The 115103-nt window shown below is 63.7% G+C and carries 98 protein-coding genes and 12 pseudogenes (2 of these 110 cut by a window edge); 65 read left to right on the top strand and 45 right to left on the bottom strand.

The annotated features are described in order from the left end of the window. Window positions 1-813, bottom strand: the start of a protein-coding gene (locus IPN92_01045) for a PAS domain S-box protein (protein ID MBK8636905.1). Its footprint begins 3066 nt before the window's first position; only the first 813 of its 3879 coding nucleotides appear in the window; its start codon is at window positions 811-813; the stop codon falls past the left edge of the window. A gap of 423 nt (window positions 814-1236) precedes the next feature. Between IPN92_01045 and IPN92_01040 the strand changes: the two are divergent. Then, window positions 1237-1449 (top strand): annotated as a pseudogene (locus tag IPN92_01040) (IS5/IS1182 family transposase). A 223-nt stretch (window positions 1450-1672) separates the two neighbouring features. Here the strand turns inward: IPN92_01040 and IPN92_01035 are convergent. The 6 genes and pseudogenes from IPN92_01035 to IPN92_01010 form a co-directional block, all read right to left on the bottom strand. After that, window positions 1673-1921, bottom strand: a complete 249-nt coding sequence (locus IPN92_01035) for a DUF2442 domain-containing protein (protein ID MBK8636904.1) — start codon at window positions 1919-1921, stop codon at window positions 1673-1675. A gap of 2 nt (window positions 1922-1923) precedes the next feature. Next, window positions 1924-2171 (bottom strand): annotated as a pseudogene (locus tag IPN92_01030) (DUF4160 domain-containing protein). A gap of 722 nt (window positions 2172-2893) precedes the next feature. Beyond that, complete coding sequence (locus IPN92_01025; GenBank protein ID MBK8636903.1) at window positions 2894-3241, bottom strand: transposase; 348 nt, start codon at window positions 3239-3241, stop codon at window positions 2894-2896. After that, window positions 3217-3600, bottom strand: a complete 384-nt coding sequence (locus IPN92_01020) for a hypothetical protein (protein MBK8636902.1) — start codon at window positions 3598-3600, stop codon at window positions 3217-3219. The genes IPN92_01025 and IPN92_01020 overlap by 25 nt, the downstream gene beginning before the upstream one ends. A 144-nt stretch (window positions 3601-3744) precedes the next feature. Then, entirely contained in the window at window positions 3745-7461 is a 3717-nt protein-coding gene (locus IPN92_01015) for a hypothetical protein (protein MBK8636901.1), read from the bottom strand. A 206-nt stretch (window positions 7462-7667) separates the two neighbouring features. Further along, on the bottom strand, window positions 7668-8078 hold the full coding sequence (locus IPN92_01010) for a DDE-type integrase/transposase/recombinase (protein MBK8636900.1): 411 nt from the start codon (window positions 8076-8078) through the stop codon (window positions 7668-7670). A 41-nt stretch (window positions 8079-8119) separates the two neighbouring features. Here IPN92_01010 and IPN92_01005 point away from each other — a divergent pair. Further along, window positions 8120-8812: pseudogene (locus IPN92_01005) on the top strand (hypothetical protein). Window positions 8813-9077: 265 nt separating this feature from the next. On the opposite strand, the gene IPN92_01000 reads toward IPN92_01005, so the two are convergent. Further along, complete coding sequence (locus IPN92_01000) at window positions 9078-9281, bottom strand: hypothetical protein (GenBank protein ID MBK8636899.1); 204 nt, start codon at window positions 9279-9281, stop codon at window positions 9078-9080. 182 nt (window positions 9282-9463) lie between these two features. On the opposite strand from IPN92_01000, the gene IPN92_00995 reads away from it, so the two are divergent. The 8 genes and pseudogenes from IPN92_00995 to IPN92_00960 all read left to right on the top strand — a co-directional run bounded on the left by IPN92_00995 (window position 9464) and on the right by IPN92_00960 (window position 19438). Then, window positions 9464-9679, top strand: coding sequence for a phage integrase N-terminal SAM-like domain-containing protein (locus tag IPN92_00995; protein ID MBK8636898.1), 216 nt, complete (start codon window positions 9464-9466; stop codon window positions 9677-9679). An 85-nt stretch (window positions 9680-9764) separates the two neighbouring features. Next, a pseudogene (locus IPN92_00990) lies at window positions 9765-12160 on the top strand (SAM-dependent DNA methyltransferase). A gap of 64 nt (window positions 12161-12224) precedes the next feature. Then, complete coding sequence (locus IPN92_00985; GenBank protein MBK8636897.1) at window positions 12225-12668, top strand: DUF1016 family protein; 444 nt, start codon at window positions 12225-12227, stop codon at window positions 12666-12668. Window positions 12669-12670: 2 nt separating this feature from the next. Then, entirely contained in the window at window positions 12671-13894 is a 1224-nt protein-coding gene (locus IPN92_00980; GenBank protein ID MBK8636896.1) for a restriction endonuclease subunit S, read from the top strand. 106 nt (window positions 13895-14000) lie between these two features. Further along, window positions 14001-14618 (top strand): hypothetical protein, encoded by a 618-nt coding sequence (locus IPN92_00975; protein ID MBK8636895.1) that lies wholly within the window; start codon window positions 14001-14003, stop codon window positions 14616-14618. Further along, on the top strand, window positions 14618-15622 hold the full coding sequence (locus IPN92_00970; GenBank protein ID MBK8636894.1) for a nucleotidyl transferase AbiEii/AbiGii toxin family protein: 1005 nt from the start codon (window positions 14618-14620) through the stop codon (window positions 15620-15622). The genes IPN92_00975 and IPN92_00970 overlap by 1 nt, the downstream gene beginning before the upstream one ends. After that, window positions 15600-18722 (top strand): HsdR family type I site-specific deoxyribonuclease, encoded by a 3123-nt coding sequence (locus IPN92_00965; protein MBK8636893.1) that lies wholly within the window; start codon window positions 15600-15602, stop codon window positions 18720-18722. Before IPN92_00970 ends, IPN92_00965 begins: the two co-directional genes overlap by 23 nt. Next, entirely contained in the window at window positions 18722-19438 is a 717-nt protein-coding gene (locus IPN92_00960) for a M48 family metallopeptidase (protein MBK8636892.1), read from the top strand. The genes IPN92_00965 and IPN92_00960 overlap by 1 nt, the downstream gene beginning before the upstream one ends. A gap of 1 nt (window position 19439) precedes the next feature. Here IPN92_00960 and IPN92_00955 read toward each other — a convergent pair whose 3' ends face one another. Beyond that, on the bottom strand, window positions 19440-19676 hold the full coding sequence (locus tag IPN92_00955; protein ID MBK8636891.1) for a DUF433 domain-containing protein: 237 nt from the start codon (window positions 19674-19676) through the stop codon (window positions 19440-19442). Window positions 19677-19860: 184 nt separating this feature from the next. On the opposite strand from IPN92_00955, the gene sulP reads away from it, so the two are divergent. The 3 genes from sulP (at window position 19861) to IPN92_00940 (ending at window position 23196) form a co-directional block, all read left to right on the top strand. Next, window positions 19861-21660, top strand: coding sequence for a sulfate permease (gene sulP / locus IPN92_00950; protein ID MBK8636890.1), 1800 nt, complete (start codon window positions 19861-19863; stop codon window positions 21658-21660). Window positions 21661-21880: 220 nt separating this feature from the next. After that, complete coding sequence (locus IPN92_00945) at window positions 21881-22891, top strand: hypothetical protein (GenBank protein MBK8636889.1); 1011 nt, start codon at window positions 21881-21883, stop codon at window positions 22889-22891. Window positions 22892-22947: 56 nt separating this feature from the next. After that, window positions 22948-23196: a hypothetical protein gene (locus tag IPN92_00940; protein MBK8636888.1), complete on the top strand. Its 249-nt coding sequence runs from the start codon at window positions 22948-22950 to the stop codon at window positions 23194-23196. Window positions 23197-23251: 55 nt separating this feature from the next. Here IPN92_00940 and IPN92_00935 read toward each other — a convergent pair whose 3' ends face one another. The 4 genes and pseudogenes from IPN92_00935 to IPN92_00920 form a co-directional block, all read right to left on the bottom strand. Next, window positions 23252-23929 (bottom strand): hypothetical protein, encoded by a 678-nt coding sequence (locus tag IPN92_00935; protein ID MBK8636887.1) that lies wholly within the window; start codon window positions 23927-23929, stop codon window positions 23252-23254. A 507-nt stretch (window positions 23930-24436) separates the two neighbouring features. Then, window positions 24437-24694 (bottom strand): annotated as a pseudogene (locus tag IPN92_00930) (hypothetical protein). Between the two features lie 172 nt (window positions 24695-24866). Continuing rightward, the gene (locus IPN92_00925; protein ID MBK8636886.1) at window positions 24867-27374 is read right to left on the bottom strand and encodes a glycogen/starch/alpha-glucan phosphorylase; all 2508 of its coding nucleotides are present in this window, start codon (window positions 27372-27374) and stop codon (window positions 24867-24869) included. 142 nt (window positions 27375-27516) lie between these two features. Continuing rightward, on the bottom strand, window positions 27517-28629 hold the full coding sequence (locus IPN92_00920; protein MBK8636885.1) for a PilT/PilU family type 4a pilus ATPase: 1113 nt from the start codon (window positions 28627-28629) through the stop codon (window positions 27517-27519). A gap of 155 nt (window positions 28630-28784) precedes the next feature. On the opposite strand from IPN92_00920, the gene IPN92_00915 reads away from it, so the two are divergent. Next, a complete protein-coding gene (locus IPN92_00915; protein ID MBK8636884.1) occupies window positions 28785-29798 on the top strand; it encodes a WYL domain-containing protein in 1014 nt (337 codons plus the stop codon). 110 nt (window positions 29799-29908) lie between these two features. On the opposite strand, the gene IPN92_00910 is transcribed toward IPN92_00915, so the two are convergent. Continuing rightward, window positions 29909-30757 (bottom strand): ion transporter, encoded by an 849-nt coding sequence (locus tag IPN92_00910; GenBank protein ID MBK8636883.1) that lies wholly within the window; start codon window positions 30755-30757, stop codon window positions 29909-29911. Between the two features lie 178 nt (window positions 30758-30935). Here IPN92_00910 and IPN92_00905 point away from each other — a divergent pair, with 178 nt between their 5' ends. Then, window positions 30936-32873: a bifunctional anthranilate synthase component I family protein/class IV aminotransferase gene (locus tag IPN92_00905; GenBank protein ID MBK8636882.1), complete on the top strand. Its 1938-nt coding sequence runs from the start codon at window positions 30936-30938 to the stop codon at window positions 32871-32873. Here IPN92_00905 and IPN92_00900 read toward each other — a convergent pair. Both IPN92_00900 and IPN92_00895 read right to left on the bottom strand, forming a co-directional pair. Then, window positions 32865-33220, bottom strand: a pseudogene (locus IPN92_00900) (XRE family transcriptional regulator). The gene IPN92_00905 and the pseudogene IPN92_00900 overlap by 9 nt on opposite strands. 73 nt (window positions 33221-33293) lie before the next feature. Beyond that, window positions 33294-33737, bottom strand: a complete 444-nt coding sequence (locus tag IPN92_00895; GenBank protein ID MBK8636881.1) for a helix-turn-helix transcriptional regulator — start codon at window positions 33735-33737, stop codon at window positions 33294-33296. A 167-nt stretch (window positions 33738-33904) separates the two neighbouring features. On the opposite strand from IPN92_00895, the gene IPN92_00890 reads away from it, so the two are divergent. Continuing rightward, window positions 33905-34120: a hypothetical protein gene (locus IPN92_00890; GenBank protein ID MBK8636880.1), complete on the top strand. Its 216-nt coding sequence runs from the start codon at window positions 33905-33907 to the stop codon at window positions 34118-34120. 307 nt (window positions 34121-34427) lie between these two features. Here the strand turns inward: IPN92_00890 and IPN92_00885 are convergent, their stop codons facing one another. Next, entirely contained in the window at window positions 34428-34670 is a 243-nt protein-coding gene (locus IPN92_00885; GenBank protein MBK8636879.1) for a hypothetical protein, read from the bottom strand. On the opposite strand from IPN92_00885, the gene IPN92_00880 reads away from it, so the two are divergent. Continuing rightward, entirely contained in the window at window positions 34659-35669 is a 1011-nt protein-coding gene (locus IPN92_00880) for a radical SAM protein (GenBank protein MBK8636878.1), read from the top strand. The genes IPN92_00885 and IPN92_00880 overlap by 12 nt on opposite strands. A 278-nt stretch (window positions 35670-35947) precedes the next feature. Beyond that, window positions 35948-37694 (top strand): annotated as a pseudogene (locus IPN92_00875) (ATP-binding cassette domain-containing protein). A gap of 151 nt (window positions 37695-37845) precedes the next feature. Here IPN92_00875 and IPN92_00870 read toward each other — a convergent pair. From IPN92_00870 to IPN92_00850, 5 genes are all read right to left on the bottom strand, one after another. Continuing rightward, window positions 37846-38226 carry a type II toxin-antitoxin system PemK/MazF family toxin gene (locus IPN92_00870; protein ID MBK8636877.1) on the bottom strand — a complete coding sequence of 127 codons (381 nt, stop codon included), beginning with the start codon at window positions 38224-38226 and terminating at the stop codon, window positions 37846-37848. Then, window positions 38198-38398 carry a hypothetical protein gene (locus IPN92_00865; protein ID MBK8636876.1) on the bottom strand — a complete coding sequence of 67 codons (201 nt, stop codon included), beginning with the start codon at window positions 38396-38398 and terminating at the stop codon, window positions 38198-38200. The genes IPN92_00870 and IPN92_00865 overlap by 29 nt, the downstream gene beginning before the upstream one ends. Before the next feature lie 149 nt (window positions 38399-38547). Next, window positions 38548-40455 carry an ATP-binding cassette domain-containing protein gene (locus tag IPN92_00860; protein ID MBK8636875.1) on the bottom strand — a complete coding sequence of 636 codons (1908 nt, stop codon included), beginning with the start codon at window positions 40453-40455 and terminating at the stop codon, window positions 38548-38550. Between the two features lie 10 nt (window positions 40456-40465). Beyond that, the gene (locus tag IPN92_00855; protein ID MBK8636874.1) at window positions 40466-41983 is read right to left on the bottom strand and encodes a YifB family Mg chelatase-like AAA ATPase; all 1518 of its coding nucleotides are present in this window, start codon (window positions 41981-41983) and stop codon (window positions 40466-40468) included. A 27-nt stretch (window positions 41984-42010) separates the two neighbouring features. After that, the gene (locus IPN92_00850; protein MBK8636873.1) at window positions 42011-42274 is read right to left on the bottom strand and encodes an accessory factor UbiK family protein; all 264 of its coding nucleotides are present in this window, start codon (window positions 42272-42274) and stop codon (window positions 42011-42013) included. A gap of 301 nt (window positions 42275-42575) precedes the next feature. Here IPN92_00850 and IPN92_00845 point away from each other — a divergent pair, with 301 nt between their 5' ends. The 8 genes and pseudogenes from IPN92_00845 (at window position 42576) to IPN92_00810 (ending at window position 53953) form a co-directional block, all read left to right on the top strand. Then, on the top strand, window positions 42576-43349 hold the full coding sequence (locus IPN92_00845) for a hypothetical protein (protein ID MBK8636872.1): 774 nt from the start codon (window positions 42576-42578) through the stop codon (window positions 43347-43349). A gap of 72 nt (window positions 43350-43421) precedes the next feature. Then, window positions 43422-43760, top strand: coding sequence for a P-II family nitrogen regulator (gene glnK, locus IPN92_00840; protein MBK8636871.1), 339 nt, complete (start codon window positions 43422-43424; stop codon window positions 43758-43760). 30 nt (window positions 43761-43790) lie between these two features. Then, window positions 43791-45212: an ammonium transporter gene (amt, locus tag IPN92_00835; protein MBK8636870.1), complete on the top strand. Its 1422-nt coding sequence runs from the start codon at window positions 43791-43793 to the stop codon at window positions 45210-45212. A 900-nt stretch (window positions 45213-46112) separates the two neighbouring features. Beyond that, window positions 46113-46921, top strand: a pseudogene (locus IPN92_00830) (IS5 family transposase). A gap of 194 nt (window positions 46922-47115) precedes the next feature. Continuing rightward, a complete protein-coding gene (locus IPN92_00825; protein MBK8636869.1) occupies window positions 47116-49476 on the top strand; it encodes a glycosyltransferase in 2361 nt (786 codons plus the stop codon). Between the two features lie 323 nt (window positions 49477-49799). Further along, entirely contained in the window at window positions 49800-52196 is a 2397-nt protein-coding gene (locus IPN92_00820) for a glycosyltransferase (protein ID MBK8636868.1), read from the top strand. Beyond that, window positions 52193-53047: a glycosyltransferase family 2 protein gene (locus tag IPN92_00815; protein MBK8636867.1), complete on the top strand. Its 855-nt coding sequence runs from the start codon at window positions 52193-52195 to the stop codon at window positions 53045-53047. Before IPN92_00820 ends, IPN92_00815 begins: the two co-directional genes overlap by 4 nt. Window positions 53048-53053: 6 nt before the next feature. Beyond that, window positions 53054-53953, top strand: a complete 900-nt coding sequence (locus IPN92_00810) for a glycosyltransferase (GenBank protein ID MBK8636866.1) — start codon at window positions 53054-53056, stop codon at window positions 53951-53953. Between the two features lie 233 nt (window positions 53954-54186). On the opposite strand, the gene typA is transcribed toward IPN92_00810, so the two are convergent. Further along, window positions 54187-56001, bottom strand: a complete 1815-nt coding sequence (typA, locus tag IPN92_00805; protein ID MBK8636865.1) for a translational GTPase TypA — start codon at window positions 55999-56001, stop codon at window positions 54187-54189. A 421-nt stretch (window positions 56002-56422) separates the two neighbouring features. Between typA and IPN92_00800 the strand changes: the two genes are divergently transcribed. The 8 genes and pseudogenes from IPN92_00800 (at window position 56423) to IPN92_00765 (ending at window position 65601) form a co-directional block, all read left to right on the top strand. Beyond that, window positions 56423-57379: a MoxR family ATPase gene (locus IPN92_00800; protein MBK8636864.1), complete on the top strand. Its 957-nt coding sequence runs from the start codon at window positions 56423-56425 to the stop codon at window positions 57377-57379. A gap of 2 nt (window positions 57380-57381) precedes the next feature. Then, complete coding sequence (locus IPN92_00795; GenBank protein MBK8636863.1) at window positions 57382-58299, top strand: DUF58 domain-containing protein; 918 nt, start codon at window positions 57382-57384, stop codon at window positions 58297-58299. Between the two features lie 3 nt (window positions 58300-58302). Then, a complete protein-coding gene (locus tag IPN92_00790) occupies window positions 58303-58869 on the top strand; it encodes a DUF4381 domain-containing protein (GenBank protein ID MBK8636862.1) in 567 nt (188 codons plus the stop codon). Further along, window positions 58862-59902, top strand: a complete 1041-nt coding sequence (locus IPN92_00785; protein ID MBK8636861.1) for a VWA domain-containing protein — start codon at window positions 58862-58864, stop codon at window positions 59900-59902. Before IPN92_00790 ends, IPN92_00785 begins: the two co-directional genes overlap by 8 nt. Further along, window positions 59895-60917: a VWA domain-containing protein gene (locus IPN92_00780; GenBank protein ID MBK8636860.1), complete on the top strand. Its 1023-nt coding sequence runs from the start codon at window positions 59895-59897 to the stop codon at window positions 60915-60917. The genes IPN92_00785 and IPN92_00780 overlap by 8 nt, the downstream gene beginning before the upstream one ends. Before the next feature lie 5 nt (window positions 60918-60922). Further along, window positions 60923-62686: a tetratricopeptide repeat protein gene (locus IPN92_00775; GenBank protein MBK8636859.1), complete on the top strand. Its 1764-nt coding sequence runs from the start codon at window positions 60923-60925 to the stop codon at window positions 62684-62686. 103 nt (window positions 62687-62789) lie between these two features. Then, a complete protein-coding gene (locus tag IPN92_00770; protein MBK8636858.1) occupies window positions 62790-64802 on the top strand; it encodes a BatD family protein in 2013 nt (670 codons plus the stop codon). 90 nt (window positions 64803-64892) lie between these two features. After that, window positions 64893-65601: pseudogene (locus tag IPN92_00765) on the top strand (nucleoside recognition family protein). A 61-nt stretch (window positions 65602-65662) separates the two neighbouring features. Here the strand turns inward: IPN92_00765 and IPN92_00760 are convergent. From IPN92_00760 to IPN92_00745, 4 genes are all read right to left on the bottom strand, one after another. Then, the gene (locus tag IPN92_00760) at window positions 65663-65926 is read right to left on the bottom strand and encodes a hypothetical protein (protein ID MBK8636857.1); all 264 of its coding nucleotides are present in this window, start codon (window positions 65924-65926) and stop codon (window positions 65663-65665) included. Continuing rightward, entirely contained in the window at window positions 65923-66123 is a 201-nt protein-coding gene (locus tag IPN92_00755) for a hypothetical protein (GenBank protein ID MBK8636856.1), read from the bottom strand. Before IPN92_00755 ends, IPN92_00760 begins: the two co-directional genes overlap by 4 nt. A gap of 166 nt (window positions 66124-66289) precedes the next feature. Further along, entirely contained in the window at window positions 66290-66730 is a 441-nt protein-coding gene (locus tag IPN92_00750) for a phosphate-starvation-inducible PsiE family protein (protein MBK8636855.1), read from the bottom strand. Window positions 66731-66756: 26 nt separating this feature from the next. Beyond that, window positions 66757-67143 carry a hypothetical protein gene (locus tag IPN92_00745; protein MBK8636854.1) on the bottom strand — a complete coding sequence of 129 codons (387 nt, stop codon included), beginning with the start codon at window positions 67141-67143 and terminating at the stop codon, window positions 66757-66759. Window positions 67144-67186: 43 nt separating this feature from the next. Here IPN92_00745 and IPN92_00740 point away from each other — a divergent pair. Next, a pseudogene (locus tag IPN92_00740) lies at window positions 67187-69971 on the top strand (class I SAM-dependent DNA methyltransferase). A 143-nt stretch (window positions 69972-70114) separates the two neighbouring features. On the opposite strand, the gene lexA reads toward IPN92_00740, so the two are convergent. Next, the gene (gene lexA, locus IPN92_00735) at window positions 70115-70579 is read right to left on the bottom strand and encodes a repressor LexA (GenBank protein MBK8636853.1); all 465 of its coding nucleotides are present in this window, start codon (window positions 70577-70579) and stop codon (window positions 70115-70117) included. A 368-nt stretch (window positions 70580-70947) separates the two neighbouring features. Here lexA and IPN92_00730 point away from each other — a divergent pair, with 368 nt between their 5' ends. The 4 genes from IPN92_00730 (at window position 70948) to IPN92_00715 (ending at window position 74304) form a co-directional block, all read left to right on the top strand. After that, window positions 70948-71601, top strand: coding sequence for a CDP-alcohol phosphatidyltransferase family protein (locus IPN92_00730; GenBank protein MBK8636852.1), 654 nt, complete (start codon window positions 70948-70950; stop codon window positions 71599-71601). Then, on the top strand, window positions 71598-72260 hold the full coding sequence (locus IPN92_00725) for a 1-acyl-sn-glycerol-3-phosphate acyltransferase (GenBank protein ID MBK8636851.1): 663 nt from the start codon (window positions 71598-71600) through the stop codon (window positions 72258-72260). The genes IPN92_00730 and IPN92_00725 overlap by 4 nt, the downstream gene beginning before the upstream one ends. Further along, window positions 72257-73204, top strand: coding sequence for a phosphatidate cytidylyltransferase (locus IPN92_00720; GenBank protein ID MBK8636850.1), 948 nt, complete (start codon window positions 72257-72259; stop codon window positions 73202-73204). The genes IPN92_00725 and IPN92_00720 overlap by 4 nt, the downstream gene beginning before the upstream one ends. 278 nt (window positions 73205-73482) lie before the next feature. Next, on the top strand, window positions 73483-74304 hold the full coding sequence (locus IPN92_00715; protein MBK8636849.1) for a hypothetical protein: 822 nt from the start codon (window positions 73483-73485) through the stop codon (window positions 74302-74304). Window positions 74305-74545: 241 nt separating this feature from the next. On the opposite strand, the gene IPN92_00710 is transcribed toward IPN92_00715, so the two are convergent. The 4 genes and pseudogenes from IPN92_00710 to IPN92_00695 form a co-directional block, all read right to left on the bottom strand. Then, complete coding sequence (locus IPN92_00710; GenBank protein MBK8636848.1) at window positions 74546-74866, bottom strand: SOS response-associated peptidase family protein; 321 nt, start codon at window positions 74864-74866, stop codon at window positions 74546-74548. Next, a pseudogene (locus tag IPN92_00705) lies at window positions 74866-75788 on the bottom strand (AAA family ATPase). The gene IPN92_00710 and the pseudogene IPN92_00705 overlap by 1 nt, the downstream one beginning before the upstream one ends. 429 nt (window positions 75789-76217) lie before the next feature. After that, window positions 76218-79109, bottom strand: coding sequence for a hypothetical protein (locus IPN92_00700; GenBank protein MBK8636847.1), 2892 nt, complete (start codon window positions 79107-79109; stop codon window positions 76218-76220). Between the two features lie 506 nt (window positions 79110-79615). Further along, window positions 79616-79831: a hypothetical protein gene (locus IPN92_00695; GenBank protein ID MBK8636846.1), complete on the bottom strand. Its 216-nt coding sequence runs from the start codon at window positions 79829-79831 to the stop codon at window positions 79616-79618. Between IPN92_00695 and IPN92_00690 the strand changes: the two genes are divergently transcribed. From IPN92_00690 to IPN92_00680, 3 genes are all read left to right on the top strand, one after another. Next, the gene (locus tag IPN92_00690; GenBank protein ID MBK8636845.1) at window positions 79826-80236 is read left to right on the top strand and encodes a transposase zinc-binding domain-containing protein; all 411 of its coding nucleotides are present in this window, start codon (window positions 79826-79828) and stop codon (window positions 80234-80236) included. The genes IPN92_00695 and IPN92_00690 overlap by 6 nt on opposite strands. Window positions 80237-81009: 773 nt before the next feature. Beyond that, window positions 81010-81309 carry a hypothetical protein gene (locus tag IPN92_00685; protein MBK8636844.1) on the top strand — a complete coding sequence of 100 codons (300 nt, stop codon included), beginning with the start codon at window positions 81010-81012 and terminating at the stop codon, window positions 81307-81309. Between the two features lie 65 nt (window positions 81310-81374). Next, on the top strand, window positions 81375-83030 hold the full coding sequence (locus IPN92_00680; GenBank protein MBK8636843.1) for a hypothetical protein: 1656 nt from the start codon (window positions 81375-81377) through the stop codon (window positions 83028-83030). A gap of 745 nt (window positions 83031-83775) precedes the next feature. Here IPN92_00680 and IPN92_00675 read toward each other — a convergent pair. Beyond that, window positions 83776-86040 carry a YgiQ family radical SAM protein gene (locus tag IPN92_00675; GenBank protein MBK8636842.1) on the bottom strand — a complete coding sequence of 755 codons (2265 nt, stop codon included), beginning with the start codon at window positions 86038-86040 and terminating at the stop codon, window positions 83776-83778. Window positions 86041-86134: 94 nt separating this feature from the next. Between IPN92_00675 and IPN92_00670 the strand changes: the two genes are divergently transcribed. From IPN92_00670 to thiE, 3 genes are all read left to right on the top strand, one after another. After that, window positions 86135-86530, top strand: a complete 396-nt coding sequence (locus IPN92_00670) for a DUF2237 domain-containing protein (protein ID MBK8636841.1) — start codon at window positions 86135-86137, stop codon at window positions 86528-86530. A 284-nt stretch (window positions 86531-86814) separates the two neighbouring features. Next, a complete protein-coding gene (thiM, locus tag IPN92_00665; protein MBK8636840.1) occupies window positions 86815-87624 on the top strand; it encodes a hydroxyethylthiazole kinase in 810 nt (269 codons plus the stop codon). Between the two features lie 4 nt (window positions 87625-87628). Further along, on the top strand, window positions 87629-88333 hold the full coding sequence (thiE, locus tag IPN92_00660; GenBank protein ID MBK8636839.1) for a thiamine phosphate synthase: 705 nt from the start codon (window positions 87629-87631) through the stop codon (window positions 88331-88333). Here the strand turns inward: thiE and IPN92_00655 are convergent. The 3 genes from IPN92_00655 to IPN92_00645 all read right to left on the bottom strand — a co-directional run bounded on the left by IPN92_00655 (window position 88330) and on the right by IPN92_00645 (window position 90435). Then, complete coding sequence (locus IPN92_00655) at window positions 88330-88677, bottom strand: hypothetical protein (GenBank protein MBK8636838.1); 348 nt, start codon at window positions 88675-88677, stop codon at window positions 88330-88332. The genes thiE and IPN92_00655 overlap by 4 nt on opposite strands. 646 nt (window positions 88678-89323) lie before the next feature. After that, window positions 89324-89683, bottom strand: a complete 360-nt coding sequence (locus IPN92_00650) for a hypothetical protein (GenBank protein ID MBK8636837.1) — start codon at window positions 89681-89683, stop codon at window positions 89324-89326. Between the two features lie 377 nt (window positions 89684-90060). Next, entirely contained in the window at window positions 90061-90435 is a 375-nt protein-coding gene (locus tag IPN92_00645) for a hypothetical protein (GenBank protein ID MBK8636836.1), read from the bottom strand. Window positions 90436-90933: 498 nt separating this feature from the next. Here IPN92_00645 and hslV point away from each other — a divergent pair, with 498 nt between their 5' ends. The 3 genes from hslV to IPN92_00630 all read left to right on the top strand — a co-directional run bounded on the left by hslV (window position 90934) and on the right by IPN92_00630 (window position 93370). Then, window positions 90934-91476, top strand: coding sequence for an ATP-dependent protease subunit HslV (hslV, locus tag IPN92_00640; GenBank protein ID MBK8636835.1), 543 nt, complete (start codon window positions 90934-90936; stop codon window positions 91474-91476). A 139-nt stretch (window positions 91477-91615) separates the two neighbouring features. Beyond that, entirely contained in the window at window positions 91616-92950 is a 1335-nt protein-coding gene (gene hslU / locus IPN92_00635) for an ATP-dependent protease ATPase subunit HslU (protein ID MBK8636834.1), read from the top strand. 60 nt (window positions 92951-93010) lie between these two features. Continuing rightward, window positions 93011-93370, top strand: a complete 360-nt coding sequence (locus IPN92_00630; protein MBK8636833.1) for a DUF971 domain-containing protein — start codon at window positions 93011-93013, stop codon at window positions 93368-93370. A 97-nt stretch (window positions 93371-93467) separates the two neighbouring features. Here IPN92_00630 and IPN92_00625 read toward each other — a convergent pair whose 3' ends face one another. Continuing rightward, window positions 93468-93797 carry a hypothetical protein gene (locus tag IPN92_00625; GenBank protein ID MBK8636832.1) on the bottom strand — a complete coding sequence of 110 codons (330 nt, stop codon included), beginning with the start codon at window positions 93795-93797 and terminating at the stop codon, window positions 93468-93470. Continuing rightward, the gene (locus IPN92_00620) at window positions 93688-94110 is read right to left on the bottom strand and encodes a hypothetical protein (protein ID MBK8636831.1); all 423 of its coding nucleotides are present in this window, start codon (window positions 94108-94110) and stop codon (window positions 93688-93690) included. The genes IPN92_00625 and IPN92_00620 overlap by 110 nt, the downstream gene beginning before the upstream one ends. 479 nt (window positions 94111-94589) lie before the next feature. Between IPN92_00620 and IPN92_00615 the strand changes: the two genes are divergently transcribed. The 7 genes from IPN92_00615 to IPN92_00585 all read left to right on the top strand — a co-directional run bounded on the left by IPN92_00615 (window position 94590) and on the right by IPN92_00585 (window position 100201). Continuing rightward, window positions 94590-95153 (top strand): YqgE/AlgH family protein, encoded by a 564-nt coding sequence (locus IPN92_00615; protein MBK8636830.1) that lies wholly within the window; start codon window positions 94590-94592, stop codon window positions 95151-95153. Beyond that, the gene (gene ruvX, locus IPN92_00610; GenBank protein MBK8636829.1) at window positions 95154-95561 is read left to right on the top strand and encodes a Holliday junction resolvase RuvX; all 408 of its coding nucleotides are present in this window, start codon (window positions 95154-95156) and stop codon (window positions 95559-95561) included. Then, the gene (gene pyrR / locus IPN92_00605; protein MBK8636828.1) at window positions 95548-96096 is read left to right on the top strand and encodes a bifunctional pyr operon transcriptional regulator/uracil phosphoribosyltransferase PyrR; all 549 of its coding nucleotides are present in this window, start codon (window positions 95548-95550) and stop codon (window positions 96094-96096) included. The genes ruvX and pyrR overlap by 14 nt, the downstream gene beginning before the upstream one ends. 14 nt (window positions 96097-96110) lie before the next feature. Further along, complete coding sequence (locus tag IPN92_00600) at window positions 96111-97091, top strand: aspartate carbamoyltransferase catalytic subunit (GenBank protein ID MBK8636827.1); 981 nt, start codon at window positions 96111-96113, stop codon at window positions 97089-97091. Beyond that, a complete protein-coding gene (locus tag IPN92_00595; GenBank protein MBK8636826.1) occupies window positions 97084-98382 on the top strand; it encodes a dihydroorotase in 1299 nt (432 codons plus the stop codon). The genes IPN92_00600 and IPN92_00595 overlap by 8 nt, the downstream gene beginning before the upstream one ends. Then, a complete protein-coding gene (locus IPN92_00590; GenBank protein MBK8636825.1) occupies window positions 98379-99251 on the top strand; it encodes a dihydroorotate dehydrogenase electron transfer subunit in 873 nt (290 codons plus the stop codon). Before IPN92_00595 ends, IPN92_00590 begins: the two co-directional genes overlap by 4 nt. Before the next feature lie 77 nt (window positions 99252-99328). Further along, window positions 99329-100201 carry an ATP phosphoribosyltransferase gene (locus tag IPN92_00585; GenBank protein MBK8636824.1) on the top strand — a complete coding sequence of 291 codons (873 nt, stop codon included), beginning with the start codon at window positions 99329-99331 and terminating at the stop codon, window positions 100199-100201. A gap of 15 nt (window positions 100202-100216) precedes the next feature. On the opposite strand, the gene IPN92_00580 is transcribed toward IPN92_00585, so the two are convergent. Continuing rightward, window positions 100217-100894 (bottom strand): histidine phosphatase family protein, encoded by a 678-nt coding sequence (locus IPN92_00580; GenBank protein ID MBK8636823.1) that lies wholly within the window; start codon window positions 100892-100894, stop codon window positions 100217-100219. 35 nt (window positions 100895-100929) lie between these two features. Between IPN92_00580 and IPN92_00575 the strand changes: the two genes are divergently transcribed. Then, on the top strand, window positions 100930-102861 hold the full coding sequence (locus tag IPN92_00575; protein ID MBK8636822.1) for an acyl CoA:acetate/3-ketoacid CoA transferase: 1932 nt from the start codon (window positions 100930-100932) through the stop codon (window positions 102859-102861). A 90-nt stretch (window positions 102862-102951) separates the two neighbouring features. Here the strand turns inward: IPN92_00575 and IPN92_00570 are convergent, their stop codons facing one another. Then, window positions 102952-103236 carry an RNA-binding protein gene (locus tag IPN92_00570; GenBank protein ID MBK8636821.1) on the bottom strand — a complete coding sequence of 95 codons (285 nt, stop codon included), beginning with the start codon at window positions 103234-103236 and terminating at the stop codon, window positions 102952-102954. 290 nt (window positions 103237-103526) lie between these two features. Then, the gene (locus IPN92_00565) at window positions 103527-103838 is read right to left on the bottom strand and encodes a hypothetical protein (GenBank protein MBK8636820.1); all 312 of its coding nucleotides are present in this window, start codon (window positions 103836-103838) and stop codon (window positions 103527-103529) included. A 266-nt stretch (window positions 103839-104104) separates the two neighbouring features. Between IPN92_00565 and IPN92_00560 the strand changes: the two genes are divergently transcribed. The 5 genes and pseudogenes from IPN92_00560 to IPN92_00540 all read left to right on the top strand — a co-directional run bounded on the left by IPN92_00560 (window position 104105) and on the right by IPN92_00540 (window position 108142). Continuing rightward, window positions 104105-105331 carry a pyridoxal phosphate-dependent aminotransferase gene (locus IPN92_00560; protein ID MBK8636819.1) on the top strand — a complete coding sequence of 409 codons (1227 nt, stop codon included), beginning with the start codon at window positions 104105-104107 and terminating at the stop codon, window positions 105329-105331. A 39-nt stretch (window positions 105332-105370) separates the two neighbouring features. Further along, entirely contained in the window at window positions 105371-105949 is a 579-nt protein-coding gene (locus IPN92_00555) for a M48 family metalloprotease (GenBank protein MBK8636818.1), read from the top strand. After that, a pseudogene (locus IPN92_00550) lies at window positions 105921-106256 on the top strand (M48 family metalloprotease). Before IPN92_00555 ends, IPN92_00550 begins: the two are co-directional and overlap by 29 nt. A 62-nt stretch (window positions 106257-106318) precedes the next feature. Beyond that, window positions 106319-106699, top strand: a complete 381-nt coding sequence (locus IPN92_00545; GenBank protein MBK8636817.1) for an archease — start codon at window positions 106319-106321, stop codon at window positions 106697-106699. Window positions 106700-106714: 15 nt separating this feature from the next. After that, a complete protein-coding gene (locus IPN92_00540; GenBank protein ID MBK8636816.1) occupies window positions 106715-108142 on the top strand; it encodes an RtcB family protein in 1428 nt (475 codons plus the stop codon). 152 nt (window positions 108143-108294) lie between these two features. On the opposite strand, the gene IPN92_00535 is transcribed toward IPN92_00540, so the two are convergent. Next, window positions 108295-108885: a Uma2 family endonuclease gene (locus tag IPN92_00535; protein ID MBK8636815.1), complete on the bottom strand. Its 591-nt coding sequence runs from the start codon at window positions 108883-108885 to the stop codon at window positions 108295-108297. Between the two features lie 433 nt (window positions 108886-109318). Between IPN92_00535 and IPN92_00530 the strand changes: the two genes are divergently transcribed. From IPN92_00530 to IPN92_00515, 4 genes are all read left to right on the top strand, one after another. Next, window positions 109319-109732: a hypothetical protein gene (locus tag IPN92_00530; GenBank protein MBK8636814.1), complete on the top strand. Its 414-nt coding sequence runs from the start codon at window positions 109319-109321 to the stop codon at window positions 109730-109732. Then, on the top strand, window positions 109729-110292 hold the full coding sequence (locus IPN92_00525; GenBank protein MBK8636813.1) for a transcriptional activator TraM: 564 nt from the start codon (window positions 109729-109731) through the stop codon (window positions 110290-110292). Before IPN92_00530 ends, IPN92_00525 begins: the two co-directional genes overlap by 4 nt. A gap of 79 nt (window positions 110293-110371) precedes the next feature. Further along, entirely contained in the window at window positions 110372-110755 is a 384-nt protein-coding gene (locus tag IPN92_00520) for a DUF1778 domain-containing protein (protein ID MBK8636812.1), read from the top strand. A gap of 176 nt (window positions 110756-110931) precedes the next feature. Continuing rightward, window positions 110932-111453 (top strand): hypothetical protein, encoded by a 522-nt coding sequence (locus IPN92_00515; protein MBK8636811.1) that lies wholly within the window; start codon window positions 110932-110934, stop codon window positions 111451-111453. 504 nt (window positions 111454-111957) lie between these two features. Here IPN92_00515 and IPN92_00510 read toward each other — a convergent pair. The 3 genes from IPN92_00510 to IPN92_00500 all read right to left on the bottom strand — a co-directional run. Next, window positions 111958-112890, bottom strand: coding sequence for an HPr family phosphocarrier protein (locus tag IPN92_00510; GenBank protein ID MBK8636810.1), 933 nt, complete (start codon window positions 112888-112890; stop codon window positions 111958-111960). 197 nt (window positions 112891-113087) lie between these two features. Further along, window positions 113088-114335: a hypothetical protein gene (locus IPN92_00505; GenBank protein ID MBK8636809.1), complete on the bottom strand. Its 1248-nt coding sequence runs from the start codon at window positions 114333-114335 to the stop codon at window positions 113088-113090. Between the two features lie 68 nt (window positions 114336-114403). Next, window positions 114404-115103, bottom strand: partial view of a DUF3991 and TOPRIM domain-containing protein gene (locus IPN92_00500; GenBank protein MBK8636808.1) — the 3' portion only. Its footprint extends 290 nt past the window's final position; only the last 700 of its 990 coding nucleotides appear in the window; its start codon lies off the right edge, out of view; it ends in the stop codon at window positions 114404-114406.

The following is a 115103-nucleotide window of genomic DNA, read 5'->3' as shown; positions in this document are numbered from 1 at the left end:
GGTGACGTCCTGGGACAGGCCCAGCAGCCGCGCGGGGCGGCCCTGGTCGTCGCGCTCCACCCGGCCGCGCTCGAACAGCCAGACCACCTTGCCGTCCGGGTCTATGACCCGGAACTCGCTCTCGTAGCGCCCGTCCTCGCGCTCGATGGCCTCCTGCACATCGGCCACGAAGCGCCAGCGGTCCTGGGGGTGGACCACCTCGCACACCGCCTCGAAGGTGCTCGGGGCCTGCTCCGGCGTCGCCTCCAGGGCCGGGGTGGTGGAGACGTGGCGGCGCACCTCGTTGCGCTGGATGTCCCACTCGAAGGAAATCGCATAGGCGGCGTCCAGGGCCAGGCGCAGCCGCTGCTCGCTGTCGCGCAGCGCCTCCTCCACCCGTTTGCGCTCGGTGATGTCCAGCGCCTGGGCAAGAATGGACGACAGCCGGCCCTGGCCGTCGTAGATGGCGGAGTTGTACCACTCGCAGTGCAGGATGCTGCCGTCTTTGCGGTAGTTGCGATTGACATGCCGGTTGCGCGGGCGTTGGCCAGAAAGCATGTCCGCCATCAACTGGCGGGTGCCCTCTACGTCTTCGTCGTGGACCCAGCGCAGTTCGGCAACGGCCAGACCCAGCACCTCGGCGGCGGTCCAGCCGAACAGGCGCACGGCGGCCTCCGACCAGCGGGTGATGCGGAACTCGCGGTCGAACTCGACCACCGCCAGCGGCGAGTTGTCCAGGTGGGCCGCCAGGCGCTGGTTGGCCTCGGCCAGGGCCTGAGCGGGCCCCGGGCACTTGGGCTCGGAGATGTCCTCCGCCGCGTACCGATCATTCATGTCAACCCGCACCCCCCAAGTTCTGCCGGGCGCCCTTTGCCGCCCCGGCGGCGCCGTATGGCCATGGGTCCGGAACACCCCAAAGCACCTCGGCCCAAATTTGAAGGGGCATTATGCAACAGCCTCACAAAGCTTGCCCATCAAGAGCTTACGGGACAGGGTCGGACCCCGACCCTAGCCCCGACGGCGGCGCTTCCAGGGGCCTGCCCCGCAGAACTGCGGAGTCGGATACGAACAACTCCTGAGAGGCTGTGAAAAAACCTCTCGGCCGAGGAGGTCGGCAGTGGAGCCCAGGTATCATGGCCCCACTGAAATACGATGGTGATCCTAGCGATGGCGGACGAACCTCAAGGCACCCTGTTTGGCGACGCTCCTGACTTTGAAGGGGCGACCCTACCGGCCAAGGTCCCGGCACTCGGCGTGGCACGGGTGTTGATGCCCAATCGCACCCAAGTTGAGCTACGCCCGAGCGATCTGGAGTCGCTGTTGCCCGAAGGGCACCGGGCACGGCGGGTGTGGGACTACGTCGAGCGGGCGGACTTGAGCCGGATCTATGCCGGCATCCGCGCGGTGGCAGGGCGCAGCGGGCGCACGGCGATGGCCCCGGAGATCCTGTTTACCTTGTGGCTGTACTCCCGCCCCAGCCCAAGGTCAGGCGTTCTTGACGCAATTCCAGCCAACATTGGCCGGATGGAGCCCTGCTCCGGTTGCTCTCCCACCACCCTCTCCGGGATCGCCTCCCGGGGGATGGTCGGCAAAAAGATATCTCCTCTTACAGGCTCCGTACCAATCCGCCGGGCTTGTCCAACCACAAGGACAACGCGTGGTTCGCTTCGCTCACACGCGTTGTCCTTATGCGCTAGGGCATTTCTTCCCCGTTTTGCCACAACTCATACTCGCTAATATCAATTTCCGCGTTCCACGAGACCGCGTAACCGCCTGGCTCGACAGTTACGTTCTTGAAAAACGCTTCGATTCTTAGTGGTGCGAATGATTCCCTGGTGGTAAGCCGGTTGACATCGTATTTCTTACGCTTACCGTTCGTGAAAGTTACGATGAGAATGTGACCGTCTATTGGTGCGGCACTTTGAATTCTTGGAATGTTCATGGCTACTGGAGTGGTGGCAACTTCCTGAACTCTTGCGTCTCCCACATGCTCTTGAGTTCGAACTGGTACGCTGAGGCTCACTCAACTACGAGTTTCTTTGCCCTGACCGGAAGATCACCTTCGATCATTTCCAGCGTCTCAATGTTGAACAGGGCAATGTGTTCGCCGTAGACGGCATGAAAATGGGGCGGTGGATGATCCTAAAGAAAATCTTGATAATGATCCCGTAGAACCGAGCTATTTCGGGCATTGAAGTGATCTCATTTTGTTCCCTAGCGGCCACGTTCAGCGCCCCGCGCCACCCCACGAAACCTGAAAACACCAAGTCGCCTCGTGGCGCGGGTGCGCTGCAACAGATTGTTAGGCCTTGTACTCACTCCATTCCCCCTTGCTTTGGTTCTCCGCCCTCTCTGTCACAAGCCAACGGTCGAATTCTTCTCGTCCGCTATTGCTCCAGTGAAGACGAACGCTGCGAATATCTTTAGTGGAACGCAGAGTATTGCGGCCACACGATAGGCCTGGGTAATACTCTCTGAAGCCTCTGGCAAAGAAGACTTCTAATATCCAGTGATCTTGGTTGCTTCCTTGCCAATGCAGTATGAATCTCCGGTTAGCACTGCAAACTACTTTGGCACCGAAGATTTCGTGTGTATGTTCAGATAAACAACGATCTATATTGAGCAGCCCTTTTAAGGTGTCATTTTGAATTCGACCCGGAGGCAGCAAGCAACCTGGCGGTCGAGATGTGCGGTTTACCTTTGAACTCGGTGCGTGGTGTCGGCGGCGACTTCGGTCCCCGCGTGGTCTTTCGTAGTTTACGCAGATCCACGTGTTGCGCCAGCAGGAGTAAAATACCCGCCAACTGCTCCGTGCTGGCCTGGGCGAAGGGCGCCCACCGCTGCGGACACCGCGATCTCCAGACCGGTCATCGTGGTGGCAATTTCCTGCGCCAGATAGTAGGCCGACACCGTGTTATCGATGTCCAGCGTGGGATGAGCGGCGCGTAACGCCGCCATCACCACGGCGTAGAGATTGAACGCGACGAGTGCCAAAAACCAAACAGCGCCGCCTGCGGGCAACCCAGCGTTTCATTTCCGAGTTGAGATAGCTTTCCAGCTTTTGAAAGGCCGTTTCGATGCCCCAGCGCGTCCGATACAAGGCGGTAATCGTGATGGCGGCGGCCGCCGTTGACGGCAAATTCGGTAAAAGAGTGAGTGCGGTATCGCCGTTACGGGTCTTGGCCTTCAGCTTCACCGTCACCCGGCGCAGGGTCCACGTCTCGCCGCTGGCTGATGTCAATTGCACGGTTTGCTCATACACATCGCCGTCGCCGACGCGCCACTAAACTTGATTTTCTCCAAGGGGTTAGTCGCGAGATTGGCATGCTGGCGGATGATAAAAAACGCCGGTTGCCGGTGGATCTTGAACAGCAAGCGTGAGACGCAAAAATGGCGATCCGCCACCCACACATCGCCAGGGGTGACGGTGGGGATGACTTGGTCTAATAAGGCCCGTTCTTGGGTATGACCATCCGCACCGGGAAAGACATCAATCGCCATAGCCAGTTGTGGATCGAAGACCACCCGTGATTTGCCCGGCAAGGGGCCGGCGGCCGTCGCGCGCAACGGCTTCAGGCGATGCTCGCTGGCGGCCAGGCAGTTACCATCCAAGTATTTCATCCGATACCCAGGCAACAAGGGGGCGCGCGCGCCCTCGCGCGCCCTGCATGGTCACGATCACGGCTTGGGCCTCGCGGGTAGCGCTAAAGATCTTCTTATCTTACAATATGTTGATAGCACCTTAAAAGGGCTGAACGGAACAACCTAATCATCGTTGACGATAGTTCCTTTACCTTGGCCGTCAAAAATTGTCGCGCCGCTGGGTGATTTGAGGTTCACAAAGAAAGTCTCGTTTGCTTCCTTCGTGGCATCTCCCTTGACGTTGATGCTGACAGTATTGCTTGTTCGACCCGGAGTAAAGACTATTGATGTGGGGGTGCTAACGGCGGTGTAGTCACTGCCCGCGGTTGCCGTACCGTTGGCCGTTGCGTACTTCACCGTAACCGTGTTGGTATTGGCTGGACTCAGGGTGACGGTGAAGGTAAAGGCGACGGTGCCGCTGTTACCTTCGGCCTTGCTGACATTATTGATCTTGAGAACAGGGCCGTCATCGTTAAGGATGGTGCCTGTCCCTTGGGCGTCGGAGATGGTGACACCCATGGGACTGGTGAGGTTGACGAAGAAGGTTTCATTCGCCTCCTTGGTCGTATCACCTTTGACGGTGATATTGATCATCTTGGTGGTCTGGCCTGCCGGGATGGTGATCAGGGTGGGGGTGGGTACCGCCGTGTAGTCACTGCCTGCCGTGGCGCTACTGTTGGCGGTAGCGTATTTGACGGTGACCTTGCTGGTACTTGTCCCACTGAGGCTGACCTCAAGGGGGAACATCTTGGTGCCACTATTGCCTTCACCTAGGCTGACATCACCGATGCGTACAGTGAGGGGGACAAAGGTAACGGTTACCGTTTTAGCGGCAGTCATACTAAGAGTGCAGGTCAGGGCCTTCCCGGTGCAGGCGCCGGCCCATCCGGCTAATCCCATGCCGGTATCAGGCTTGGCCGTTAAGGTGACCTTGGTTCCTTGAGTGTAACTCTCGCTACAATCACTACCGCAATCGATACCTGCTGGGCTGCTGGTGACCGTTCCTTTGCCGGTCATTTTCACCCTTAACCTAAAGGATTGGGTGATGGATGTTTGAAAACTGAGGCTCAACGATGGGCTAGCGTCACCCTCTCGTCCTAAGGAATCTACTGCTGCAATGGCGTAAAGACGGAGGTTCTTGCCTGCATCTGGTTCCTCAACGTAGGCGGGTTCTGTCAGCAATGCGGATGGGTTTAGTAGTCGCCAACCAAGCACCTGCGTCCAACGATAGAGCCGATATCCGCTAATGTCCGGAAAGTCCAAGGGATTCCAGCGGATGACAATTTGATCTTCCTGAATGTCAAATGCAAGACCACTCGGAGGCGGCGGTGGGACATCTGCGATCGTAAAGGGACCACCAATAGCAGGATCGCAGAGTAATACGTTGTAATTCACCGGCGTGACCCGGTAATAGTATTCCGTTCCTGGTAGTGCTGTCTCATCGACAAAACGGGTTTGACCAATGACTGTTCCAGTGGGATGAAGTACCGTGAATGGGCCGCCCACGGAAATAGCCCTCTCAATCACATAGCCAACCGTGTGAGCTCCAAACTCTCTGACACCAACCAGCGCGTGACCCTGTTCACTTTCAAAAATTATTTCATCAATCTTGGCGGCTGCTGGCGGCTCGGAAGAACGCAAGGAAGCCTCGACTACATTTGAAGGGTCACTCTCCCGATTGGCCCGGTCAACGGCCGTCACCCGATAAAAGGCACTGTTCGGGGGCGTGCGATCCATCCACAGGGTTTCTGTGGTGGTACCTAAATAGCTCCATGGATCTCCCCCCGTCTCCGAACGATAGATACGGTACCCAGCCAAATCCCGCTCTCGATTGGGTTTCCAACGGATGGAAAGGGTATTAGATCCTGCTAAGGTAAGCAGACCGTAAGGCGATCTGGGTTGGTCACCAAGTGCAAGAAAGGTTGCTTGACGGCGGTAGATTCCTCCACCTCGTGTTCTTAAGAGCACCTCCACCCTGTTCTCGCCCTCGATTAACGGAGATTCGAGTGGAACCACATAACTGTGCTGATATAAATCTCCGCTCAATCTATTGCTAATATTAACGTTATTGACCCACATGGTCGCGTTCTCTGAGTCTATAAGTTCCAGCCATCCAAAAGTAGTATGCTTAGCAATAATTGTCGGCGAAAGGGTATCAATAGTGCCGCCATTTGAAGGTATCAGAGCAACTTCATCCCCCTGACTCCCACTCCTAACTGGCAGTGGCATGGAAGCCCCAGACGGGGTATTTGTGAGAACATCAATGGTGGTAGAAGCACCACCTGGCAAGAAGAGGCTGGCGCCCGTCTCGCTGCTCAACATCATGGATTCCCCAGTATTCTCGAAATTTATCGTACCGTTACTAAATACCGCTTGAGATAATGAAACCCCCGCTCTAGGAACAAAGGCAGAGGCGAGGAACAAGGACGGACCAATAAACCGTGGCTCTTGCAAAAAATTTAGCTGTTGTTCCGGGGTGTTCTTGACCTGATTCTCTGACGCGCGTTCTACGGTATATCTAGTTAATTTACCGCCTAACGTACTGACCAAAAAGCCGTAGCCTCCGGTTACCGCTTTGGTTAGCGTTCCTAACGCCCTACTTACCGCGAAGCGTGCAAGCTCTTGTGGTTGATACGCTGCATCGAATTTTAATTGTTCCAATCCAATCTCGAAGGGACTCGCATGTTTGCCAAGGGGTGTTGAGCCTTGAGGGCCTATCTCGACAGTGAGGGGTTGGTTTAGGCCGTCTAAGAGCGGTAAATCCTTTAGATCGTTCTGATTTTTGTATGAAATCGTAATCGCTGGATATACTGTGCCGTACGGGCTAATCTCTACTTCTCCGTAGAGCCGATCCCCGACAGCTAACCCGTCGTTAACTCTTGCGCGTCGCTCGGACCCGGAAAGCTTGTCTATGATATAAACATTGCCCATCACCTCGACTACCGTCGCAAAGTATTTCGGTAATGGCACCTCCTCGACAGTAGTTTCACCTAGGAAATCCAATGTTAAGGTTCCACCACTGACATCAGCCAGGAGAGCGAGTTCGCTTGCTGAGTCAGCAGAGTAGGCCTCCGGCTCGGTGATAATCAGAAACTCCGCAACACCATCGTCTCCTGTGTGGGCGAGGTCAGGCCAGACCTGGCGGTAAAGCGCTGCGAGTGACGCCCCTACTGGCTCACCGACCATGGGGAATGAATCAGTCCCGCCTTGGGCATTCATGCTATGGCCAATGAGGCGCAACCTAACCATGTCACCATCAGAGCCCTGTTCAATATGGTATGGTCGCGTGACATCTAGATAAAAATACGCCACGGATTCAAGACCCGTCGTATAACTCTGGGGCTCATCAGGAGTGCCGTCCCCATCGTTATCGATATTGATCTGGTAATTCACCCGCAATACGGTACTGAGGCGATATGTGAAAAGTTCTCCCCTTTTTGTCATGGCAATCTGCGGCACATCTAACGTCAAGGTTTCCTCCTCTCCACCTTGCCCACTACCAGTCGGCTGTTGAAAAACGTCAAAAAGAACAAACTCGTAATCTAAAATTTCCGCGTCGCTTGGTAGTTTATCCGCAATATCGGACTCTGATACATCTTTCTGGAAATTAACCTCTAAGGTCATATCACCCAAGGTCGTAATTCCTGTTAACATGGCTCCATGCTTTGAGAAGTGGGATTCAGTAGCGGAGCCGTAGTTACTCACTTCAACTTCTGCAGATGTGCCAAAATCACCGCCGAAGTCATCGGGCCCAATGGTGATATCGGCAGCCAATGACGGCCGGTACAGGACCAACAACATGAGGTAGCAAATAAAAAATATGCTGCGGGTTATTTTCATGGTTATATCCATATCGCGGAGTGACTTAATGGACAGGCAGTATTGTGGGGCACCCTCTATAAAACTAAAGTTTCTGGATTCTGACGCGGCCAAGTGGCAGTAGCACTTGCGGAGGACGAGATCTTGGCAGGGTTTGCCCGAAACTGGGCAAACCTCTTCGAAATATCCCCTACTCCTGCCGCCGCCCCTTCCAAAAGCCGGAAACTTCAGTCTATAAAATGCAGTCTAGTCGATAATTTATACTTGTCCAGCCCCGTGAGATTATATACCTTCATTTTAAACAATCCCGGGCATTTTTCCTGCCAATTTTGCCGGGCCTGAACGGGCGCCATGTGCCCTAACGCGCGCTGGGGAATCTGATGATGATACCGCCGTACAGAGCGGCATAGGGTGTCCGCCAGGCGCTGGGCCGCATCGAAGGGGGTGGTCGCCAGTACCTCGCTGATGCGGCCATTGCAGCGCTCGACCCTGCCGTTGGTCTGGGGATGGCGGGGCTGGATGCGGCGGTGGTCGATGCCGTGTTGATCGCAGGTGCGGTCGAAGCGATGACCTCCGGTCGGGTCGCGTTCGCCGGTGGCGCAGCAGCGATCGGTGAATTCCTGGCCATTATCGGTCAGGACTTTTTGGTGTGGATGGCGGGCGTGGTCCGCGCATTTTTATGCGGGTTCAGGTTTATCGTTGGCCGGTCTCCGGGTGGATCGTTGCGATGGCGTTCGTGCCACTTGACGGGCACGGCGTACCTCGGCTCGCAAGAGGCACAGCACCTCCCTGGCTAAGAATAACGGATAACTCCGTATCGGTATATAATCACACGGGTCCTAATATCTACCTGCACCACGCCTTGGACCTCTGGTTCGAGCGCGTGGTCAAGCCCCACTGTCGGGGTGAGGTGCTGCTGTGTCGCTAGGCCGACGATTTTGTCTGTGCCTTCCGCCTCAGCGTTGATGCACAGCGGTACCTCACGGTGTTGCCGAAGCGGCTGGAGAAATTCGGCCTCGAAGTCGCCCCGGAAAAAACGCAGATCTTGCGTTTTAGCCGCTTTCATCCGAGCATGAAGCGGCGTGTCACGGACTGGATCAAGAGCCACCGGCATCTGCCGATCAGGGAATTTATCAAAGGGCTGAACCGGCGGCTCTTGGGGCACTGCCATTACTATGGCCCGCGGGGCAACTCGTGCGGTCTGTGGCGCTTCTTTCAATTGGCCGTCGAGATTGCGTTCAAGTGGCTGAATCGGCGCGGCGGCAAGCGTAAGAGTTTCACGTGGCCGGCCTTCAGCCGGGCCTTGCAGAAACTCGGCATTGCCAGGCCCCGGATCACCGAGAAGCCAGCCGCACAACCGGTGTTGGCATGACTTTGCTCGCGCGAAAGCGAGCACAACCGAGGAACCGGATGTGGGAAAACTGCACGTCCGGGCCTACGCCGGGGGCGCCGGTTAACCGGCGCCCCTACGGCTGAGGATGCTTGGGTGCTAGATTGCTACGGGCCGCTAGGGTACTAGACTGAATTTAGCCGACTACCCAAGCCCCCCGCCCGTACCATGCCAACCCCACCCCTCGCCGCGAGGACGGTTCCCCCTTCAACTGGGACCGCTCCTGGAGGTCATGGCCCGGCGCGGCCTACCGGAGACGATGCGCCCCTGGTACGTCCGCCGCGGCGAAGGCTTCCCGTAGGCGTTGCGTCCGGTGTCCCTGTTGCGTGTGACGGCCGAGAAGATCGCAGGCCACCTTCAGCAGGTGTCGGCCCCGCCACAACTTGCCGACTGGCAGTGTCGGCAACTCGTCGATGCCTTGCAACTGCTGTTGTTGATATGGGTCACTCACTGTTCTGCCGGAAAAGAGATTGATTGGGATGGGTGGAAGGCAGGTGGGCGCCTGTTGGGCGCCGACCATCCGACCCTCCCCCGCTCAAGGCCCCCAGCTGCGGGGCTGCCCGTCGGCCCAGGGTTTGCCCGCCCGGCCGGGGGGTTCCCCTGCCGAAGAGCCTGGCTCGAACCATCCGGGCGATGCAGTACTCGATCCGCACCGAGCAGGCGTATGTGGATTGGTGCCGCCGGATTCTGGCCTTCCACGGCGAGGTGCCGACGGCGCGTCTGGGGGTGGAGGAGGGGCAGCGTTTCCTGAACCACCTGGCGGTGGACCGGTCGGTCCCCGCCAAGCTCATTCTTTACAAACCGGCGTCGCTTACCTACCCTCCCACCATCCTAACCCATCGACCCTAGCGTGATGGCGGGTGGCGATTTCCCCCCAAGCCGGGGGTCCCCAGGTCGACAGCATCGGCCTTGCCCTAGACACAAGAAACCCTCCATGGCCCTGAAAAAGTCCGAGCTTTACGCCTCCCTCTGGTCCAGTTGCGACGAACTGCGCGGCGGCATGGACGCCAGCCAGTACAAGGACTATGTCCTGGTCCTGCTCTTCGTCAAATACGTCAGCGACAAATACGCCGGCCACCCCTACGCCCCCATCATCATCCCCCCCGGCGCCAGCTTCCGGGACATGGTTGCCCTCAAGGGCCGGCCCGACATCGGCGATCAGATCAACAAGAAGATCCTTGCCCCCCTGGCGGAGGCCAACCGGCTGTCCGACATGCCGGACTTCAACGACCCGGCCAAGCTCGGCAGCGGCAAGGAGATGGTCGAGCGGCTCACCAATCTCATCGCCATCTTCGAGAACAAGGCGCTGGATTTCTCCCGGAACCGTTCCGAGGGCGACGACATCATCGGCGATGCCTACGAATATCTCATGCGCCACTTCGCCGTCGACAGCGGCAAGAGCAAGGGCCAGTTCCTGACCCCCGCCGAAGCCAGCCGGGTTGTCGCCAAGGTCACGGGTATCGGCCAGGCCATCACCAGCGCCGACACCACCGTCCACGACCCGACCTGCGGCTCCGCCTCCCTGTTGCTCAAGGTCGTCGACGAGGCGCGCACCCCGGTCACCCTCTACGGTCAGGAAAAAGACGCCGCCACCAGCGGCCTGGCGCGCATGAACATGATCCTGCACGACAACCCCACCGCCCTCATCGTGCAAGGCAACACCCTCACCGATCCCAAGTTCCGCGACGGCGGCGGTCTCAAGCGCTTCGACTACATCGTCGCCAATTTCCCCTTCAGCGACAAACGCTGGAGTACCGGCCTCGATCCCCTCCACGACCCTTCGAGCGCTTCCAGTCCTTCGGCGTCCCCCCGGCTAAGCAGGGCGATTACGCCTACCTGCTCCACATCGTCCGCGCCCTCAAGAGCACCGGCACCGCCGCCGTCATCCTGCCCCACGGCGTCCTCTTTCGGGGCAACGCCGAGGCCGAGATCCGCCGCAACCTGGTGCGCCGTGGCTACTTCAAGGGCATCATCGGGCTGCCGCCCAACCTCTTCTATGGCACCGGCATCCCCGCCGCCATCCTGGTTATCGACAAGCGCGAGGCCCAGGGCCGCCAGTCCATCTTCATGATCGACGCCAGCGCCGGCTTCATGAAGGACGGCCCCAAAAACCGGCTGCGCGACCGCGATATTCACCAAATCGTCGATGTCTTCACCCGCCAGCGCGATGTCCCCGGCTATGCCCGGGCGGTCAGCGTCGCGGAAATCGAGCGCAACGACTACAACCTCAACCTGCCGCGCTACATCGACAGCCAGACCGCCGAGGACCGCCAGGACATCGCCGCCCACCTCCAGGGCGGCATCCCCGCCGCCGACATCGACGCCCTGGCGCCCTACTGGGCCGTCTGCCCCCAGCTCAAGGCAACGCTCTTCACCCCCAACCGCCCCGGCTACCTGGACTTAGCCGTGACCAAGACCGCCATCAAGACGGCCATCTTCGATCATCCCGAATTCAGCGCCTTCAGCAACGGCCTCAATGCCCATTTTGCCGCCTGGCGCGCGCTTAATGTCCCCCAGCTCAAGGCCCTGGCGAGCGGTTGCCACCCCAAGGAGATCATCGTCTGGCTGTCCGAGGGCCTGCTCGCCCACTATGAGGGCCAGCCCCTCATCGATCCCTATGCCGTTTACCAGCACCTGATTGACTACTGGACCGCGACGCTGCAGGACGACGCCTACCTCATTGCCGCCGACGGCTGGCGGTCCGAGACCAGCCGTATCATCGAGACCGCCAAAACGGGCAAGCCCCGCGACAAGGGCTGGACCTGCGACCTCATCCCCAAGGCCCTCATCGTCGCCCGTTACTTCGCCCAGGAGCAGGCAACTCTGGATCAGATCGCCGCCGACCTGGAAGTCTTTAGCGCCCGCCTGACCGAACTGGAGGAGGAGCAGGTTGGCGAGGACGGCGCCTTCGCCGAACTGGACCGGGTGAACAAGGCCAGCGTCAGCGCCCGCCTCAAAGAGATCAAGGGCGATACCGAGGCCAAGGACGAGGCCGCCGTGCTGGTCGACTGGCTCAAGCTCTACGGCGAGGAGACCGCACGCAAGAGACTCCACAGGGAGGGCGAGGCCGCCCTTGATGCCCTGGCCTACGCCCACTATGCGACGCTCACCGAGGCTGAGATCAAGGCCCTGGTGGTGGACGACAAATGGCTCGCCGCCCTGGCCGCCGCCATCTACGGCGAGATGGATCGGGTGAGCCAGCAGCTCACCCGGCGGGTGAAGGAGCTGGCCGAGCGCTACGAGACCCCGATGCCGCGGATGGCCGGCCGGGTGGCTGAGTTGGAGGCCAAGGTGAATGGGCACCTGGAGCGGATGGGGTTTGCGCCGTGAGCAACGACATACGGAAATTCGCTGAGGCCTGCCCAGGCGCAGCAACCAGACCCTCCTCGACAAGATGAGGGACCCTGCCATCCGCTTTTGGTATGCCCAAAAGGCCCTGGAGTTGGGCATGGGAAAAGATATGCTTTTCATCCAGATCGAAACTCCGCTTTATGAGCGCCAGGGCAAGGTGCGTTGCTATGTGCTGATTGAGCTGAAGGCAGGCAAGTTCGAGCCGGGCCATGTCAGCAAGCTGAACATGTACCTGAATGCGGTGGACGACCTACTGCGTCATCCCGACGACAAGCCCTCCATCGGCCTCCTGTTGGTCAGGGACAAGAATCATACCGTGGTGGAATACTCGCTGGCCGGGTTCACCAAACCCATCGGTGTCGCCCAGTGGGAGAGTCGGTTGACTCAGGCTTTACCGGCAGATCTCAAGACCAGCTTGCCCAGTGTGGAGGAGATTGAGGCGGAGCTGGATGCGCATGGAGACTGGACAGGGGAGGGTGGAGAATGACCGTGGGCGCTGAGATTCCGAAGGGGTACAAGCTGACCGAGGTGGGGGTGATTCCGGAGGATTGGGAAGTGAAGTCGGCCCACGAATTGGCTGCACTAAGGACAGGCCCGTTCGGCACTCTTCTCAAAGCATCCGAATACTCAGAAACGGATGGAGTACCCGTAATCTCTGTGAGCGAGATTCGGAAAGGTTTTCTGCGGATCACTGAGAACACACCTAGGGTATCAGACGCCGTTATTAGAAGGCTACCTCAGTATCTCGTTCGAAAAGGCGACATCGTTTTTGGCCGCAAAGGTGGCGTTGATCGGTCCGCATTAATCCGAGAGCCACAGGACGGTTGGTTTCTCGGCTCTGATGCTATGAGTCTGCGCCCGTCCGCAACGAGTCATGACGCGTATCTCGCATTGCAGTTTCAGAGTGGGCGGGTTCAAGGCTGGCTGCTTCAGCACGCGATTGGAACCACGATGCCTTCCCTTAATCAGTCGGTCCTCAGAAACGTCGCGGTTCCGCTCCCACCTACCAAAGCCGAACAAGAAGCCATCGCCGAGGCGTTGAGCGATGCGGATGCCTTCATCGAATCTCTGGACCAGCTCCTCGCCAAGAAGCGCCAGCTCAAACAAGGCGCCATGCAGGAATTACTCACCGGCAAGAAGCGCCTGCCGGGCTTCAGCGGGGAGTGGGAGGTCAAGCTATTGGAAGAAGTTGCTGACTGTTTAGATAACCTTCGCGTACCGTTGAACGAATCTCAACGCGACCAAATGCGGGGGGATTATCCATATTGTGGGGCGAATGGTGTACTCGATTTCGTCAATGATTACGTGATTGATGATGACGTCATCTTGATTGCGGAGGACGGCGGGTACTTCGATGAATACTCATATCGCCCCATCGCATATCGAATGGTTGGTAAGTGTTGGGTCAACAATCACGCCCATATTTTGAAGGCTAAGCTCGGGCATGACCAAGTCTTCATTTTCTTTTCCCTAGTTCACAAGAATATCCTGGGCTTTTTAGCAAGCGGCACACGAGCAAAGCTGAACAAGTCTGAAATGTGGAAGATCGAAGTGGACATGCCGGTCGACTTCGCAGAACAAACCGCCATCGCCACCATCCTCTCCGACATGGACGCCGAGATCGCCGCGCTGGAGGCCAAGCTCGCCAAGGCTCGCAGCCTCAAACAGGGCATGATGCAGGAGCTGCTCACCGGAAGGATTCGGCTTGTATGAGCGACGTGCGGGTGCCAGGCAAGATGCGTCACAGCGTCCCAAGTCGGGCACTGCTGTTTTCAGTAAAAAGATGTATTTTTCCTGAAAATATTTGCGGGCATAAATAATGCAACCGATTGATAAAAAAATACTTTACAGGATTTATGGGCGCGGTAGGGGGTGGGCGTTCACCAAGATTGACTTTGTCGCCGAGTTTGGCGAGGTCAACATCCATCAGGCCCTTTCCGGCCTGGCCAGGGCGGGTAGGATTCGCCGGGTTTGCCTTGGGGTCTATGACTATCCCCGCTATAGCGAGTTGCTGGGGCAAGCCCTGAGTCCGGACGTCGATCAGGTGGCCCAGGCGCTGGCGCGCAAGTTTCACTGGCGCATCCAGCCTTCTGGCGACGCGGCCCTGAACCTGTTGGGGCTTTCCACCCAGGTGCCTGGTAAGTGGGTTTATCTCTCCGATGGCCCAAACCGCGAATATGCGATTGGGGAGGACGGCGCCCAGGCCCTGATCTTCAGGAAATCCGCCCTGAAGGACACGGGGTTCAAGAATCGTGAAAGCGGCCTGATGGTGCAGGCGCTGAAGGCCCTGGGCAAGGAGTCTGTCGATCAGGCCGTCATCGAAACCCTGCGGCAACGACTGGACCCGACTATCCGCGAACGCATCCTCAAGGACACCCGCGCCGTGACCGGCTGGATTTACCAGATCATCAAGCAGGTATGCCGGGAGGCTGACTGATGGACAGGGTGGCCCGGCTTGCGGCGGCGGAGCGCAGTGCGTTGTTTTCCGAGACGGCGGCCCGGATGCGCACGACACCGGCGGTGGTAGAAAAGGATTTCTGGGTGACCTGGGTGCTCGACCGACTCTTCCAACAGCCGGAGCTTGCGCGGCTGCTGATGTTCAAGGGCGGCACCAGCCTCTCGAAGGTGTATCGCTTGATCGAGCGGTTTTCGGAAGACATCGACCTGATTCTCGATTGGCGGGTACTGGGTGGCGAGGACCCGCTGACCGAACGTTCCAAGGCGCGGCAGGAGAAGCTGAATCAAGCGATCAACGCCCAGGCGTTAGCCTATATCGGCGGCGACTTGCTGGCGCGGGTAGCTACGGCCTTGGGCGCGGTTTGCCGTTGCGAGATCGAGAAGTCCGATCCCTATGTCATCAAGATTCGCTATCCGGGCGCGTTTTCCGATCGGTATCTGCGCCCCGAGGTGCGCCTGGAGATCGGCCCGCTGGCCTCCTGGCTGCCCCATGAAGAGCGGTTGATCCGTTGTTATGCCGCCGAGGCGTTCCCCCGGGTGTTCGCAAGGCGTGAATGCCCGGTCCGGGTGATCAGGGCGGAGCGGACTTTCTGGGAGAAGGCGACGATCCTGCATCATGAGGCCCACCGTCCCGAGGGCAGCCCTCAGCCGCTACACTATTCTCGCCACCACTACGATCTGGCCAAAATGGCTGAGTCGCCCGTCAAGGATGCTGCCTTGACGGACCTGGCGTTGTTGGCTGACGTGGTGGTGTTCAAACAGCGCTTTTATCCGCGTGGGTGGGCGCGCTACGACTTGGCGAAACCGGGCACCTTGCGCTTGGTGCCAGCAGGGGCGGTGTTGGCGGCGGTCGAGGCCGACTATCGGGCAATGGCGAACATGATTTTCGGTGAGGTACCCGCCCTGGATAGGATCATGGCCACCCTGCGCAGGCTTGAGAACGAGATCAACGGAAGAGGCAATGAACCCAATCGGCCAACCTGAACGCGCCACCCAAAACCGCGTCATCGCCCTGTTCCGCGAGGAACTGGGCTATCGCTATCTGGGCGACTGGACCGACCGTCCCGGCAACAGCAACATCGAGGAGGCGTTGCTGCATCCTTGGCTAACCCAGCGCGGCTACCTACCCGCCCAGATCAGCATCGCCCTTCACAAGCTGCGCGCCGAGGCCGGTAACCCTCACCGTTCTCTCTACGACAACAATCAGGCCGTTTACAACCTGCTGCGCTACGGCGTACCGGTGAAAATCGAGGCCGGCCAGGTGACCGAGACCCTTCACCTCATCGCCTGGGACGCGCCCCTGGAAAACGACTTCGTGCTCGTCGAGGAGGTGACCCTCAAGGGCCAGCACGAGCGGCGGCCCGATCTGGTGATCTACCTCAACGGCCTCGCCATCGGTGTTCTGGAGCTGAAGAACAGCCGCGTCGCCATCGGCGATGGCATCCGCCAACTGCTCTCCAATCAGCAACCGGAATTCAATGAGTGGTTCTTCACCACCGCCCAGATCCTCTTCGCCGGCAACGACACCGAGGGCCTCCGCTATGGCACCATCCGCACCCCGGCGAAGTATTACCTCCAGTGGCGAGAGGACGAGGCGGATGACTCCCGCTTCAAGCTGGACAAATACCTGCTCAAGCTCTGCGAGAAAGGGCGCCTGATCGAACTGCTTTACGACTTCGTGCTCTTCGACGGCGGCATCAAGAAGCTGCCCCGCGTGCATCAGTATTTCGGCATCAAGGCCGCCCAGGGCTTTGTGCTGCGCTACATGGGCGGCATCATCTGGCACACCCAGGGCAGCGGTAAGAGCATCGTCATGGTGCTGCTCGCCAAGTGGCTACTCGAACGGCTCCCCCAGGCCCGCGTCGCCATCATCACCGACCGCGATGAACTGGACGCCCAGATCGAAGGCGTCTTTGGCGAGGCTGGCGAGACCATCTACCGCGCCAGCAGCGGCCGCGATCTCATCGCCCAACTCGGCCAGGCCAAGCCCCGTCTGCTCTGCTCCCTGATCCACAAATTCGGGCGCCGCGATGTCGATGATTTTGATGCCTTCATCCAGGACCTGACCCGCCAGCCTAGCCCGACGGTCGGCGAGATCTTCGTCTTTGTCGACGAGTGCCATCGCACCCACAGCGGCAAACTGCACCGGGTGATGAAGGCCATGATGCCCCAGGCCGTTTTCATCGGCTTCACCGGCACCCCCTTGCTCAAGCAGGACGCCAAGACCAGCCTGGAGGTCTTCGGCCGCTACATCCACACCTACAAGTTCAGCGAGGCGGTGGTGGACGGGGTGGTGCTCGATCTCATCTACGAGGCCCGGGATATCGACCAGCGGCTCGGCGCTCCCGACAAGATCGACGCCTGGTTCGCGGCCAAGACCCAGGGCCTCAACGATTGGCAAAAGGTCGAGCTGAAGCGCCAATGGGGCACGCTGCAGAAGATCCTTAGCTCGCGCTCACGCATGGAGCGGGTGGTGGCCGACATCGTTTTCGACTTCAGCACCAAGCCCCGTCTGTCCAGCGAACGCGGCAACGCCCTCCTGGTGGCCGCCAGCATCCACGAAGCCTGCCGCTATTACACCCTCTTCCAGCAGACGCCCCTCAAGGGTAAGTGCGCCATCGTCACCTCCTACAACCCCCTGGCCAGGGACGTGACCCAGGAAGAGACCGGCGCCAATACCGAGACCGACAAGCAGTTCATCCATAACACCTACAGCGCGCTGCTCAAGGACATTGCGCCTGACGCCGGCCTGACCAAGACCGCTACCTACGAGAGCCGTGCCAAGCGGCAGTTCGTCAAGTATCCGGCCACCATGAAGTTGCTGGTGGTGGTCGATAAACTCCTCACGGGCTTCGACGCGCCGCCCTGCACCTATCTCTACATCGACAAATCCATGCAGGATCATGGCCTCTTCCAGGCCATCTGCCGCACCAACCGTCTCGACGGCGAAGACAAGGACTTCGGCTATATCGTCGACTACAAGGATCTGTTCAGGAAGCTGGAGAATGCCATCGCCGTCTATAGCTCGGAATTGGATCACAGCGCCGGCGGCGCGGACCCCGAGGTGCTGCTCCAGGACCGGCTCAAGAAGGGCCGGGAGTGCCTCGACAGCGCCCTCGAAGTCCTGGCCCTGCTCTGTGAGCCGGTGGCGCCACCCCAGGGCACGCTGGAACATATCCATTACTTTTGCGGCAACACCGAGGTGCCCACCGACCTCCATGAACGGGAGCCACGCCGCGCCGCCCTCTATCAGGGTACGGTTGCCCTGGTACGCGCCTATGCCAACCTCGCTGACGACTTGGTGGGTGCCGGCTACAGCGCCACGGCTATCAGCCGTATCAAGCAGCAAACGAACGACTACCTGGCGCTGCGCGACATCATCCGCAACGCCAGCGGCGAGACCCTCGACCTCAAGCCCTACGAGGCCGACATGCGCCACCTCATCGATACCTATATCCAGGCCGATGAGCCCAGGCCGATCTCCGCCTTTGGCAACCTGGGGCTCCTGGACCTGATCCTGAAGTCCGGCATCGCCGATGCCATCACCACGAAACTGGGCCGTCTGCAGGGCAACCGGAACGCCATCGCCGAGACGATCGAGAACAACGTCCGCAGCAAGATCATTCAGGACCACCTCACCGACCCGGCTTACTACGAGAAGCTGTCGGCCCAGTTGCAGGTGATCATTGCCCAGCGCAAGACCGAGGCGCTCAAGTACGAGGAATACCTCCAGAAAATTGCGGCGCTGATACAGCAACTACAGGCTGGGCACGCGCCGGAGACGCCAGCGGCCCTGGATACCCCCGGTAAGCGAGCCCTCTACAACAACCTGCTGCCAAGGGCGGCGCCCGAGTCGGATGACACCCCCGTCAGGGAGGACCCGGAGGCCTATATCGCCACCAGCGGCGCGGCCCTGGACCTGGCGCTGCGGCTCGATGAGGCCGTCAAACAAGTTCGCCCGGACGGCTGGCGCGGCATCCAGGCCCGCGAACAGGTCATCAAGCGGGCGCTTTATGACATCCTGCGGGACGTGGCCCTGGTCGAGCGGCTCTTCCTGGTCGTCAAGGCCCAGACCGAGTACTGATGAACGCCGAGATCACCCTGGGTGACATGCCAGTGGCCGTTGTCCTCAAGGACATCAAGCACATCCATCTCAGCGTCTATCCCCCCGACGGCCGGGTCCGGATCGCCGCCCCGGCGCATATGGACCTGGACACCCTGCGCGTCTACGCGATCGGCAAGCTGCACTGGATCAGGCAGCAACAGCAAAAACTGCGCGACCAGGCGCGCGAGACGCCCCGCGAATTACTCAACCGCGAGAGCCATTACCTCTGGGGCCAGCGGTACCTACTCAAGGTCCTCGAGGAGGAGGTCCCGCCGAGCGTCGCGGTCGAACCCGGCACCCTGATCCTGTCCATCCGCCCAGGGACGAACGAGGATAAGAAGCAAGCCTTCATCGCCGGGTGGTACCGGGTGCAAGTCAAAGAGGCCGCCACCCAACTGGTCGCCTCCTGGGAAGCCAAACTCGGGGTGCGGGTCGAGCGTGTCTTCGTCCAACGCATGAAGACCCGCTGGGGCAGTTGCAACCCCGCCACCCGGACCATCCGCCTCAACACCGAGCTGGCCAAAAAGCCGTCGCAATGCCTGGAGTATATCGTCGCCCACGAATTGACCCACCTGCTGGAGCACCGTCACAACGACCGGTTCAAGGCCCTGTTGGACGCCCATATGCCCCAGTGGTCCCGGTACCGGGAGATGCTGAATAGCCTGCCATTGGCGCATGAAGAGTGGGGATACTGAATTATTGGAAGAAGATAGGGTGAAGCCTGGCAATATGCCTTTCGCGATCCGCGGCGAACCCGAGGCAGGCGCGAATATCCTCCAGATCAAGCTCGGGAAAGTCTTCGATGATATGCTCCGCGGTCATCCCGGCAGAGAGTTGATCCAGGACGTCGTACACCGTAATCCGCAGCCCTCTGATGCAAGGCCTACCGCCCCGCTTGCCAGGCTCGACCGTGATACGCTCTCGATAATTCATTGCCATCTCCGGGGGATAGGAAATCCAACCGCACGGCATCGCCTGTCAATGTGAATCAGCCCCAATCTTTTCAGTTGGTTGGGGGGTTAACTTGGTGCCATTCGGGTCTGGCCCTTTTCCCCCACCAGCCCGCGCGCCGCCTGTTGCCTCTCGGCCGCTCTCGCTCAACACCGGAGACCCTGTCATGAGTGAATCCAAGCCTGCCAACCCTGCCACTCCGGAACCGGGTCGCCTCGCTGCGCGACGGGGATCTACTGACCCGGCCGGCTGGCTGAAGTGGTTGCCAGGCCTGCGGATTCTGCGTCACTACGAGCTTGCCTGGCTGCGCCACGACGTCGCGGCCGGGCTGGTGCTGACCACCATGCTGGTACCGGTCGGCATTGCCTATGCCGTGGCCTCGGGCGTGCCGGGCATCTATGGTCTCTACGCCACCATCATCCCGCTGCTCGCCTATGCGCTGTTCGGCCCGAGCCGCATTCTTGTGCTTGGGCCGGATTCTTCGCTCGCAGCCCTGATTCTTGCCGTCGTTCTGCCGCTGTCCGGTGGCGACCCGCTGCGCGCCATCGCTCTGGCCAGCATGATGGCGGTGGTGTCGGGCGTGTTGTGCATTCTGGCGGGCGTGGCCCGTCTGGGCTTTGTCACCGAGTTGCTCTCCAAACCGATCCGCTACGGCTACATGAACGGTATTGCGCTGACGGTCCTGATCAGCCAACTTCCCAAACTCTTCGGCTTCTCGGTCGACGCGGACGATCCGCTGCGCAAGGTCTGGGAGTTCGCGCAGGCGCTGCTTGCCGGAAAGACCAACGCGGTCGCGCTGCTGGTCGGCGGTGCTACCCTGGTGCTGATCCTGCTGCTCAAGCGCAACAAGCGTTTACCCGGGGTGCTGATCGCGGTGATTGGCGCCACGATCCTCGTCGCGACGCTCGGCCTCGACAACTACGGCCTATCGGTCCTCGGTACGCTGCCCCAAGGCTTGCCGGCCTTCGCCCTCCCCTGGATCACGCCTGACGATGTGGTGCCGGTCCTGATGGGTGGCTTTGCCGTCGCCATCGTCTCGTTCGCCGACACCAGTGTGCTCTCGCGTACCTATGCCGAGAAGACCGCAAGCCAGGTGGACGCAAACCAGGAGATGGTGGGGCTCGGGGTGGCCAACCTCGCGGCCGGCTTCTTCCAGGGCTTTCCGATCAGCAGCAGCTCGTCGCGCACCCCCGTGGCCGAGGCTGCCGGCGCCCGGACCCAGTTGACCAGCGTCGTCGGCGCCCTAGCCGTTACCCTGCTGCTATTGCTGGGGCCCAACCTGCTGCGATACCTGCCGAATACCGCGCTGGCCGCCGTGGTCATCGCCGCGGCCATCGGTTTGTTCGAGATTGCCGATCTGCGACGCATTTATCGTATTCAGCTCTGGGAGTTCTGGCTGTCCATCGGCTGCTGCATCGGAGTGGTCGTGCTGGGCGCCATTCCCGGCATTGGCCTAGCGATCCTGCTCGCGGTGATCGAGTTTCTCTGGGATGGCTGGCGCCCGGACTCGGCCGTGCTGGGTCGCGTCAAGGGTGTCAATGGCTACCACGATATCTCGCGCTACCCCGATGCGCACCTGATTCCGGGCCTGGTCCTCTTTCGCTGGGCGGCGCCATTGTTTTTCGCCAACGCCGAGTGGTTCCACGAGCGCGCCCTCGACGCCGTGGCCGCCTCGCCGACGCCGGTGCGCTGGCTGGTGGTGACGGCGGAACCGGTCACCAGCGTGGACGTCACCGCCGCGGACATCGTCGCCAAGCTCGACGAGACCCTACAGGCGGCTGGTATCGAGCTGTGCTTTGCCGAGATGAAGGATCCCGTCCAGGACAAGCTGAAGCGCTTCGGGCTCTTCACCCGACTTGGCGCGGACGTCTTCTTTCCGACCATCGGCGAGGCCGTGAACACTTATCTCAGAATCCATCCCGAGGTCGCGGTAGAGTGGCGGAAGAGTAAGGAGTCCAGTCACTGACAGGGCGGGCTCTTCGAACGCTCGCGGGACTGTCTTTGAAGGGGATGGCGGAAACGTCGTATGTTAGAAGCCTGCCGCGCCACGTGAAGGTGCCCGCCCGGCTCCAAATATCATGACGTGACACGAGAGGGGCACATTTCCGATGGCTACCCGGATCTAGGTCAACCCCAAGTGATCCGCAGGGTCGCCAAGATGTCGATACGGGAGCTGGAGACTGACCATGTTAAAGCTATTGCACTCCATTTTCAGCGGCGGCGAGGGGCGCGGGCGTTATCCCGCCTCGCTGATCGAGATGGCTATCGAGCGCGCGGTCGAGGGCACGGACCCCCGGGTGCGGGCCCTGCCGGGCTATAGCCATAAGCTGCGCGAGCCCGTCATCCATGCCATCGATCACGTGATCGAACTGGTGGACGCCATCCATGTGCAGCCCGTGACGATCGATGCGGGCAGCCATGGCACCGACCCGCGGCTCGGGGCCCTCTTCGCCTCCCCCGCGAGCATGCTGGACATCCTAGGACGGGATCAGGCGCTCCGTGATTACCTGGACACGGCAGAGGGGCGGCGTGCGTCCCGCGTCCACACCCTGCTCCTGGCGGAGCGCGTGGAACGTAATATCCTGGGCCTGGATCTGGTGGGAGACCAGGTGCGCCGGGACGTGGCCGAGGTCGCGGTCAATTTTTTCGCCCATCGCCTGCTGGAACCGAATGCCGATGCGGACGAGACCCGCCGTCATTTGAAGCGCCGCGCCTTCGACTTTCTCCTCACCCAGGCCTTGGACCGGATCAGTCAGACGAATCTGGAGCGGGTCGACCTGGCCCACCAACGCGACCTGGTAAATCGCAAACTCAGCGCCCTGGAGCGGGGGGGCTGGGGTTTCAAGCTGGCGGAGGGCGAGCAGCCGAATCTCGCCGCCCTGATGGCGGACCTGGACGAGATCACCGCGCACTTACACGCGCTGGGACCGGACCAGGCGATCCTGGAGACCCATCTGGGCATTCTCACCGAGGTGCTGGGCAACGCCGAACATCAGCTTTGGTCCGAGCCGATCACTCTCTTCCTTGATGCCATGAACATTGTCCGCGATGAGCACGACGCCTCTACACGCCGCATCGATCTCATGGAACTGTGCGGTGGCAAGGGCCAACGGCTGGTCATGTTGCCCCTGGTCATAGCCCCGGACCAACTACCCGCCCAAGTGGATTTCCTGGCTGCCGTCCAACGCTACCTGTAACGATCTGGCTGAAGGGGAAGATGCTCAAGCATCCCCTTGATGCCGGGGAGAGCGCCATGCCCCAAATCCTGATGGACCCCGAATCCCGCTCCCTGGGGGAGTGCTTTGCCCTGGTCAGGGCGCGGCGTCGGGATCGGCCGCGCTTTCCCTCGGGCTGCGTCACCCCGGTTGCCGACGCGGTAAGCGCCCTGGCCGGGGCGGACCCGGATCGCCACCTGCATCCGGCCCTCCTTTACGGCCCCTCCCGCTCCTCCGAGGGCCAGCAGGTTTGGTACCTGGTGCGCTGGCTGGAGGCCCTGGGTTAGCGGGCCGGCCGGATCATGGCCCCGGAGGCTGGCCCGCGCGGCCGAGCCTGGATCGTCACCAGAGCAAGGGAACCGCCCCGGTGGCGGGATGGTCCTGGGGGGTCGAAGACGGGGATGGGGCGGGGCGCGGGGCCGGCCGCATCAGCCTTTCCGTCATCTCCTGGGTGATGAGGAGGCTGAAGCCCAGTTCCCGCGCCGCTGCCAGCTCATCGGGCTTGATGGCGAAGATGTTGATGGCCCCGGTGCTGGCGCCGCACACGGCGATGTGCAGGAAGCCATCCGTGCCCTTGCGGCTGTCCAGGACCTGGATGTCCTTGCTGGTCAGTAGTTCCGCCTGGCGCTCCAGGGGGATCTCCTCGCCCTGGCCACATTGCAGGGTACCGTCGTACATGAAGACCTCGACCTCGCCGTCATCGAAGGCCCAGACGCCGTAACCACCCGCATCGGGATTTTTGGCCGTGAAGGCCGCCCAGTCGGTCGCGGACAGGGTCAGGACATTGGCCTCGGCGGTCGGCGCTCCACAATGCTGGCCGATGTCCAGGGGCAGATGGCGGCGTTGGGCGTCGCGCACCTTGATGCCCTGGGCGCGCAGCAGGTCCGCTGCCTTTTCCAGCGGCACGCCCTGGCCCGGGACGCATTGGCGCTGGCCTGCGAATTGGTAAATGGTCACGGTTTCATTGGCACCCAGGGGGGCTGCAACGAGTGAAACGAGGAGGACAGAAAGGGCTTTCATGGGTTCTCCCGACGGCTTGGCTGACTTTGGTCTGACTTCCCTGCTTTTGGGTCCGGGGGCCACATCCAGCGCCCCGGGTCATTTTAGCCCCCCCGAGGCGGCGAAGCCCAACTGGGGTGATGGATGCTCTAACCTCAAAAAAAACCAAACCCCGCGCGGGCGGGGCTTGGCGGTGACGCGGACAGGGATAGGGGCTAGAGGGCGTCAGAATTTATCCATGGGTCGGAAGTTGGGGGGAGAAGGAGAAGGAGAAGGGGAAGGAGCGGGGGCGTTTGGATTGGCCGATCCAGCCGCGGGACTGGGATTGGCCCCCCGGTCGGCGGCGGGCCGTGACGGGGCATAGGCGGGCGGCGCCTTTCTGGCCTCCAGTTCCTCGATGCGTCGCTTCAGGGCATCAATCTCATTCGACTTGGCGCTAGGCGCGGTGGGTGCCGCGCGCGCGGCCGGTGGTGGGGTCGTTACCTGGCTAGGCGCCGGAGCCGGATTGGCCGGTGGCGCCCAGGTGGGGGGCGCGCCGTAGGGGGCCCCATAAGCACCGCCATAAGGGGTGGCACCATAGGCGCCATAAGGCGCACCGTAGGGCGGGACGCCGTAGGCACCCGGGGGAGGGCCATAACCGTAACCGCGGTTGTCGTAATAGTCGTCATCATCGTTGTTACCACCCATCCATCTGCCGGGGCTCATCATGTCCCCGAAGTTGATGGCCAGGGCGGCGGGGGCCTGTAGCAGCAGGGTGGCGCTGGCGGCGGCCAGCAGCAGGGCAATTCTTGGCTTGGGGAATGACACGGCTTAAATTCCTCCGATGGGGTGGGTGTTCTCCTCATGGCTCGCGGTTCTAGTCGCGAATCCCGCCGGCTGTTGACGCCGGTTGGGCAATTACTTACACCCAACCGGCCCCAGGGTCAAACCCAACCCGCGCGGTGGGCTGGCGGTGGCTTCACAAGGCCAGGGGTGCCACCGTCGGTAACCTCCAGATGTCACGGTTATATTCGCCAATGGTGCGATCTGAGGAGAAGCGCCCGCTGTGGGCAGTGTTGAGTATGGCCATGCGCAGCCAGCGCTCGGGGTCGCGGTAGGCGGTGGCGGCGGCTTCTTGGGCGCGGACATAGTCCGGGAAGTCGGCGGCGGTCATCCAGGGGTCATGGGGGTTGCGGATGGCCTGGATGATCGGCTCGAAAAGGCCGGGTTCGAATTGGTTGAAGTGGCCCGACTCCAGCAGGGCCATCACCTCGCGCAGGTGGCCATGGCCCTGAATGATGGCCTGGGGATCATAGCGACCCTGCCTGGCATCGACCGCGGCGGCGGTCATGCCGAACAGGAAGAAGTTGTCCGCCCCCGCCTGGTCGCGGATCTCGATATTGGCGCCATCCAGGGTGCCGATGGTGACGGCGCCGTTCATCATGAACTTCATGTTGCCGGTCCCGGAGGCCTCCTTGCCGGCGGTGGAGATCTGTTCCGATAGGTCGGTACCGGGGGCTATGACCTCCATCACCGAGACCCGGTAGTCGGGGATGAAGGCCAGGCTCAGCAAGCCCTGGGTGTCCTTGTCGCCGTTGACTACCTGGGCCACGTTATTGATCAGCTTGATGATTAGCTTGGCCATGACGTAGCCGGGTGCGGCCTTGCCGCCGATCAGGACGCAGCGCGGGGTCCAATGGGCGGTGTCGCCGCGCTTGATGCGGTTGTAGAGGTGGATGACGTGCAGCAGGTTGAGCAGTTGACGCTTGTATTCGTGGATGCGCTTGACCTGGACATCGAAGAGGGCGGCCGGGTCGAAGTCCACATGGCAATCATGGGCCACCAGGCGGGCCAGGTTTTGCTTGTTGGCGTGCTTGATGGCGCCAAACCGCTCCCGGAAGGCCGGGTCATCCGCCAGGGGGGCGATGCGCTCCAGTTGGCTCAGGTCACGCACCCAGTCCCGGCCGATGGTCTCGTTCAGCAACTCCCGCAGGTCGGGGTTGCACATGGCGAGCCAGCGGCGCGGGGTGACCCCGTTGGTCTTGTTGTTGAACTTGTGGGGCCAGAGTTCGTAAAAGTCGTGGAACAAGCCCTCGATCAGCAGGCGTGAATGCAGCTCGGCCACGCCGTTGACGGAGAAGCTGCCGACGATGGCCAGGTAGGCCATGCGGATCTGGGGCTCGTGTCCCTCCTCGATCAGGGACATGCGACCCTGGCGGGGCATGTCGCCGGGCCAGCGCGAGGCGACCTCGGTCAGGAAGCGGGCATTGATCTCGTAAATGATCTGCAGGTGACGGGGCAGGAGGGACTGGAAGATGCGCACCGGCCAGCGTTCCAGGGCCTCGGGCAGCAGGGTGTGGTTGGTGTAGGCCATGGTGGCGGTGGTGATGGCCCAGGCCGGGTCCCACTCCAGGTGATGCTCGTCCATCAGCAGGCGCATCAGCTCCGCCACCGAGATGGCGGGGTGGGTATCATTGAGCTGGAAGCAATTCTTTGCCGCGAATTGGCTGAAGTCGTTGCCGTGCAGGCGGATCCACTCGCGCAGCACATCCTTGAGACTGGCGCAGGCCAGCAGGTATTGCTGGCGCAGGCGTAATTCCTTGCCGTTCTCGCTGGCGTCGTTGGGGTAGAGCACCATGGTGATGTGCTCGGCGGCGTTCTTGGCGGCGACGGACTCGGGATAGCTGCCGGCGTTGAATTCCCCCAGGTTGAATTCGTCGGTGGCGACGGCCTTCCAGAGGCGCAGGGTGTTGATGGTGTCATTGCGATAACCCGGTATCGGGGTGTCGTAGGGCACCGCCAGCACGTCCTGGGTATCAACCCAGTAGGCCATCAGGCGGCCCCTGTCGTCCTGATGAAAATCGACGCGGCCCCCAAACTGGATGCGCTGGGTATATTCCGGGCGCTCCAGCTCCCAGGGGTTGCCGTCCCGGAGCCAGTGATCCGGCTTCTCAATCTGAAAGCCATTGTCGAAGCTCTGGCGGAACATGCCGTATTCATAGCGCAGGCCGTAGCCCTTGACCGGCAATTGCAGGGTGGCGCAGGAATCGAGAAAGCAGGCCGCCAGTCGGCCCAGGCCGCCGTTGCCCAGGCCCGCGTCGGGCTCGGTGGCGGCGATCTCCTCCAGCAGCAGGCCGAGGTCGTAGAGACCCTGTTCCGCCGCGTCGGCCACCCCCAGGTTGAGCATGGCGTTGGAGAGGGCCCGGCCCATCAGGAATTCCAGGGACAGGTAATGGGCGCGCTTGCAGTCGGCCTCGTCCTGGGCCTGGCGAGTGCCCTTCCACCGTTCCATCAGACGGTCGCGCATGACCACCGACAGGGCGCGATAGGGGTAATAGGTGGAGCGGCAATCCTTGTCCCGACCAAAGGTGCTGGCGTAATAGCGCTTGAAGTCCAGCGCTAACCCCTCCGGACTCAGGGAGAGGGGCGGCAGGTCGAAGAGCCTGTCATTGGGCTGGCTTTGGTTCAGGTCGATAAAGGGCGACATCAAGTGGGCTCCATGAGTGGACGAAAGGATTCATTAGGGGGCGCCATTTCAAGGATAAGCGGATCAGATGACAACCTGGGCCATGCCCCGGCAATATCCACGCAAAATTCGCGCCCGGAACGGGCTGGATACCGGGAGGGCTTCAAGGGACGAGCGGCTCCCCGGCCAGCGGGGCCGCTTCCCCCTGACCCCCGGCCTCCTCGAGGCGGATGCGCAGGGCCAGGTCGTTGCGGGAATCCGCGTTGACCAGGGCCTCCTCCAGGCTGATGCGCCCGCTGCTGTAAAGCTGGTAGAGGGACATGTCGAAGGTCTGCATGCCGGGGATGTCGCTCTGGCGCATGGCCTCCTTGATGCCCTCGATCTCGCCCTTGAGGATGAGGTCGGCGATATAGCGCGTCAGGCGCATCACCTCCACCGCCGGGGCCCGCCCGCTGCCGTCCCGGGCCGGGATCAGGCGCTGGGAGACGATGGCGTGGAGGTTCAGGGCCAGGTCCATGCGCACCTGCTGGCGGTGGTTTTCGGAAAAGAAGCTCAGGATGCGGTCGATGGCCTGGTTGGCGTTGTTGGCGTGCAGGGTGGAGACGCACAGATGGCCGGTCTCGGCATAGGCCAGGGCGTGCCGCATGGTCGCGGCGTCGCGGATCTCGCCAATGAGGATGACGTCCGGGGCCTCGCGCATGGCGTTCTTGAGCGCCGCCTCGTAGGAGAGGGTGTCGATGCCCACCTCGCGCTGGTTGACGATGGACTTCTGGTGTTCGTGGGTGAATTCGATGGGGTCCTCAATGGTGAGGATGTGGCCCCGGCTGTTGCGGTTGCGGTGGTCGATCATGGCGGCCAGGGTGCTGGACTTGCCCGATCCGGTGGCCCCGACCACCAGCAGGAGTCCCCGCTTGATGCTGATGAGTTCGGCCAGCATCGGGGGCAGCGAAAGCTCCGCGAAGGTCGGAATGCGGTCCTTGATATAGCGGATCACCATCGCCGGTCCGCCGCGCTGGCGGAAGACATTGACCCGGAAGCGCCCAATCCCCTTCAGCTCCACCCCCAGGTTGCACTCCCAGGTCTGGGCCAGTTCCCGCTGCTGGCCCTCGTCCATCACGCAATGGGCCAGGGCCAGGATCTCCTCGCTGCTCAGGACCCGGTCGCCAAAGGGTAGGAGGGTCCCATCCACTTTCAAATGCGGCCGCGCGCCCTCGCTGAAAAAGAGGTCGGAACCCTGCTTGGCGGCCATGACTTTGAGAAAGGGATCGAGGTTCACGCGCTATTCCAGCCTCGGTGGGGCAATGGGGTGGGAATGTGCAGGGAAGCGGGGGGGTGCGTCAAGCCCCGTGACGGGCTAAAGGGGCGATGCCTGCCACTTCAGACCGATCGATGCGTCACACTCTGACCGATTCTCCCGGGTATACTGGCGCCATGAGCGCTACCTATCAGAGCCGTATCCAACGCCTCCGCCGTCTGGAGGCCCTGCTGCCAACCGCCACCGCCACGCCCGCCGACTGTCCGGACGGGGGTCGGCTGCTGCAAATCCTCGGCGATGATTATGGCGCCAGTGATGTCCCGGCGCGCCGCCGGGCCCTGCAACGCGACCTCATGGATCTGCTCAAGGAGGGGCGTATCGCGGCGGTGAACCCGGGTGGCAAGCCCCTGCGTTACCGGCGCCTGGGCGATGACCTGGCGGAGGACCCCCTCATCTGGGAATACACCCTGCGGCAGGTCAGGGACCTGATCGCCGAGGCGGTGCCAGAGCGGCGGCTCGACCGCCTGTGGGAGCGCCTGCTGCATGAAGTCGAGGGTCCGCTCCTCGATGCACGGCGACTGCGCTGTGTTCCCGATACCCTGAGGCTGCGCCCGGTCGAACTCTACCCCGAACTTCTTCAGGCGGTGGTCCAGGCCCTGGCGCAACGCCGGGCCCTGCTCATTCAGTACCAGGATGCCGCGGGCGAACGCGGCGAAGCGGTCATCCACCCCCAGGCCCTGGTCCAGCGGGGCCCCATCCCCTACCTGCTGGCCCTCAAGAATGATGAAGTGGGGCCGGTGCGCTTTTACGCCCTGCACCGCATGATCCGCGCCCAGGTCCAGGTCGGGACGCCGGCCAGGGCGGCGACGGGTTTCGATCTGGACCAGGCCATCGCCTCGGGCAAGATCGACTTCGGCCAGGGCCGGCTGATCGACCTGGAGCTGCGGGTGCGGGGTTATCTGGCGACCCTGCTGGAGGCCTGTCCGCTCAGCGATAACCAGCGCCTGGACGATGAGCCCGATGACTCCGGCTTCCTGCTGCGCGTCACCGCCCGCCTCCCCTCCACCGGCCAGTTGCTGCGCTGGTTGCTCGGGGCCGGCGACAACCTGGAGGTCATGGCCCCCGCCGAGTTGCGCCGGGTGGTGGCCGCACAGTCGGCCAAGACGGCGGCACTTTATGCCGAGGGCTGAAGGCTGGGTCTCGATATTTCCATGCGGCCGTCAGTTCCCCGATATGGCGTACGGATGGAATATTTGAGTGTTGCCATTGATAGTCTTTGAACGGTTGAGGGAAGGGGTATTTATCCTTCCCCCCCGTCAGGGAGGATCTGGGGAAACAGTTGACTCCCGCAACGGCTGCAAAAAGCCGCCTCGGCCTCGTGGCGCTTTTTATGACAGTGCGGGCAGTCGTGCTCGTTTTGAGCAACCTGGCGCATGGCGCGGTTCAGTTCGGCAGTGAAGATGCCCGTGGGCACCGCGATGATGGAATAGCCGGTGATCATCACCAGGGTGGCGACCATCTGTCCCAGGGGCGTCTTGGGGGTGATGTCGCCGAAGCCCACCGTGGTCAGGGTCACTACCGCCCAGTAGATGCTGGTGGGTATGCTGGTAAAGCCGTGCGCGGGACCCTCGATCACATACATCAGGGCCCCGTAGACCGTGACCAGGGAGGAGACGCCGACCAGGAAGACGATGATCTTCTGGCGGCTGCCGCGCAGGGCGATGAGCAGGTAGTTGGCCTGGCTCAGGTACTGGCGCAGCTTGAGGATCCGGAAGATGCGGATCATGCGGATGACCCGGATGATCAGTAGATACTGGGCGTCGGCGAAGGCCAGGGCCAGGATGGCCGGCAGCAGGGCCAGCAGATCGACGAGGCCGAAAAAGCTGAAGGCGTAACCCAGCGGCTTGGGCGAGCAGTAGAGGCGCAGCCCGTATTCCAGGGCAAAGAGGGCGGTGAAGGCCCATTCCAGCTGATTGAAGAGGTCGCGGTATTGGCTGTGCATGCCCTCGATGCTATCCAGCATCACCACCACCAGGCTGGCCAGGATGGTCAGCAGCAAGGCTGTGTCAAACCGCCGGCCCGCCGGGGTGTCGGACTCGAAGATGATGATGTAGAGGCGCTGTCTGTCAAAGAGGGGTCTGGAATGCATGGGGATAAAATAACCTCTGGGGCCGTGTCGCGGCCTGGTGCCCGCCGGGCCAGGCGGCGGTTGGCAGCCGGCTGCCGAACCCATCGCGGCGATCGCCGCCGGCGTGAAATTCTAGATTACCCGGGATCGCGCGCCATGCAAGCCGGGCTAACTGCTTTCCAGGTTATTTGACGTCGCGATGCAAGTTTTCGCCCTGCTGGACGACTGTGCCGCGACCGAGGCCATGCCGACGAGCCGGCTCTACACCGGTTTCGTGCGCGAGTACCGGTGCGACGACCCCCCGCGCCTGGACGAGGTCTGGCGCCAGGCGCAGGGCGAGATGCGGGCTGGGCGGCATGCGGTGGTGCTGGCGGATTTCGAGTGGGGGGTGCGTCTCCAGCGCGGGGACGATAGGGGCATGGCGCCGGGAGAGCGAGGGGCCTTGCGCCTGCTGATCTTTTCCTCCCTGCGGCGTCTGTCCCGTCAGGCGGTGGATGCCTGGCTGGCGGCCCGCGAGCGCGATGCGCTGGGCGGGGAGGGGGGCCAGGGCGCTCCCCTGGACGCCGGGATCCCCGGTCCCGCGCCCGCCGGCGTTTGCGACCTGCGGCCCAGCTTGGGCCGCGCCGCTTTTGGTGAGGCCCTGGCCCGCATTCAGGAGGCGATCGTCGCCGGCGAAACCTATCAGGTCAACTTCACCTATCGCCTCGACCTGCGCGTCCTGGGGTCGCCCCTGAGCCTTTACCGCCGGTTGCGCGCCCGCCAACCGGTGGCCTTTGGGGCCTTCCTGTCGCTCCCGCCCGGGGCCCACGCGGACGAGCCGACGCAGGTGTTGTCCTGCTCCCCCGAGCTGTTTCTGCGCAATCAAGGGGGCCGGCTTCAGGCCAGGCCGATGAAGGGCACGGCGACGCGGGCCGGGGCGGGCGAGGATGAGACGGTGATCGCGCGGGAGCTCAGCCGCAATCCTAAGACCCGGGCCGAAAACCTCATGATCGTCGATCTCTTGCGCAACGATCTCGGGCGGGTGGCGTGCACGGGCAGCGTGCGCGTGCCGGAGCTGTTCGCGGTGGAAACCCACCCGACCCTCCTGCAGATGACCTCCACCATCGAGGCCGATTTGCCGCCGACGGTGAGCTTTCCCGAGGTCCTGCGGGCGACCTTCCCCTGCGGCTCGATCACGGGGGCGCCCAAGCATCGCACCCTGCACTGGATCAGGGCCCTCGAAACCCGCCCCCGGGGCCTCTACACCGGTGCCCTGGGCTGGATCGAGCCACCGACGGGCGAGCGGGCGGGGGCCGCCTGCGGGGATTTCTGTCTGTCGGTGGCCATCCGCACCCTGACGCTGGGTGCCGCGGCGCCGGGCCAGTCGCCCCGGGCACTGCGTTTGGCAAGCCTGGGCATCGGGGCTGGCATTGTCAGCGATAGCCAGGCCGATGAGGAATACGACGAATGTCAGTTGAAGGCGCGTTTTCTGACCGAGCTCGACCCGGGCATTAGTCTCTTCGAGACCCTCTATGCCAGCCGCGAGGAGGGTATTCGTCACCTGGAGCGCCATCTGGCGCGGCTTGGGCGCAGCGCGGATTTCCTGGGATTCAGATTACCGCTGACGGAGATTCGCCAGGCCCTGGTGGCGCGGGAGGCGACCCTGACGGCGGGCATCCCTTTTCGCCTCAAACTGATACTGCACAAAAATGGCGGCTACGAGCTGGCTGCAGCCCCGCTCGACGCTTTGCCCCCCGGGCCGCTTGGCCTACTAATCGCTCCCACGCCGGTGGACGAGGCCGACCCGCTGCTGTGTCACAAGACGACCTGGCGCGCCCGCTATGACCGGGCCATCGCCGCCGCCATCAGCCAGGGCGCCTTCGACATGCTGTTCCACAACCGTGCCGGCCGGGTCACGGAGGGTGCCCGCAGCAATATTTTCCTGAAGCTTGACGGCGCCTGGGTCACGCCGCCCCTGAGCGCGGGGGTGCTGCCCGGCGTGATGCGCGGCGTCCTGCTGGATGATCCGGCCTGGGGCGCGCGCGAGGCCCCGATCACCCTGGCGGACCTCGACCGCGCCGAGGCGATCCGGGTGTGCAACGCCCTGCGCGGGGTGCGCGAGGCACGGCTGATCAGGGGGTCTTTACCCCTAACCTGATTTGCCGAGTACCATTCGGGGCGCCTCCTGGTCCGCCAGGTACGGCCGCAGTACCTCTGGGTGTTCACGCGCCAGCCGAGCCACCAGCAAGGCGCTGCCGGGCGGTGGAAAGCGCCCCTGCTCCCAATCGCGCACCGTAGCGACGGGTATACGCAACAGCCAGGCAAATGTCAGTTGCAACAGCCCAAGACGGCCCGCGCCTCCCGCAGCGCCAATTGCGCCGGTGTGTAGGTCCGTCCCCATGCGCCCATCGCCATTTCCGCCAGCGACTGCCGGATGTCCGGTACCGGCTCGACTGCGTCCGCCTCGATGGCCGCCGCTATTCGCTCCAGATCATCGCTTGTCATGTCTTGTATTCCGGAATGTCCTGGGGCTGGATTTTGGCCTGCCTCATATACCACCGGCTTGCTCGGGGGATGGTTACTGCTGCTTGCCCTTCAGCAGGGCAATGATCTCCCTTAGATTTTGGTTCTCCTCCTTCAAATAGCCGATCTCACGATCCTTCTGCGCGACAATCATTCCGGCCTTTTCAAGCTCATGGGCGCACTGCGCTTCGCTCAAGAGAATCGTATGGCCAAGGTTGCTTTGAGTGTTAGTGCAGTTCTCGGCGAAGTTGAAGACCGTCCTCTCCCCGCCGTTCAGCAAGTCCGTCGGATCGATCCCGATTGCCTCGGCGAGCTGATGGAGCTTATCCAGTTTGACGTTCGCCTCTCCCCGCTCGATCTTGGCGTAGGTGTTGACCGCCCAGCCGAGCTTTTCGGCCAACGCCTCCTGGGTCCAGCCCTTGCAGAGCCGCATCACCTTCAGTTTCTCGTTAATCTGCACCCAATCCTCCGGAAACGCGTTGTAATCGCCAATTTTCATTCTGTTATCTCTCTTTCCCGTAACGTGGAGTACCACGACATTAGTTGGATTTGCCTGCTGCCACCGCTGGTCCAGCGGATCCGCTGGCGGACCTTGAGGCTTTTCCCCCCTCTTTAGCGACCTAGAGTAGATGTCAGATTATGGAACCAGAGACTTTTGAGACATTCGTGCATGATGGTAAGACTTTCAAAGTGGGTACTTTCATCCGGGAGAATAGCCACTACGTAAAGGTGTTTCAGGACGGTATGCAAGTAAGCCCGGAATACTCGGCTACGTTCGACGTGGGTTTTGATTTTTTCCAGAAATTTCAGGACAAAATCGTTAATGAATTGAGCAGGATCGCGCAAGAAGATATTCGCAAAGGCATCTATTACAAGCCCTGACGAACGGCCGTTTCCTTCGAGGTGACGGGTTGCCCGTTAGGCAATAACGGGTTCAGGAGTACTTGCGTGCTGAACATGTCATCAAGCCGTGCCACCCTATCGCGGATGACTGTGAGTTCGGACCCCTCGCAGGCGTAAATTCAGAGATCGTGCCAATGCAACCAGCGCTTCGCTTCCCGATCAACTCCGGCGTCTTCAGCCGCGTCTACCGCTGGCCAGACAAGACTGTCGCCATCGCCTATCACACCCCCTCCCGTTCCGCGAGCACCCTGGAGGGAGATTCCGCCGAGGTCTGGTGGCGGCTCTTTCAGTCCCGTGGGCAATCGATAGCGCCCTGGAGTATATGCTCGCCCACGGCGAGTTCGGCCCAGACGCCCGGGGCGAAGCTATCTCTACACTCGCGGCGTTCGGGTAATCCCTGGAGGCCTCGAACCTGATCGAGGGACCCAGCAACCAGGGTCCAACCTGTGGCCCCACCGTCGGCGTCGCCGATCTCGCCAGCCCGCAACGCAATGTCGAGCAGGCCATCGGCCAACTGATGGGCGATCACCGCGTCTGCTATTCCCTCACCCTAGAGACCACCTACCGCTGTAACGAGCGGTGCGTCCACTGCTACCTCCCGGACGAGACCCACCTAAACGAACTGACGCTCGACCAGATCGACCGGCTCTTCGGGGAGTTCCACGCCCTGGGCGGTTTCAGCCTGGGCCTGACGGGTGGCGAAGTCGGCGTCCGCAAGGACTTCGCGGACATTCTCGACCTGGCCAGGAAATACGGGTTTCTTACCGGCACCTTGAGCAACTTGACCCGGTTCTCGGACGCCATGCTGGCGCGGATCATCGAACACCGGCCGAAGTCCGTCTCCTGCAGTATCTACTCCGCCGACCCGGCGATCCACGATGGGGTCACCCGGCTGGAGGGCTCGTTCCAACGCAGTCTGCGGGCCATCGAGACCCTGCGGGAGGGTGGGGTCACCGTCGCCATCAAGACCTTCTTGATGAAGCACACGGCCGCCGGCTGGCGGGAGGTCGAGGCCCTGGCCGAGCGGTTGGGCTGCGGCTTCCAGATGGACTTGAGTATCACCGCGAAGAATGACGGGGGCCACTCGCCCTTAGCGCAACGGGTCCTGGACCCCGCGACCCTCCAGGATGTCTTCCGCTCGCCCCTCTACCGCCTCACCATCATGGGCGAGCCCCTGGGGTCCGGTCAGGGACCTGACCAGACGGCCAGCCTCTGCGGGGCCGGGGCCGCCGGCCTGGTGGTATCACCGGACGGGACCGTCCAGCCCTGTATTGGCATGACGGAGGCCCTCGGCAAATTCCCCAGCGACGCCCTCGCCAGCATCTGGCACGGCGCCCCCTTCTTCCAACGCTGGGCGGCCCTGACCCTGGCGGATGTGCCTTGCGGTCAACGCGCCGACCTCCGGACGTGCAGCCGCTGCCCCGGGGCCTGGCATGCGGAGCACGGGAGCTATACCCAGCCCACCGAGTACAACTGCCTTCTCGCCCATGCCTGGTCCGGCGCATCCCGGCAGGGGTCTGTTCCTTAACGCGCCTTCCACTGGAGACTGCCGATGAAACTTTCAATCGAAATCCATTGCTATTCCCCATGCAATACATGCGGTTGCTCAAAAAATTTCGAAAGTAATTGTGGGATTGCTTGGCGCACCGGGGCTTAAGCCGGTAATAGCCTGGGCGGGGCCGCTTGGCCCCGCCTCTTTAGTTCAATTCATAAGTTCAAGGAAAGATCTGACGGCCTGGGGGTAATCAGGGCCCCTGGGATTCGTTGGCCATTGTTTTGACGCATTACCAACAAGTGGCCAGCGCCATGAACGTATCCGAGAGCATCTTCGGCTTTGCGCGGCCCTATCTGCGACAGATCCTGGTCGCGGTAATGGTGCTCATTGTCTCATCGGGGGCGGTTCTCTCCTTTGGCCGGTCGCTCCAGTTGGTTGTCGATTCCGGTCTAATCTCGGGCTCGGGGCCGGCCCTCGACCAGTCCCTAGTCTTCTTCCTCTTCGTCGTCATGACCATGGCGGTGGCTGGCCTGGCCCGCTCCTACCACCTCGCCTGGATTGGCGAGCGGGTGGTTGCCGACATCCGCACTGCGGTCTTCGGGCGGGTCCTCGGCCTGGACCTGGGGTTTTTCGAGACTAACCGAACGGGGGAGATCATCTCCCGCCTGACTGCGGATACGGCCCTGGTCCAGATCCTGGTGGGCACCAGCCTGGCCATGGGCTTGCAGACCGCGATCCTGGCGCTCGGCAGTCTGATGATGATGGCCCTGATCAGCCCCCGGCTAACCGGTCTGGTACTGCTTGGCATCCCACTCGCGCTACTTCATCTGTGGTTGATCGCTTACCGACTGAAGCGGGTGTCGCGCGCCAGTCAGGACCGCATCGCCGATGTCGGCGCCTATGTGGATGAAGTGCTGAACGCCATCCGGACCGTGCAATCCTTTTGTCACGAGTCCGTCGATCAGACCCGCCATGGTCAGCGGGTGGAGTCCGCCTTCGCGACAGCCATTCGGCGCGCACGGCTCGGAGCTTTTGTCGGTGCAATCCCCACCGCCTTGACCTATGGCACCATCGGCGTGGTGTTATGGATCGGCGGTCATCGGGTCCTAGCGGGCACGCTGAGCGGCGGTGAACTGACCGCCTTTCTGTTTTATGCGCTGCTGTTGGGGAGCTGCGTGGGCGGTCTGAGCGAGATCGCCGGCGAACTGATGCGTGGTCTCGGTTCCAGTGAACGGCTGATGGAATTGCTGGCGACCGAACCCCAGGTTGGCTCGCCCCAACAACCGCAGACACTCCCTGCTCCAGTCCGGGGGCGGGTCGAATTCCAGAATCTGCGCTTCGGCTATCCAGCCCATCCCGAGCGGACGGTGCTCCATGACCTCACCGTCCGAATCGAGCCCCGGAGCCCGGATCGCCTTGGTGGGTCCGTCCGGGGCCGGCAAGACGACTCTGCTCCAGCTCCTGCTGCGGTTTTACGATCCGCAACACGGCAGCATCCGGTTCGATGGGATCGACCTGCGGGACCTGGACCTCCGGGACCTGCGTGGTCACCTGGCCCTGGTCCCCCAGGACCCGGTGATCTTCAGCGGGGACGCCTGGGAGAACATCCGCTACGGACTGGACACCGCGAGCGACGACGCGGTACGCCGCGCCGCCGAGGCCGCCCATGCCACCGAATTTCTTGACCAGCTCCCGGACGGTTTCGGCACCTTCCTGGGCGTATGTGGCGTGCGCCTCTCCGGCGGCCAGCGCCAGCGGATCGCAATTGCCCGGGCCATCCTGCGCGATCCGGCCCTGCTCCTGCTTGACGAGGCCACCAGCGCCCTCGACGCCGAGAGCGAGCGGCTGGTCCAGCTCGCCATGGAGGAACTGATGAAGGGCCGCACCAGCATCGTCATCGCCCACCGGCTGGCGACCGTGCGCAAGGTGGACCGCATCCTGGTATTCGACCAGGGATGCCTGATCGCCCAGGGCACGCATGAGGAACTCATGAACCAAGGGGGGCTATATGCGCGCCTGGCGGCACTGCAATTTCGCGAGGATGGCCTCGGCAGGTAGCCTTGACCGGGCGCGCTAAATTGACCGGCGTTACCGGCGGGCACCCCATCTCGCTCCAGGTCCCCGCCGTGGCGCGCTGAACTAGGCGCCTGGATTGGTCGCCCCTGTTCGAAGTTGGCGCCCAGGGCGTCCAGGTCGGACGCCTTGATTGTCACGCTCGGTTGCGAATTTCGATCTGGGTAAAGCTTGATTTCTCGCAGCCAAGGTATTGGCAGATCCCGGCAAGGATGCGCTCGAATGCCAGTCGATTGAGTCGCCCAACCCGGCGTACAACCAGAGATTGATTGAGCGTGAAAATCTTATCCGGTCGGACGATGCTGGCCTTTGGCAATTGGCCAAGCTCAAAGTCGCTGTCGCGCAGGGGTACCCGGACCCGGTGATGGGTTTGAGATGTGACTTGGGCTGCAAGGAAATCGCCACTTACCATCACATCGGTCATGACCAAAACTGGCCGCAACTTACTTGCCGAGAGGTCCGTGAAGGGGAAGGGCAGCAGGACGATGTCACACGGTTGGGGCATGATTCCAGACATCGTCGTCCTCGTTGTCCCAATCGCCTGTGGCGCTCTGCTGGGCAAGCATCAGCTCCCGGTCCTCCCGGCAGCTCTCGCGCAGGGCCAAAAAATGGGCAAAATCGAGCACTTCCTGCGCCGCGGGTGAGGGCAGTCTCTTGACCGATTCGTAGATAAGTTCGGCAGTGTTCATGGTGGAGTACCTGGGATGTCAAGCCCCGGGAAATGATTAATCTCTGAAACGAACAGTTCCGGCTGCTTGATCTGCCACTGTTCGAGGGCCTCAAAGGGGCAGAGATGGCCGAGTGCCCGCTGGGGCATGTGGTGATTATAGACGGTGACCTAGCCCCCCAGTGCCTCCTCCAATTCCTCGCTGGTGATGAGCCAGTCGGCTTCCGCTTCCTCCTGCTCGGTGTCAAGGCGCTGCTTGTCGGCCAGCAGTGTCAGCAGGCGGGGCTTGCCCTCGGCCTCGTAGAGGCTGGGTTCGGCGAGGGCGGTCTCCAGGGCGGCGCGGCGGGCGGCGAGGTGATCGAGACGGGCCTCCAGTTTCTGAAGACGCTGGCGCAGGGGCTGGAGGCGTTTTCGCTCCTCGGCCTCCTGGCGGCGCTGATCCTTGCGAATGGCGGCGGATGTCTCCCCGGCGGGGGCGTCGTCCGGGTCCGCCAGTTCCTCGGCCCGGGGCTGGCGGCGCAGCAGCCAGGTGGGATAGTCGTCCAGGTCGCCCTCGAAGGGGGCGACCCGCCCGCCGTCCACCAGCAGGAGCTGGTCCACGGTGACCCGCAGCAGGTGGCGGTCGTGAGAGACGACCACCAGGGCGCCCTCGAAGTCTTGTAGGGCCTCGCCCAGGGCCTCGCGCATCTCCAGGTCCAGGTGGTTGGTGGGTTCGTCCAGTAGCAGGAGGTTGGGCCGGCCCCAGATGACCAGGGCCAGGGCCAGGCGCGCCTTCTCGCCGCCGGAGAAGGGGGCGACGGGCTCCAGGGCCTTGTCGCCGGCGAAGTCGAAACCGCCCAGGTAGCTACGCAGGGCCTGTTCCGTCGCCTCCGGAGCCAGGCGTTGGAGATGGCGGAGGGGGCTGTCGTCCGGACGGAGCTGGTCCATCTGGTGTTGGGCGAAGTAGCCGATGCTCAGTCCCTGGGCCTGGCCCTGGTGGCCGCTGGCGAGGGGCAGTTGGCCGGCGAGGACCTTGATGAGGGTGGATTTGCCGGCGCCGTTGGGGCCGAGGAGACCGATGCGGTCGCCCGGCTCCAGGCTCAGCCGCACCTTGTGCAGAATGATCTTGTCGCCATAACCGGCGCGGCCCTCGTCCAGGGTCAGGAGGGGGCGCGGCAGACTGGGCGGGGCGCGGAAGGCGAAATGAAAGGGGCTGTCGACATGGGCCGGGGCGATGCGCTCCATCCGCTCCAGGGCCTTGATGCGGCTTTGGGCCTGGCGGGCCTTGGTCGCCTTGGCGCGGAAGCGCTCGACGAAGCCCTGGATGCGGCTGATCTCCTGTTGCTGGCGGACAAAGGCGGCCTGGCGCTGGCTCAGGCGTTCGGCGCGCAGGGCCTCGAAGGCGCTGTAGTTGCCGGTGTAAAAATTTAGTTGGCCCTGCTCGATATGGGCGATCTGGCGGACGATGCTGTCCAAAAAGTCGCGGTCGTGGGAAATCAGCAGGAGGGTGCCGGGATAGTTGCGCAGCCAGGTCTCCAGCCAGATGACCGCGTCCAGGTCCAGGTGGTTGGTGGGTTCGTCGAGGAGCATGAGGTCGGAGCGGCACATGAGGGTGCGCGCCAGGCCCAGGCGCATGCGCCAGCCCCCGGACCAGCTAGACACCGGGCGTCGTTCCTCGCCGGGGTTGAAGCCCAGGCCGTGGAGCAGGCGGGCGGCGCGGCTCTCGGCGGTATAGCCGCCGATGGCCTCCAGGCGGGCGTGGAGTTCGCCCTGGCGCAGGCCGTCCCCCGCCGCCTCAGCTTCAACCAGGTCACGCTGTACCTGGCGCAACTCGCGATCGCCGTCCATGACCAACTCGATGGCGGGCTGGTCGCCGCTCGGGGTCTGCTGGGCGACGTGGGCGATCTCCCAGCCCGGGGGGACCAGGACCTCGCCGGCGTCCGGGTGAAGCTCGCCCTGGATGAGGGCGAAGAGGCTCGACTTGCCGCAGCCGTTGGCCCCCACCAGGCCCACCTTCTGACCGGGATAGACGCACAGGTCCGCGGCTTCGAGGAGGAGGCGGGTGCCCCGGCGCAGATCGATCCGACGGAGTTGCAGCATGGCGGGTGGTCTAGCCTTGGGGGTTGCGGTCCAGCCGCCGGTAGCCGATGGCCTCGCCCAGGTGGAGGGGGGTGATGGTCTCGCGACCGGCGAGGTCGGCGATGGTGCGCGCGACCTTGAGGACCCGGTGATAGGCGCGGGCGGACAGCCCCAGGCGACTCATGGCCTGGGCCATGAGTCGCCGGCCATCCTCGTCCAGGGGGCAATGAATATCGATCTCGCGGGGCTCCAGGCCCTGATTGGGCTTGCCGTGGCGGGCGAGCTGGCGGGTGCGGGCGATCTCGACCCGGCCACGCACCTGGGCACTGGTCTCGGCGCTGGCGTCCGGCGGGGCGTTCATCTCTTCCGGCCGCGGGCGCGGCACCTCCACGTGCAGGTCGATCCGGTCCAGCAGGGGGCCGGAGATGCGGCCCCGGTAGCGGGCGACCTGCTCCAGGGTGCAGCGGCAGCGCCCCGCCGGGTCACCGAGATAACCACAGGGGCAGGGGTTCATGGCGGCCACGAGCTGAAAGCGGGCGGGGAACTCGGCCTGGCGCGCGGCGCGGGAGATGTGGATGCGCCCAGACTCCAGGGGCTCCCGCAGCACCTCCAGCACCCGGCGGTCGAACTCCGGCAGTTCGTCGAGAAAGAGGACGCCCAGGTGGGCCAGGGAGATCTCGCCGGGGCGCGGATTGCCGCCGCCACCCACCAGGGCCACGCCCGAGGCGGTGTGGTGAGGGGTGCGAAAGGGCCGCTGGCGCCAGCGCGCCGGGTCGAAGGCCTCCAGGCCGCTGACCGAGCGAATGGCGGCGGTCTGGAGGGCCTCCTCCTCGCTCAGGGTCGGCAGCAGGCCGGGCAGGCGGCTGGCGAGCATGGACTTGCCGGTACCCGGGGGGCCCAGAAAAAGCAGGCTGTGACCGCCAGCGGCGGCGATCTCCAGGGCCCGCTTGGCCTGGGGTTGGCCGCGCACCTCGGACAGGTCCGGGTACTGGGTCGCGACCAGGGCGATCTCCTCGGAGACATAAGTCGCCAGGGGCGCCTCGCCGTTGAGATGGGCGCAGACCTCCAGCAGGTGGTCGGCGGGGAGGACGCGCAGGCCCCGGACCAGACCCGCCTCGACGGCGTTCTGGCGCGGCAGGACCAGGGCGCGGCCGGCCTCGCGGGCCGCCAGGGCCGCCGGCAGTACCCCTTGCACGGGTCTCAGGGCGCCGGAGAGGGCGAGTTCGCCGAGGAATTCCAGGTCCGCCAGCCCCTGGGTCTTGAGCTGGCCCGAGGCCCCCAGCACCCCCAGGGCGATGGGCAGGTCGAAGCGCCCGCCCTCCTTGGGCAGGTCCGCCGGCGCCAGGTTGACGGTGATGCGCCCGGCGGGAAACTGGAAGTGGCCATTGTGGAGGGCGCCGCGCACCCGGTCCTTGCTCTCCCGGACCGCCATCTCGGGCAAGCCGACGATATTCATGCAGGGCAGGCCACCGGCTAGCTGGACCTCCACGGTCACGGGCGGCGCCTCCATGCCCACGCGGGCGCGGCTGTTGAGGATGCAGAGGCTCAAGGGGGTGGCAGGGTGGGTGCCGGGCGACTAGCGCGCGGGTCCGTCGGGCCTTAGCGCTCGCTCCAACTCCGCCACCTGGGTCTCCAGGCGCTCCAGTTTAGCGCGCGTGCGGGCCAGGACGGCGCTTTGGACATCGAATTCCTCCCGGGTCACCAGGTCCAGCCTGGACAAGCCGGCCTCCAGGCCAGCGCGCAGGTTACGGTCGATATCTTGGTGCAGTGCCTGGAGTCCCTGGGGCAGGCTGCCGGCCAGGCGCCGGGTCAGGTCGTCGAGATATTTGGGGTCCAACATGGTGGTCACCTGGGGCTGGGGGGTGCGGTGGCGGGGATTATAGCGCCCTGGCCGCATCCTGACCCTGGTCCGCCGCATGCCCCATAATGGTGCGGCCACCCCCGGCCCGGGCCGGGAGTCCGCGCCAACTAAGCGCCAAAATCCCTGCCGCGACGGGGTAAGGCGCTGATCTGGCTCTGAGTTGCTGGCGTGGCCGAAGATTGGCACAAAGACTGCAAGAGTCGATTCGTCATCTTTATGGCCCCGGCCTGGTCGGTGGCATCCCTAACATCCAAGCATCCTAAAGAGAGGTCAATTAGCCATGAAAGCCCAAAAATTGATTGCCGCTGGCATCGCCAGCGCCCTCCTGTCCACCCCCCTGACGGTTCTGGCGGACGACGAGGGTAATCCGCCCCCGGAACATAGTGTCAGCGCCAACATCGGCGTGGTCAGCAACTATATCTGGCGCGGCATCACCCAGACGGATGACAAGGCGGCGGTCCAGGGCGGCCTCGATTACAGCCACAGCAGCGGTTTCTATGCCGGGACCTGGGTCTCCAATGTCGATTTCAACCTCGACGAAAATAACCCCAGCGCCGAAGCGGATCTCTATCTGGGCTTCACCAACTCCATCATCGAGGACCTGACCTATAACGTTAAGGGCATCTACTACGCCTATCCGGGTGGCAAGGATCTCAACTTCGCCGAGGTGGGCGGCAGCTTGAATTACAAGTGGTTCAAGCTGGGCGTGGATTACACCGTCTATGGCGAGAATGACGGCGGCCTTTATGACCAGGGTGACTGGTATTTCTCGGGCGGCTTCACCTACAGCGAGTTGCCCTATGGCCTGAGCTTTGGGCTGCGCGCCGGCTATACCGATTTCAAGAACAGCGACATCACCTTTGTCGAAACCTTGAATGACATCGACATCGAGCGCTCGGCCAATGCCGACTACTGGAACTATGGGGCCAGCATCAGCAAGACCGCCGGCGATTTCGGCACCTTCAGCCTGAACTGGGACCAGAACAATGGTGAGGAAAACGTGGGATTCAACAATGATCCCAAGTTTTGGGTGGGCTGGTTGAAAACCTTCTAACCGCGAAACCCAACCCCGACGTATCACAACGCGTGCCGGGCCGGGTCCCGGCCAACAAGGGAGCTATCTAGCATGAAACTGGTCACCGCCATCATCAAACCCTTCAAGCTCGATGACGTCCGCGAGGCCCTCTCCGACATTGGCGTATCGGGTATCACCGTTACGGAAGTCAAGGGTTTCGGTCGTCAGAAGGGTCACACCGAACTCTATCGTGGCGCCGAGTATGTCGTCGATTTCCTGCCCAAGATCAAGGTCGAGATTGCCGTGGCGCCGGATCAGGTCGATCGGGTCATCGACGCCATTACCGGGGCTGCCCGGACTGGCAAGATCGGCGACGGCAAGATCTTCGTCTCCGATCTGGGACAGGCCATCCGCATCCGCACTGGCGAGACCGGTATTGATGCCTTGTAATCTCGATGCGCTGTATAGAGGGTTGATGTTATGAGCAAACTACTTGCTATTCTGCTGCCGGTTCTGGGGCTTGGCCTCGCCGGGAGCGCCTGGGGCGAAGAGGCCTTGAAGCCCGCCGCCGATGTGATTGCCGCCGCCGCCCCCTTGGTCAACAAGGGTGACACCGCCTGGATGCTGATCTCCACCGCCCTGGTCGCCATGATGGTGATTCCCGGCCTGGCCCTCTTTTACGGGGGTCTGGTCCGGTCGAAGAACATGCTGTCCGTGCTGATGCAGGTCTTCATGATCTTTTCGCTGATGATCGTGCTGTGGTTCATCTATGGTTACAGCATTGCCTTCACCGAGGGCAACCCCTTCTTCGGGGGCTTTTCCAAGCTGTTCCTGAACGGGGTCACGGTGGATTCCCTCGCCGCTACCTTCAGCAAGGGCGTCGCCATTCCCGAATATGTTTACATCATCTTCCAGGCCACCTTTGCCGCCATTACCCCGGCCCTCATCGTCGGCGCCTTTGCCGAGCGCATGAAGTTCTCCGCGGTCATGCTCTTCATGGTGATCTGGTTCACCTTCTCCTACCTGCCCATGGCCCACATGGTGTGGTACTGGGCCGGCCCGGATGCCTACCTGGATGCCGCCATGGGTGAAGCCGCCGCCGCGACCGCGGGTTTCCTCTTCCAAAAGGGTGCCCTGGACTTCGCCGGCGGTACCGTGGTCCATATCAACGCCGCCATGGCGGGTCTGGTGGGTGCCTACATGGTGGGCAAGCGCATTGGTTACGGTCGGGAAGCCCTGGCGCCCCATAGCTTGACGCTGACCATGGTCGGTGCCTCCCTGCTCTGGATTGGCTGGTTCGGTTTCAACGCCGGCTCCAACCTCGAAGCCAACGGCCTTACCGGCCTCGCCTTCCTTAATACCATGGTTGCTACCGCGGCCGCGACCCTGGCCTGGACCTTCGCCGAGGCCCTGATCAAAGGTAAGGCCTCGCTGCTGGGCGCGGCCTCGGGCGCGGTGTCCGGCCTGGTCGCCATCACCCCCGCCTGCGGTTGGGTGGGACCCATGGGTGCTCTGGTGATTGGCCTGGTGGCCGGTCTGCTCTGCCTCTGGGGTGTGAATGGCCTCAAGCGCCTGCTGGGCGCGGACGATGCCCTGGACGTCTTCGGTGTCCATGGCGTGGGGGGCATCGTCGGCGCCTTGCTGACGGGCGTCTTCGTCAACCCGGCGCTGGGTGGCGTGGGCGTCTATGACTACGTCGCCAACGCCGTCGGCCCCTATGACCTCGTCACCCAGGTGACCAGTCAGGCCTGGGGCGTGGGCGTGGCCATCGTCTGGTCTGGCCTGGTTGCCCTCATCGCCTACAAGCTCGTCGATCTGGTGATCGGTCTGCGGGTGCCCGAGGATGAAGAGCGCGAAGGCCTGGATATCACGGCTCACGGCGAGTCTGCCTATCGCTATTGATTTGCCAGTGGCAGGGACGCTAAGGGGCCTTCGGGCCCCTTTTTTATTGGTGGTGATGGGGGGTGAGGGTGACTTTGAGGAGGGTGGGCAGCCCGGCTTGGACTGGCCGCGTTGCCAAGTGGTGCCGACCCGCAATCTACGCCCGCTGCCATCCCGAGCAAACCGTCCTCTACCGGCTCCCCCAGCAGCACTTAGAGATTTACCTGGCGCTCGCGCGGGACGAGGATCGGGACGCCATGGGGTCCCGGCCAACGCGGAGCAGGAGTTTCGCAGGTACTTGGAATGCGGCATCCTTTCCCGGTTCGGTTACGATTGGACCGCCTCGGGTTTATCGGAGGTGCCAATCTTTCAGCGGATGGAGCGATGAAGACAGAAACGAAATTATTCCCTGAGGTGAGCGGGTGGGCGGTGCGACAGGTGCGGGATCACCCGGAGGCACCTGCCTCGCCCTTGGCTGCTATCCACTCCATCGCTAGCCAGATCGGCTGCACGTTACTTGTTGATGACTACACATGGTCGTATGCTGCAACTGGTAGATAGCAAACTGATGGTATCGTGCACACCCAACCTGTAGATAACGAGCAGCCGTCACCCCATATCAATGCAATCTTTCGCCTCCTTGTCATGCCGCGTTCTTCATATGACCAGTTAAGGGGACACTGATTTATTCAAACCCTATTGATTGCTTGTGATATAATCACTGCCACCTTCTTTCCGACCACCAAATAGCTCCATGCCTAAGTAGATCTTCTTCGCCCAGGCCGAGTATGACGCCAAGCGCAAGACGACCCGCCGGGACCGTTTCCTGAGGGAGATGGAGATCGTGGTACCGTGGTCGCGGCTGCTGGAACAGTTGCGTCCTCATCATTATCCCGAGGCGGGCAGGGGGCCAGGCCGCCGATCGGGTTGGAGCTGATGTTGCGTCTCTATTTCTTGCAGCAATGGTTTGGTCTGGCTGATGAGGCCCTGGAAGATGCCGTCTACGATAGCTAGGCGTTTCGGGGCTTTCTGGGCCTGGATCTGGTAGGCGAAGCGGTGCCCGATGCCACCACCCTGCTCAAGTTTCGCCATTTGCTGGAAGCGGAGGGCTTGACCAAGACCATTTTCGAGACCATCAATGCCCTGTTACGCGAACGTGGTCTGCTCATGAACAAGGGCACACTGGTGGATGCGACCATCATCGCTGCCCAGGCCTCGACCAAGAACCAAGACCACGCCCGCGATGCCGAGATAGGTCATACCCGTAAGGGCCAGCAATACTACTTTGGTGCCAAGGCCCACATCGGTGCCGACGCCGCATCCGGGTTGGTGCATGGCGTCACCACCACGGCCCCCAACGTGGCGGATATCTCCGCGCCGGGCAACCTGCTGCACGGTGAGGAGGCTGCGGTGTTTGCCGATGCCGGCTATACCGGCGCTGAGAAGCGCGCGGAGCTCAAGGACCGGCAGGTGACCTGGTATATCGCCGCCAGGCGCGGCCAGGTCGCCGCCTTGCCGGAAGGCGAGGTAAAAGACCTGACCCGGCGGATCGAGCGACTCAAAGCCCAAGCCCGCAGCCGCGTCGAGCACGTCTTCCACCTCATCAAGGACCGCTTTCACCATCGCAAATTGCGCTACCAGGGGCTCAAGAAGAATGGCCGCCCAGCATGAGGTGCTCTTTTGCCCTGGCCAATCTGATTATCGCCAAACCGGCCTTGCTGGCCGCCTGAGGGGGTACTGCGCCCAAAATAGGGGGCAGGGCCTCAGGAGCCACCCAGAAAGCCCAAAAACCGGTTAAAACGGGTTCCTTGGCCCTAAAAAACGCTCTCCGAGGGCGAGGGAAAAGAATCGGGCCAATCTTCAGCGTTTCCTTAAGTGAGATTGGAACTGGGCCTGGGCCCATAAATAGATGTAAAGCAAGTCAATGAAAGTATCGTATATCCTCCGTCACTTTCCTCTCCCTTCCGAGACCTTTGTCATCAACGAGATCATTTCGTTGCAGTGCCAGGGTGTCGATATTCACACCATATCGCTGTTCGCGCCCGAAAAGTGCCAACAGGGGCTCATGGGTAAGGTTCAGCGTGCAGCCTATGATCTGACAGCATTCAATGTGTATGAACAGGCTCAACAGAGTGGCTTTCTGACTTCGGCAGTCAAACATGTGGCGAAGATGGAACTTCCTGAGAGGTATGGATGGTATGCCGCCTTGGTCGCTGACTATGTCACCGCCAACGGAATTGAACTCCTCCATGCCCATTTTGCTGCCGAGTCTGCCCTAGTTGCCATGATAACCGGGCAGGTAACAGGTGTGCCATTTACCTTTACGGCCCATGCTTATGACATTTTCATGCGGCAAAAGGGTGCAAGCGGAGGCGAGCAGCTTGTGCAGCGCCTGCGCCTTTTGTGTGAGCATGCTGCGCGGATCGTCGCTGTTTCCGAGTTCAACAAGAACCACATTCTCCGTCTTACCGATAAGAAATATGCCACCAAGGTGGAAGTGGTTCACTGTGGGATTGATCCTGAACGGTTCTGTCCTGCCTCCAGAAATCAATCGGATGTTGTTATTTTTCTCTGTGTTGGCCGCTTGGTTGAGAAAAAGGGATATGAGTATCTGCTCCGAGCATTTTCTCGTGCAAATAGCATCGCCGGGAATCTGCGTCTCAGAATAGTTGGCGACGGCCTCATGCGAAGTGAGATGGAGGAGCTTTGCCGTCAGTTGCAGCTTGAAGATGCGGTTTCTTTCCTGGGGGCAGTTGCCAGCGAGACTGTACAGAAAGAGATGAAGTCTGCCGATGTGTTTGTCCTGCACTCCGTCACTGCTGCCAATGGAGACAAGGAAGGGATACCCGTCTCTCTTATGGAGGCTTCGGCAACCGGCCTTCCTCTGCTTTCAACCAGGCACTCGGGGATTTCCGAGGTGGTACTGGATGGAGTGACGGGATTTTTGACCGAGGAGCGTGATATCGCTGGCTGTGCAAACAGTATGATTGCCTTGGCCGCTTCCAGCGACTTGCGAGAGCGGATGGGCATAGCAGGTGCAGCTTTGGTGCGGGAGCAGTTTAACCTGGGTGTTGAGTGTGAAAAGCTCCGAAAAGCGTTCGAGCAGGCCATTTGCAGCAGAGAGGCGGCACCGGCCAGCGTCATGCCCGAGAAAGTTGGCGATGGGCACGATCTAGCGGCATCTGTCATTATCTGCACCTACAACAGGTCCGACCTGCTAGCAGCTTCCATCAGGGCTGTTCAGCGGCAGGATTTTCCGCCTGACCGTTATGAAATCATCGTTGTCGATAACAACTCCACAGATGATACTAAGGCTGTCGTTCGGGATTGCGCTGCGGTATCCCCAGTTATTATCAGGTACATTTTTGAGCATCGGCAGGGACTTTCCTATGCCCGTAATGTGGGTATAGCTAATGCAAATGGCCATCTCGTGGCTTTTGTTGATGACGACATTGATGCCAACTCGACATGGCTTCGTGCTATGGTTGGGGCATTTGATGATGACGAAGTCGCCGCAGCCGGAGGACCTATCCGTGCCATCTGGATGATGCCGCGTCCTGATTGGCTTTCTGACCGCTGGCAGGGCCATTTCACGGTCAATGAATTCCTCCATGCCAGAGAGTCAGGGGAGTACACGAACCCCAATTATCCGTGGGGTGCGAACATGGCATTCCGCAAGGATATATTCGATATCGCCGGTATGTTCCCCACAGATCTGGGACGGGTAGGCAAGTGTTTGTTGTCAAATGAGGAAATTGATCTCTTCAGGAGGATAGAAGCAAGCGGCAGGAAGATTCGTTTTGCTTCCGACGCCGTTATCCAGCATAAGATTCCGGCGGAACGGATGCGCAAAACCTGGCTGTATCACCGTACCTATTGGCAGGGGCGATCTGACGCTGTCATCGATACAAATAACAGCCATGATCTTTACCGCAACCTTCTGCAGAAGGTGTCGTTCTTCTTCAACTCATCAATCGATTCCGCTTTCGATTACAGATGTATGGAGAAGTCGGCTTTCGGCTATCTCTACCATGTGCTGACGAGCGAAGGGGGAAACGGCGAATTTCGAAGATTGCGGGCTCTGAAGGTGTTGTTGCGTTCCCTTATGGCCCCGAGCTCTTCTAGAGGCGTGCAGGGTGCCGGCGAACAGGATGCAACCCCTAACCGGTTTACACAGGAACTCCTTCTGGAGAAGGATGCGCAGATTCAGGCGTTGTTGAATTCAACGAGTTGGAAAATTACCAAGCCCTTACGCATGCTGGCGGAGTTCGTGCGCTCAAAATAAAACGGTGCACTGTTTTGAGTTTGTTGTTGATAATCAGCAAAGTGTGCGGATATGAATCAACCTACTTAAATGCTATTGAAAGCTAGTCCTTGTTTCCACCCGCAACGAGATGACGGGGTTAGTAGGTGGACTTGAAATAAATAGGCTTAATGCTAATGAAGGTCTTGTAAATCCGGGCATTAACATAGTTCAAGCTGGTGCGGGATATGGCGGTGTAGTGTTCGGGGTAAAAGAATGTAAACATGCAACGCTTACTTAGCATAAAAAAGGTAGCCGATAGTAATGATATCTTCAATGCGTTAGGGGTATAAGTACGGAGCCATATGTCTGTTTACGCTCTTCCTAAAATTAGTGTAGTTGTGCCTGCTTTCAACACAGAGAGCACGCTGCGGCTTTGTCTTGACTCGCTGGCAAACCTGGATTATCCCTCTGAAAATCTCGAAGTGATTTTGGTGGATAATGGCTCCACCGATGCCACCCTTGACATCGCCAGAGACTACAACGTCACTATCCTCAACGAACCCACCATCAAGAGCTCATATGCTGCACGAAACAAAGGAATATTGGCTGCGCAAGGTGAATTGATCGCTTTCACTGACGCCGATTGCATCGTTACCCCCGGTTGGCTGAAGAACCTGGTCAAGTATTGGGACGATCAGACTGCCGGCTGTTTTGCCGGTGAGATCGAGGCGTATCAACCCACGAGCCTGGTGGAGAAGTTCTCAGATCGAGCCGGCATTTTGCGGCAGGGAGGCACTCTCTCCTGCTCCTACCTTCCCTACACGCAGACGGCCAACTCGGCCTATAGGCGTGAGGTTTTCGAGAAGGTGGGGCTTTTCGTGCCAGAGATGACCTCTGGCGGTGATGCTGATATCGCCTGGCGGATGCAAAAGCAGCTTGGGCTCCAGGTCAAGTTCATCCCCGAAGCCCTCGTCTATCATAAGCACCGTAACAGCATTGAGGGGCTCTATACTCAGTTCATGAAATATGAACAGGGAAAGCTGTACTGGGCAAAACTGTATCCTGATTATCAGTTGCCGTCCTTTGAGCAGCGCCAGCAGGAATTGATTGAAGGTGTTGAAGAGTGTTGCCGCGCACTGAAGCGCAGCCAGGTACCCCTTCTCATTGAAGAGATAGACCTAGCAGATTTCGGTTCGCCATATCTCCAGCTACTTTTGCGGGCAGGAACATTCAGAGCCCGGGTCCAGGCGGATGCCCCTGCTGATTGGGCTATACAGTTGCAGGCAGAGCTTGATCGCCCATCGCGTGAGGTTCTGGCACTGCAGCAAGAACTTGAAGCAACGGCCTATCAGCTCAAGGAAAAGGAGCGCCAGCTTGCAGGGACGGAGCACCAGCTTGCAGGGACGGAGCACCAGCTTGCAGAGGCGGAGCACCAGCTTGCAGAGACGGAGCACCAGCTTGCAGAGGCGGAGCACCAGCTTGCAGAGACGGAATACCAGCTTGCAGCAATGCTCGAATCGCTCAGTTGGCGAGCCACAATGCCCATCCGAAAGCTGCTTGGTAAGTTAAAAGGCCACAAAGCCCCAACAAGTCCATACTACCTGAAAGAGCATGGGATAGACCCCTCAAAGCCTACTCTGCTGTTTATTGCCCCCCGCCTTCCCGAATACGACAGGGCATCTGGCGATCTGCGTCTTTTCCGGATTCTGCAGATTCTTGTGACGGATTATAATATTGTCTATTTCAATAATGGAATTTGGGAGCGCTTTGTCCCTCAGGGTGAGCGCAAGTATCTGCAGGCGCTTCTTGACCTGGGGATTGACTGCATCGATTCGGAGTCGGGGCTTCGCATGCTGCTGAAGTCCCGTGAAATCGGTGCCGTCATATGCGAGTTCTACACGCTTGGGCTGAAATACATACCTCTCTTCCGTAAGATGTGTCCGACGGTGCCTTTTGTCATAGATAGCGTCGATGTGCACTTTATCCGTGAACGCATGATGTCTGAGACCCTCCAAGACGAGTCGCTGCGGTCGCAGGCTGAGAACACCAGGCGATCAGAAGTGAGTGCCTATCAGAAAGCTGACAATGTGTGGGTCGTGAGTAGCCTCGATCGGCATGTGTTAGTAGCCGAGGGGATAGCTGCCGAATCCATTACCATCGTTCCCAATATCCATAATGTTGCAGAAGAGGTTGTACCGCGCCAGCAGCGGGAAGGGTATTCACTGCTGTTTGTCGGCGGCTTTGTACACCAACCGAACGTCGATGCGGTTGAATTCTTCTGTCGGGAAATCATGCCCCTCGTGCGCCGGCGTGTACCGGGTATACATCTGTACGTGGTTGGAGACAGTCCGCCGGAGCATATCAGGAAGTTGGCGGCTCCCGATGTTTCAATCCTCGGTTTTGTCCCCAAGACTACACCCTTCCTGGACAAGTGCATGGTGTCCGTTGCTCCGCTCCGCTACGGTGCAGGTCTCAAGGGCAAAGTGGGGGAGGCATTGGCTGCGGGTCTGCCGCTGGTAACCACCAGTGTTGGAGCACAGGGGATGGATCTCGTCTCTGGTAAGGTTGCATTTGTTACCGACGCTCCTGGAGATTTTGCCGCTGCAGTTGTACGGCTGCTGGAGGAACCAGATCTGTGGGCGGCTTGTTCAATAAACGGCCTGCGCTTTATGGAGATGAACTTTGGTTATGAGGCCGTTGCCGGCAGTTTGAGAAGCCATCTGCAGACTCTGATATCCGGGAGGACTCAGCACCCATGAGTCTTACGGTGTCAGTTGTCTACCTGACGAAGAATGGCGGCGAATTGTTCGCCAGTTCTCTTGAAGCTGTGCTTATGCAGGAGTATGAAGGAGAGGTCGAGGTTGTCGCTGTCGACTCCGGCTCTACCGACGGCACTCTTGAATTGCTTGAACGCACCGCTGTCCGCCTCTTTCAAGTCCAGCCCCAGGACTTTAATTTCGGGCTCACCCGTGACTATGGTTTCAGCCTTGCCAAGGGGGAGATCGTGGTACCCATCTCACAGGATGCCATCCCCGTCGGCACCGACTGGCTGGCTCGTCTGGTGAAGCCCTTTGCTGATCCTCAGGTTGCGGTGGTTCAGGGGTGCGACACTCCTGATGTGAATACGGAACTGTTTTATTGGGAGAGGCTTCGGCTTTTCTACTATACCCGCGACGTGAAGAAATGGATGAAGGCTTACAATAATGTGGGGCTTTCGTTTACCGCCTGTGCAATCCGCCGCTCGGTCTGGGAGAAACACCCACTTGGCCGCGTCGAAATGAGTGAGGACAAGGTATTCCAGAGGAGCATTGTTCCCGCTGGATACAAGATACATCAGGCAATGGATGTCCTTGATTACCATAGCCACATGTACAATCTGCAGAGCTTGGCAAAACGATGTGAAAATGAAGGGCTTGGCTGGCGCTCTGTCGGTATTGGCTACTCGCTAGGGGATATGTTGCTGGACATGGCCAATCCACTCATCTGGTGTGCCCTGGGCCATGGTGTATTGACCTTCAAAGTTAAGCGGTTGGCAGAAGTGCTCTTTCCGTTGGTCCGGCCTTTTTACTTATATAAGGGCAATAAATCTACCTCTTGTTACGTCCACTGAGGCCCCATGCCCTGGTCCATCATCATTTGCAGCCATAATCGTGCCGCCGATCTGGCGGACAACCTGCCGAAGGTCCAGGCTCTTGATTATCCTCTTGACCGTTACGAAATCATCGTTGTTGACAATGCATCAAGCGACGGCACTGCCGCCGTTGCGGCCGCTGCTGGTGTACGCTGTGTACGGGAGGAGCGACTTGGGCTCTCCCATGCTCGCAACCGGGGCATCGCAGAGAGCAGAGGGGAGTTGATCGGTTTCATCGATGACGATGCCTGGCCGGAGCCCGAATGGTTGCAAAGGCTGGATGATCTGTTCGCGGATCCTGCCGTCGGCTGTGCCGGCGGACAGGTTGTGCCTGAATGGGGGGGGAATGGCAAGCCCTCATGGCTGCATGAGAGACATGTCTGTTTCTTTACCGTTGTCGATTATGGCGATGTCACCGCTCTTCGTTATTCGGACTACCCGGCTGGGACGAACATAGCCTTCCGCAGGACGGTACTGGAGTCCGTAGGCGGGTTCAGTTCTATCCTGGGACGGACCGGACAGCTCCTTCTCTCCGGGGAGGAGACAGACTTGTGCCTGCGGGTGGAAAGGGCAGGTTACGACATCCGCTATGCTCCCCGCGCCGTGGTGCACCATCAGATACCCGCGAGTCGTCTGACGAAGGCATGGGTCAAGGAACGCGCCCACTGGCAGGGGATTTCCGCTGCCTTGCTGGAGCAGCACTACCTGTCGGCCCCCAGCCGTTTTGTCAAGTTGCTTAAGTACGTGCTGTTTGCTGTTGCCGGTTCATTGGCAAACATTGTTTTCGCGCTGCTTGGGCAGGAGCGTGATGCATTTTTCTGTGAATGCCAGGTGGCGCTCTGTCAGGCCTACCTGAAGAAAACGTTGGGTCGAGATGTCCTTTGAGGAGGTTGCGGCAGGGACCGGAGAGGCGGGAGAAGTGATGCCAGGATGGATGGGTAGGTGCAATCTCTGCGGCTGTCCGATGCCCTGGTGGAACTACTGAAGCCGGGTCAGGATCCGCGTAACGAGGCGGCAGGTGTACTCCTTAACCCCCTCAGTTGGCGCATCAACGGGGCCTTAGGGCCCCTTTTTGTTGGTGGTGATGGGTGCGGCCCCGCTCGGGCGCCGAGGTGCGCTCATGCGGCCCGGTTCGCCTTCTTGCGCTCGAACTCCTTCAGATGGCGCTTGCGAATGCGGATGGCCTTGGGGGTGATCTCCACCAACTCGTCGGGCTCGATAAACTCCAGGGCCTGTTCCAGGCTGAAGCGAATCGGGGGGGTGAGGAGGATGTTCTCGTCGGAGCCGGCGGCGCGGATGTTGGTGAGCTGCTTGGCCTTGAGGGGGTTGACGGTGAGGTCGTTGTCGCGGGAGTGGATGCCGACGATCTGGCCTTCATAGACCTCGTCGCCCGGGCTGGCCATCAGGCGACCGCGGTCCTGGAGGTTGAAGAGGGCGTAGCCCAGCACCTTGCCTTGGCCATTGGAGATGAGGGCGCCGTTGCGGCGGGGGGCGATGCCGCCGGGGTTGGCGGGGCCATAGTGGTCGAAGACATGGTATTTCAGGCCAGTGCCGGAGGTCAGGGTCATGAACTCGGTCTGGAAGCCGATGAGGCCACGGGAGGGGATCTCATAGTCCATGCGCACCCGGCCATTGCCATCGGGCACCAGGTCCCTGAGTTCTCCGCGGCGCTCTCCCAGGGCCTGCATGATGGCGCCCTGGCTGGTCTCGTCCAGGTCCACCGTGAGCTGTTCGTAGGGCTCGCAAATGACACCGTCGATTTCGCGGAAGATGACCTCGGGGCGGGAGACGGCCATCTCGTAGCCCTCCCGGCGCATGTTTTCAAGTAGGATCGAGAGGTGCAGTTCGCCGCGACCGGAGACGCGAAATTTCTCCGGATCATTACCCTCCTCGACCCGCAGGGCGACGTTGTGGATCAGTTCCCGTTCCAGGCGCTCCTTGAGCTGGCGCGAGGTCAGATACTTGCCCTCGCGGCCGGCGAAGGGGGAGGTGTTGACCTGGAAGGTCATGGTCACGGTGGGCTCGTCCACCGACAGGGCGGGCAGGGCCTCCACGCACTCCGGATCGCAGAGGGTATCGGAGACGTTGGGGGCGTCGATGCCGGTGATGGCGATGATGTCGCCGGCATTGGCGCTCTTGATCTCGTCACGGTGCAGGCCGAGGTAGCCATAGACCAGGCCGATCTTGGCGCGGCGGCGGGTGCCATCGGGCTTGACCAGGATCACCTGCTGGTTGGGCCGGACACTGCCGCGCTGGATGCGGCCAATGGCGATGGCGCCGACGAAGCTGCTGTAGTCCAGGGTGGAAATCTGCATCTGGAAGGGACCATCCAGATCCACCGCTGGCGCCGGGCAGTGCTCGACGATGGCCTTGAAGAGGGGCGTCATGTCGCCCTCGTGCACATCGTCCGTCAGGTTGGCATACCCATTGAGGGCGGAGGCATAGATGATGGGGAAGTCGAGTTGCTCGTCGCTGGCGCCGAGGCGGTCGAAGAGTTCGAAGACCTGATTGATGACCCAGTCTGGCCGCGCCCCCGGCCGGTCGATCTTGTTCACCACCAGGATGGGCCGCAGGCCATGATCGAAGGCCTTCTGGGTGACAAAGCGGGTCTGCGGCATGGGGCCCTCCTGGGCATCCACCAGCAGCAGAACCGAATCCACCATGGACAGCACCCGCTCCACCTCGCCGCCGAAGTCGGCATGGCCGGGGGTGTCGACGATATTGATCCGGTAGTCCTCCCAGCGCAGGGCGGTGTTCTTGGAGAGGATGGTGATGCCCCGCTCCTTCTCCAGGTCGTTGGAGTCCATGACCCGCTCCACCGGACCGAAGCGATCCCCCAGGGTGCCGGACTGCTGGAGCAGCTTGTCCACCAGGGTAGTCTTGCCATGGTCGACATGGGCGATGATGGCGATATTACGCAGCTTTTCGATCACGGTGGGACAGCTCTCAAAGGTTGACGCCGGTTTTGAAACCGGAGGGCGGAAGGCAGGATGCGCGGGGCTAGGCCGGAAGAACCCCGCATTATAGCCGAAAAGGGCGGTGCCGGTTTTCTGGGATGGCGAAATTCCGGGACGGTCCGGGCGACCCTAGCCCGCGCCCGCCGTCATCGGGAAAGATAAGAATATCGGAATATTGCGATAATCAAGAAATTTTCCAATCCAAGCTTGGGCTTGCAAGCCCGGCCTAAAAAGATCAGGATTATGGCCTCGTGTCTTGCTTCCGGGTCCGCCGCGGGCACTGGGGGCAAGGGATGACAAGAACCGGGGAGGATCCGGGATTCAGTGCCAAAGCCAGTGCCATGCCGTCCGCCGTTCGCGGGCGTGATTGTCTGAATGAACCCGGAAGCCGTAGCTCATGACCCCCGCCGATCTCTCCCACGTCCGCGATCACATTGCCTCGCGCATCATTGGTCAACAAAGCTTTGTTGACAGCATGCTCATCTGCCTGTTGAGTGACGGCCATCTGCTGGTGGAGGGCATGCCGGGCCTGGCCAAGACCACGGCGGTCAAGGCCCTGGCCGAGTCCCTGGAGGGCGACTTCCACCGCGTCCAGTTCACCCCGGATCTGCTGCCCTCGGACCTGATCGGCACCGACATTTACCGCCACGAAAAGGGCGAGTTCGAATTCCGCCCCGGCCCCCTCTTCCATAACATCCTCCTCGCCGACGAGGTCAACCGCGCCCCGGCCAAGGTGCAGTCGGCCCTGCTGGAGGCCATGGCCGAGCAGCAGATCACGGTGGGTCAGCGCACCTATCCCCTGCCCAAGCTCTTCATGGTGCTGGCGACCCAGAATCCGGTGGAGCAGGAGGGCACCTATCACCTGCCCGAGGCCCAGCTCGACCGCTTCCTCATGGAGGCGGTGGTCGAATACCCCAGCCGCGACGAGGAGCTCAAGATCCTCGCCCTGGACCTGGCCCAGCAGAAGGCGAGTCATAAGCCCCCCGTCAAGCGGCTGACCCAGGCGGAACTCTTCGCCATGCGCCGGGACGTGGCCGGTCTCTATCTGGACCCCAAGCTCAACAGCTATATCGTGGATTTAGTCCAGGCGACCCGTAACCCCCGGGTTTATGACCCGGACCTGGCCCGCTGGTGCCGTTTCGGCGCCTCGCCCCGCGCCAGTATCGGCCTGGCCCGCTGCGCCCGCGCCCGCGCCTGGCTCGAGGGCGATCCCTTCGTTGCCCCCCATCACATCCAGTCCGTGGCCCCGGAGATCCTGCGCCACCGCCTGCTGCTCACCTTCGAGGCCGAGGCGGAAGGCATCACCACGGACGATTTCATCGCCCGCCTGCTCAATCTGGTCGCCATTCCCTGACCTTGAGTCTCTATCCCCGCCTCGATGACCTGCTGGAGCTGCGCCATCAGGCCCACACCCTGGGCCTGCCGTCACGCCATCTGGTCAATTCCTCCTTCGCCGGCCTCTACGCCTCCGTGTTCCGGGGCGCCGGCGTCAATTTCGAGGAGGTGCGCGAGTACCGCGAGGGCGATGACATCCGCTACATGGACTGGAAGGTCACGGCCCGCACCAACGAACCTCACATGAAGGTCTTCCGCGAGGAGCGCGAGCGCTCGGTGGTGCTGTGCGTGGACAAGGGGCCCCACATGAGCTTCGGCACCCGCGGCACCTTCAAGTCGGTGCAGGCTGCGCGCGCCGCCGCCCTGGTCGGCTGGGCGGCGAGCCGCCTCAACGATCGCGTGGGCGGCCTGGTCTTCGGCGACCCCCTCGCCGGGCTCCAGCACTTCCGGCCCTCCCGGGGGCGCCGCGCCCTCTGGCAACTGCTCCGGGCCCTGACCGTGCCCGGGGCCGAACAGGAGGCCTCCATCGACTGCCTGGGCATGGCCCTGCGGCGCGCCACCAGCGGCATCCCCACCGGTTCCCTGGTCTTTATCATCGCCGATCTCAACCGGGATCCCCTGGAACTGGAGCCCATCCTTGGCACCCTGATCCAGCGTAACGCCGTGGCCCTGATCCCGGTGGACGATCCTGCAGACTGGGAGATCCCGGCCATGGGGGTGGCGACCTTCACCGGTACCGATGGCACCCTGATCGAGATCGATACCGACGACCCCCAGGCGCGTCTCGACTATCGCCAGGCCTGGCTGGAGCGCCGGGCCCTGTTGCGCGCCATGACCTACCGGCTTGCCGTCACCCTGCTGCCGGTGCGTACCGACGAAGAGATCCATCTGTCCCTGATCCACCATCTGGAACAGCGGGCCCGGGTCCGGGCGATCTAAACCATGGCCACCGAGATACCGCCCATCGCCCAAGACATCGCCCTTCAGTTGCGCGACATCCGTGGCATGGACCCCGTCTCCTGGTGGCCACCGGCCCCGGGTTGGTGGCTGCTGGCCGGGGCCATCCTGCTCCTCATGCTGCTGGCCTGGCGCTGGCGGGCAAGCCTGCGGTTGCGCATCCCCCCCATCCCGGTGCTGCGGATCGGCTCCTGGCGCTGGGACGCCGCCCGCCAACTGCGGGCCCTGCGCCAACGGGCCGCGACCCAGGACCCCAAGCTGACCGCCGGCGACTTGTCGGAACTCCTGCGCCGGGTCGCCATGGCCCGTCTGGGGCGGGATGCCTGCGCGGGCCTGGCGGGCGAGGACTGGCTGGCCTGGCTGGCGGACCAGGACCCGCAGGGCTTCGACTGGCGGGGCAAGGGGCGCCCACTGCTAGAGGCGCCCTATGCCCCGCCCAACCCCAGCAGCACCCGCCCGCCGGCCAATGGTGGCGGGTCCCCGCGAGCCTGGCTCGAGCTCATCGACGCCGCCTATCAGTGGGTCCTGGTGGAGGATCGCCGGCATGTTTGAGTTCGGTTGGCCCTGGGCCGCGCTCCTGCTGCTGGTACCCTTTCTGCTGCCCTGGCTGTGGCCCGAGCGGCGCGAGCGGGCCGAAGAGGTCCTCGAAGGCCAGCGCCTGACCCTGCTCCATCCTCATCCGGAGCGGCTGCGGGCCGCCTATCGCACCCTGCGGCCGGCCCGCCAGATCGCCGGCTGGGTCCAGCGGGGTTTGCTCTGGCTGCTGTGGACCGCCCTGGTCCTGGCCCTGATGCGGCCCCAGTGGCTCACCCCCCATACCGAAGTCAGCTCACCGGGGTACGACCTGCTGCTGGCGGTGGATGCCTCCCATTCCATGGAGGCCCTGGACTTCAGCGCCCAGGGTCTGCCCATCAACCGCATGGCCGTGGTCAAGGGCGTCATGGGGCGCTTCATCGATGGGCGCGAGGGCGATCGGGTCGGCCTCATCGTCTTCGGTAGCCAGGCCTTCGTCCTCTCGCCCCTGACCCTGGACCGGCATGCCACCCGCCAACTGCTCGACGGCGTTGAGGCCAATATCGCCGGGCCCGGCACGGCCCTGGGTGACGCCATCGCCCTGGGCGCCAAGAAGTTGCGGGAACGGCCGGAGGGTTCGCGCGTCATGATCCTGATCGCCGATGGCGACAACTCCGCGGGTGGCTTCACGCCCCTGGAGGCGGCCACCCTGGCCCGGGCCCTGGGGGTGCGCATCCACGTCATCGGCGTCGGCAGCGAGGACAAACGTATCCCTATCCCCGAAGCGGGCGTGATCACCTATCGCGAGGACCTGACCATGGACGAGGGCACCTTGCGGGACATCGCGGACGCCACGGGCGGGGCCTACTTCCGCGCCACCGACGCCCGCGCCCTGGAGGAGATCTCGCGGCGCATCGATGACCTCGAGAAGACCGAGGCCGAGGCCCGCACCGCCTACCTGCCGGACCCCCTCTACCGCTGGCCCCTGGGGCTGGCCCTGCTGGCCCTGCTCGGCCTGGGGCTCTTCCCCGAGGGGCGCAAGCGTTTCGCTCGGAGGGTGGCGAGTGACTGAGGCCAGCTTCCATTTCGCCCAGCCCCTCTGGTTCTGGGTCCTGCTGATGCCCCTCCCGGTGGCCCTCTGGCTGTGGCGCAGCGCCGCCCGCGCCGCCCGGGGGCCCGTGCATCGCTACGCCGATCCGCATCTGCTGCCCCACCTCACCGGCACCCGGGAACTGCGGACCCGCGAGCGCTGGGGGCGCTTCCTGCTCTGGTCCCTCCTCTGGTCCCTGCTGGTGATGGCCATGGCCGGGCCGCGCTGGGATTATACCGATGTCCGCCTCTTTCATCCGGGGAACAATCTACTGATTTTGTTGGATATATCCCGCTCCATGCAGGTGGGTGACACCGCCCCGAACCGGCTGGCGCGGGCGCGGCAGGAGATTCAGGACCTGATCCAGCACAATCGTCAGGTCCGTCTGGGTCTCATCGCCTTTGCCTCCGTGCCCCATGTCATCTCCCCCATCACCGAGGATACCCAGACCCTCCTCAATAGCCTGCCGGCCCTCTCCACCGATCTGACCCAACTCCAGGGCAGCCGCCTCCTCGGGGCCCTCGACCGGGCCGAGAACCTGCTCTCGGGCCTGTCCGAGGGCAGTGCCCGCGCCATCCTGCTCATCAGCGATGGCGACTTCGATGAGCCGGGGCTGGAGGAACGGGTGCGTGACCTGGCGGCCGCCGGCATTCACCTGCACGCCCTGGGGATCGGCAGCGAGGATGGCGGCCCCGTGCCCGGTCGCGGTGGGGGCTGGCTGACCGATCGCGGCGGCCAAGCCATCGTCTCCCGCCTCGACGAAAAGCGGCTGGAGGGACTCGCCGAGGCCGGTGGCGGCACCTATCTTCGCGCGGATTACCGGGATGACGACACCCTCGCCCTGCTTGAGGCCGCATCCGTCGCCCAACTGCCCGCGGAGGCCAGCGACGAGCGGACCCGGATCTGGAACGAGCGCTTTTATCTGCCCCTGCTGCTGGTCATGATCCTGCTGCTCCCCCGGTTTCGTGGGCGCGGCGGCTGGAGGCGTAAGTCGTGAAGGGTATGAATCCCTGGCCCCTTTCCTTGGCCCTGGTCCTGGCCTCCTCCGCCCAGGCCGGCTGGTTCGACAACGCGGAGCAGGAGGCTGAGGCGCGGTTCAAGCAAGGCGATTATGCCGGCGCGGCCGAGGGCTCCGCCGATCCCTACCGCCAGGGTGTCGCCCTCTATCGAGCGGGACGCCATGCCGAGGCCGCCGACGCCTTCGCCCACAACCAGCGGCCCAAGCTGGCGGATGATGCCGCCTACAACCTGGGCAACGCCCGCTTCCAACTTGGTGATTTCGCCGGGGCCGCCGAGGCCTACGAAGAGGTCCTGGGCCGCAATCCGGCCCACGCCGACGCCCAGCACAACTTATCTCTCACCCGATCCGTCCTCGCCCGCATCGATCAGCAGAAGTTCGAACAGGAGAAGCGGGAGCGGGAAAAGGCCGATCGCCAGGAAGATGCGGCGAAGGAGTCCCAGGAACAGCAGCCGGAAAAGCAAGACAAGCAACAAAAGCAGGAGAAGCAGGAGCAAAAAAAGGGGGAGCAAAAGCAGGAAAAGCAGGAATCGGGCGAGGAGCAGAAAAAAGAGTCGCAAGAATCGAAAGACTCCAAGGAGTCTCAGGAAGGACAGGAATCCCAGGAGGGCCAGGAGTCCAAGCAAGGTCAGGAGTCCAGCCAGGGGCAGGAATCGCAGCAAAGCTCCGGTCAGCAATCCGGGGACAAGTCCTCATCCGCGGGTGAGTCCAGCGAGGACAGCCAGGGCGGCGAAGGCGAGAAGCAAGAGGAGACCAGCGGTAAGGGTGAGTCCACCGAACAGAAAGAGTCGGGTGGCTCCCAGTCCCAGACCGAGGAATCCAGCGAGGGCCAGGAATCCAGTAAGGAGCAGACCCAGGGCAAGCAAGGCGAGGATAAGCAGGCCGCCGATGCCGGCGGGCAACCCAAGGAAGACAAGCCGCAGGACAAGGCGAAAGCCGGCGAATCCGCCGATGAACAGCAGTCCGCCCGGGATGCCGCGGGTAAGGATTCCAAGCAGCAGGCCAAGGAGCAGGAGGCTAAAGGCAAGGAGGCTAAGGACAAAGAGGCTAAGGACCCGCAGGCCGGGGAGAAGGATGCCAAGGAACAACAGGCCAAGGAGAAGCAGGACAAAGAGAAACAGGCGGGTAAGCGGGACCAGGGCCAGGACGCGGGCTCCCAGGAAGGTCAGGAGCAAACCGAGGAGGCCGGCGGTGCCAAAGAGGAGCGGAAAGCCGAGGGGAAAGAAGGCGGTGAGGAAACCCGGGACCAGGCCTCCGGAGGGGGCGACCAGGAGCGCAAGCCCGAGGAACCGGGTCAGGGTGAGACCCAGGCGGAGATCGAGGCCGGTCAGGCCAAGGATGAGCGGCCCGATGCCCAGGGTCGGGTCGACAAGCCCCAAGCGCCGGGGGAGGAGCCCGGTCCAGGCGCGGGGGAGAAGCCGTCCCAGGCGGGCGGTACGGGCGAGCGTCGCACCCAGGAGCCCGGTATGAGGCCCCCGGAGGGCGCGCCCGAGCCGGGTAGCGCGGATGCCGTGGATCAGTTCGACCAACTGGGCGAGCAGCCCGCCCTGGACGCGGGCGCGGCGGGGACCGCCGTCGGTGCCCTCGGTGGCCAGCCCAGCTCGGGCCCCGGCGCTGGCATCCTGGAGCAACGATTGGGGCAGGTGGAGGGCGACCCCTCCGAGCTCATCCGTAACCAGTTCCAGATCGAGGAGATGCGCCAGATCCGCGCCTCGGGTGGCCCGCCCCGCGAGACCCGGCCTTGGTAGGCCTCCCGGGTTCCCGGGAGGTGTGCTGGGTCCTCACTCACAATCTATTCCCGTTGGCGGGAGGGTCGGGGCCCATCCACCAGCGGCACGCGGAGACAACCGAATGCAGCGGGTGATGACGGCGGCAATCGCGCTACTCGCGCTCCTGAGCGGGGTGGCGGAGGCTCAGCAGCCTCCGGGCTATGGCCCGCCATATTTTTCCCCCTACCCGCCGCCACCGCCCTACGGCAGCTACCGGCCCCAGGATCCCAGCAATGCCCGCGGGGTGCCGCCGGCCCAGTTGCCTCCCGGCCAGCCGGCCCGCCAGGCCAGCCCGCCGCCCCCCGCGGAGACGACCGCGACGCCCTCCGCGCCCGCGGTGGCCCCAGGCAAGCCATCCTCCAGCGTGGCCCCGCCCGGAGCAATGGCCTGGCCCGGTTTCCCCATGGCCCCGCCCGGTTTCCCGGCGCCAGCCATGCCGTCAGGCCCTCCGCCCCAGGCTCCGGCTCAGGTCGCGGCGCCAGCTCCGTCTCCCGCTCAGGTCCCGGCTCAGGTCGCGGCCCCAGCTCAGGCTCCCGCTCAGGCCCCGGCCCAGATCCCACCCTCGGCGCCAGCCCCAACCCCAGCGGCCGCGCCATCCGCCGTCTATCCCTATGGTGCCTTTCCCGGCTGGTCCCCGCCTTATGCCGCGCCCAGTGCCTCCCCCTGGGGCCAGCCCGCCGCGCAGGCGGCGCCCCGCGCTCCGCGCCTGGAAGTGGAGCTGGGCGAGCGCCAGGCCTATGTGCAGGAGAATGTCCTGCTCCGGCTCAAGGTGATCAGCGATCAGAGTCTGACGAAGGCCACCCCGGAATTCCCCGACGCCAACGACCTGATCCTGCAAGTGCTGGGGGAACCCAAGGCCAGCTCCCGCACGGCCCCGGACGGCCACCGCGAGATCGTCACTGAATTCATCTATGCCCTCACCCCCCTGCGCGCCGGGGACCTGAGTCTGCCGGCCCCGCGGGTAACGGGGGAGATGGCGGGGGATGCCTATGGCCGTGCCCAGCGTTTCGATGCCAGCGGTAGCGAGGGTATCCGGTTGCAGGTGCGACCGGCCCTGACCAGCGTTCAGCCCTGGCTGCCCTTGCGGGCCCTGACCCTCAAGGCCAGTCTGGATGACCACCCGATCAAGGCCGGGGAGCCCGTCTCCCTGATGCTGGAACTTGACGCCATTGGCGCCACCGGCAGTCACTTGCCCAGTCTGGAGTCCTTCCTGGAGTCCTCCGACTTTCGCGTCTATCGGGAACAGACCCTGACCGAAGCCAAGGTCTCCGCCGACGGCCAGCGCCTGGAGGGCAAGCGCATCGAGCATTACACCCTGGTCCCCCGCGCCGATGGCCGTTTGCATTTGCCGGAGTTGCGCCTGCCCTGGTGGAATGTGGCCACCGGCAGCCGGGAGTGGGTCGGCTTGCCCGCCAAGCTGGGGGGCGGCACGATCGAGGAGGCGAGGGGGGGGGGGCGCGGGGAGGAGTCGGGCTCCGGATCGGGCTGGCTCTGGCTCAGCCTCAGCAGCCTCCTGCTGCCCCTGATGGGTTTTGCCGCTGGCCTCCGCTATCGGGGTCGGGTGGGATCCACCCGGCAACGCGAGCCTTTGGGCGCGGGCTGGGGACGGCGCGCCTGGGCCGTGGCCGGCCTGGCACGCCGGCGGTTGGAGCGGGCCCGTGATCGCCTCCACCCGGCGCCACTAGGGCGGCGACTGGGCCGGCATCTGCGGGGCCTGTTGCCGGCGTCGAGCCGCTTCCTCTTTTGCCTGAGCGCCGCCAACCGGGAGCGGGAGCCCGCGGTCTGGGCGCGGCGCTTCCAATCCGAGGCCTGCCGCCATCTGCCGACGGCGGTCCAGACGCCAGGGGCTGGCGTGCTCCCCGGTTTGGCCGGCCAGGTCTTGCGGCTGAGGCCCGGCGCCGACCCCGACCAGGTCATCCGCCTACTGCGCCAACTGGACGGGGCCCTGTACGGGGGCCAGGATATCGATTTTGGTCGCTGGAAGCGGGACTTCGCCCGCCAGGTCGGCCGCGTCCAGGGCCTGCTGCGGACCCGTGGCGGAAAGCCCCGCCTGGAACGTCCCCGGCTACCGGCCCTCAATCCCAGCCCCGTCTGAAGGGTCCCGCGGGAAAATGGTCGAAGCGTCAGCCCCGTCGCCAGGCGCCGGGATTGGCCGATTGTCCAGACGACTATCCGCTAAATGCCGATGGACATCCTGATCGACATCATCCTTAAGGCCGGCCGTTCCGCGGTCGAACTCTCGTTATTCGTGCTGTTGCCGGTGATGGTGGTCATGCTGTCGCTGATGCGCCTGCTTGAGGCGCGTGGTGCGCTGGACTGGTGCGTCGCCCGGCTGGCACCGCTGCTGGGCGGCCTGGCCGCGGCGGCGGCGACCTATTATCTATTCGGCCGCCGAGGCAAGGCTGGATGAAACCCTGCATCACCCGGTCGCCGACAGCGCCAAGGGGGTACTCGACGTCATCAACCGCGCCGGCGCCGAGGCCTTCAAGATCGCCGTCGGCGCCATCCCGATGCTGGTGCTGTCGCTGGTCGTGGTCACCGCACTGAAGCGCTTCGGCGTCATTGACCTGATCACGGAGGCCTTGACGCCACTGCTGGGGCCGGCCGGCATCGACCCGGTGCTGGTCCTGCCCAGCCTGACCAAGTACCTGGCCGGCGGCACGGCGATGATGGGGGTGATGGACGAGATGCGCCGCGCCGGCCAGGTCAGCATCGAGTTGCTCAACGCCAGCGCAGGCTTCCTGATTTCGCCATTGGACCTGGTCGGGGTAGCGATCCTGATCTCGGCCGGCCGTCGGGTCGCCGCGGTCTGGAGACCCGCGGCCCTGGGTGCCTGCGTCGGCATCGCATTGCGTACCCTTGGCCATGTCGTATTCGCAGCGACCATCCCTTAGCCAGCTTGACGACGCCTATGTCCAGACACTGGACGCGGAGGCGTCTTCACCAGCGCCACCGTCACCCGGTTCGTTCAAGCAAGCGATCATATTCCTCATGGTGGCCAATCCAGACCCAGACATAACCGTCTGTGTCTTCCATGGCGAGTGCTCGATAGTCGCGACCAACACGAGCGGACCAGAGCTTTCCAACTTTCTTGAAGCGCAATGACGGGTGACGTGGGTTCTCTTTGAGGATCGCGAAGTTCTTCCGGGCAATTACCTGGATCGCTACCGGTAACGCATAGAAGCCAATCCAGAAGCGTACCGTTGTCCTGTGCTTCACAGACTGCCGAGATTCCCGGCCCTCTTCTCCTCAAGGGCTTCCTCGATGAGGAAATCCAGTTTTCCCGCGGCCGAGTCTCTGTCGATTTCTTCGTCCCAAGCCTGCCAGTCACGCTCGGACAACCAGTGGGTGAGCTTGGTGTACTCCCCGTGCGGCAGGGCCTCGATGTCTGATTTAACTTCTTCTAAGGTTTTCATGGAGGTGATCTTTTTTTGTCTCAGAACTGACCTGTGAATATTCCCAGAACCCCGGACTATGGGCTCTTCGGGCCGTCCGATGAGGTCGTCCAGGTCAAAGACCCGGGTCAGTTCCTCAGGGCGACGGGCGGAGTCGGGCCGACCTGCTCGGACCTCAGGGCCGGCCTTACTGGATGGGGTGCCCGGCCGAATCGTCGGACTTGGATGACCCGTAGGGGAAACGCATGTGACCGTAGCGGATGACCAGGACCGCAATGGCGATGATCAGCACCCCGGTGGCCGTGGCGATGATGTCCCAGGGCCCCAGATTCTTCATATCAAGGATCAGGTGCCGGGCGAGTGCCACCATGGCGATGTAGAGCGGCATGCGGATAGGCAGGGCCCCGGACTCCAGGTAGACCCCGACCATGGCCAGCACCTCCAGGTAGATGAACAGCAGCAGCAGGTCGGCCAGGGTGACCTCCTGGGCCGCGACCATTTTCAGCAACTCCTGGCCGCCGGCGATCAGGGTCGCAGCCGAGATCACCACCAGGCCGACGATTTCCAGGGCGCCGAGGATGGACCGGCTCAGGGCGACGACGCGGGGATTGGGTTGCTGGGAGGACATAGGATGATGATAGCGAACCCTTGGGGCTAGGGGAAATGTCTGGCCCCCTCGCCTTCGGCCCAAGTCTTCCGGCCGTTGATGAAAGTCGGGGTCAAGAGCGGTAGCAACCCGAGCAGCAGCCAACCCTTAAGCTGTTCGTCGCCTAATCCCCCGAATCCCCAGATCGCGCAAGGTATCGTCAGCAAAAAAAGCAGGTACAGTCTCAAGTAAAGCCGCCAGTAGGGTGTTGTCGGATGGCGCCAGGGCGCGAGACGGCGTATCGCCCAGATGGCGGTGACGAAGACCAGTAAGCCAGCGCATCCCGCGGCTATCTTTCCCTGGGCCAGAAATACCAGCGCAACGATTGCGACCCACAGGAAGCCGCCAATCCAGCCCCACGTCCAGCCAGCCTTTTCGCCTTTGCGTTCTACCATGATGTATTCCACTGCTTTTTAACCACTTACCTAACCGGACCCCATGACCCCCGACCACTCCATCACCAAATGGCGGGACGCCACCCTCAAGGAACGCTCCGCCGCCCAGGAGCATTTCCTCGACCTGTGCCGCCTCCTCGACGAGCCCGCCCCCGCCGAGGCTGACCCAACCGGCGCTTGGTTCTGCTTCGAGAAGGGCGCGGCCAAGGCCGGCGGCGGCGACGGCTGGGCGGATGTCTGGCGCCGCAACTGCTTCGGCTGGGAGTACAAGGGAAAGCACACAGACCTCAAGCTCGCCTTCAAGCAGCTCCAGCTTCACCCCGGCGCTGGAATACCCGCCGCTCCTGATCGTCTGCGATCTGGAACGCATCGTCATCCATACCGCCTTCACCGGGACCGTGCCCGGAGGTGCATGTCCTGGCCCTGGAGGATCTGCGCGACGCCAGCCAGCGCCGGCTGCTCAAGTGGGCCTTCACGGAGCCCGAGCGCCTGCGGTCGGGCCAGACCACTGCGGCCCTCACCGAGGCGGCGGCCGTCCGCTTCGGCGGCCTCGCCCAGGCGCTGCGCGCCCGCGGGCACGACCCCTGGGCGGTTGGTCACTTCTGCATCCGGGTCCTGTTCTGCCTGTTTGCCGAGGATATTGAGTTACTGCCCCGGCAGATGTTTACCCGGTTGCTGGATGCTGGGCTTAAGGACCCGGCGAGCCTGTCCGGGAATGCTGGGGACCTGTTCGGGGCCATGCCCAGCGGCGGCCGGATCGGCTTCGAGCCGGTGGAGTGGTTCAACGGCGGACTCTTCGATTCGCGCGATGCCCTACCTCTGGAATTGGCCGACATCAAGATGCTACGCGCCCTGGCCGGGCTCGACTGGTCGGCCATCGAGCCGAGCATCTTCGGCACCCTCTTCGAGCGCGGTCTCGACCCGGACAAGCGCAGCCAATTGGGCGCCCACTTCACCGACCGCAGCTCGATCATGCGGCTGGTCGATCCGGTGGTGCTCGACCCCTTGCGGGACGCCTGGACCGCTCAGAAGGCCATGATCGCGGCCCTGACGGCCAAGGCCGCCGCCGCCAAGTCCCCGTCCGCTCGCACCAAGGCCCAGAACGCGGCATATGGACTCCTACAAGGCTTTCTGGCCCGCCTCGCCCACTTCCGGGTCCTGGACCCGGCCTGCGGCTCCGGCAACTTCCTCCTGCTGTCACTGCTGGGGCTTAAGGACCTGGAACACCGGGTCATCCTGGAGGCCGAGGCCCTAGGTCTGTCGCGAGCCTTACCGATGGTTGGCCCGGAATGCGTGCTGGGGATTGAACTCAATCCCTACGCCGCCGAATTGGCCCGTGTGACGGTCTGGATCGGGGAGATTCAGTGGATGCTGTCTCACGGGTTCTCGTTGTCGAAGCACCCGATCCTCAAGCCCTTGCATACCATCGAGCAGCGGGACGCCATCGAGAACCCCGACGGGACGGAACCGGGGTGGCCGGCGGCGGATGCGATCGTCGGGAATCCGCCGTTCTTGGGTGGGAGCAAGAAGCGCGGCGCCCTGGGCGACGCCTATTTCGAGGCGCTCGACCGGCTCTAGGCCGGGCGTGTGCCGGCCGGGGCGATCTTCAACGCATGGAGCGACGAGCCTTGGATCAACGAGGGCGCAGCGGTCCGCGTTTCGATGATATGTTTCAGCGCACGGGGTAACGGGCAGTCAGTGCAGTTGAATGGGGCCGGAACCGGCACTGTGAATGCCGATCTGACGCCGTCGATGGATGAGACAGGGGCATCGGACCTGACGCGCGCAAAGGCACTGAAGGAAAATCGCCACATTGGCTTTCAGGGGACCAAGAAAGGAGCGGCATTCGACATTTCTAGGGAACTTGCAGAGTCTTGGATGTTTAGTCCAAATCCGCATGGAAGATCGAACACCGATGTTCTCAAGCCCTGGATGAACGGCATGGATATCACGCGTCGGCCATCAGATACCTGGATCATTGATTTCGGTGTACGCATGACGGAAGCCGACGCAACCCTTTACGAGGCGCCGTTCTCATACGTTGAACAAGCGGTGAAGCCGGTACGGCAGAAGAATCGCAACCCATCGTTACGTAATCTCTGGTGGCGACACGAACGGCCCTGAGAAGACATGATGGCCATGTTGGCTACCATGTCCCGCGTGGTGGCGACGCCCCGCGTCGCAAAGCACCGGATCTTTGTCTTGTTGGACGCGCGTATCGTTCCCGATAGCCAGATTATCGTAATCACCAGAGCCGACGACACCACGTTTGGCGTCCTGCATTCGCGGATTCATGGGCTTTGGGCGCTGGGCTTATGTACCTGGCTTGGTGTCGGCAACGATCCCCGCTACACCCCACCACCACCTTCGAGACCTTCCCCTTCCCCGTCGGCCTGACCCCCGCCGACACCGCTGGCCCCACCGAGCCTCTCGACTCCGGCATCATCCTCCCAGCCGTCGCCCCCGATCGCCGCCCGGTCGCCCCCGATCGCCGCCCGGTCGCCGTGGCCATCGCCGAGGCCGCCCACCGCCTCTACACCCTGCGCGCAAACTGGCTCAATCCCCCGGAGTGGGTGGATCGCGTCCCCGAGATCGTTCCCGGCTACCCGGACCGGCTCATCCCCAAGCCCGCGCACGCGGCCGAGTTGAAGAAACGCACCCTCACCAACCTCTACAACGCCCGGCCAGCCTGGCTCGACCACGCCCACCAGGCCCTTGATGCGGCGGTCGCCGCCGCCTACGGCTGGGCGGACTACGGGCCGGAGATGGCCGAGGAGGGGATTTTGCGGCGCTTGCTGGCTATGAACCTAGCGCGGGCCGCGGGCTGAGGGGTTGGAGCCTGCGCAAGGGTCGGGTGATGGCCGCACCGCGAGACCCCTAAGGCTTCCGTATGCGCCCCCTAATCATCTTCCCCAGCCCCAGCCCATCCAGCAGCGTGGCCCCACCAGCGGGGGGAGGGATGCGGCCAACATCAAGCCGTCATCCGCACCACCCCGGTCACAATACCCAGGATTTCGATCTCCTCATGGCGGAGATAGAGCGGCGCCATCTCGGGGTTGGCCGGTTGCAGGCGGACCCCCGCCGCTTCCACATAAAAGCGCTTGAGCGTCACCTGGTGGCCGTTGATCAAGGCCACCACGGTCTCGCCATTCTCGGCGGTCTGGCGTTGTTCGATGACGATGATGTCCCCGTCCTGGATCTGGTCGTCAATCATGGAGTGGCCCCGCACCCGCAGGGCATAGCTGGCTTTGCGGGTCATGTGACTGGGGACCCGGATGGTTTCCTGCTCTTCGGGGGTTTCCACGGGCCGGCCCGCACTCACGTAGCCCAATAAGGGCACCTCAATCCCGGGCTCTGCCTCCAGTTCCAAGGGTTCGAGGCGGGGGTCCCAGGACAGGTGGGTCCGTTTGGGCATCATGTAAATGACTCGGGTCATCCGGGGGCTCCAGAGCAGGGCGGTAGGTCGTTGGGGATAGGATACCGCCGCAGCTACTGCTGCGGGTATTGCCGTGCCGCCCACAGCCCGTCCTGATCAGCCCGGCCCGCAGGCGTCGCTTGTCAAGCGCCTCCCAGCGCGTCTACCATGTCCTCGCGCCGGTCGCTCGTGGCCGCTCGCGCGGTTAGATTTCCTAATACCTGCGCTGCACGCCATAGCACCTCGGCGCGGTACGGGATGCATTCGCACGGGGACGGTGGGAACGAAATTAGGACTGCAGACGCCGGCGGCGGGTCTCCCGCGTACTAAACCGGCACCCGCCGCTCGATAGCGGCTAAGCTTGGCCCGAACTGCCACCCGGAGTCGCCATGCCACCTGCCCCGCCCGCCCGCCGTCCCTTGACCAGCCGCGACAGCCGCTGGGCCCGCGTCCTCGCGACCTGGCTCGCCCATCGGCGGGTCCCGCCCAACGCCATCTCACTCGCCAGCCTGGGCTTTGCGACCCTGGGCGCCGCCGCCCTGCTGGTCGCCCCCGGGACGACCGGCGGGGCCAGGTCCGCCCTCTTCGTCCTGGCCGCCGTCGGCATCCAGTTGCGCCTGCTGTGCAATCTGCTGGACGGCATGGTCGCGGTGGAGGGGGGCCTTGGATCTAAGTCCGGAGAAATCTACAACGAGGTCCCGGATCGCATTGCCGATCCCCTGCTCCTGGTCCCGGCGGGTTATGCGACCGGTTTCGCCTTCGGGCCCGAGCTGGGCTGGCTGTGCGGCCTGCTGGCCCTGCTGACCGCCTACATCCGGGCCATGGGTGGCTCCGCCGGTCTGTCCCAGGGTTTCCAGGGGCCCATGGCCAAACCCCACCGCATGGCGGCCCTGACCCTGGGATTGGTGGCCGCCGCCCTGATCGTGCCCCTGGGGCTCGACGGGACTGTCCTGCTGGCGACCCTGACGGTCATAGCCCTGGGAGCCCTGGCCACCGCCTGGCGGCGGACCGCGGCCATCCGCCGCGCCCTGGAGGCGCGATGAACCAGGCCGCGATCTATGTCCCGCCACCCAGGTCGCGGACCGCGGACCTGGCCGCTGGCCTCCTGGTCGCCCTGACCCGCCTGGTCACCGGGGCCCATGCCCGCTGGGTGGGCAGCGCATCTGGACCGGAGGCGATCCAGCAGCTCTATTTCGCCAACCATTCCAGCCACCTGGATGCCCTGGTCTTGTGGGCGGCCTTGCCCCCCGCCCTGCGCCGCCTGACCCGCCCAGTGGCGGCGGCGGACTATTGGGACAGGCCCGGGTTGCGGGGCTGGATCGCGCGGGAACTGCTTAACGCCGTCCTGGTGGACCGCGGCAGCGCCCAGGGCGGGCGCGAGGCCCTGGCCCGCCTGAGCCAAGCCCTGGCCGAGGGGGCCTCACTCATCCTGTTCCCGGAGGGGACCCGGGGCGACGGGGTCACCATCGGCGACTTGAAGCCCGGGCTCTACTTCGTGGCGAAGGAGCGCCCGGACCTGGACCTGGTCCCGGTGTACTTGCAGAACCTCTGCCGCATCCTGCCCAAGGGCGAGATACTGCCGGTGCCGCTCCTGGGGAGCAGTACCTTCGGCCCGCCCCTGCGTCTCACGCCCGGCGAGGGGCGCCGAGCCTTTCTGGACCGGGCGCGCAGCGCCCTCATCGCCCTGGGGGGACAGCAGTGAACGTCGTCTGGGACCAAGAGATCGTCGCCCTGCTCGCGGGCATCCTGGGGCTGCTGGTCCTGGCCAGCGCCATCGGCTGGGTCCTGGGGCAACGGGTCCAGGCCGAGGCCGGCCAGGCGGTGGTGGTCAACCTGAACGCCCGGGTCCGGGCCTGGTGGGTGATGACGGCGGTCTTCGCCGCGGCGCTGGCCACCGGCGGCATAGGCTCGGTGATCCTGTTCGGGCTGACCTCCTTCATCGCCCTGCGGGAGTTCATCACCCTCACCCCCACCCGGCGGGCCGACCACCGCACCCTGTTCTGGGCCTTCTTCGTCTTCGTCCCCGTCCAGTACTGGCTGGTGGCTACCCAGTGGTACGGGCTCTTCGTCATCTTCATCCCGGTCTATGCGTTCCTGTTCGTGCCGGTGCGGAGCGTCTTGGCAGGGGACACGGAGGACTTCCTCGCCCGCACCGCCAAAATCCAATGGGGGCTCATGGTGGCGGTCTATTGCGTGAGCCACGCCCCGGCGCTGCTCATGCTGGACATCCCGGGCTATGCGGGGGAGAACGCCAAGCTCCTGCTCTATCTCATCGTGGTGGTGCAGTTGAGCGATGTGCTCCAGTACGTCTTCGGCAAGACCCTGGGCCGGCACAAGATCGTCCCCAAGGTGAGCCCCAACAAGACCTGGGAGGGGACTGTCGGGGGCATTGCCGCGGCGACCCTGATCGGCACCGCCCTCTGGTGGGTGACCCCCTTCAGCCCCTGGGAGGCGGCGGGCATTGCCCTGGTGGTCAATCTGGCCGGCTTCGCCGGGGGCCTGTGCATGTCCGCCATCAAGCGCGACCGAGGCATCAAGGACTTCGGCAGCCTGATCCAGGGCCACGGCGGTGTGCTGGACCGCATCGACTCCCTGTGCTTCGCCGCGCCGCTGTTCTTCCACCTGGTGCGCTATCTCTACACCTGATGTTGGCCCGGTGCACTGGGACTATGCTGAGCTGGCGGCCCGGGCCTGGCGTCGGGCCCAACGGCCGAGCGCCCAGAGTCTGGTCGCTGGCCAGGTGCCCGGAACGGATCGCGACCAGGCCCTGGCGCGGTTGGCGGGGGTGGAGTGGAGCTGGCAGCCTAGGGTAATACCCTGGATCCAAGATGGCTGAACGGCGGTTTTCTCCCCGTCGTACCCCGTCACTCCGATCTCGCCTCAACCCACCTCCTATCACGCCATTCCAGGCGAGGATTATCGCCATGCCCAATCCTTCCTCAGTCACCCCCGTTACGACGAACGCGCGCGTCTTTATGTGGGCGGCCTGCGTCTTCGTCGCCGCGGCGGGGGCCTCGCTCTTCCTGTTGAGCGAGCAAACGAGCGATTTCTTTGCCTGGACCATCAAGCCCCCCGTTACGGCGGCCTTCCTCGGCTGTGGCTACCTCGCGGTCGCCACGGCCCTGGTGCTGGGGTTGCGCGAAGCGGACTGGGCACGGGTGCGGGTGGGTGTCTGGGTGGTCGCCACGGGGCTCGTCTCGATCCTGATCGCTACTCTCCTGCACCTCGACAAGTTCCATCTGCATAGCCCGCTCTGGACGGCCAAGGCCTGGGCCTGGAGTTGGCTCTTCCTCTATGTTGCCCTGGTCCCCGGCCTGCTGGCCGCACTCTGGACGCAGTGGCATCAACCGGCGGCAGCGCCAACACCGGGGACGCCCCTGCCCGCCGGCCTGCGTCTCGCCCATTGGGTACTGGGCGGCCTGATGGCGGTGATGGGGGCAACGCTGTTCGTGGCCCCGGGGAGTGCGGAGCAACTCTGGCCCTGGTCCCTGACCCCACTGACGGCGCGCATGGTCGGCAGCTTCTATCTGGCCATTGGCGTGAGCCTCTTCGCCGCGGCGCGGGAGAACGATTACCCCCGCATCCGGGTGGCGAGCTTCGCCTACTTGGTGTTTGCCGCGCTGCAGCTCGTCACAGCCCTGCGCTACCCGGTCGTGGACTGGCTGGCCCTGCCGGGGCTGATGCTCGCCGCGGTGTTGCTCGCCCTGTTCGCCATCGGGAGCATCGGGGTGCGCGGCGGGCGGTGACGGCTGGCAATCGCGGCGCGTCTGGCGTTCAATACTGCGGATGACCGCACTTTGGGAGACGGGAAATGGGTATGTTCGATTCGCTCTATATCGAGCTCGATGGCCGGGAGACCGAGGTACAGACCAAGCGCTTCGACTGCGCACTCACCCGCTATCGGCCGGGCGATTGTGTCGATGGAGCCACACCCGGGGTGCGGGTCTATTTCGATGAGCTGGACCTCGACGCCGGCGGGAACCTGGTTTACGGACGCTCGGACGAGGCAGGCCGATCCCTGGCCCTGTTCGTCGTCCTCGCCCACGGGGTCTTCGTCGAGTACAGCGTCAGCGAAGGCCGTCTGGGCCCACCCGCCATCCAGGAGCGGATTGCGCAACTGCGCGAGCGCTGGAGCGACTCGGCGCGGCTGCTGCGGATTTCCCGGACCACGCTCCTGCAACTGTGCGCCCAGCGGGAGCATCCCAGCCAGGTTGCCCAAGACCGCGGTGGCAGGATCAGCGACATCCGGTCATGCACCGGCGCCACCCTTCCCTGGGCGGCGGTGGTCAGGCAAAGGTGCCCGCCCATTAGGCCGCCCGTCGCTCATCCCCCTGCTTCAGGCGGCACTCCGCCGCCAGCCGTCGCAAAAACTGCTCCGGCGTCAGGTCCTCCTCCTCCTACAGCAGCGTCCGTTGCCGGCAGACGTTGGCAAAGTCCCCCGGCGTTAGCCCCGTCAGGGCCTCCAGATGCCGGGCAAGGAGTTCCGGCACCGGCGCCGCCTCATCCGCCAGCGCCTCTCGCGCGAACAGGGCCCGCCGCTGGGCCCCGTTCAGCGCCCGGAAGTGCAGCTTGAAATCAAACCGTCGCAGGGCCGCCTGATCGATGCCACTCATCAGGTTGGTGGCGGCGATGAAGATGCCCGGAAAGCGCTCCATCTGCTGCAACAGTTCGTTGACCTGGGTACGCTCCAGGAGTGACGGGCCTCGCGCCGCTCCGCGAGGAAGCTGTCCACCTCGTCGAGGAGCAGCACCGACCGTTCCGGATCGCGCTCCCGGAACAGTTTGTCCAGGGTCTGCTCCGTCTCGCCCACCCATTTCGATACCAGGTCCGAGGCCTGGCGCGCCACCAGCTCGCGGTCCAGGGCCTCCGCCAGGATCTCGGCGAAGGCGGTCTTGCCGGTACCGGGCGGGCCATAGAAGCAGAGGCTGCCGTGGCCCCGCCGCGCCAGGGCCCGAACGATGGCGCTGGGGGTGACGTCACCCGCCAGGTTGAGGAAGGCGACGTCGAAGCGGGTCGCCGCCGACCGTCGCCGGGGCGCGGGCGCGCCGTGGAGCAGGGTGCGCAGGGCGCAGACACCCTCGCGCACCGCCCGTTCCGGCGCCGTCGTCGGGCAGAGTCCCAACAGCCGGCGCGCCGCCCCCAACTGGGCCGGGGCCAGGGCCTGATCATCCGCCAGGTCGTCCAGCAAGGCGGGGGCCAGGCCGCGGTCGCCGAGGTGATGCTCGGCCATCTGGCGACGCACCGAGCGCGGCGGCGTGCAGCAGGCCACCGACAGCAGGTAGTCCCGTGGGATCTCCCTCGGCAGGTGGTCCCAGTCTCCCTCGCCAGAGAGCGAGTCTTCTTCCTTGAGCGCCACCCGCAGGGCCTGGAGGAGGTCCTCATCGCACGACACCGCCCAAGTGGCATCCCCGCCTCGCCCTGCTGGTCCAGCACCACGGCGGGTTGGCCATAACAGCCCCGCAGACAGGCGCCGTGGTCGGCGATCTGGCCCCCAGTAGGCCACAAAAAAATGCGGCGCCGTGGTGGCGCCGCAGTCGTTTCATTGAGATCCCCCTTCTAGGTTCCGGCCGGCCCAGTCCCCGGGGTCCATCCCGGGGTGGACCCCGGCTCCTTGGCCAGAGGCCGGCCGGTCGAGGGGATGCTATCCGCCCCCCTTCGTCTACTGACCCTTGCCACCCCCCCCGCCGGTCTTGTTGGGGTTCTCGATATCGTCGAGGAACAGGATGCGGCGGTACCAGGCGTCGCTGTTGTACACCTCGCCTAGATCCGTCTCCTGCCACTGGTTCCAGGTGGACTGCAGGAACATGCCGCTCGGGGTCATCTCCAGGCTCGCCTCTCCGGAGAGCAGGTCCTTGTTGGCCTCGATGCCGTCGAACTGCGGCATGACGTACAGCGGAGTTGCTACGAGGGTTTCCTCCACCGTTGTGTTCCACAGGTGCGGGAAGCCCGTGTAGTTGTCGCCCCAGTTGACGGCCTGGGAGTAGTACAGGTTCAGGGGGGTGGCCTCGCCGCCCAGGGCTACGGTGGAGTTGTCGCCAGTCTCATAGACGATGGCATAGCGGGACGGGTCGCGGGTGTCGTCGTCCTCATACACGATCGGGAAGTCGAGCTTGCCGTCGCCGTCCGGGTCGAAGCTACCCGAGGGCGCATAGCGCGGGTCGAGCACCGTGGTCTTGAGGCTGGTCAGCACCGAGAGATTCCGCGCCTTCTCGAAGGCACCGGCGGCGTAGTCCGTGCACACCGGGGTCGTCAGCAGACCGCCCGTGGCGTTGCGGAAGATCTCGCAGGTGGTGGTGCCGTTTCCACCCAGGGGCAGGGCTGCCGGGGTGGTGGTCCAGGTGACGCCTCCGTCGAACGACCGCCGCGCATACAGGTTGTACTGGTCCTTGCCGATGGCGTTGGTCTTCCAGTTGGGCGACCAGGCGTACATCAGCATGACGAAGTCCTTGTCCAGGAAGCCGCGGTGACCCTTGGCCACGTCCATGGGGTTCTCCCAGGACTGGTCGTCGAGCTGATCTACCTTTTGGTCCCAGGTCTGAACCTTGGGTACCTCGATCGAGGTGCCGTCATCGTTGACGAAGTCTGGGTCAACCGTCGGGGTTCCCCCATCACCCACGTAGGTGCAGGCGATGTCACAGGTGACCGGTATGGTGGCCGAGACATTGATGGCAGGCGACATGCAGAGGCCGTCCAGATAGTTCGGGTTGAGTCCGTCTGTAAACTGCCATTCATCGCAGGCCATGTTCTTTTCGTCGTAGGGATTATCCACGGCGGGATTGAACAAGGCGGGGGCGACGAAGCGCCGGGCCAGGATGTCCGCGGGTCCGCCCTGGTTGAGTATCCCCTGCTTGAACAGCGGCATGGCCGAGAGCTTGGAGTTCGAATCCACCACCTTGCCCAAGGGCTGGACCATCAGGGCCGCGCGACGGGCAATCTCCGTCTCGTAGAGCGATGCCTGGACCAGCAGCTTGTCCTTGATGGCATCGATGATAAACAGGTCGGTGAAGGTGCCGTCTTCCCAATTCACGGCGGGTTGATTGAGCTGGAGGTTCTGCCGAATGACCTCCGGCTTGCCGAGCTCGAAGCTCACGTAGCGGGCGTTCTTGCCGATCTCGGCCGGCAGATCCGTGCCGTCGATGATGTCGTCATCGTCCAGGTCGAGCTCACCAAGGGCCTTGTTCTCCTCATAGGCGATGACCGTCCAGGCGGAATAGACGTCATCCTCGCTGTCCGGGGTATCGCCGCCGGCCTTCCTATAGGATTGCAGCGAGATACGCGGCCGGGTCGCGGCGGTCTGGCCGTTGAAGACGCGTCCATCGTCTGCAACGCAGGCCTCAACCGTTTCGCCCTGCTTATTCACGTAGGTTACCGTGTTGGTGCCGTCGCAGATCAGGTCGTCGGCAGCGCCGTCGCCGTCGAGATCCAACGACGCCGTGCAGTAAGCCTTGGTGTCATCGGGCGAACACTTCTCGTTGTCGGTGAGCCGCACTGGGATGGCCATGGGGACCACCACCCTGGGTCTACCCCCCGCTTCCAGCACCTCCTCGAGTTCATCCGCAACGCCGTTGTCGTCGATGTCCATGGCGTCGAAGTTGGCCCAGTCGATCCAGCTATACCAGACGTCGGTGCCCTTGTGGGCCACGGCGCCGCTCCAGCCCTCGCCGGGGCCCTCGCCGTCGCCGGGGCGTAGTCCTTCCGGGTCCTCCTGCCAGGAGACGGCGCAGCCGGCTTTCAGGGCGCAGGACACCTCGATGCGGTGGGCGTCGCGCACCCCGGAGGTCAGACGCTCGGGTAGGCGCCACAGCACTACCGACTTGCCGGTCGTCTCGTCCTGCTGAATGGTCCCACGGGCGGTCCAGACGCACGAGTAAGGAACCTTGCCCACCGCGGCCCAGGCGTCCGTGTACTCGACGTAGCCCTGCTGGCCGCGCACGCCGAAGAGATCCTGGTAACCGATGCCAGTGAGCGGATCGAGGTTCTCGGTCGACACAGTTCCGTCTGTCGGGGCCAGCAGATAGGCGGGCTTGCCACCACCGCACATGCGGCTGATCCAGATGGCCAGGACCCTTCTGCCCGCCATGTGGGTGTACATGCGCGTGACGTCGCCATAGTACGTAAAAGGCTGGCCTTCAGTGGTGATGGTGATCTCCTTGGTCCCGGATCTGGACAGATTCGTCCGCATCCAGGAGGCGCCATCGTCGAGGGAGACGGCGGCCCAGGCGTCGCGCTGTCCATGTCCAATGAAGCCCGGCACCTCGTCGACGCCATCGACGTGACCATCCGTGTAGTTCACGATGAGCGGCTTGGCCTTCGTGCGACTAAACAGCTCTGCGCCGAGATAGTCTTTGTAGACGATGTCCGTCAGCAGCGTCCCATCCGACTTCTGAGCCGGCACATAGAATTTGGCCATGTTGATGCCCGCGAACTCCGTCTCGTAATCGGGCGTTCTCGACAAATTCTTGCGCAGCAGCAGGCCGTCGTCCGCCGCGAGACCGGCGGCGACCACGAGAAGAACCGCCGTGGCGACGGTCTTGCGTTTTGGTGTCTTCATTGCATTTCTCCGTCCGGCGAAGATTCCAAGAGAGCAGATGCCCCGGGCAATGCGCGGGCGAACGTCGGAATCCCCTGTTCGCCGCGAGCACGGTAGCCCAATGAAAGGCTAGACCTCGCACGGAAAGGCTGGTATCGGACAGAGACTGAAGAGGTAGTAGTCGTTTGTCCTACACGGTCCTGCGATGAGGTGCGGGCTTGGGTAAATACGACACTGCAACCTAAGCCGCGAGGCTCAGTCCGTGGGCGCGTGGCTTGCCCGCGCGCTACTCGCAACCCATGCGTTATCAGATAGATACGATGCCCCAACACTTAACGCAGACAGAGCCAACAACAGAGACACTCAGGCAGCGGATCGGGAGTGGGCTGCGCTGCCGGTGATGTGCCATCGTCGGCCGGGCGTAGCGGCGGGGCACGTCAACAACGGCCCGCCCCGGCAGTTCCGGACGATGGACACGCCCGAGGAAAGGGCGAGGCTCAGCGTCCGCGGGAGACAATCGGGGAAAATCAGATGGCGCGGGGTTGGGCCAGGTCCTCGAGGCATTGATCAAAGGGGCTCAGGATGGCATGTCCGGCGCCAAGCCCGAGATAAAAACCTCGGAGCGGCGGGTCGTCCGGGCCTTCGTAGTTGTAGCGGTCAGCCTCGAAGACCCACTGTGCCCAGACGGCGTACAGCTTGGAGCCGCCGGGGTTCATCTCCACGTCGGCCTCGCTGGGGTGCATATCGCTGCGGGTATTCAGGCGATCGAACTCGTCCTGATGGCCTTTTCCTACAAGGGGCGCGGCGCTTGCCCGTCGTGCAACGCCCGGCGCATGGCTGAGACCGCCGCCCACCTGGTCGATCAGGTCTTCCCACCCCTGCCAGTGCGGCAATGGGTGCTGTCGGTGCCCAAGCGCCTGCGCTGGTACCTGGAGCGGGAGCCTACGGCGGTCACTGCCTACGGCATCTTTATCCTGCGGGTGGTCGAGGCCCATCTGCGGGAGCGCAGTCCAGGGGCCTCGCCGCAGGCGCGCCTCGGGGCGGTGAGCTTCGTCCACCGCTTCGGTGCGTCACTCAATCGCCACCTCCATTACCACGGCGGTATCCTCGACGGCGTGTTCGAGCCGCTCGAAGCCGGTGGGGTCTAGTGCCGACGGGCCCTGGCACTGGCGGCGGCCAAAACCCCAGTTTCACCCGCAGCCGCGGCGACCAAGGCTCGCTCCTCGGCGCACGACCCGTGGGCCATGCTGATTGCGCGTCTGTTCCTGGCATTGCCGCTCGTCTGCCCCCGCTGCGGCGCCGACAGGCGCATCGTCGCCTTCATTACCAAGGCCGCTCCAGTGCAGCGGATTCTCAACCACATCGGCGAGCCCGCCGAGCCGCCCCGGATCGCCACCGCGCGCAGACCGCCAGCCTGGGACGATCCGCCGGTCGATGCTATACCGGACTGGGGGCCTTGGCGCGACCGTCACCCGAGTACGTCTTCGACCAGGAAGTGCCGTGGTAGCCCCCTTCCGTTGCCGGTGCGCCCCGGTGATGCGCCCCTCCCTGCACCCAGGCCCCGGCAAACCGCCTCGCACACCCCCTCGGCCCCCTCAGGGGGCGATCTCATCCCCGTCCTCCCCGTCGGCTCCCCTTGCGGCGCTTGCCACGCCCATCCCAGCGATGCTGCTTCTCGCCCCGCTCCAGCCGCCTGTGCGGTTGGACTTCCTATTCTTCAAAAGGATGACTTCGATCAAGCAAAAATGACAAAAGGTTTGCTGTTTCGTAAGGATTCCCTGACACAAATATCGAACTGCTATAGTAAAACATAACCCTGGACTCGGCTGGGTCTTGGTGGACTGGATGGCTCGGGGTCCTGTCCCTTACCCCACCAGCGTGGCCGCCTAACGCTCTTCCATTCATTTTGAGGAGTCATCTCTTGAAGGGTAGCAATCCCATCGCCTCGCTCTTCGGGCATTCCCTCTTCAAACCAGTGCATAAGCACAGGGTTGTGGTCGGCAAATGCGTCGCCGAGGTTCCGGACCTGTTCGAGCCCCTGATCGCCAACGACAAGGTGGGCATTGCCAAGGCCAAGGACATCATCTTCGCCAGGAGCACGAGGCCGACGCCATCAAGAATGGGCTGCGCGCCCATTTGCCCAAGAGCCGCCCCGCTCCAGCCGCCCGTGAGGTTCGACTTCCTATTCCTGTCAGCATTGGAGTCATTCGGAACGGAATGATACCTACCGGGTCCCCACGGCGATCCGATGTGACGAGTACCAACCAGGGGAGAGGAGTTGACGTCATGAGCACACTAGAATCGATCAAACCCGTTGCGTCCTTCCTGTTTTCGGCCATGCTGGCCTGTCCGGCGGCGGTCCTGGCCCAGACCATTGGCGGGGGCGGGGGCGGGGGCGGGGGCGGGGGCGGCTCGCCCGACTATGGCGACCTGATCGTGCTGTATCGCGACGCGGACGGCGTCCCCATTCTGAGCGTATCGCAGCAAGTAACCGACCCCGAAACGGGGCTACTGGTCGACGGAGGGCTCTGCCTGCAGCCCGTTGCCGCCGCTGGCGTCGACATTGTTGACGTCGATGGTGTCAGCATCGACTGCGCAACGACACCGGACGGCCTCTGCCTGATCCCTCTGGACCAGTATTCCTGCTCGGTGCTGCCGCAGTACGCCGGTTACACGCAGGAGATTGAGTTCGAGCGCATCAACGTGGCGCGGGCTCCGGACGACGTGATGGCGCGGCAGCTGGAGGATGTCCTTATCGGCCTGTCCACGGCCGACTGCATCCAACTGGACCCTGCCGGCCGGCTGCTCTACCAGACGCTCGACATCAACGATAGCGACGGCGACGGCGACTCTAAAGAGTACTTTGCCAAGACCGTCGACGCGCCTATGCAGAACCTGGCTATCTACAAGGAGTTGATCCTCAAAGGCCAATTGGGCGACCCCGCCATCGTCCTGCCCCAGCCCTGGGCAAACTACGGCTTTCTTGACCAGGGGGCGAAAGGGCTCGGAGCGGCCGCGTCCAAGGAAGGGTCGATCAACGTGGACCTGGTGGTCTACCTGAACCAGATCATGGGCCTCTCGGATGAGGCAACGACGACGGTGCTGGATCCGAAGATCTGTATCGATTACAGGGACGAGGTCCAGGGCAATATGGTAATGGTCCACAAGTGCTTCCTGGATTACAGCGACTATAGCTACCGGCGCCGGCTGACCTACAGATCGCTCCCTTATCCCCCCTACATTCCCGTGGATGACCCGATGCCGGGTAGGTTCGAGTACCTCGCCCTGTACAATAGGCCCCAGCCCAACGGTGATCCGCTGTTCTGGATCCGCGATGCGCGGATTCTGCCTACGGTGTGGCCAGATCTCAGCACCGAGGACGTTCTGAACGACTCCCTGCCTGGATTCACGGGCGGCAACATCGGCGGTATTGCCCAGGCGGCTGACGATGCCCGCGCGGTGATCCTGTTCGCGCACAACAACCCGATTCCGGCCGGCTATGCGACACCGCCGCTGGCCTGCACCGGGAAGCACCAGACCGCCTATGATGTCTCCATCGACGCGACTTCCGGTCTTGCGGTGCCGGTGAACATGGTCGCCAATGAAGATGGACGCGAGGGCATTGTCACCGTGGCGAACTCGGGTCCGGATCAGGCGACAGGGTCGGTCACCGTAGTAGGTGAATTGAACGGGGCGAACATTGTGGATGAGACGTTTGAGTTCACCGACCTGGCGGCCGATGCCAGCCCGAATCCCCTTCACGTTCACTTCGCCGACCTGGCGGCGGCTGGGGCCACCCAGAGCTTCACGTTCCCAATAGTTGCGGTGGCAGCGGGCACCATCAACTGGACGGCGACGGTGACGGCCGAGTATGACACTTACGCTCCAAACAACACCGTCACCGGCAAGACCGAGGTGAAGGCCATAACAACTGGCGAATAGGCGCGCGGCTGGACTCGCCGCGGAAGGAAGCGGCGATAAGACGTGCTCAGTTCCCCCCGGCCCTGCCGGGGGGGTTATTTGGCGAGTACTGCGGAATCCACGCCTCAACTGGGTCAGCCGGCGGTGCTGGTCCGCGTTAGAGGTTTCTCCCGGGAGCCGACTCAACGGCCTCCCGCCAGGCCCCGGCTGGGGCCCGTGCCCCTGTTCCTAAACCCATGGCATCGACTCTGAGTCCTGCAAGACATCGGGGGGCATGCCGTCGCGAAAAGCCTCGTGCGCACCCGGCACGGGTTCCCGCAGAAAATTGGAGACGGTGGTGGCTTGGCCAGGCGCACTGGTGATGCGGAGATCCCCGCCGGCCTGCTGGGCGAACGTTAGCCAGACTTCGACTATTCGACCCAGGAAGCGGTCATTTCAAGCCATTTTTGCCCTTGGTGGTGCGGAAGGGTTTGAGTGGGCGAGAGCGGAGCGTACGAAAACGTGAGAAAGCCGCTCGAAGCCGGTGGGGTCCAGTGCCGACAGGCCCTGGCGCTAATGCCAGAAGAGGTTGCTGTGATCGAAGCGCAGGTACGCCGCCACATGCGGCGCGGGTTCTCCCGCCGCGGGCACCTCGATCCCGATGATGCCCGCGATCTGCTCGCCTGAGCCAGCAGCGGCTTCTCGCGCGACGCCGCGGTGGGCATCGCCGGAGACACGACCGGGCCGGACTGGAACGGCTGTTACGCTACCGAGAGATGTCCTCCCCTTAGGTCGCGCAATTGCCTCGGGCCGGAGGTTTCAGGGACGGCAGCCCTTTCCCGGCCACCGGTCTGGCCGCCCCACGGCGTCCCCCGCCCGCCGGGCCGGGCCCCGGCCCGGCGGGTTGCCAGGCTGGCACCAGGTGGCGCTGGCCGTTGCCGATCAAATCGGCGCGGCCCATCCGCTTCAGCGCCTCGCGCAGCAGAGGCCAGTTCTCGGGGTCGTGATAGCGCAGGAAGGCCTTGTGTAGCCGGCGCTGGCGAGCGCCGCGGGCCAGGATCACCGGCTCGGCACCCCGCGTTACCCGCTTCAGGGGGTTGATGCCGGTGTGGTACATGGTGGAGGCGAGGGCCATGGGCGTGGGCAGGAAGGCCTGGACCTGATCGGGGCGGAAGCCGTTCGCCTTCAGCCACAAAGCCAGGGCCAGCATGTCCTCGTCCCGGGTGCCGGGGTGGGCGGCGATGAAGTAGGGGATCAGGAACTGCTCCTTGCCCGCCTCCCGGGAATACTTGTCGAACAGGGTCTTGAAGCGGTCATAGGCGCCGATGCCGGGCTTCATCATCAGCGCCAGGGGCCCCGCCTCGGTGTGTTCGGGGGCGATCTTGAGATAGCCGCCGACATGGTGGGTCGCCAGCTCGCGGATGTAGGCCGGGGAGCGCACCGCCAGGTCGTAGCGCAGGCCGGAGGCGATGAGGACGCGCTTGATGCCGGGCAGGGCGCGGGCCTTGCGGTAAAGCTGGATGAGGGGGTCGTGGTCCGTGCCCAGGTTCTTGCAGATGCCCGGAAAGACGCAGGAGAGGCGCCGGCAGGCGGACTCGATGGCCGGGTCGCGGCAGCCCAGCCGCCACATGTTGGCGGTAGGGCCGCCCAGGTCCGAGAGGACCCCCGTAAACCCCGGCGTGCGGTCGCGCAGCGCCTCGATCTCCCGCAGGATGGAGGCCTCGGAACGGCTCTGGATGATGCGGCCCTCGTGCTCGGTGATGGAGCAGAAGGTGCAGCCGCCAAAGCAGCCGCGCATGATGGCGACCGAGAAGCGGATCATCTCCCAGGCTGGGATGCGGGCGCCCTCGTAGGCATCATGGGGCCGGCGGCTGTAGGGGAGTTCGTACACCCGGTCCAGCTCGGCGCTGGTCAGGGGGATGGGTGGCGGGTTGAGCCAGAGGTCGCGGTCGCCATGGGCCTGGACCAGGGCGCGGGCGTTGCGCGGATTGGTCTCCAGATGAAAGAGGCGGGAGGCATGGGCGTAGAGGAGGGGCTCGTCCCGCACCTGCTCGAAGGAGGGCAGGCGCAGGAGGGTGCGGGCGCGGTCGGAACGGTCCGGGCCAGGGGCCTGATCGGCTACAGGACCGGCAGGGTGGGCCGGGGTGGGCAGGGAGACCCGCACCCCCGGGGGGCGGTCACTGGCCGTCTCTACCAAGGCCCCCGGCTCGGGTGCCCCGGGCGCCACGACGCCGGTGGCGGCGCAGGTTGGCTCTAACTGGTAGGGGTCCCGATAGGGATCCCGGAAGGGCTCAACCCGCGGCCCAGCGTGTGCCCCGGGGGCTGGCGCCCGGGGGGCGGCGTCGAGGCGGGTGGCGTCGATCTCGACCCAGCCCGTGGGCAGGCCCCGGGTCATAAAGGCTGTGCCGCGCAGATCCCGGATGGTCGTTATGGGCTCGCCGGCGGCTAGCCGATGGGCCAGTTCCACCAGGGCGCGCTCGGCATTGCCATAGAGGAGCAGGTCCGCCTTGGCATCCAGGAGGACGGAACGCCGCACCTTGTCCGACCAATAGTCATAGTGGGCGATGCGCCTCAGGCTGGCCTCGATGCCACCAAGGACGATAGGCGTGTCCTTGAAGGCCTCCCGCGCCCGCTGGGTATAGACGATCACCGACCGGTCCGGCCGCCGTCCGCCGGCGCCATCGGGGCTGTAGGCGTCGTCGCTGCGTAGCCGCCGGTCGGAGGTGTAGCGGTTGACCATGGAATCCATGTTGCCGGCGGTGATGCCGAAAAAGAGGTTCGGCCGGCCCAGGCGCCGAAAATCCTCCGCCGAGTTCCAGTCCGGCTGGGCCAGGATGCCGACCCGGAACCCCTGGGCCTCTAGCAGCCGCCCGACGATGGCCATGCCAAAGGAGGGATGATCCACATAGGCATCGCCCGTGACGATGATGACATCGCAGGCATCCCAGCCCAGCAGGTCCATCTCCGCCCGGGACATGGGCAGTTGCGGCGCCGTGCCCAGTTCGTGGGCCCAGTAGGGGGGGTAGGAAAAGAGGTCGCGGGCGGCTTGCATGGTGGGGATCGGCTGACGGATATTAGGGGGACGATAGACGAAGCGGGTGGGACCGGGCAAGGGCCTCACCCGCTCATGATTAGAGGAGAAGGCGATGGACGGTGGATTTCCCCGTAGAGACGAGCCCTTGAACGTGCTTGGGGAGCCTCTGGCCCCCTGCTCGGATGGCAACCTGGTGACCGGCTACTATCGCGACGGCAGTTGCGCGACGGGTCCGGACGACGTCGGCCTGCATGGCGTCTGCGCCCGGGTCACGGCGGAATTTCTGGAGTATTCCCTGCGACAAGGCAACGACCTCATCACCCCGCATCCGGAGTTCGAGTTTCCGGGCCTCAAGCCAGGTGACCGCTGGTGCCTGTGCGCGGCGCGCTGGCGGGAGGCGTTGGAGGCTGGCGTCGCGCCGCGCGTGGTGCTGAGGGCTACCCACCAGCAGGTGCTGCGCCTCATCAGCCTCGCGGACCTGAAGCGCCACGCCATCGATCTGAGCTGAGACCGGGGCTACCGACGGGGCGGCGGATCACGGCGGGTGACCCGCCGCCAGACGCGGGCGGATCGCAAAGGCCGCCAGGGGCTGCACCAGGCGGATCATTTCGCCGGTTCCCCGGCCAGCAATGGCGCTTTACCGACTGCGCGAGCAAGGTCGTCATGTCTCGGCGTAGTATGCGGATCGCATTCGCTTTCGACGGCCATTTTCGCCAGCATTGGCGGCCGCGAGGTGTTATCTGGCCGCCAGTGTCGCTTCCGCCATCCGCAACTGAGTCAAAATTCATGGTTATGAGCACCAACCCTATCGATGCCGCAGCCCAGGCGCTCGCGGAGCTAAGGCGCCAGCGGCCGCTGGTCCACAACATCACCAATTATGTCGTCATGGACTTCTCCGCCAATGCCCTGCTGGCCATTGGCGCCTCGCCGGTCATGGCGCACGCCGCCGAGGAGGTCCGGGAGATGGTGGGCCTGGCCGGGGCCCTGGTCCTCAATATCGGCACCCTGTCCCGGCCCTGGATCGATGCCATGTTTGCCGCCGGGCACGCGGCGCGGGCGCGGGGTCTGCCCATCGTCCTGGACCCCGTGGGCGCCGGCGCCACCCGGCTGCGCACCGAGACGGCGCTGCTGCTCCTGGAGGAGGTCAAGCCGACCATCGTCCGTGGCAACGCCTCCGAGATCCTGTCCCTCGCCGCGGCCGGCGGCGCGACCAAGGGCGTCGATTCCACCCGGGGCGTCGAGGAGGCCCGGGAGGCGGCGATCGCCATCGCCAGCCAGTTTGGGGCCCTGGTGGTGGTGACGGGCCCCGAGGACTTCATCACCGACGGCGAGCGCCGGGTGCGCCTGGCCAACGGCCACCCCCTCATGAGCCGGGTGACGGGCACGGGCTGTGTCTGTTCCGCCCTGGTCGGCGCCTTCGCGGCGGTCCAACCCGACCCCCTGCTCGCCAGTATCGGCGCCCTGGCCGCTTATGGCATTGCCGGCGAGCTGGCGGCGGTGGGCAACCCGGGGCCTGGCAGCTTCCGCACCCGCCTCATCGACGCCCTCGACGCCATCACCCCCGAGCGGGTGAGACAGCACGCCCGCCTGGTCTTCGAATAAGCCCATGACCCGGGCCGTCGACTATGGCCTCTACCTGGTGACCGATCGGGCCGCCGCCCAGGGCCGGGGGCTGGTCGGGATCGTCCGTGCTGCCGTCCAGGGTGGCGCCAGCATCGTCCAGTTGCGCGACAAGGACGCCCGCACCCGCGACAGCCTCCGGCTGGCACTGGAACTGAAGGCCCTGCTGGAGCCTCTGGGGGTGCCGCTCATCGTCAATGACCGCCTCGACCTGGCCCTGGCCTGCGGCGCGGCGGGGGTCCATCTGGGCCAGGACGACCTGCCCTGCGAACTGGCCCGGCGGCTGGTCGGCGCGGAATGCCTCCTCGGCGTTTCGGTGAGCACCCCGGAGGAGGCCCGCCGCGCCACGGGCGAGGGGGCGGATTATCTGGGCGTGAGCCCCGTCTTCGCTACCCCGACTAAGCGGGATACCCCAACGGCCACCGGTCTGGCCGGGCTGGCGGCGATCCGTGCCGTCACCCACCTGCCCTTGATCGCCATCGGCGGGCTCAATGAGGGCAATGCGGGGCAGGTCATGGCGGCTGGCGCCGATGGCATCGCCGTCGTCTCCGCCCTCATGGCCGCCGAAGACACGGCGGCGGCGGCGCGCGCCCTGCGCCTGGCCATCGCCCGCGGCCGCGCCCGCCTCACACCCCTCCCCGCGCGCGGTGGAGGGGCCGGGGGAGAGGGGCCGGGCGACCGCTACAACTAGCGTTGATTCGGCACATAGACATAGGCTGGCGCTACCTTGGCGCCGACGATGACGAACTTCTGGGATTCATAGTAACCGCCCAGATTGACGGTTTGCCCCGCCGGGTAGGTGCCGACCCGGACCTGATTGCCCGTGACCTCGTAGCTGCCCTGGCCTGGCGGCATGACCAGGCTGACCTGGCAGGGGGCCGTGATACAGGACCCGGTGTCGCCGGGCTTGAGCGTGATGGCGATGGCGCCGGTGGGAAAGTCGGCCGACGAGGCGCAGCTGCCCAGCGCCAGCGCGACCAGCAGGCTGGTCAGGGCACCGGCGCCGACTCGGACCACCCGTGCCGGATGTGACATGCAATTCGTCATTTTCTTAATCTCCGCCTGTCAGTGAGGGCCGTCCCGCGCCGGGTTTGGATATGTATCGCCGGCACTCCTGGCCAGGGCAGGGCGCTGAGCGGCGGTCGTACCACCGGGCTCATCCACCCACAAGGATAGCTCGTGGTCCCAGTTGGAAGGAGCACCGTCCTCGCGGCGGGCGTTGGAGTAGGGGTGGTCGGCATGGTGCGGGCGGTCGCCTGGGTCCTCGTCTGAATTTCAGTCCAGAATACTAGCGGCCCGTTGCAAGCTAATCCTAAGGCGGCTTACTTAGCGCACAAGTTTCCTAATCCCGTCGAGAACACAATCCAGCCGACCGGATCGGCTGTTTATTTGCCGGAAACTTGATCCGGGTAGCGCCCCAATCGGTAGGATGGCGGCGAGCTTAAGCCTTTATTTATAGCATGTTAGCTGGATGGTTCTGGCGCTCCGCCCTGGCGTTATTGGCAAGCTCCGGGGTAGGGTCGTCTGCGCAGATGCCCTCGACAAGCCGGAGTATTGGCGGGAGTAGCAACCCCATTGGCGGCGCTGGCCAAGTCATGGCGGCCGGCGCCGATGGCATCGCCGTCGTCCCCGCCCCTCATGGCTGTCGCGAGACGGTCACTCCGCGTAGCGACGCGCTCCCTCAGCGCTGCCTGGGCACATAAACATAGATGGGTGCCACCTTGGCGCCGACGATCTCGAATTTCTGAGATTCCCAGTATCCGCCCAGATTGACCGTCTGGCCCGCCGGGTAGGTGCCCACCCGCACCTCATTGCCCGTGACCTCATAGCTGCCCGTCCCCGGGGGCATCACCAGATTGACCTGGCAGGGTGCGGATTCGCAGGTGCCGGTGTCACCGGGCTTGACGGTGATGGAGATGACGCCGGTGGGATAGTTGGCTGACGAGGCGCAGCCGCCCAGCGCCAGCGCGGCGAGCAGGCTGGTCAGGGCATTGGCGCCGACTCGGGCCGCACGTCCCGGATGTAACGTGAAATTCGTCATTTTCTTAATCTCCGTCTGTCAGTGATGGCCGCCCGGGGCCGGATTCGGATAAGTATAGCCAAAATACATCGGTTAGCGGTTTCCCGGGCTAGGTGGTGGCTGGCGGCGGTCGGGGGACGCCGTGAATACATCCCTGTAGGCTTGGCGACAGCATCCCTGCTGTCGACACCCCCGCCCACCGCCAGCCACCACCCAGCCCTCCCTCCAGTGAGATCTCGGACAGGGAAAAGAGGGCGCTGGCCGCGATCAGCAGCGCCATAAACAGGAGTTGGTTGAGAACCAAAGGGGCGGTCCTCGTGGATGGCGATGGCGTCAGGGCCGGGGCATGAAGGCGTCGAACGCCATCGTGTCCCGTTGCGCGGGGGCGAGGAAGCGTTCTACGTAGCGCAGGCAGGCCCCCGAACCCAGGAAGATGCGGAACCGATCCGGGTCGATATGACCCTCCTCGGCCTTTTTTTCATGATCTCTGGGGATTGCGACAGGGTCTTGGCGGGCTTGTAGGGCCGGTAGCTGGCGGTGAGCGCCTCGAAGATATCGGTGATAGCCAGATAGTGGGTCGCGGCGGGTGCCTCGGAGCGTTGGCGGTCCTCTTCGTCCAGGAGGCGGCGGGCCAGGAAGTAGTTGCCCGCCAGGTCGCCGCAATAGAAGGCGACCACCGCCGGCGCCGCCTTTAAGGCCTCGATATAGTTCGGCAGGGCCGACAACTGAGCCTCCAGGCCCGCCGAGGCCAGAGACTCTTCAACGGTCAGCAAGCGCACGCTGGTTTGGACCGGGGCCAGGATGCGATCCAGTTCCAGGGCGGCCTCGTGGGCGGCGCGTAAGGTCAGTTTCGCTGTCGAGCTTTCCAGGATGCTGGCCGTGCGTTGATAGGTCAGCCAGCCCAGGGTACCGGCGACCAGCAGTAGCAGCAGGGTGAAGGCCGTCGTGAGTGGATACGGATCGGCAAGCGCCGCCGCGACAACCGGGCATGTCCAGGTTCGGCAGGGGTTGCGGTAACGTCGGGAAGTTGGATGGGGTTCATGGCGGCGGTGTAATGGAGGTGTGTTTGGTAACGAGTCGTACCGGTGGGGGCCGGTGGCGAGTGACTTCTCAAACGGGAGCCCCGCCCTGGGACGCGCTGCGCGGCTTGCCGCCCGGCGGTAGGCGTTTACTCTACAGGCCCTGGCCGCCTTCCGTCTTATCGCTTTGCTGATCCCGCCCCGTCACTCGGGTAGAATGGCGCCCATTCGATTCGCGCGGGAGAACCCTTGATGGAGACATTTCACGGCACCACCATCCTGTCGGTGCGGCGGGGCGGCCAGGTGGTCATTGGCGGCGATGGCCAGGTGACCCTGGGCTCGACGGTCATGAAGGGCAATGCCCGCAAGGTGCGGCGCCTCTACAAGGAGCGGGTGCTGGCGGGTTTCGCCGGGGCCACGGCGGATGCCTTTACCCTCTTCGAACGCTTCGAGGGCAAACTGGAGAAGCACCAGGGCCATCTCACCCGCTCCGCCGTCGAGTTGGCGAAGGATTGGCGCATGGACCGCATGTTGCGCCGTCTGGAGGCCATGCTACTGGTTGCCGATCAGACCGCCTCCCTCATCATCACGGGCACCGGCGATGTGCTGGAGCCGGAGCAGGGTCTGATGGCCATCGGCTCCGGCGGCTCCTTTGCCCAGGCGGCGGCGCGGGCCCTGCTGGAGGCGACCGAGTTGTCGGCGCTGGAGATCGTCGAGCGTTCGCTGCACATCGCCGCCGACATCTGCGTCTATACCAACCACCAACTCACCATTGAGGAGCTGGGCCCGGTCTGATGGGTCGCGGCGGCGCGGCCGGCGGCCCGTCGCTGGGACCTGGCCTTGCGGAAGGCCGTCCCGGCCCGCAGATGACCCCAGTTGCATCCCACGCGGCGGCCTCCTCGGGGCCCCGAACCTTCACCAGGAAGATTTCCCCATGTCGGACATCACCCCCCAACGCATCGTCGCGGAGCTCAACAAGCACATCGTCGGCCAGGACGAGGCCAAGCGGGCCGTGGCCGTGGCGTTGCGCAACCGCTGGCGCCGCGCCCAGATCGCCGAGCCCATGCGCTCGGAGATCACGCCCAAGAACATCCTTATGATTGGCCCCACCGGCGTCGGCAAGACCGAGATCGCCCGGCGCCTGGCGCGGCTCGCCGATGCCCCCTTCATCAAGGTGGAGGCGACCAAGTTCACGGAGGTCGGCTATGTGGGGCGCGACGTCGAGTCCATTGTCCGCGACCTGGCCGACACCGCCGTCAAGATGGCGCGGGAGCGAGCCATGGAGGGGCTGCGCGACCAGGCCCAGGCGGCGGCGGAGGAGCGGCTGCTGGACGCCCTGCTGCCGCCCCCCGCCAATTTCGAGGAGGACAGTCGCGGCGTCGGTGCCTCCAATGCCACCCGGGAGAAGTTTCGCGACAAGCTGCGCCAGGGCGGCCTGGACGAACGCGAGGTGGAGATCCAGGTCAGTGCCTCACCCATTGGGGTGGAGATCATGGCCCCGCCAGGCATGGAGGAGATGACCAGCCAACTCCAGGGCATCTTCCAGAATCTGGGCCGGGACCGCACCAAGCGCCGCAAGCTCAAGGTGGGCGACGCCATGAAGCTGCTCCGCGACGAGGAGGCGGCCAAGCGTGTCAACGAGGAGGAACTCAAGCTGCGGGCCCTGGAGGGGGTGGAGCAGCACGGCATCGTCTTCCTCGACGAGATCGACAAGGTCTGCCGCCGCGCCGACCACAGCAGCGGTGCCGATGTCTCCCGCGAGGGCGTGCAACGCGACCTGCTGCCCCTGGTGGAAGGCTGCGCCGTCTCCACCAAGCACGGCATGGTGCGCACGGATCACATCCTCTTTATCGCCTCCGGGGCCTTTCACCTCTCCAAGCCATCTGACCTGATCCCGGAGCTCCAGGGCCGCCTGCCCATTCGCGTGGAACTCAAGGCCTTGACCACCGAGGACTTCGTCCGCATCTTGACGGAGCCGGACGACTCCCTCACCGAGCAGTACAAGGCCCTGCTGGGGACCGAGGGCGTCAACCTGGAGTTCACGCCAGAAGGCATCCGGCGCATCGCCGAGGTCGCCTGGCAGGTCAACGAGCGCACGGAGAACATTGGCGCCCGCCGCCTGCACACGGTGCTGGAGCGGCTGTTGGAGGATGTCTCCTTCAATGCCGCGGAGATGGACCGGGTGACGGTGGCCATCGACGCCGCCTACGTGGATCGCAACCTCTCCGAACTGGCCGCCAACGAGGACCTGTCGCGCTACATCCTCTGATGGCCAGCCTTTTTTTGACGACGACACCCCGGCCGCTCGGCGGCCGGCGCGGAGCCCTTCATGTCCACCCCTTCCGAGATCAATTTCCATCGTCAGTCGAAGGTCATCGAGCTGACCTACGACGACGGCTCCCACTTCACCCTGCCCTGCGAGTTCCTGCGCGTCTATTCGCCCTCCGCCGAGGTCCAGGGCCACGGGCCTGGCCAGCGGGTACTCCAGCTCGGCAAGGAAGACGTCAACATCGATCGCATCGAGCCCGTCGGCAACTATGCCATCTGCCTCCACTTTGACGACGACCACAATACCGGCATCTATTCCTGGGACTATCTCTACCGCCTCGGCCAGAACCAGGAAGGTCTGTGGCAGGACTATCTGGCGGAGCTGGAAAAGGCCGGGCAAAGGCGCAAGAAACCCTCCTGATGCGCCATCAAGTCCCGCGGACCCCCCTGCCGCGGGGGATCTCCGGCCCTAAGGCATAAGTTAGGCGCCCCCTTGATCCAGGGGGCACGATGTCGCCCTACAGGATGCCGTTTTCCAGGAAACTGAAGTATCCCGTCCGGTTGAAGATGATGTGGTCCAGCAACTCAATGCCGGCGACCTCACCTGCCGCCTTGAGTTGGGCGGTAATGCCCATGTCGCTTTGGGACGGTTCCACGCCACCGCTGGGGTGATTGTGGGCGAAGACTTCACGCGGATGCACGGGGCCGCAGTTTATCAGCCCCATCGACATCCACCACCTAGCGGTTGCGACCCAATCGTAGTCGCGTGATAACCAGGGGCATTGCCGCAAACAGCGCGAGCATTGCCAGATAGACGGTTCCCGAGACGGGGTCCCGGCTACCGACATATTCGCCAAGAGACCGATCCTGGAGGACCACGGCGAGCAAGAGTTCGGCCGCAAGCAGCAAAGCCAAGGCAATCAAGCCGGTGCCCAGCCGCACCCAGGGGGTAGCCGGCAAGGCGAATCGTTGCGTGATGAAGCGGGCCGCCAAGACGATGACGACGAACATGAACGGCATTTCGATGAGTTCCGCCAGGCGTTCGCCGAGGCGTGGCACCAGGAAAGGCACGCGTATCGCGCCCATGACGAAGCCCGCGCCAAACGCCAGGGAGAAGTAGGCAATACTGGCTTTGAGGGTGCGTAAGCTGAGAGGGCTCATTTGATGACTGGCGGCAAGGTTTTTGACGGGGAACGGACGCGAGGGTGGAGAGGGACGGTGCTACCTTATCGCGGTCGTTGTCAAGGGAGATATCGGCTCAGCTAGAACAACCGCGCCGAAATCTGATTAACAATAGCGGTACCTGACTTTCGGCAATCGTGGCGGCCGAGTTGCGTTTTGGTGCAACCAAGCTTGGCTCCGCGAAATTCGCGGCGACGATCGCAGCCTGGCTGGCCGGATTCGAGGTGCGCCCTTGGTTCGTTGAAGCGACTTACCACTACACCGAGGCCCGGACCACACTGGAACCCGAATACCGGTCGGGGGTGCGCGGCAGAGGCAAATTACGAAACAAAGCCAAATTACCGGCAGGACCAAAGGGGATTGGCTTGGGAGAACGGGGGCCCAGGAAGGGGTAGGGTGGCCAGTCATCCCCCGGCAATCTTCTTGCCTCTAGGGGGTGAGGGCCGGATACTATGCCCATGCCATACTCCTCGACCCTCGCTAACCACTTCCTGATCGCCATGCCAGGCCTGCGGGATCCTAATTTCTCGCGGACCGTGACCTATGTGTGCGAGCACACCGACCAGGGCGCCATGGGCATCGTCATCAACCGCCCTCTGGAGATCCGCCTCGGCGAGATCCTGGAACAACTGGATATCGAGGTCCTGGATCCGGGGGTGCGCGACAACCCCATCTACCTGGGCGGTCCGGTGCAGACGGATCGCGGCTTCGTCCTGCACAGCGAGGGCGAGACCTACGACGCCACCCTGAGCATTGCCCCCAACATCTGCGTGACGACCTCCCGGGACGTGCTGGAGGCCATCGCCGCCGGCCGGGGCCCGGCCTCGCGCCTCATCGCCCTCGGCTATGCCGGCTGGGGTGGCGGCCAACTGGAGCAGGAGATGGGCACCAACGCCTGGCTGAGCGGCCCGGCGGATGGCGATATCCTGTTCCGGGTCCCCGCCGGGCGGCGCTGGCAGGCGGCGGCGGCCCTGCTGGGGGTGGACCTGAACCTGTTGAGTGCCGAGGTGGGACACGCCTGAATGGCCACAGGCACCCTCCTTGGCTTCGACTATGGCCCGCGCAAGATCGGCGTGGCCGTGGGCCAGCAGGTGACCGCCACCGCCGCCCCCCTCACCACCCTGCGTTGCCGCGATGATCGGCCCGACTGGCCGCGCATCGAGGCCTTGATGCGCGAATGGCGTCCAGACGCCGCCGTGGTGGGTCTGCCCTTCAACATGGATGACACCGAGACCGAGATCGCCCCCCTGGCCCGGCGTTTCGCCCGCCAGATCGAGGGGCGTTTTGGTCTGCCGGTGTACCTGGTGGACGAACGGCTCACCACCCTGGAGGCGCGCCGCATCCTCGGGCGCAAGGCCACCTCCCGCGAGGTGGTGGACGCCATGGCCGCGAAACTGCTGCTGGAGACCTGGCTGAGTGAAGCCCACTGAGATCGTCGCCACCGCCGCCGATATCGAGGCGGCCATCGCGCGGATGACCGCCGTCCTCCAGGCCAAGCTCACCCAGCGTGGCATCCTCGACCCCCTCATGGTCGGTATCCATACCGGCGGCGTCTGGATCGCCGAACGCCTGCACCAGTCCCTGTGCATCCCCGAGCCCCTAGGGGTGCTGGACATCTCCTACTACCGCGACGACTTCAGCCGCCTGGGCCTGCACCCCCAGGTGCGGCCCTCGGACCTGCCGGTCGCCATCAACGACCGCCATCTCATCCTGGTGGACGATGTCCTCCACACCGGGCGCACCATCCGCGCCGCCCTGGACAGCCTCTTCGCCTACGGCCGGCCCGCCTCGGTGCTGCTGGCGGTGCTGGCGCGGCGCGGCGGTCGGGAACTGCCCATCGCCGCCGACGCCACCGGCATCGACCTCAAGGGCGCCCTGGCCCGCGACGACGCCCTCCAGGTCAAGCTCACCGGCCCCGCGCCCCTGGCCCTGGTCCTGGGCCGGCGCCCGGACCCCCGCCCTTGACCCCCGGCCCCGCCATGTCCAACCTCCAGCTCGACGCCCAGGGCCAGCTCCGCCACTGCCTCACCCTGGAGGGCCTGCCCCGCGCCCTGCTGCTCCGGATCCTCGATCAGAGCGAGGGCTTCCTGGGCGTGGCCCGCCAGGCGGTCAAGAAGGTGCCGCTGTGCCGGGGCAAGACCGTGGCTAATCTCTTCTTCGAGACCAGTACCCGCACTCGCACCACCTTCGAACTGGCGGCCAAGCGGCTCTCGGCGGACGTACTGACCCTCAATATCGCCGCCTCCTCCACCACCAAGGGCGAGACCTTGCTCGACACCCTGCGCAACCTGGAGGCCATGCACGTGGACATGTTCGTGGTCCGCCACGCCGAGAGCGGCGCCGCCCACTTCATCGCCCAGCACGCCGCCCCCGGGGTCAGCGTCATCAATGCCGGCGACGGCCGCCATGCGCACCCCACCCAGGGCCTGCTGGACATGTTCACCATCCGCCGCCACAAGGGCGACTTCGCCCCCCTGCGGGTGGCCATCGTCGGCGACATCCTCCACTCGCGGGTGGCGCGCTCGCAACTGGCGGCCCTCAAAACGCTGGGCGTGGCCGAGGTGCGCCTCGTCGCCCCCCGGACCCTGCTCCCCGCCGATCCCGAGTCCCTCGGCGCCCGGGTCTGCCACGACCTGCGCGAGGGGGTGCGGGACGTGGACGTGGTCATCATGCTGCGCCTGCAACGGGAGCGGATGCGGGGTGCCCTGCTGCCGAGCGAGCACGAATATTTCCAGCTCTTCGGTCTCACCGAGGAGCGCCTGGCTACCGCCAAGCCGGACGCCATCGTTATGCATCCCGGGCCGATCAATCGCGGGGTGGAGATGGACTCCCAGGTCGCCGACGGCCCGCGCTCGGTGATCCTGGAACAGGTCAGCAACGGCATCGCCGTGCGCATGGCGGTCATGGCCCTGTGCCTCGGCACCCAGAACCAAGGCGCGGCGGTAACGGCCCATGACTGAAACTTCCCGCCTCAGCATTCGCCATGGCCGCCTCATCGACCCCGCCAACGGTATCGATGGCCACCTGGACCTGCACCTGGCCGAGGGGCGGGTGCTGGCGGTAGGCACCGCCCCGGCAGGCTTCCAGCCGGATCAGGTCCTGGACGCCCGGGGCCAGGTCGTGTGCCCAGGCCTCATCGACCTCTGCGCCCGTCTGCGGGAGCCAGGCGAGGAGCACAAGGGCAACATCGCCAGCGAGACGGCGGCGGCGGCGGCGGCGGGCATCACCAGCCTGTGCTGCCCCCCGGACACCTGGCCCGTCATCGACACCCCGGCGGTGGCCCAGCTCATCACCCGGACCGCCGAGCAGGCCGGCTGGGCACGGGTCATCCCCGCCGGCGCCCTCACCCAGGGCCTGGCGGGGGAGCAGCTCAGCGAGATGTTCGCCTTGCGCCAGGCCGGCTGCGCCGTCATGAGCCAGGCCGACCGCCCCATCCTTAATACCCTGGTGCTGCGCCGCGCCCTGGAATACGCCGCCACCTTCGGGCTCACCGTCTTCCTACGGTCCGAGGACCCCCAGTTGCGCGCCCAGGGCTGTGCCCATGAGGGTCGCGTCGCCACCCGCCTCGGCCTGCCCGGTATCCCCGAGGCCGCCGAGACCGTTGCCCTGGCCCGGGACCTAGCCCTCGCCGAGCAGACCGGCGCCCGGGTCCACCTGCGCGGCATCTCCTGTGCCCGCGCCCTGGAAATGCTCGCCGACGCCCACTGCCGAGGCCTGGCCGTCACTGCCGACGTCAGCGCCCATCAGCTCATCCTGACGGAGGATGATCTGGAGGGGTTCAATAGTCAGTGCCACCTGTACCCGCCCCTGCGCACCCTGACCGATCGCGACGCCCTGCGGGACGCCGTGCGCGCCGGCCTGATCAACGCCGTCTGTTCCGATCACCAGCCCCACGAGGCCGACGCCAAGCTAGCGCCCTTTCCCAGCACCGCCCCCGGCATGGCGGCCCTGGAGACCCTGCTGCCCCTAATGCTGCGCCTGGTCGCCCAGGGGGTGCTGGATCTGCCTGCGGCCATCGCCCGTCTCACCAGCGCCCCCGCCGCCATCCTCGGCCTGCCCCTGGGCAACCTGGCCAGCGGCCAGATGGCGGACGTCTGCGTCTTCGACCCCGAGGCCCAGTGGCGGATCGGCCCCGAGACCTGGCGCAGTCAGGGCCACAACACCCCCTTCCGGGGAGACCTGCTGATAGGGCGCGTGACCTGGACCCTGCTTGGTGGCCGCATCGTCCACGCGCTCCGGAGCCCATCATGAGCACGGCCTCCCAGCGCGGCACCCTCTTTGTCGAGGACGCCGAGGTCCTCGGTCAGGAATCCTTCGCCGGCGACCAGTACCTGATGCGTCTCGGGTCCCCGGAGTGCGCCCAACGTGCCAGGCCCGGCCAGTTTATCCACCTCACCTGCGATCCGGCCCTGCCGTTGCGCCGGCCCATCTCCCTGATGCGCGTCGATCCCCGGGCGGGCTGGATCGAGATCCTCTACAAGGCGGTGGGGGAGGGCACCCGGCTCCTGGCCCGCCGCCGCCCCGGGGATATCGTCAGTTCCATCGGCCCCATCGGCAACCCCTTCCAGCTCCATGCCGAACGGCCCCGGCCCCTGCTCATCGGCGGAGGCGTGGGCATGCCGCCCATGATCTTCCTGGCCGACGCCCTGCGCCGGGAGGCGGCCTACAAGCCCCTGGTCATTCTCGGCTCCGAGGTGCCCTTTCCCTTCTCGGCGCGGCCCTCCCAGTTTCTGGTCCCCGGCCTGCCGGCGGACGTCATCGCCGCCATGCCCCTGCTCGATGACTGGGGTATCCCCAGTCGCCTGGCCAGCCTCCAGGGGTTTGCCGGCTGCTACCAGGGCTATGTCACCGACCTGGCCCGCGCCTGGCTCCAGGCCCTGGATGCCAGCGCCCTGGCCGAGGTCGAGGTCTTCGCCTGTGGCCCCCACCCCATGCTGGCGGCGGTCGCCGCCCTAGCGCGGGAATTCGCGCTGCCCTGCCAGGTCTCCCTGGAGGAATTCATGGCCTGCGGCGTCGGTGGCTGCGCCGGTTGCACGGTGGAGGTCAGGACAACCGCGGGGCCGGCCATGAAGAGGGTCTGCGTGGACGGCCCCGTTTTCGAGGCTCATGAGGTGTTTTGAGGCTGACAGGGCTTCTTCGGGGGTAGAATTGCCCGTCCCGCCCGTCTCCGGCGCTTAACCCTGAAGTCGATCCCATCATGACGCCTCTTCGCCTCGGCCTGCCCAAGGGCAGCCTCGAACAATCCACCCTGGCCCTCTTCGAACAGGCCGGTTGGAAGATCAGCCCCAACTATCGCAACTATTACCCCGCCGTGGACGACCCCGATTTGTCCTGTGTCCTGGTGCGGGCCCAGGAGATGGCGCCCTATGTCGCTAGCGGCACCCTGGATCTGGGTCTGACCGGCCTGGACTGGATCCTGGAGACCCAGGCCGAGGTCGAGGAGATCTGCACCCTCACCTACTCCAAGAGCTCGGAGCAGCCCAGCCGCTGGGTGCTGGTGGTCCCGAAGGATTCGCCGATCAACTCGGTCGCCGACCTCCGGGGTAAGAAGGTCGCCACCGAACTCCTGGGCTTCACCAAGCGCTATCTGGCGGAGCGGGGCATCGAGGCCAGCGTGGAGTTCTCCTGGGGCGCCACCGAGGCCAAGGTGGTGGAGGGCCTGGTGGACGCCGTGGTCGAGATCACCGAGACCGGCAGCACCATCCGCGCCCACGGCCTGCGCATCGTCGAGGAGTTGCTGGTCACCGAAACCCGGCTCATTGCCAATCCCCAGGCCCGCCGGGACCCCTGGAAGCGGGCCAAGATTGACCAGATCGCCCTCATGCTCCAGGCCGCCCTGGCCGCGCGCCACAAGGTCGCCCTCAAGCTCAACGTCAAGGCCGAGGACCTGGATCGCGTCGTGGGCCTGCTCCCCAGCCTCCATGCCCCTACCGTCAGTCATCTTTACGATCGCTCCTGGCTGGCTGTCGAGACCGTCGTCGATGCCCGGATCGTCCGCGACCTGGTCCCCCGCCTGCGGGTGGCCGGCGCCGAGGGCATTCTGGAATACGCCTTGCGCAAGATGGTGTGAGGTCCGGGCCAGCCGTCACTCGACGACCTCGTCCAGGGTCCGCTCCAGGTGGCGGCGGTCGGCCCAGGCCAGGATGGTCCAGCGGGGCGCGGCATACTCCAGCCAGTTCATTGCAGCGTTAGGCACCGGGAAATCGCGCGGGCCGGACAGGTCGCGGCCGGTCGCGGCGCGATAGACAGTGTCCAGTATGCCCCCGTGGGTGAAGGCGAGGAGGGTGCCCCCCGCGTGTCGCTCGGCCAGGCGGGTCAGGCCCTCCAGGGCGCGCGTGGCGAAGGCCCGCAGGGTTTCGCCGGTCCCGTAGTCGTAGTCCAGGCTGCGCTGGCGGTGATGATGATGGATCTCGGGGTGGCGCGCCAAGGCCTCCTCCACCGTCAGGCCCTGATAGAGGCCATAGTGGCGCTCCCGCAGGCTCGCCTCGGGCCGCAGGTTGGGCAGGTCCAGGTCTTGGGTCGCCAACGCCGCCGTGTGCCAGGCCCGCGCCAGGTCGGAGCTATAGACGGCGGTGAAGTGCTGGCCGGCCAAGCCGGCCCCGATGGCGCGGGCTTGTGCCTCGCCGGTCGCGTTCAGGCCGATGTCGAGCTGGCCCTGGATGCGACGCTCGACGTTCCAGGGGGTTTCCCCGTGACGGATCAGGCAGAAGCGGGTCATGGTGGGATGCTGATGGCGTGAATTGGCTGGAACGGGATGATACATTGCCCCCTTTCGCCAGCCATACCCCAGGCCTCCCCATGTCCCAACACCCCTTGATTGCCTCGTTGCACGCTGGCGATACCGGCAAGGTGGTCAGCGCCCGGCAAGCGGTGCGCCTGATCCGCGACGGCGATACCCTGGCCACCGGCGGTTTCGTCGGCATCGGCTTTCCAGAGAATCTGGCCCTGGCCCTGGAGCAACGCTTTCTGGAAAGCGAGGCAGGCGATGTCCAGGGGCTCGGTCATCCCCGCGACCTGACCCTGGTCTATGCCGCGGGTCAGGGCGACGGCAAGGAGCGAGGTCTCAACCACTTGGGCCATGAGGGTCTGGTGCGGCGGGTGGTCGGTGGCCATTGGGGTCTGGTCCCCAAGCTGCAGCAACTGGCCCTCGCCGATCGCATCGAGGCCTGGAATCTGCCCCAGGGTGTCATCAGCCACCTCTTCCGCGACATCGCCGCCGGCAAGCCCGGGACCCTGACGCGGGTCGGCCTGGGCACCTTCGTCGATCCCCGCTTGGGAGGCGGAAAGCTCAACGACCGGACCCTCGCCAGCGGCGTCGATCTGGTGCGCCTGATGGAGATCGACGGCGAGGAGTATCTGTTTTACAAGGCCTTCCCGATCCATGTTGGCTTCATTCGCGGCACCACCGCCGACCCGGAGGGCAATATCACCATGGAGCGCGAGGCCCTGACGCTGGAGGCCCAGGCTATCGCCATGGCCGTCCATAATTCGGGTGGCCTCGTCATTGCCCAGGTCGAGCGCCTTGCGGACCGCCATAGCCTCCACTCCCGGCAGGTCAAGATCCCCGGGGTCCTGGTCGATTGCGTGGTAGTCGCGGAGCGGCCCGAGTACCACATGCAGACCTTCGGCGAGCCCTATAGCCCCGCCTTCTCGGGGGAGATCCGGGTGCCTCTGTCCGCCATCCCGCCCATGGGCCTGGACGAGCGCAAGGTCATCGCCCGCCGCGCCGCCCTGGAACTTGCCACCAACGACGTAGTGAACCTGGGCATCGGCATGCCCGAGGGTGTGGCCTCCGTGGCCACCGAGGAGAACATCCTGGATCTCATCACCCTCACCGCCGAGCCTGGGGTGGTCGGGGGCGTCCCGACGGGGGGTCTCAGCTTCGGCGCCGCCATCAATGCCCAGGCGATCGTCGATCAGCCCAGCCAGTTCGACTTCTACGACGGTGGCGGACTCGACATCGCCTTTCTGGGGCTGGCCCAGGCCGACCGCGAGGGCAACCTCAATGTCTCGAAATTCGGCCCCAGGCTCGCCGGCGCCGGGGGCTTCATCAACATCAGCCAAAACGCGAAAAAGGTGGTCTTCGTGGGTACCTTCACCGCCGGCAACCGTGAGATTGTCCTGGAAAAGGGGGCACTGCGGATTCATGCCGACGGTGGGGCGCGGAAATTCGTCGAGCAGGTCGAGCACCGGACCTTCAGCGGACCGGGGGCGGCGGAACGGGGCAAGACCGTGATCTACATCACCGAGCGCTGCGTGTTTCGTCTGGGGCCGGAGGGCCTCGAACTGACCGAGATCGCCCCCGGCGTGGATCTGGAGCGCGATATTCTGGCGCGGATGGCCTTCGTCCCCCGGATGCCCCAGCCGCCGCGGCTGATGGATGCACGCATCTTCGGGACCCAGGCTATGAATCTGCGCGCGGCCATGCTGGATTTGCCCCTCGATCAACGACTGGCCTACGACGCCGGGCGCAAGATCCTCTTCGTCAACTTCGAGGGTTTGAGGGTGCGTACCCACCGGGATATCGACCACCTGCTCCAGGCCTTCGAGGCCCATCTGGTACCGATCGGCCACAAGGTCGCCGCCATCTACAATTTCGAGCGCTTCAGCATCGCGCCGGACCTGATCAACGAGTACAGCCAGGTGGTACAGGGCATCATGGATCGCCACTACACCCAGGTGACGCGCTATACCGCCAAGGCCTTTCTGCGCGCCAGGCAAGGGGGGTAACCCTGAACGCAAAAATCCCCGCCGGGGCGGGGATTCTTCACTTAATCGGCGCTGGCACCGGGTGGCCGCGCCGATCCGTGATCCAACCGATCAATAACGCCGACCACCGCCGCCGCCGTGCGAGGGACGGTCGCTTCTGGGCTTGGCCTGATTGACGGTAATGTTGCGGCCCTTGATGGCGGTGCCATTCAGACCCTTGATCGCGGCATCGGCCTGCGAGTTGTTGTCCATTTCCACAAAGCCGAAGCCCTTGGATTCGCCAGTGAATTTGTCGCTGATCAGTTGCACGTTGGACACGTCGCCGTAATGGGCAAAGGCCTCGCGCAGATCGGCGTCGGTGGCGCTATAGGGAAGGTTACCTACGTAAATATTCATCTCTGACTAACTCCGAAATTCGTGCATTGGATAAACATGACACTATCGAAAAATACCAAGCACGAAAATTCCTTCGACAGCGGAATACCGTAAAAACGGTAAGAAGAAGTAAGGGGGGCTACATGATTCGCGGGAAATCCATGGGATTCATTCGATTTTATGCTACGCCTTGCCCCGATCTGAAGATCGGTTGTTCCTCTTGGTTCCCACAATAACAGGTCTTTCGGTGAAAGGTAAGGGGTGATTGAGCCGGGCGGGGGTCCGCCGTCATCGGCGGGCGGCCCAGGGCATCAGCGGGTTTTGCTGCTGGCAAAGGCCCGGGTGCTCTTGCCTGTGGCATTGCGCATGTTAAAGTCCTCGGCGCAATTTTGGGCGTAGGCCATCACCTCCTCGGGCGAACCACGATGATAGCCCGTGATCCGGGAGGGGCCGCTCGCCAGCTCATAGCGATACCAGTCATCCCCCGCGCCGCCATTGGGTTCGGCCACTTTCGCCACGGAGGCAACGGCGAACTGCGGCCGCAGAAGGAGGCTGGGGGTGGAATTGTCCTGGAGAGAAACCTGCTCCGCGGTGTCCGCGTTCGGGGATGGAGCCGAGTCCATAGAGATCTCCTGAGCCAAGGGTTGCGGAAAAGGGGTGCCACAAGTCGCTTGGACTTCGAGCCAGGGCGCGGACCAGCCAGCGGCGACCGTATCTTGTAACGATCAATACATGGGGGCAATATCGCGAAAACAAACGGGTCTGCGCGCGCGACCCCGCGCCCTAATGGCCTGGGCTGTGATGGGCGTCGCTATTTGCAGCACCCCGTCGGGATCGGGTACCTTCTTGCCCCCCACTATCGCGAGCCCCTCAACCGGAAGTAGCCACCATGCAGCCCGTCCTCAAGTCCACCAAGCTGGCCAATGTCTGCTATGACATCCGCGGCCCCGTGATGGCCCGCGCCTACCAGATGGAGGAAGAGGGCCACCGCATCATCAAGCTCAACATCGGCAACCCCGCCGTCTTTGGCTTCGAGGCCCCGGACGAGATCGTGCGCGATGTCATCCATAACCTCCCCAACGCCTCGGGCTATATTGAGTCCAAGGGCCTGTTCGCCGCCCGCAAGGCGGTGATGCACTACAGCCAGGAAAAGCAGATCCCTGGGGTCCAGGTGGGTGACATCTACATCGGCAACGGGGTCTCCGAGCTGATCGTGATGACCATCCAGTCCTTGCTGGACAGCGGCGACGAGGTGCTGGTGCCGGCGCCGGACTATCCCCTCTGGACCGCCGCCGTCTCCCTGGCCGGCGGCACCCCCTGCCACTACCTCTGTGACGAGGGCGCGGGCTGGCTGCCGGATCTGCACGACATTCGGGCCAAGATCACGCCATCCACCCGTGCCATCGTCATCATCAACCCCAACAATCCCACCGGGGCCCTCTATCCGGTGGATCTGCTGCAAGAGATCGTCGAGATCGCCCGCCAACACCAACTGATCATCTACGCGGACGAGATCTACGACAAGGTCCTGTATGACGGCGCCACCCATACCTCCATCGCCTCCCTGGCGGAGGACGTGCTGTTCGTGACCTTCAACGGGCTGTCCAAGAACTACCGCGCCTGCGGCTACCGCGCTGGTTGGGCGATCGTATCCGGGGAAAAGCGCCACGCCCGCGACTACATCGAGGGGCTGGACATCCTCGCCTCCATGCGGCTGTGCGCCAATGTACCGGCCCAGTACGCCATCCAGACCGCGCTTGGCGGTTATCAGAGCATCGAGGATCTGGTCGCCCCCACGGGTCGCCTGTGCCGGCAGCGTGACCGGGCCTACGAACTCCTGACCGCCATCCCGGGCGTTACCTGCCACAAGCCCCAGGCGGCCATGTACCTCTTCCCCCGCCTGGACACCAAGGTCTATCCGATCCTCAACGACCAGCACTTCATCCTCGATCTCCTGCTGGAGGAAAAGGTGCTGGTGGTCCAGGGCAGCGGCTTCAACTGGCCCCATCCGGACCATCTGCGCCTCGTCTTTCTGCCCAACACCGATGACCTGGAGGATGCCATGGGCCGGATCGGCCGCTTCCTCGACGGTTACCGCAAGCGGCATGGCAACTGAGGCATTCTGGATCGGCCGCCAGACCCCCATTTAGCCGCCATGGACCGACAACGCCTGTTCGAACACAAGGTGCGTAACGCCCTGCAGCAACTTGGCCTGCTCGGGCTGCTGTCCCTGCTGCTCGGCTATCTGGCCTGGGTGGTGGGCGGCGAGCCCTTTCTGTGGGGCACCCTGATGGGCGTCGCGATGCTCTGGATGATCAACCCGGTGGCCTCCCCCCGGCTCCTGGTCCGGCTCTATGGCGCCATACCCCTGTCGCCCCGGGAGATGCCAGGCCTCTACCAGCTCCTGGAGGGCCTGGCGGCACGCGCCGGGCTCGAACATTCGCCACGGCTCTACTACCTGCCGAGCCGGATGATGAACGCCTTCGCCACCGGGCGGCGCGAGGACGCGGCCATCGTCCTGTCCGACGGCCTCTTGCGGCGTCTGGAGCGGCGGGAGCTGATCGGCGTCCTGGCCCACGAGCTCGCCCACGTCGCCAACGGCGATATCCAGGTGATGACCTTCGCCGACCCCCCCCCCCCCCCCCCCCCCCCCCCCCCCCCCCCCCCCCCCGCCGCGCCCCCGCCCCGGGGCCCCCCCCCCCACCCTATCGCGCAACCGCGAATTCGAAGCTGACCGCGGCGCCGCCGAACTCTCCGGGGACCCGGTGGGTCTCGCCTCGGCCCTGGACAAGCTGGAGCGCCAGCAGGGCAGCTTCTGGGAGCAGATGATGCTCCCCGGCCGCCACTTGCCGGACCCCTCCCTGCTGCGCACCCACCCGCCGACCCAGGAACGCATCGACCGCCTCCTGGAATTGATCCCGGACGAACTTCCCGGCCCGGCCCTGGCCTGGCCCCTGGACGACCCTCGGGAACTGCTGGCGCTGCTGGCTCGGGGCGTTAACCGGTCGCCCCGCTGGCACATCACGGGCCTCTGGCATTGAACGCCTCGGCCATAGACCCGCGCCCACTGCCCGCCTGGGAGCACTTCGAGCACCGCGCCGACATGGGCGTGGCGGGCTTTGGCGCCAGCCCGGCGGAGGCCTTCGAGCAGGCGGCCCTGGCGCTCACGGCCATCATCTGCGACCCGGCGGCGGTGCGTCCGGAGCAGGCGGTGGCCATCGACCGAGAGGAGCCGGACCTGGAGCTGCTGTTTGTGGACTGGCTGAATGCCCTGATCTACGAGATGGCCGTCCGCCAGATGCTCTTCTCACGGTTTCACGTCCGGCTCGAGGGCCCCCGACTCAGGGGCGAGGCCTGGGGCGAGCCGCTGGACCGGGAGCGCCATGAGCCGGCGGTGGAGGTTAAGGGGGCCACCTATACGGCCCTCGCGGTGCGCCAGGCGGTTGACGGCACCTGGTCCGCCCGCTGCGTCGTGGATGTTTGATTGCGAGGAGCCACCATGGATACCCAGCACCTGACCCAAGTCACCGACACCCAGTGGCGCCTCGAGCCCCAGGGGCCCATGCGCGTCCCTGGCATCCTCTTCGGCAGCCAGGCCCTGATCCGCGACATGGACGACAAGGTCCGGGAGCAGTTGGCCAATGTCGCCAGCCTGCCGGGTATCGTCCAGGCGGCCTATGCCATGCCGGACGCCCACTGGGGCTACGGCTTCCCCATCGGCGGGGTGGCCGCCTTCGACCCGGAAGAGGGCGGCGTGGTCTCCGGCGGCGGCGTGGGTTTTGACATCTCCTGCGGGGTGCGGACCCTGCACACCGGCCTGGACCGGGCCGCCATCCTGGCGGTGCAGCGGGAGCTGGCGGACGCCCTCTATTACCGGGTCCCGGTGGGCCTGGGCAGCACCGGCGGCATTCGCCTCGACGACCGGGAACTGGACGCCATGCTCGCCGGCGGGGCGCGTTGGGCGGTGAGCCGGGGCTATGGCCAGCCCGAGGACCTGGATCGCATCGAGGAGCGGGGCCGCATGGCCGGCGCCGACCCCAAGCAGGTCTCCGACCAGGCCAAGCGCCGCCAGCGCGACGAGATGGGCACCCTGGGTTCCGGCAACCACTACCTAGAGATCCAGGAGGTCACACAGATTCAGGATCACGCCATCGCTGCTGCCTTCGGCCTGGAGTTGGGCGCGGTGGTGGTGAGCATCCACTGCGGCTCCCGGGGGCTGGGCCACCAGATCGGCACCGACTACCTCAAGCGCATGGTCCTGGCCGCCGGCCAGCATGGCATCCGCCTGCCGGATCGGGAACTGGCCTGCGCCCCGCTCAACTCCGATCTGGGCCGCGCCTATCTCGGCGCCATGCGCGCCGGCATCAACTGCGCCCTGGCCAACCGCCAGATCATCACCCACCTGGCGCGCAAAGTCTTTATGGAGGTGCTGGGGGTGGACCTGACTCTGCTCTACGACGTCTCCCACAACACCTGCAAGCTCGAGGAGCATGTCGTCGAGGGTCGCCGGCGCAAGCTCTATATCCACCGCAAGGGCGCCACCCGCGCCTTCGGCCCCGGTCACCCCGATCTGCCCGAGAGCCTGCGCGCCGTCGGCCAGCCGGTGCTGATCGGCGGCACCATGGGCACCGCCTCCTACATCCTGGCGGGGACGGCCCAGAGCCAGGAACTGGCCTTCAACTCCGCCTGTCACGGCGCCGGCCGGGCCATGAGTCGCCACGCCGCCACCCGCCGCTGGCAGGGGCGGGCGGTGCAGAACGAACTGGCCCAGCGCGGCATCCTGGTGCGCAGCCCCTCCCCGCGCGGCATGGCCGAGGAGGCCCCAGGTGCTTACAAGGACGTCGTCGAGGTGGTTACCGCCACCGACCGCGCCGACCTTGCTCGCCTGGTGGCGCGGCTGGAGCCGCTGGTGTGTATCAAGGGGTGAGGCGTGCGCGGTGGGGCCATCGCCAGGAGGCGCCGTTGCGAGGAGTCAACTCAGGCGCCCGCCTGGGTGATGTGGGCCAGGCTGCCGCTAGTTAGGCCTGGCTTCGCCTTTCAAGTCAACCACTTGCTATGGCGGAGCCAGGCGGGCGCCGCCTATTCCCGGCCCGAGAGGGGATTGCCAGGCGGCCAGTGGATCGTCAGGTCCGCGATCACGCCCACCGGGGTCGGCTCCTCCAGCGTCCGGATGTCTGGCTTGCCGAAGGCGCCATCCTCGCCCAGCCGATAGATGGTCAGCACCCGGTCAACCGGGTGTAGCAGCCAGTATTCCCGGACCCCGTGACGCTCGTAGAGTGCCCGCTTACAGATCTGATCATGAGCGGCGCTGGCGGGGGAGAGGATCTCGATGATCCAGTCCGGGGCACCCCGGCAGCCTTTGTCATCCAGCTTACGGGGATCGCAGATGACCGCCACGTCGGGTTGTACCACCGTATCCACTCGCGCGTCGGCCTCGTCTTTTCTGGGCAGGCGCACATCGAAGGGGGCGACATAGACCCGACAGGGCTGACCTTGGAGAGCATTGCCGATCTGACGCGCCAGTTCTACCACAAACTCCTGATGCAACCGTGTCGGCGCGGGTGCCATGGCAAAGGCCTCGCCGTCGATCAGCTCCCAGCGCTCCCCCTCGGGCCACTGGCAATAATCGTCATAACTGAAGTAGTCCATTTTGCGGGCCGCCTGGGGCATCTGGGTGTCTCCTTCTTGCTAGGGATCATCGTGTCCTGTATTCGAACAACATAGGATGTTACGTCATGTCTGGCAAGTGACCAAGAGGAGCGACCCCCCCTGTTCATGCACAGGTTTCATGCCGAGTTCAGTTGAAAGATAGAAGGTCCAGATGTGGCAGCAGGTTTGGTGATGCCCCTCTGGTGTAAAGGCTGCCACGGCGACCTAACCGCCGCGTAGAATCCATCTTTCCCCTTGCCTTGGAACTATGCCCATTCCAGGCCTACAGGCACGCCCTTGGGGAGGGTGTTCAGCCGGTTCGTGTTCAGGAATTCAGTGCCCTTACCCTAGCCAGCGAAGATCAGCCACGGAGCCCCACTATGAATATTCCTCGCCTCAAGGTCCTGGAAAGGCAAACGGGGTCTTCGCCCTGCTGGCGGAACTCGGCTACCAGGTGGTGGTGCAGACGGTGATCGCCGGCGGGCCGGACGCGGAGGAGACCATCAAGGGGACCATGGCCCTGCTGGCGACGGATGTGCCGCTGATCCTGTGGCTGAACGAGCATCTGGGCCCCCTGGAGGTCCACTCCCAAGGCGGGGGCCGGCCCATCACGGAGGCCAAGTTCCTGCACGAGGCCCGGGACCGCATCCTCGGGACCATCCTGCTGCCGGCCCGCACCAAGGCGACCTTCGGCAAGGACATCGAGGAAATGCTCCGCCAGCGTCTGACCTTCGGGGAGGCCATCGAGCGCTTCGACCTGATGCCCCGCACCCGCATCAAGCGCATCCGCGATGAGCTGTGGGGTCAGCTCGACGCCCTGCCCCTGGGTGAGGATCATGCCCTGTCCAGGGCCGCCGCCTCGGCGTGAACGACTGGGACGACCTGATCGGGGACATGATCGCGGAGGTCGCCCGCGCCCACGGGATGGCGATTTGCCGCGAGGACCCGATTGTGGCCGTGGTTCTGCTGAACCAGGTGGTGTTGCGCCGGTATCTTGAGGAGACAGTCGCCCCGGCCGCGGCAGCGATCCGGGAGGCAGCGCGGGACGCGATTGACCAGGTGGAGAAGGTCGCCGAGGCCCAGGCCCATTGGCTGGATCAGGGGTCCCTCAAGGATCGTGCGTCCTTCCTGGAAGACCAGAAGACCCTGCACGAGGGGTGGACGGCGGACATGCAGGCCCTGATCAAAGGCCAGAACGCGGCGCTGCAACAGGTGGTGATGCAGACGATCGCCTTGTTGCGAAATCAGGCCCCAACCGTGGGGCCGGTCCTGGCAAGTCCACCCGCACCGCTCCAGGCCCAGACTTCGGCGCCGACCGGGATGGGCAACCCCTGGGCCTGGATCTGGGCTGGGACGCTGTTGGGAACGGGGGCTACGGTGGTCCTGACGCTGGCCGCGGTGGTCGGGCGAGCGTTCGCGGGGCAGTAGGAAAAGGAATCCGGTCCGGCTGCGTTCGTTCTGGATGTCTCCAGCAGGCTGCCGTACAGTAACGGCAGGAGGACAGCCCATGCCATCAGCCACATCCACCGCTCGGCTCGAAGCCCGCATCAGCACCGAGCTGCACGCCATGCTCAAACGTGCCGCGGAGATTCAGGGCCGCAGCCTGACCGACTTCGTGGTGTCCGCTGTGCAGGAGGCCGCCCAGCGCACCATCGAGCAGGGCGAGGTCGTCCGCCTGTCGCTGGCCGACTCGAAGCGCTTTGCCCAGGCCCTCCTGTCCCCGCCGTACCCATCGCCGGCCCTGGAGCGCGCCTTCGCGCGTCGCCGCAAGCTGCTACGATCTACCTCGAAGGCACAAGTCAAGACCTGTCCTCGCGCCGGTGATGCCTCGCTGCCCGGGGTCCGCAGTCGCCTGGATAGCCGACGCTCGCCGCGTCCACGAGTCAGGTAAACTGGCCCCCGAATTTACACGACGGCCGACCGCGATGAGGGTTGAGAGGCACGAGTCAAGACCCTCGCCCCCGTGCATACCGGAAACTCGAGCAGGCCTGCTGCCTGCCGCAAGACCACGGAATACAAAACAAATCTACCCCAATTTTTAGGCTAGTAACCACAAAGGCATCGGGAATGAACCGAGAAGAACATCCGATTTGGAGTGTGTATGACAAACTACGGACAGCCCGGCTAAATGTGAAGTATTACAGCCGTAGACTACAAATGGTAGAAAGATTGACTTTTTCCCTAGATCTGATCTTGCTAGCGACAGCGCCCTCTTCTGCAATCGCCGGACTGTGGTTTTGGTCGACGTCTATTGGAAGCCTGGTATGGCAGTACTTCGGCGTTATCGCGGCCGCCACAGCCGTAGTCAAACCTCTATTGGCCCTCCCAAAGAAAATAAAGGACTATGAGGGCGTGTTAGCAGGGTATCGAGGCCTTGAATACGATTTAATGGAGATAAAGACAATCGTAGAGCAAAAGCGAACCTACGATAAAACTCAACAAGAGGAATTTCGTAAGGCTATTCGACGGGAAAAATCGTTGGTAAGTAAACCCCCTGAAACAAGAGAAAACGCTACCGTGAAGAGAGCATGCGAAGAGGAGGTTCTCAGAGAACTCCCCTCAGAATCATTCTTTGTTCCACAGGCATAAAGCAATGGCAACAAGAGAGTCGCCAGAACGTCGGAAGGACAAACCACAACCTAGTCGTCCCGAAAGACCATCCCCCCCTAACAGCCAGCCCCCCCCTGAACGAGGGTGGCCTCCAGCGCGGCCAGGTAAGGAGATTCATGTTGAACCGGATAATCCTTGGCCGAGGCGGCAGAAGTAGTGACCAGAATATGGGTCCCGCTTCGTTAGCTTGCGAATGAAGAGAAAGAAATTGCCTAACGACGGCGTCAAATGCGACCGAGAACCGCGCGAGACGGAGAGAAGTCCAGATATCGATTAACGCACCTCTCGCTGGGTTTGACGACGAAGCCCTCATAGAAGGAACTCCAAACAGCCGCCGGGCGTCGACAGGCGCTCCGGCGAGCCAAGATAGCCGCCATTAAGCCTGGCCTCTTGTTGTTCCTTGTTGTTCAAAAAGGATCCGTAAAACGCGGAAACATTGACACTTCCAGAAGATGCTTGATTGGAAGACCGGATTCGGCGCCTCTAAAACTCCGGAAATGCTACCGTTACCTTTCCAGCTTCGCCGATGCGATCCCTTACTGCGACCTCCCACGTTGCATCATCACGAAGAAGTTTAAACTCGAACGAGGAACCGAGCAGAAGCCGAGGCATTTCCCACAGCCAAATGTCTTTATCAATACAACTCATGGCAAGGCCACGCTCCCAGCTCAAAGGTGGCGTGTCTCCTCGAACGAATATCTCGTGACCCCAGCCAACATCACACTTGGCGACGACTCTCGTCGGGAGTTCTGTGCGGGCCAACACCTTTTTTCGGTAGACTCTCTCCCTAATATCGACAGTAACATCTTCATCCATTCCGGTGTCTATGTAGTCGATCAAGAACGAGACGGCTGCGATGCCTTCTTTTCCCCTAGCACGAATCTCAATTTCCGATCCCACACTCCCGGCTAGCATCATCACTTCCATGATACTCTTCCCATTAACCCAATCGGACTGCCGCTGACCTACACAACGCAGCTGAATCGGACACGCGAAAGATCTCGCTACGGCGTTCAGTCGAGCTGTCGCTCTCGCGTGCATTCCCAACGTGTTCACGATAACTGCCCGATCGGAAAACCATCCCTGGGGTTCCCCCAGTACGCCATCATCCTCTGTCTGTGGAGATCCGGTTAAAGGTTTCTCCACAATGTTCGGCAACAGTCGCCTAAGCAACCGTCGAATTTCGTCGTCCCTCCCCAATTGGTAGGCGTCCTGCACAAATGTTGTACCTTCGCACAGTTGAACAGAAATCCTACAAAGCGTTGTGACGAATTCACGAGGTCCGACCACAAAGCAGCAAACAGTTGCTTGGGCCTCAAATTCCTCAATGTCTACCCTCTTTTCTTGGAAAAGCCAGGCCACACGTTCCGGAATGCGATCTGCGGTGTCCACAATTAAGTGGGGGAGAAAAAGCATTTTCCCGAAACTGAAGGTATTCTTACGGTCAGCTGCTATAAACCTGTTGAGTATAGTCTGCTCTAAATCGTGTCCAAGAGACATGCCATCCAGTAGGAGTCGTGTCCCCTCCTTCAGGCACGGGTATGTTTCAGTGAATTCCAACTCGACCGCTATCACGGAGTGGTCGGCGAGCGCTTCGGTTATCTCTTCGATATTCATCGAGTCCCCGCGTCATCCGGCCATTTATTAACCGCTGTTTTTGCAACTGGGGGGGTTAGACTCTCAACCAATTCATGGAAGTTGGTGAGCGCCTCCTCTAGGGATTTTACCACTTGCGGAAATCGTTCGAGGTCGAATTGATCCCTCGCAATTTCACTGTGCGTAGTTATGAACTCAACATAAGGCAAAGACTCTAAAAATCCGAGCGCTGCAATATCGTCTCTCGATGGCTGAATATACTTCGAAACATAGTGGGACAGCAAATTTACGGCGCGTAGCAAGCTATTCCTACTCTCTGCCTCTGCCGGATTGGGTTGCGCGCGATAGTCATTTGAAGCCAGGTCGTTGTATAATAGAAGGAGCTTATGCCACGTTTGCCAATGCAGTGGTGGAACATCGGCGCGCAACCTCGCTAGCTTTGTGCAGAGCACCACATCATTAGCATCTTTCCAAGCAAACTCCCCAAACAACATTCGTCCTATTGGGATAACGCACCTTTCCCGCGGCACGTCAAAAATCCATCTATGCACTGACAGCTTCTTCGAAATGAGGTGCAGAACTTCTTCTTCTGGTATCTCAAGTGCGGCTATGGAGTTGACCACTGCATCGAGGTTGACGAGGACACTTTCTTTCCAAAGATCCGGAGTGCTTTCTATATACTTAGAACTCCCTTTTTGAATAAAAAATCGTCTGTCCAAGCGAATATTGTGGCAGTCTTTTCCTTTGGATTCTATAATTCGTTTAGCATGCTCGAACGAATGCTGTATAGAATAGTCACCGAAGAACCGTTCGTAGAAGCAAGAAATAAAATCAAGGCTACAGGCATCGCTAAGCGGCCCCGTCGCAGTGATTACGAAAGGAGCGACTTGAGCAAGTATCGGAAGTGCTTCAGCAGAGTAACAGGATAACAGAATGACAAGAGTGGGAGGCGTTTCTGGAATCGAAAGTAGGCTTTGGAGACGTAACGGGCTTACCAGCTCACCACCTTCACCCATATCGGTCTTGTCAAGAACGATCCCTTCGGAATTCCCGTGTCCAGAAAACTGAATAACATTGTAAGAGCGGTGGATCAGGAGATTGTGGATATCTGCAGTTTCTGACGCATGTTGCCGATGGACCTGAACGGCACCAGCAAAACGGCTGGCGAGCGCCGTGATGAGCCGATCTTCTTTATCCAAGCGTAACCGTATTTCGGGATTAACCTCATCTGGAGGATCAGAGAATAATACGAGAACTTGTTTCATGGTTTTGGCCCGCAACTTATATTCGACTTAGGCAGACGAGGAAATAGGGGACGTACCACCGAATCCTGTCAACCGATTGCAGGAGCCGCCCTGCTCGCACGCAGAAGCACATCGTTCCAATCCTTGGCATCCACGGGCACGGCCCGCTCGATCGCCAGGTCTCCCCTCCCCGTCTCCGCAACCAGCCCCTCAATGATAACCACAAAGGCGGTACCGTCCTCGTCGTTATCCGTGGCAATCCGCACCGTCGCACCAGGCACCAGGCGCTTGATCGCCGCCCGGATCAGGGCCGGCTGGCTGGGATTCATGGCGCCTCCGAAGCTCGCGTAGCGCGCGTTGTCGTCAGGATGCAGGGCCGCATAGCTCAGGGCGTCGATACCGCTCTCAGCAAGCACCAGTGCGGTATCGGTGCGCTGCACCCGCGAGATCCACAACCCCTTCTCCCCTCCCGGCGCGAAGCCGGTAAACCCCCGGTTCTTGACCTCGTAGCAGCAGGGTCCATCCCGGTCGGCGTGGGGGAAGATAACGTTCGAGCGGGCGTCCACCAGGACCCGGCCGGCGAACCTGGGGTGTTCGAGCAAGCTCTGGGGGATTCCCCGCTCCTCCTCCAGGTACCGATGTGTTATCAGAGGGCGCATTCCGGCCAGCGCCCGGATCACCCCGGCCCGGTCCCGCGAGACCGCGACCACCTCGGGGACGTACAGCCCCGGCACAGCCCGCACGAAGGAGCCGCCGACCCAGGGCCGCAACTCTTGGCGAACCTCGCCG

The sequence above is a fragment of the Chromatiaceae bacterium genome (assembly GCA_016714645.1).
GTDB lineage: Bacteria > Pseudomonadota > Gammaproteobacteria > Chromatiales > Chromatiaceae > M0108.
Note: the sequence above shows the minus strand (reverse complement) of the source record. Positions and strands in the feature narration are given on the sequence as shown.

What these genes read in the sequence shown, in the direction of transcription:
- hslU (MBK8636834.1), top strand. Translation starts at nt 91,616, where the DNA reads ATGTCGGACATCACCCCCCAACGCATCGTCGCGGAGCTCAACAAGCAC.
- IPN92_00505 (MBK8636809.1), bottom strand. Translation starts at nt 114,335, where the DNA reads ATGAAACAAGTTCTCGTATTATTCTCTGATCCTCCAGATGAGGTTAAT.
- ruvX (MBK8636829.1), top strand. Translation starts at nt 95,154, where the DNA reads ATGGCCACAGGCACCCTCCTTGGCTTCGACTATGGCCCGCGCAAGATC.
- IPN92_00580 (MBK8636823.1), bottom strand. Translation starts at nt 100,894, where the DNA reads ATGTATCATCCCGTTCCAGCCAATTCACGCCATCAGCATCCCACCATG.
- IPN92_00935 (MBK8636887.1), bottom strand. Translation starts at nt 23,929, where the DNA reads ATGAAAGCCCTTTCTGTCCTCCTCGTTTCACTCGTTGCAGCCCCCCTG.
- IPN92_00675 (MBK8636842.1), bottom strand. Translation starts at nt 86,040, where the DNA reads ATGCAAGCCGCCCGCGACCTCTTTTCCTACCCCCCCTACTGGGCCCAC.
- IPN92_00730 (MBK8636852.1), top strand. Translation starts at nt 70,948, where the DNA reads ATGCCACCTGCCCCGCCCGCCCGCCGTCCCTTGACCAGCCGCGACAGC.
- IPN92_00845 (MBK8636872.1), top strand. Translation starts at nt 42,576, where the DNA reads ATGAAAGCCCAAAAATTGATTGCCGCTGGCATCGCCAGCGCCCTCCTG.
- IPN92_00905 (MBK8636882.1), top strand. Translation starts at nt 30,936, where the DNA reads ATGCAAGTTTTCGCCCTGCTGGACGACTGTGCCGCGACCGAGGCCATG.
- IPN92_00895 (MBK8636881.1), bottom strand. Translation starts at nt 33,737, where the DNA reads ATGAAAATTGGCGATTACAACGCGTTTCCGGAGGATTGGGTGCAGATT.
- IPN92_00710 (MBK8636848.1), bottom strand. Translation starts at nt 74,866, where the DNA reads ATGGGCGGGCACCTTTGCCTGACCACCGCCGCCCAGGGAAGGGTGGCG.
- IPN92_00860 (MBK8636875.1), bottom strand. Translation starts at nt 40,455, where the DNA reads ATGCTGCAACTCCGTCGGATCGATCTGCGCCGGGGCACCCGCCTCCTC.
- IPN92_00520 (MBK8636812.1), top strand. Translation starts at nt 110,372, where the DNA reads ATGCCATCAGCCACATCCACCGCTCGGCTCGAAGCCCGCATCAGCACC.
- IPN92_00915 (MBK8636884.1), top strand. Translation starts at nt 28,785, where the DNA reads ATGAGCGCTACCTATCAGAGCCGTATCCAACGCCTCCGCCGTCTGGAG.
- IPN92_00540 (MBK8636816.1), top strand. Translation starts at nt 106,715, where the DNA reads ATGGATACCCAGCACCTGACCCAAGTCACCGACACCCAGTGGCGCCTC.
- IPN92_00750 (MBK8636855.1), bottom strand. Translation starts at nt 66,730, where the DNA reads ATGTCCTCCCAGCAACCCAATCCCCGCGTCGTCGCCCTGAGCCGGTCC.
- IPN92_00630 (MBK8636833.1), top strand. Translation starts at nt 93,011, where the DNA reads ATGTCCACCCCTTCCGAGATCAATTTCCATCGTCAGTCGAAGGTCATC.
- IPN92_00570 (MBK8636821.1), bottom strand. Translation starts at nt 103,236, where the DNA reads ATGAATATTTACGTAGGTAACCTTCCCTATAGCGCCACCGACGCCGAT.
- IPN92_00510 (MBK8636810.1), bottom strand. Translation starts at nt 112,890, where the DNA reads ATGCTTTTTCTCCCCCACTTAATTGTGGACACCGCAGATCGCATTCCG.
- thiM (MBK8636840.1), top strand. Translation starts at nt 86,815, where the DNA reads ATGAGCACCAACCCTATCGATGCCGCAGCCCAGGCGCTCGCGGAGCTA.
- amt (MBK8636870.1), top strand. Translation starts at nt 43,791, where the DNA reads ATGAGCAAACTACTTGCTATTCTGCTGCCGGTTCTGGGGCTTGGCCTC.
- IPN92_00590 (MBK8636825.1), top strand. Translation starts at nt 98,379, where the DNA reads ATGAGCACGGCCTCCCAGCGCGGCACCCTCTTTGTCGAGGACGCCGAG.
- IPN92_00535 (MBK8636815.1), bottom strand. Translation starts at nt 108,885, where the DNA reads ATGCCCCAGGCGGCCCGCAAAATGGACTACTTCAGTTATGACGATTAT.
- IPN92_00925 (MBK8636886.1), bottom strand. Translation starts at nt 27,374, where the DNA reads ATGTCGCCCTTTATCGACCTGAACCAAAGCCAGCCCAATGACAGGCTC.
- IPN92_00600 (MBK8636827.1), top strand. Translation starts at nt 96,111, where the DNA reads ATGTCCAACCTCCAGCTCGACGCCCAGGGCCAGCTCCGCCACTGCCTC.
- IPN92_01020 (MBK8636902.1), bottom strand. Translation starts at nt 3,600, where the DNA reads ATGAAATACTTGGATGGTAACTGCCTGGCCGCCAGCGAGCATCGCCTG.
- IPN92_00790 (MBK8636862.1), top strand. Translation starts at nt 58,303, where the DNA reads ATGGCCACCGAGATACCGCCCATCGCCCAAGACATCGCCCTTCAGTTG.
- IPN92_00865 (MBK8636876.1), bottom strand. Translation starts at nt 38,398, where the DNA reads ATGAACACTGCCGAACTTATCTACGAATCGGTCAAGAGACTGCCCTCA.
- IPN92_00545 (MBK8636817.1), top strand. Translation starts at nt 106,319, where the DNA reads ATGGGCGTGGCGGGCTTTGGCGCCAGCCCGGCGGAGGCCTTCGAGCAG.
- IPN92_00810 (MBK8636866.1), top strand. Translation starts at nt 53,054, where the DNA reads ATGCCCTGGTCCATCATCATTTGCAGCCATAATCGTGCCGCCGATCTG.
- IPN92_00620 (MBK8636831.1), bottom strand. Translation starts at nt 94,110, where the DNA reads ATGAGCCCTCTCAGCTTACGCACCCTCAAAGCCAGTATTGCCTACTTC.
- IPN92_00985 (MBK8636897.1), top strand. Translation starts at nt 12,225, where the DNA reads ATGAGGGACCCTGCCATCCGCTTTTGGTATGCCCAAAAGGCCCTGGAG.
- IPN92_00870 (MBK8636877.1), bottom strand. Translation starts at nt 38,226, where the DNA reads ATGTCTGGAATCATGCCCCAACCGTGTGACATCGTCCTGCTGCCCTTC.
- hslV (MBK8636835.1), top strand. Translation starts at nt 90,934, where the DNA reads ATGGAGACATTTCACGGCACCACCATCCTGTCGGTGCGGCGGGGCGGC.
- IPN92_00880 (MBK8636878.1), top strand. Translation starts at nt 34,659, where the DNA reads ATGGGCGATCACCGCGTCTGCTATTCCCTCACCCTAGAGACCACCTAC.
- IPN92_00555 (MBK8636818.1), top strand. Translation starts at nt 105,371, where the DNA reads ATGGACCGACAACGCCTGTTCGAACACAAGGTGCGTAACGCCCTGCAG.
- IPN92_00615 (MBK8636830.1), top strand. Translation starts at nt 94,590, where the DNA reads ATGCCATACTCCTCGACCCTCGCTAACCACTTCCTGATCGCCATGCCA.
- IPN92_00725 (MBK8636851.1), top strand. Translation starts at nt 71,598, where the DNA reads ATGAACCAGGCCGCGATCTATGTCCCGCCACCCAGGTCGCGGACCGCG.
- IPN92_00565 (MBK8636820.1), bottom strand. Translation starts at nt 103,838, where the DNA reads ATGGACTCGGCTCCATCCCCGAACGCGGACACCGCGGAGCAGGTTTCT.
- IPN92_00715 (MBK8636849.1), top strand. Translation starts at nt 73,483, where the DNA reads ATGCCCAATCCTTCCTCAGTCACCCCCGTTACGACGAACGCGCGCGTC.
- IPN92_00695 (MBK8636846.1), bottom strand. Translation starts at nt 79,831, where the DNA reads ATGCACCCCAGCGAGGCCGACGTGGAGATGAACCCCGGCGGCTCCAAG.
- IPN92_00755 (MBK8636856.1), bottom strand. Translation starts at nt 66,123, where the DNA reads ATGAAAACCTTAGAAGAAGTTAAATCAGACATCGAGGCCCTGCCGCAC.
- IPN92_00650 (MBK8636837.1), bottom strand. Translation starts at nt 89,683, where the DNA reads ATGACGAATTTCACGTTACATCCGGGACGTGCGGCCCGAGTCGGCGCC.
- IPN92_00800 (MBK8636864.1), top strand. Translation starts at nt 56,423, where the DNA reads ATGACCCCCGCCGATCTCTCCCACGTCCGCGATCACATTGCCTCGCGC.
- IPN92_00515 (MBK8636811.1), top strand. Translation starts at nt 110,932, where the DNA reads ATGAACCGAGAAGAACATCCGATTTGGAGTGTGTATGACAAACTACGG.
- IPN92_00825 (MBK8636869.1), top strand. Translation starts at nt 47,116, where the DNA reads ATGAAAGTATCGTATATCCTCCGTCACTTTCCTCTCCCTTCCGAGACC.
- IPN92_00670 (MBK8636841.1), top strand. Translation starts at nt 86,135, where the DNA reads ATGGACGGTGGATTTCCCCGTAGAGACGAGCCCTTGAACGTGCTTGGG.
- IPN92_00955 (MBK8636891.1), bottom strand. Translation starts at nt 19,676, where the DNA reads ATGAATTATCGAGAGCGTATCACGGTCGAGCCTGGCAAGCGGGGCGGT.
- IPN92_00655 (MBK8636838.1), bottom strand. Translation starts at nt 88,677, where the DNA reads ATGTCACATCCGGCACGGGTGGTCCGAGTCGGCGCCGGTGCCCTGACC.
- IPN92_00700 (MBK8636847.1), bottom strand. Translation starts at nt 79,109, where the DNA reads ATGAAGACACCAAAACGCAAGACCGTCGCCACGGCGGTTCTTCTCGTG.
- IPN92_00625 (MBK8636832.1), bottom strand. Translation starts at nt 93,797, where the DNA reads ATGTCGGTAGCCGGGACCCCGTCTCGGGAACCGTCTATCTGGCAATGC.
- IPN92_00965 (MBK8636893.1), top strand. Translation starts at nt 15,600, where the DNA reads ATGAACCCAATCGGCCAACCTGAACGCGCCACCCAAAACCGCGTCATC.
- IPN92_00940 (MBK8636888.1), top strand. Translation starts at nt 22,948, where the DNA reads ATGCCCCAAATCCTGATGGACCCCGAATCCCGCTCCCTGGGGGAGTGC.
- IPN92_00910 (MBK8636883.1), bottom strand. Translation starts at nt 30,757, where the DNA reads ATGCATTCCAGACCCCTCTTTGACAGACAGCGCCTCTACATCATCATC.
- IPN92_00560 (MBK8636819.1), top strand. Translation starts at nt 104,105, where the DNA reads ATGCAGCCCGTCCTCAAGTCCACCAAGCTGGCCAATGTCTGCTATGAC.
- IPN92_00945 (MBK8636889.1), top strand. Translation starts at nt 21,881, where the DNA reads ATGTTAAAGCTATTGCACTCCATTTTCAGCGGCGGCGAGGGGCGCGGG.
- IPN92_01015 (MBK8636901.1), bottom strand. Translation starts at nt 7,461, where the DNA reads ATGAAAATAACCCGCAGCATATTTTTTATTTGCTACCTCATGTTGTTG.
- sulP (MBK8636890.1), top strand. Translation starts at nt 19,861, where the DNA reads ATGAGTGAATCCAAGCCTGCCAACCCTGCCACTCCGGAACCGGGTCGC.
- IPN92_00820 (MBK8636868.1), top strand. Translation starts at nt 49,800, where the DNA reads ATGTCTGTTTACGCTCTTCCTAAAATTAGTGTAGTTGTGCCTGCTTTC.
- IPN92_00970 (MBK8636894.1), top strand. Translation starts at nt 14,618, where the DNA reads ATGGACAGGGTGGCCCGGCTTGCGGCGGCGGAGCGCAGTGCGTTGTTT.
- IPN92_00960 (MBK8636892.1), top strand. Translation starts at nt 18,722, where the DNA reads ATGAACGCCGAGATCACCCTGGGTGACATGCCAGTGGCCGTTGTCCTC.
- IPN92_00975 (MBK8636895.1), top strand. Translation starts at nt 14,001, where the DNA reads ATGCAACCGATTGATAAAAAAATACTTTACAGGATTTATGGGCGCGGT.
- IPN92_00680 (MBK8636843.1), top strand. Translation starts at nt 81,375, where the DNA reads ATGAGCACACTAGAATCGATCAAACCCGTTGCGTCCTTCCTGTTTTCG.
- IPN92_01035 (MBK8636904.1), bottom strand. Translation starts at nt 1,921, where the DNA reads ATGAACATTCCAAGAATTCAAAGTGCCGCACCAATAGACGGTCACATT.
- IPN92_00585 (MBK8636824.1), top strand. Translation starts at nt 99,329, where the DNA reads ATGACGCCTCTTCGCCTCGGCCTGCCCAAGGGCAGCCTCGAACAATCC.
- IPN92_00995 (MBK8636898.1), top strand. Translation starts at nt 9,464, where the DNA reads ATGCAGTACTCGATCCGCACCGAGCAGGCGTATGTGGATTGGTGCCGC.
- IPN92_00595 (MBK8636826.1), top strand. Translation starts at nt 97,084, where the DNA reads ATGACTGAAACTTCCCGCCTCAGCATTCGCCATGGCCGCCTCATCGAC.
- lexA (MBK8636853.1), bottom strand. Translation starts at nt 70,579, where the DNA reads ATGACCCGAGTCATTTACATGATGCCCAAACGGACCCACCTGTCCTGG.
- IPN92_00770 (MBK8636858.1), top strand. Translation starts at nt 62,790, where the DNA reads ATGCAGCGGGTGATGACGGCGGCAATCGCGCTACTCGCGCTCCTGAGC.
- IPN92_00815 (MBK8636867.1), top strand. Translation starts at nt 52,193, where the DNA reads ATGAGTCTTACGGTGTCAGTTGTCTACCTGACGAAGAATGGCGGCGAA.
- IPN92_00575 (MBK8636822.1), top strand. Translation starts at nt 100,930, where the DNA reads ATGTCCCAACACCCCTTGATTGCCTCGTTGCACGCTGGCGATACCGGC.
- IPN92_00850 (MBK8636873.1), bottom strand. Translation starts at nt 42,274, where the DNA reads ATGTTGGACCCCAAATATCTCGACGACCTGACCCGGCGCCTGGCCGGC.
- IPN92_00775 (MBK8636859.1), top strand. Translation starts at nt 60,923, where the DNA reads ATGAATCCCTGGCCCCTTTCCTTGGCCCTGGTCCTGGCCTCCTCCGCC.
- thiE (MBK8636839.1), top strand. Translation starts at nt 87,629, where the DNA reads ATGACCCGGGCCGTCGACTATGGCCTCTACCTGGTGACCGATCGGGCC.
- glnK (MBK8636871.1), top strand. Translation starts at nt 43,422, where the DNA reads ATGAAACTGGTCACCGCCATCATCAAACCCTTCAAGCTCGATGACGTC.
- IPN92_00745 (MBK8636854.1), bottom strand. Translation starts at nt 67,143, where the DNA reads ATGGTAGAACGCAAAGGCGAAAAGGCTGGCTGGACGTGGGGCTGGATT.
- IPN92_00785 (MBK8636861.1), top strand. Translation starts at nt 58,862, where the DNA reads ATGTTTGAGTTCGGTTGGCCCTGGGCCGCGCTCCTGCTGCTGGTACCC.